The following is a 115343-nucleotide window of genomic DNA, read 5'->3' on the forward strand; positions in this document are numbered from 1 at the left end:
TGGTGTTCCTCGAGATCATCACCGTCATCACGCCGCCGAGCGTCTCGACGCCGAGCGAGAGCGGCGTGACGTCGAGCAGCACGAGGTCCTTCACGTCGCCCGAGAGCACGCCCGCCTGGACCGCGGCGCCGACGGCCACGACCTCGTCCGGGTTCACGCCCTTGTGGGGCTCCTTGCCGAAGAACTTCTTGACCGTCTCCTGCACGAGCGGGATGCGGGTCGAGCCGCCGACGAGGACGATCTCGTCGATCTGCTGCGGCGACTTCTTCGCGTCGGCGAGCGCCTTGCGGGTCGGCTCGAGCGTCCGGTCGATGAGCGGCCGGATCATCTGCTCGAGCTTCGCCCGGGTGAGCTGCTTCTGGAGGTGCTTCGGCCCCGAGGCGTCCGCGGTCAAGAACGGCAGGTTGATCGTCGTCTCCTGCACGTTCGACAGCTCGATCTTCGCCTGCTCCGCGGCGTCCTTGAGCCGCTGCACGACCATCTTGTCGTTCGCGACGTCGATGCCGGTGTCCTTCTTGAACTCGGCCGCGAGCCAGTCCATCACGAGGTGGTCGACGTCGTCGCCGCCGAGGTGGGTGTCGCCGTTGGTCGAGATGACCTGCACGACGTTGTCGCCGACCTCGAGGATCGAGATGTCGAACGTGCCGCCGCCGAAGTCGTAGACGGCGATGACCTGCTCGTTCTTCTTGTCGAGCCCGTACGCCAGCGCGGCGGCCGTGGGCTCGTTGACGATGCGCTTCACGTCGAGCCCGGCGATGCGGCCCGCGTCCTTGGTCGCCTGGCGCTGCGAGTCGTTGAAGTACGCCGGCACGGTGATGACGGCCTCGGTGACCTTCTCGCCGAGGTAGTCCTCCGCGGCCTTCTTCAGCTTCTGGAGGACCTTCGCGGAGATCTCGGGGGGCGACGCCTGCTTGCCGCGCACCGCGATCGACGCGTCGTTGTTCTTGCCCTTGCTGACCGTGTACGGGACGCGCTTCGCCTCTTCCTGCACCTCCTCGTAGCGGCGCCCCATGAAGCGCTTGGCCGAGTAGATGGTGTTGGTGGGGTTCGTGACCGCCTGGCGCTTGGCGATCTGTCCGACGAGCACCTCGCCCTTGTCGTCCCAGGCCACGACGGACGGCGTGAGGCGCGAGCCCTCCTCATTCACGATGACCTTGGGCTCCTTGCCCTCCATCACCGCGACGACGCTGTTGGTCGTGCCGAGATCGATGCCGATGATCTTGCCCATGACGTTGAACCCTCCGAGAACTGTTTGCGCGACGGCCTGATGACCACGGGGGGCGAGAAGACCCGACCGGCCAGCAGGGCTCAGCTGACAGCTGCCGCGAGCCACCGCTCCAGAGCCGTCAAAAACCGCTGGGAATCCGGATACTTTCGCCGAGTTTTCGCGAGCTCGCTGGCTCGCGACCGCGAAACTAACCATGTGCGCCCGAGCGTCAACGCCGCCTCTAGCAATTGCCGTGCGCGCGGGCTGGGGCTGCCCGCACCTTGACCGGAGCCCGGTCGCGCCGCACCTAAGGTGTCCGCGCTTCGCACCGCCAGCGTCTCGATCCGGGGGCCTCGCTCCTGGGGGAAGCGCGGCGGGCTCGGCCGGCAGCGCCAGGGCCGCCTCGCTGCGCAGCTTCGCGCAAACTCGTGCAAACGATGCCGAGCGGACCGGACGAGAACCGGACGAGAGGAAGAGCGGGCGCGTCTGAGGGGCTTCTTGCGGTCCAAGACGCGCTGAGCTATAGGCGCCCTCCCTCGCAACACCCGAAGGACTCACCATGAAGCCCGGCATCCACCCCGAGTACAAGGCCTCCACGATCACCTGCGCGTGCGGCGCCGTCGTCGAGACCCGCTCCACCCGCGGCAGCTTCACCACCGACGTCTGCTCCGCCTGCCACCCGTTCTACACGGGCAAGCACAAGATCATGGACGTCGCCGGCCGCGTCGACCGCTTCCGCAAGAAGTACGCGACCGCAGGCAAGTAGCCGGGCCGATCGTCCCTCTACCCCCGAACTCCCTTCTTTCACCGGATTCGCCCGTCACGCCGCGCCCGCCCGGGGCGTGGCGGATGGGCTGGTTCGCCTGGAGCACGCTAGCCCTGCGCGGAGCGTGAGCGGCCGAGACGTCGCGCGCGGCGGACGCGGACGCGAAGGCGAACCTGACCACGTCGGCACCTTCACCTGTGCGGCGATGGTCGGTCGGGCCGATGCGCTGGCCGTGTTATGCGCTAGATTGGAACGCGTATGAGCGATCAGCCTGCACGTCCGTATATCGGCGGCCAAGCGGTCATCGAAGGGGTCATGATGCGGTCGCCGAGCTCGGTCGCGATCGTCTGCCGGCGCCGCTCGGGAGAGCTGGTCGTCCGCGAGCAGCCGATGACCGCCGTCGCGAAGGGGCCGCGCACGTGGCCGTTCGTGCGGGGGGTCGCGACCCTCGTCGAGTCGCTCCGCCTGGGATCCCAGGCGCTCCGCTGGTCCGCGGACCTCTACGAGCAAGATCTCTCGGCCGAGGAGGCGGGCTCGGCCAAGGGGCCGGAGTCGAAGCGCCCGAGCGCAGGGCAGGCGGGCGGGGTGAACCTCACCTCCCTGGCGCTCAGCATGGCGGCGATCGCGGCGCAGGACGTGGAGCCCGCGCAGGTCACGGGCAGCCCCGCGCCGGGCGGCGCAGAGGGGAAGAAGCGGGGAGGAGGGATGGGCATGATCCCGATCCTCTTCGCGGTCCTGCTCTTCGTGGCGGCGCCCCAGGCCGGCGCCGAGCTTGTCAACAAGCTCCTGGGCCTCGGTCTCGAGGTCACGTCACCGGCGTTCCAGGCGATCACCGGCGTGGCGAAGCTCGCCATCGTCGTCGGCTACCTCCTGCTGATCCGCCAGATCCCCGAGGTTCGACGCGTTTTCCAGTACCACGGCGCCGAGCACAAGGCGATCTCCACCTACGAGGCGCACGAGGTCCTCGAGGTCGAGAACGCGCGCCGGAAGACGGCCATGCATCCCCGCTGCGGGACGACGTTCCTGGTCATGGTGGCGCTCGTTTCGATCGTCGTGTTCTCGGTGGCCGGGGCGTCCCTCGGGGCGCTCCTGCCCAAGCTGCCCGGTGGCCGGCTCGTCGAGAGCGTCACGTTCTTCCTGATGAAGCTGCCGTTCCTCCCGCTGATCGCCGCGGTCACCTTCGAGATCCAGCGGATCTTCGCGCGTTATTGCACCACCGGCCCGCTCCGCGCGCTGCTCTGGCCGGGGTTCCTGGTCCAGAAGATCACGACGGCGGAGCCCGACGACGCGCAGCTGGAGATCGCCCTCGCGTCGCTCCGCGCGACGCTCTGGCGCGAGGCCTCGGTGGCCGCTCCCGCCCAGCCTGATCGGGTGTTCGCCGACTACTCCAAGCTGCTGGCCGACCCCGGCTACGCAGGCGCTCACGGCTAGCGCGCGCCGGCTCCGCCGGGCCCCTCGCCGCCGTTCAACCCCGCGTCGTCTTCGGATTGCAGATGCTACCTATCGCGAAACTCGAGGCGGTTCAGCGCCGCTTTCAGGAGCTCGAGCACCTCATGTGCAGCCCGGCGGTGCTCTCCGCGCCGGCCGAGCTCCAGCGGCTCAACCGCGAGCGGACCGAGATCGAGCCCGTGGTCGTCGCCTTCGCCCGGCTGCGGGACGTCGAGCGGCGCATCGCCGAGGATCGCGAGGCGCTGAGCGATCCCGACCTGTCCGAGCTCGCCCAGGCGGAGCTCCCCGAGCTCGAGCTCGAGCGCGAGCGGCTCGCCGCCGAGCTCGAGGTGCTCCTCCTGCCGAAGGACCCCAACGACACGCGAAACACCGTGATCGAGATCCGCAGCGGCGAGGGCGGCGAGGAGGCGGCGCTCTTCGCCGCCGATCTCTTCCGCATGCTGTGCCGCTACGCGGAGACGAAGCGGTGGAAGGTCGAGGTGCTCAACCTGAGCGAGGCCTCCGCCGGCGGCTACAAGGAGGTCGCGGCGCTGATCACGGGGCAGGACGTCTACTCCCACCTCCGGTACGAGGGCGGCGTCCACCGCGTTCAGCGGGTCCCCTCGACGGAGACGCAGGGGCGGATCCACACCTCGACCGCGACGGTGGCCGTGCTGCCCGAGGCCGACGAGGTCGACGTGCACATCGACGACAAGGACCTGGAGATCTCGATCGCCGCGTCGGGCGGCCCCGGCGGCCAGGGCGTCAACACGACGAACAGCGCCGTGCAGATCAAGCACCTGCCGACGGGCATGATCGTGAAGTGCCAGGACGAGCGCTCCCAGCTGAAGAACAAGGCGAAGGCGATGAAGGTGCTCCGGAGCCGGCTGCTCGAGCTCGAGCAGCGCCGGCAGGAAGAGGCCCAGAGCGCCGAGCGAAGGACCATGGTCGGCACGGGAGAGCGGGCGCAGAAGGTGCGGACCTACAACTTCCCGCAGAACCGCGTGACGGATCACCGGATCGGCCTCACGCTGCACAAGCTCGACAAGATCATCGAAGGGGACCTCGACGAGCTCATCGGCGCGCTGCGCACGCACCGCCAGGCGGAGCTCCTGCGGCGCGGCGGGCTCTCGGGGCCCGCGCTGGAGCCCGCCACGTGATGGGTGCGCCGTCCATCGAGAGAGGGGCGCCGCCCGTCGATCTGGAGGCGCTGCTCGTCGCGCTCGTGCTGGCGCCGTCGACCTTCTCGCGAAACCGCTTCTTCTCGCTCTACGCCGACCCGGAGGCGCGCCGGGTGCGGCGGCGGGCGGCGCTGCTCAGGAGCATCGTGCGGCAGCTGGTCGCGGGCGCGGACCGCGCCGGGCTCGCGCCCGCCGCGAGCGGCGGCGCGCTGCTCACCTACGACGTGCCGTCGCTCGGGTTGAAGCGCACCGCCGCGCTCGACGCCCTGGAGCTCGCGGTGCTCCGCATCGCGGTCGCGCGCGGGGCGGTCCCGCGGGCCGAGCAGCCGGGCGGCGAGGGCGTCGCGTCGAGCTCGGCGACAGGCGCCGCCTTGCCGCATGCGCTCCTCCCCGAGCCGGCGGACACGTCGCGGATCGAGCGCGCGCTCGCCCGGCTGCTGCCCGAGGGGAAGGCCGGCGGAGCGCTGGAGTCGCCTGGTGAGGGGGAGCCGGGAGAGCCGGACCCGGGGACCAGGGCGCTGCCGCGTGACCGGGCGCGGCGTGACTCGCAAGCACCCTGGGAGTAGGAGGCGGCCATGTGCATCTTCTGCAAGATCGCGAACAAGGAGATCCCGTCGAAGGTCGTGTTCGAGGACGAGCACGTCATCGCCTTCCACGACGTGAACCCGCAGGCGCCCACGCACGCGCTCGTCATCCCGAAGCGCCACATCGCGGGCATCGCCCAGGCCACGCCCGAGGACGAGGCGGTCCTCGGCCGGCTGCTCCTCGCGGCGCGGCGGGTCGCGGAGCTCACCGGCATCGCGGAGAGCGGCTTCAGGACCGTGGTGAACAGCGGCGCGAACGCGGGCCAGACGGTCTTCCACATCCATGTCCACGTGATGGGTGGAAGGCCGATGGCCTGGCCTCCCGGCTGAACGCTGTCCGCGCGTTCCGAGTGAGCGCCGCGCCGGCCGCGGTCAGCGGACGCCGCGGGCGGCGCTCACCGCCGCGTCGAGCCACGCCGCCTCGTCGTCGCGGAGCGAGGGCTGCCTCGGCAGCGTGGTCGGCAGGGCGCGGGGCCGAGACGCGCCGTGGGCACGGAGGTGCGCGGACGTGATGGCGCCGACGCGCCCACCCACGCCGAGGAACAGCGCGAAGAGATCCGGGCCCACCGCGCGCCGCGGGGCGGGCCGCACTGCGAGCTCGGCGCCCGACGCGAGCCGCGCGGTGAACCCGGCGACCAGGTGATCGACCGGATCGGTCCACGGATCCGGGGCGCCGGGGGCGCCCGCCGCGATCCACGCGTCGAGCGTCAGCTCGGGCGAGGTCGCGCCGAAGTCGATCGCCAGCGTGAGGCCACGTTGCTCGAGGGCGCGCTCCACGTCGCCGAGGCGAGCGGTACCGGCGGCGTGCACGAGCATGGAGTCGCCGTCGAGCAGGGGCGCCGCGGGCGGCGGCGGTAGCGGGCGGCGCGCGGCGGAGGACGCCTCGCGCGGGAGTAGGTTGCCAGGGTTCATGACGCCGGCGGGGTCGAAGACGCCGCGGAGCGCATGGATGACGTCGGCGCCGAGGCCGAGCTCGGCGCCGAGCCGCGGCGCCTTGCTCCGGCCGACGCCGTGGTGATGCGAGAGCGTCCCGCCGGCGTCGATCGCGGCGTCGAGCGCCGCCCGCCACGCCGCGTCGTACTTCGCCTCGGCCGCCGCGACGCTCGGCGCGCTGCCAGCGAAGGTGAAGTAGATGCTGCAGCCGTCCGGGTACGCGTGGGACAGGTGAGCCATCACGAACACGTGGCGCCCGAGCGCGCCGCGCACCGCGCGGTAGAGCCCGTCGAGGCGCGACCAGGGCGCGGCGACCTCCATGGTGTCGCTGAACGCGCCGGCCATGAACACGGGCGCCTGGCGGTAGCTCACGCTGTAGCGGTGCGCGAGCCAGTGGCGCGCGGGCTCCTCGCCGAGCGGCCTGGCCCCGCCGCGCTCCGCGATCGCCGCGGCGCGGGCGAGGTCTTCCGCGCTCGCGCGCGCCGTGCCCTCGAAGATGAGGATGAGCGTCGCGCCGCGGAGCACGCGCGACCCGACGCCGTCGACGATCTGGTTGAGGAGCCCCGGCGCGCGCAGCAGGCCGCGCAGCACTGCGGCGCCGGCCCCAGGGCCGCGCGCGCCGTGCCCCCGCGCGGCCGCCCCGCCGGAGGATTCATGGGCTGCGCCGGCGTGGGCGCGCTGCCGGCGCACGGCGCCCAGCCGGGCCATGAAGGAGTCGAACGGGTCGTAGAGCCGCGAGACCGCCGGGCGGAGGCCGGCCTGGAACATCGCCCGCATCGCGTCCCATCCGGCCTCGACGCTGGGGAACGAGAACGCGGCGAACGCGCGCGCCGGCGGCGCCGGGTGCAGCCGGAGCGTGGCGGCGGTGACCACGCCGAGCACGCCCTCGCTGCCGATGAGGAGCGGCGTGAGGTCCGGGCCTCGCGCGCGCCGATCGAAGCGGACGATCTCGCCGCGGCCGACGACGCACTCGAGCGACGCGACCATGTCCTCGATCTTGCCGTAGAGCCCGGAGCACTGGCCGGCGCTGCGCGCGGCGACCCAGCCCCCCACGGTCGAGCAGAGGATGGACGACGGGAAATGGCCCAGCGTGAAGCCCTCGGCGTTGAGCTCCTCCTCGAAGCGGATGCCGAGCGCGCCGGCCTCGATCTCGACCGACGGGGCCTGACGATCGAGCGAGCGGCGGCGGGAGAGCCGCTTGAGGTCGAGCACGACCGTGCGCTCGTCCGGCAAGACGCCGCCGCACACGCCCGAGCCCGCCCCGAAAGGCACCAGCGGGAGCCCCTCGTCCGCGCAGAAGCGCACCACCTGGGCGACCTCCTCCGCGGAGGAGGGCCAGACGATCATCCCAGGCCGGTGCTCGGCGATGCGGCCCTCCGTCACCGCGAGGTGGTGCCGCGGCCAGAGATCGCGGGCGTAGGCGATCTGATCGACGGGGGAGGCGCTGCGCGGGATCCCCGGCAGCGCGCGCGCGATCGCGGCCTCGAAGCTCATTCCCGGGGAGCCCTAGCGCCTCAGCTCCGCTCGGCAAGGACGATGAGCCGCGGCGACTCGGAGCCGAAGAAGACGCCGGGGTGCGCGGGGTGTCCGGTCACCTCGGTGACCTTGAAGCCCGCCTCGTGGAGCACCTTGCCGAGCTCGTGCAGCCCGTAGAGGCGGAGCGAGTAGTCGAGCTCGCGCGAGCGGCCGTCCTCGAACATGACGGTGCGCTTCACCTTGAGCCTGCTCGTGAAGAAATCCACGTGCATTTCATCCATGCAGACGCAGCCCTCCCCCTCGAACCAGACAAGGCTCGGCTGGCGGGACGCCACATAGTCGCGGTTGACGATGTCGAGCAGGAGCATCCCGCCGGGGCGGAGGGCGCGGCGGATGCGGGCGAGGACGTCCGCGTTCTTCTCGTCGTCGAAGTAGCCGAAGCTCGTCGACCAGCAGTAGACGCCGTCGAAGGTCTCCTCGAACGTCATCTCGCGCATGTCGCCCTGGAGGAAGTTCAGCTTCTGGCCGCGGTCCTGCGCCTCGTCGGCGGCGCGGGCGAGCATGGCGAGCGACAGGTCGTAGCCGACCACGCTGTAGCCGCGGCTGGCGATCTCGATCGCGTGGCCGCCTGCGCCGCACGCGAGATCCAGGATCACCGCGCCCTTCTCGACGCCGAGCCGCTCCTCGATGAAATCGACCTCGCGGCGAACCACCTTGCTGTCGATCTTGTCGAGCGTGCGCAGGAAGTCGTCGCCGAAGAGCTCCTCCCACCACGGGCGCTTCCGGCGCGCGGCGGGCTCGGTCGAGGGGCCGGAATCGTGCTCGACCTGCTTCGCCGCGGGCGCCGCGGCGGGAGCGGCGGGCCGCGCGGACGCGGAAGGCTCGCCGTGCGACGAAGGCGCCGACACGGGCGGCGCCGACGCGGGCGGCGGCGGCACCGAGCTCGTGAACGTCGCGAGATCCGGCGATGCCAGCGCCTGCGCGCGCGGGCGCCGCGGCGGCAAGGGAGGCGGCGGTGGCTTCTTGGGGTGCGCGCCGTGCGGATCGGCCTGCGCGGCCGAGCCCGCGTCGGCGAGCTCGGCCTCGCGCTCGGGCTCGACCTCCTCGAGCTCGACCTCGGTGCTCCTCGGCGGCACGGTGATGCGTGTCGCGTCGCCCTGCGCCTGCTGGCCTTCGCCGCCCGCGGGAGGAGCGCTCGATAGCTCGGCCTTCGCCTCGGCGACGGGCCCGGACTCGGGATCGAGCTCCGCGACCTCGTCCGCGCCCGCCCCCAGCGGCCAGTCCAAGGGGTGCGCGTCGATCTCCGGCGCCGAGGCCTGCCTCCTGGGCCGCCTCCGAGGCTGCGGCTGGAGGGCGTCGAAGGCGGCGTCGCGCGCCGTCGGCGGGCCCTCGGGGAGGCCTTCCTGGAACGACTCGAGGCCCATCCCGGTCGGGACGTCGTCCGGCTGGATCCTGAACTGGAGCGGCGGCCACTCGTGCTCCGCCGGATCGGTCAAGAGCGGCGGTCTGGCGGGCTCGGGGGCCGAGGTGATCGGCGGCACCGGCGGCAGGTCCGACTCGATGCTGACGATCTGGAGCGGCCGGATCACCGCGACCGAATCGGGATCGATGATGAGCCCGCTCGGCGCCGGCATCGGCGGCATGCTCGAGGATTTCGGTGACGGGCGCGGGACGGCGCGGGGCGCGACCAGCTCGGCCAGGTTCGTCGCCGCAGCCGTCGCCGCCGCCGGCTTGCTGGGGGGTCTGGATCCATCCAGCGCGGGCTCGCTGGGATGCCTGGGCGCGTCGAGCGTCGGGTAGCTGGGCCGCCTCTCGGAGGCGCTCGGCCACCCGTCGTCGTCCGCCTCGTCGCGCGCGCGCGGGCGCTCCGCCGCGGCGTCCTCGGGCACGGTGGCGCGGTCGTGCGTGGCGACCTGATCGTCACCCTGATGCGCTGCGTCTCCGGACACGTTCACGAGTCGCCGCGAGCGCCGTCGCCCGGTCTTCGCGCCCTCGCCGCGCTTCGCCTCCGCCGCCCGCTCCACCTCCGTCGCGAGCGACTGCCAGGACCGCCTGGAGCTGGCGCTCGTCGGCAGGGGAGCGCCGTGCCGCGAGCGCTCCGTGGGCGGTCCGGCGATCCGCGGGTCGAGATCGAGGTCCGGGATCTCCGCGATCTGCCCGCCGGAGCTCCCGTCCGCGATGCCCGCGATGACATCGAGGCGCGGCAGCGGCGTCGTCGTCGCGAGCTGCGGGCGCACGCTCGGCGAGCGCTCGGGCCGTGGAGCGGACGCTCGCGGGGCGAGCGAGCCCTGGTCTCCCTGCGGCGCCGGTGCGGCCGCGTTCCCTGCCTCGCCCGGCAGCGGCGCGCCGGGCTCTCCGGAGGCGCCGCCTTCCTGGGCGGGCGTAGCCAGGGGGTTGCGCGGCCGCTCGCTCGTCATCGCGGGCCCCCTCCATCCAGCGGCTCGCCGTAGAGGATCGGCCCAGGAGCCCTGCTCCAGGGGGGCGCCACCCCGCGCTCCACGAACATGACCGCGGTGGATCCGAGGTGGAACTTGCCGATCTCCTCGCCGCACGCGACCGGAAGCGCCGGCGAGATCGTGTGCAGGCCGAGCGGCACGTCGCGCGCGTCGACGGCGCTCACCGTGATCCGTCCGACGATCATCGCGCCCACCATCACCACCGTAACGCGCCCCTGGCGCTCCGTGTCGATCACGATCGCGACGCGCCGGTTGCGCGCGAAGAGGCCCGGGACGTGGCGCTCGCCGATCGCGTTCACCGGGAACAGCTCCCCCGGCATCGATCGGATGAGGCTCACCTGCCCGGCGACGGGCGAATGGACCCGGTGGTAGTCGCGGGGCGACAGGTAGACGATCGCGAACTGCCCGCCGTCATAGCGCGTGGCTTCAGCGGGGTCGCCCACGAGGTCTTCCACGCGGTACGGCTGCCCTTTGATGGTCAGCCGCCCGCCCTCGGTCACGGGGCCGATGTCTTCGACCCGTCCGTCGGCAGGGCTGGTGATGGCTCCGGGATCGGAGCAGACAGGGCGCATCCCCTCGCGGAGCTTGCGCGTGAAGAACGCGTCGAAGCTCTCGTAAGGGCTCGTCAGCACCTCGGCGGCGTCCATGTCGACGCGGTACGCGCGCGCGTAGAGCCTCACCACCGTGTTCAAGACGGCGGCGGGGGCTCTGGCGTCGCAGAGGCGGCCAACGGCCCGGGTAATGCGCTCTCGCGGAAGCACCCGCAACAGCTGTGCGGCGGCGTAGGTGGCAACGGTCATTGTGCGGAGCAGCGGTAACGATGCGGGAAAGAGAGCGGTGCAGGAATGCTAGGCCTCAGGAAGGACCTTGGTCAACGCTCGGGTCAGACGAACCTTCCAGCGTCGGCGCAGTCCCCAACCAGCGAGGGAGCTCAGCCTTGACGCGACGCACAGCGCGATCCGAGGCGCGACGCCAGGCCCGTCCCCCGCGCCCCACGTTTCTCCACGTCGCTGCGAGCGCGTCAATCGCGAAGCGCCGCTCCGCGCAAATGGAGGCGTGAGGGCCTGCAGGCCGTCCCCTCGACGCGCTCCATTCTGAAGCGGCGATCCGGACCTCGCGCTGCAACTTCGATCGACCTCCGCGGGCGCGGCAGAAAAGCGGAACGATTTCAAGGGCCTGCCTCCTGGCACGCCGCTCGCTGAAGAGGGCCGAGGAGGCTCGCAACAACGATGGAGATCAAGTTCTGGGGAGTTCGCGGGAGCATCGCTTCGCCTGGGCCGGAGACGGCTGCGGTGGGCGGAAACACAAGCTGCGTGGAGGTTCGCTGCGGAGCGTCGCGGATCATCCTCGATGCAGGGACGGGCGTACGCAAGCTCGGAGATGCCCTGCTCCGGGAGGGACCGGTCGAGGCGACGGTGCTGCTGTCGCACCTGCACTGGGACCACATCCAGGGCCTGCCGTTCTTCGTGCCGGCGTACCTGCCGAGCTCGCGGCTGTCGTTCGTGGGCAGCGCGCACGGGGTCGGGAGCCTCCGCGAGGTGCTCTCGACGCAGATGGCCGCGCCGAGCTTCCCCGTCCGCATGGACGAGCTCTGCGCGCAGATCGCCGTGCGGGAGGCGCGGCCGGGCGAGGCGTTCGATGTGGGCGAGGTGCACGTGCGGATCGCCAAGCTCAACCACCCGGGCGGCGTCCTCGCCTACCGCGTCGAGCACGAGGGCCGCAGCGTCGTCTACGCGACCGACACCGAGCACTACGCCTGCGTCGATCCGGCGCTGCGCGCGCTCGCGGACGGCGCCGACGTGCTCATCTATGACGCGCAGTACACCCCGGAGGAGTACCGCGGCGACGGCGGGCGCTCGAAGGTCGGCTGGGGGCACTCGACGTACGTCGCGGGCGCGGAGATCGCGCGGGCGTGCGGCGCGCGGAAGCTCGTCCTGTTCCACCACGACCCGCAGCGGACGGACGCCGGCGTCGCCGAGATCGAGCGCCTCTCCCGCGAGCTCTTCCCTGCCTCGGTCGCCGCGCGCGAGGGGCTCTGCATCCACGTCGAGGCCCTCGCGCGGGCCGCGTGATGACCCGGATGACGACAAGCGCGGCGCCCTCTATGCTGGATACTGCTCCGCTATCCATGTCGCGCCTCTCGCTGCTCGTCGATCTCGCCTCCCTCCTCGCCCGGGAGGTCGACTTCGACGCCCTCCTCGGCACGGCGTGCGAGCGGCTCGCGAAGGCGCTCCGCGCCGACCGCGCGACGATCTGGCTAGTCGACGCCGAGCGCGGCGATCTCGTGACGCGCGTCGCCCTGCTGCCCGAGCTCCCCTCGCTCAGGCAGCCGCTCGAGCGCGGCATCGCCGGGCACGTGGCCACGACCGGGCAGGTCGTGCGCGTCGACGACGCCTCGCGCGACCCGCGCTTCGATCCGTCGGCGGACCGGGCGACGGGCTACACGACGCGCTCGATGCTCGTCGCGCCCATCCGCGAGGACGGCGCCGCGCCGGTCCGCGGCGTCGTCCAGCTGCTGAACCGCGCGGGCGCGCCGTTCGACGAGGAGGACCAGCGTTACCTCGTCGCCCTCGCGACGCAGCTCGCCCGCGCCCTCTCGCTGACGACGCTCCGCGCCGCCGAGGGCGGCGGCCCGGGGGTCGTGCTGCAGGGGCCGTTCAACCGGATCGTCGGCCGGAGCGAGCGGCTGGCCGCCGTGTACGAGAAGGTCCAGCTCGCGGCCCAGACCGACGCGACCGTGCTGCTCCGCGGGGAGACAGGCACCGGCAAGAGCCTGTTCGCCCGGGCGATCCACGTCAACTCGCGGCGCCAGACGAAGCCCTTCGTCACCGTCGACTGCACGACGCTGCCGGCGCAGCTCGTCGAGAGCGAGCTCTTCGGCCACGAGCGGGGGGCGTTCACCGGCGCGGACCGGCGCGTGCCGGGCAAGGTCGAGCTCGCCGAGGGCGGCACGCTGTTCCTCGACGAGCTCGGGGACCTGCCGCTCGACATCCAGGGCAAGCTCCTTCGCTTCCTGCAGGACCGCTCCTTCGAGCGCGTCGGCGGTCGCCAGTCGCTCCGCGCCGACGTGCGCGTCGTGTGCGCCACGCACTGCGACCTCGAGCGCGCCGTCGCCGAGGGGCGCTTCCGGAAGGACCTCTACTACCGCGCGCGGGTCGTCGAGATCGATCTGCCGGCTCTGCGCGAGCGCGGCCCCGACGACGTCGAGACGCTGGCCCGGCACTTCGCGGACGTCTATGCGACGAGGTACGGCAGGCCGTCGCCGCGCTTCGATCCGGACGCGCTCCGCCACCTCCGCGCGCATACGTGGCCAGGCAACGTGCGCGAGCTCGAGCACTGGGTCGAGAGCGCCATCGCCCTCGCGCCGGACGGCCGCATCTCCGCGGGGCACCTCCCGACGCGCCGGGGTGAAGGCGCCCCGCCGCACGCCGCCGCGGCGCCCGAGGGCGACGCGCGGGTGGCGCTGCCGCTCGGGCTCACCCTCGACGAGGTGACGCGGCGCTACGTCGAGGCGATGGTCCGGGCGTGCGAGGGGAACAAGACGGAAGCGGCGAAGCGGCTCGGCGTCGGCAGGAACACCCTGGCGCGCGCGCTCCGCGCGAAGCACTGAGGCCGCGCGGAGCGCGCGACCTCCTCCGGCCCGACGCCTGAGCCGCGCGACGCCCGAGGAGGCGCGGGGCGTGGGTCACGGGGCGCAGGCGCGACCCTCCTCACCCCGGGTCCACAGGGAACGTCAGGCCGATCCCGGCGATCGCCGCGACGGCGGAGGTCTTCCACCTCGCGGCCGGGCCGGCCGAGAGCAGAGGGCGCGCCAGGACGACGTGCAGCTCGAGGAAGCTGCGCAGCTGGAGGTACCGCGCGATGCGCCACTCGGCGCCGCCGCGCGCGCCGGAGGTGAGCAGCCAGAGGACGTCGCTTTCCGTCTGGGTGATGCTCTCCGGGGCGGGCGCGCGGACAGCGCCGAGCTGGAAGACGTTGCACAGGAAGACGCCGTCCCGGTGCCTGCAAAGCGACATGACCCCCAGCCCGGCGCTGATGCGCCGTGGCCCGCCGCTCGGCAGATCGCTCGGAGGGCCGCCCAGCGCGACGATCGCCCGCGCCTCGAGCGACAGGGACAGGTCGGACCAGCGGAGAGCGGCAGCGGGCGAGATGCCGATGCCTGCCGTGGGGGTCAGGCCAAATGCCACCACGGAGGACGCGCTGAACTCGCTGTGCACACGCGGCTCTGGCGCGCGCTGCGCGCCGTGGGCATAGGCCGGGGCCGGCAGGGCGAGGCCCAGCGCGATCATCAAGGGGATGCGACCAGGGTTCGGCATCCCGCGCACCGTAGGAGCGCGCTCCGGCGCGACGGAATCCGGAGCGGGCGCGCTCGCGAACAAACCGCCGCTCGCGCGCCATTGCGTCGAGCGGCGCTATTTCCTCGGCTCGCCGTCTTTTTTTGGATCTCGGAGGCGACGGGCTAGCGCGCCCTGCGGCGCGCGGCCTCGCAGAGGGCCGAACGGAGGGGGTCGCCGGGGAGATCGGGCGGCAGCTTCTCCTCGCAGGCCACGTCGGGGTTCAGCGGGTCGAGCGCCGTGCCGGCCGAGAAGGCGCGGTCCCCGTCGGGGCCTCCGTGGAGCAGCCCGTGCAGCGACCACCACCGGCCGTAGCGGCTGTGCACGTCCTCCACCCGCTCGACGAGGGGCGAGGCGCTCGCGCGCTCGCCCGACGCCAGCAGGGCGGCGGCGAGGAAGCAGCGCACCGCCGGCTCGTGCGGCGCGAGCGCCTGCGCACGCGCGTGCTGGACCGCGGCGGCGGCGTGGTGGCCGCGGTCATGGAGCAGCTGGCCGAGCCGCACCCGCTTGCTCACCTCCTGCCGGTGCGGCATGTCGGCGCCGGGCGCGAGGTCGGGCGGCACGTCGGCCGGCACGCTGGCGAGGTAGGCGCGCCAGCGCTTGTCCCAGGCCGCGAGGTCCGCGCCGGAGATCTCGGCGATCGCCCGCTCGAGGTCCGCGTCGCTGCTCGCGTCCTTGAGCCGGCGCAGGAGCTGCGGCAGCGCCGTGTCGCCCGCCTCCCTCGTCCAGTAACGGATGAAGCTCGCGACCTCGGCGAACACGACCGCCGCCTCCTCGGCGCTCGGGAGCATCGCGATCGAGGGGCCGATCTTGTCGAGCGGCCGCCCGAGCCCCCTCTGGATGCCAAGGAAGGCGATCGCGTCCGCGGACGGCACGTCGTCCAGCGGGTCGGGCTCGCGCCAGCGGACCTCCTCGCGCTTGGCCACGCCCTCCTGCAGCCACAGCGGGGCGTTGTCGCGCGTCCCGCGCGACAGGGCGAGGTGCGTTATCTCGTGCGCGAGCGTGTCCAGCCAGGGATAGCCGCTCGGCGTGGCGCGCGGCGAGAGCATCGTCACCCGCCCCCACTTGGCGATGGCGACCGTGCCCGTCGTCCGCGCCGCCTCCTCGGGCAGCCCCGTCATCGCGGAGAGCGTGAACTGATCGCGGACGAGATCGATCCGCAGGGGCCGGAGGAGCTCGACGCCGAGGTCCTTCGCGAGCACGTCGCGCGTCCTCGCCGCGACGTCGACGAGGAGCGGCACGAGCGCGCGATCGTCGTCGTCCTGGAGCCGCACCCAGACGCCGCGCTCCTCGTCGTTCACGACGACGGTCGCCGCGGTGGCCCGGGCGCAGCCGCGCGCGATGTCCCCGAGCGCCGCGCCCTCGGCCGTCGCCGCGAGATCGGGGCGCGCGAGGATCGCCGAGGCGGCGTCGCAGTCGCCCTCGTAGATGGCGAGGCGACCGCGCTCGAGCGCGAGCGCGAGGTCCGCCGGATCCGCGTCCTTCAGGGCGTCCCGCGCCGCGGGGACGTCGATCTCCAGGATCGCGGCCCGGGCCCGCGCCGCGCGATCGAGATCGCCGACCGTGAGGCGGCCGGACGCGGTCGCCGACGCCGTCGCGAGCCCGGCGAGGATCGCCGCCCGGAGGCCGCGCCTCGCGATCGCCGTCGCCCCGCGCCGCGCCGTGACCGGGGCCGCCCCACCGCCTGTGCGCGTCATTTCAGGAGCCCCTCCGCGTAACGCTTGACCGCCTCTCGCAGCCGCGGCTCCGAGGTCCCCCCGAGCCCCTCGAGCACGCGACGGCGGAACTCCTCGGGGCCCTTGTGCTTGTCCTTGTCCGGGATGTCGGCCTTCCTCGCCATGCTCCGATCCCCTTCCGACTCGGCGTCGCTGTCCTGACCCTGGTCCTCGCTGCGCGACATCTCGAGCAGCCGCTGCGCGTCGCGCTGGCGCTCGTTGCCGCCCTCGCCGTCCCCCTCGGCGAGGGCGCGCTGGGCGTCGCGCATCGCCTGCTCGGCCTCGTCGAGGCGATCGAGCATCTCCTCGGGCATGCGGCCGTCGCCGCGCTCGCCCCGCTTGCGGAGATCGCGCGCGCGGTCGGCGAGCGACCCCTCGCGCTGGCTCGACTTCCCGAGGCCGTCCCGCGCCCGCTCCGCCGCCGCCTGCCGCAGCTTGCGCAGCGCCTCCTCGGCCCAGGCCAGCTCCTCGGCGAGCGCCTGCTGCGCCTCGCCGGCCTCGCGCGCGGCGCGCTCCTCGGGGAAGAAGCCGCCGGCCTGCGCGCCGAGCCGCTTCGCGTCGCCCAGCGAGCGCATCGCGCCCCGGCCGCTCGTCACCGCTTCCTCGGGGCGGCCCTGCTCCAGCGCGCCGGCCATCGCCTCGGCCTGCTCCCTGCCAGCCGCCGCGGCGGACTCGGCCGAGCCCGGCGCCGCGCCCGGCTGCGGCAGGTCCCGCACGGCCTCTCGGATCGCCTCCGCGTGCTTCTTCGCCTCCTCCCGGAGCGCCGCGATCTCCTCGGGCCGCGACGCGCGCGAGAGCTCCTCGGCGACCGCGTTCGTCTCGGCGGCGTGATCGCGCGCGAGCTCCTCGAGATCCCGCTCGCTCTGGGCGACGCTCTCGTCGGCGTTCGACGCGTCCCCGGGGTCAGGCCCGCGCGGCGCGCCCGACTCCACCCCGCCGCGGCCGCCGCCGCCGAACGAAGGCTCCGGCCGCCTGAGCCGCGCCGCGAGGTCGCGCGCCGAAAGCTCGGTGTGCAGCCAGTCGCTGGCGCCGCGGGCGCGCGCGATCCTGCGCAGGTCGTTCGCGACGATCTCGCCGAGGTCGAGGCCGAGCTCGCCGAGCTTGCCGAGCTCGACCCCCCCGCCGCCCAGCACGGTGACGGCCGCCTCCAGGCGGACCTCGCCGCCCTCGCCGTCGCCGCTGCCCAGGAGCTCGGCCGCCGCCGCCGCCTCGTCCGCGACGTCGGCGAGCCGCTGCGCGACGGCCCGGGCGTCGCGGTGGCCCAGGCCGCGCAGGCCGGCGTCGAACGCGAGCAGCGCGCCCTCGGTCTCGTCGAGCAGCTCCTGGTGCGCCGCGCGGGTCGTCGACTTCCGCTCGGCGGCGAGCGCCGCGTCGAGCCGGGCCAGCTGACCACGGGCGAGCGACGCGACGCGCCCCCGCACCCGCAGCCCGCCGTGATCCGCGGCGAGCGCCGCCTCGACCGCCGCCTTGGCCGTCGCCTGCACCTCGGCCTCGTGCGCCGCGTGCGCCGCGGCGCCGCCCGCCTCCGGCGTCCTCTGGCCGATGCGGTCGGCGAGCAGATCCGTGAGCGCGTCGCGCGCCTTCACGAGCGCGGCGTAGCGCCGCGCCTCGGGCTCGCCCACCTGCGGCGGGACGACCAGGATGGCCTCGCTCCTGCCCCACTTCGGGCCCTCGATCGGATCGTTGTCCCGCGCCTCGATCCGCACCTCGACGGGCACGTACGTCCTGCGGAAGAAGGGATCGCGCGCCCGGAGCTCGTAGCCTCCGCGGTCGACCTTCGCGTCCGCCGCGGGCCGCGAGAGCACCCGCCGCTCCTCCTTCGCTCCGGCGCGCAGGACGAGATCGACCTCGCGCAGGCCGTGATCGTCGGTGATCTCGTAGCGGAGCGGGATGCTGGGCTCGTCGAGGAGCTTCACCGTGCGGGGCGCGCCCTCGAGCGTGACGCGCGGCGCGTCGTCCGGGATCGACACGACGCGCTGCGCGTCGGCCTGCCGGACGCGCACCTGCCCGAAGCGCGCGGCCGCCTGGAGGGTCGTCGACTCGCCGAGCGTCCAGCGGGCGACCACGCTGCCCTTGCCGTCGTCGACGAACGGCACCTCGGCGCCGCCGTCCGTGAGCACGAGCGCGCGCCCCGCGCGGACGGGGCGGCCGCGCACCGTGATCACGGTCCCTCGGGGCTGCATCGTCGGGGCGAACGGCAGGAGCTCCTCCGCGCCCTGGTGCAGGTAATCGGGCGGCGTCGCCGTCATCTCGACCTCCTCGATCCACGGCAGATCGAGGGGAGCCTCGCCGCCGCGAGCGGCGAGGACATCGAGCCCCTCGACGACGCGCGACGGCTCGATCGCCGCCGCCGCGAGCGCCGCCGCGCCGAGGGCGAGGCCCGCGCTCGCCCACCGCGTCGCCGCCTGGCGCGCGCGCGAGACGACGCGCGCCTGCGAGGCGCGGCCGAGCAGCCGCCGGAGGTGCAGGCCGGCGAGCTCCGGCGAGCCGACGCGATCGTCGGCCGCGGCGCGATCCGCGAGCGTGAGCGCCCGCAGGGTGGCGGCGCCGAGCGCCTCGTCCGTGCGGCCGATGATCTCGCGCACCGTGCGCCGGGCGTCGCCGCGCCGCCGCCGCATGAGGATGGCCCGCGCGGCGATGGCCGCGAGCAGCAGCGCGAGCCCGGCGCCCGCGAGCCCGCGGGCGAGCGGCGACCCCACGCGCGCCACATGCGCCGCGCCGAACAGCCCTGCGCAAGCGGCCGCGGTGAGCGCGCGGCGCGCGGAGGGGCCCACCTCCGCATCCCAGACGGAGCGCAGCCGCGCGATGGACAGGGCCGGCGCCTCGTTATCCATGGAGAGGCAAGGGTAACCGGCGGGAGGAGGTGGTCCAGCGGATCGGTGGGATCCCCCGGGAAGCGGGAGCCCGGGCGATCAGACGTCGAGCTCGCCGTCGGTCATGAACCAGCTCTCCGCGTCGAGCAGCACGCGCCGCAGCTCGTCGGGGAAGGCGGGATCGAGGTGGACGATGAGCCACCGCGAGCCGACGTTCGGCGGGTGGGGGCGGGAGAAGAACCCGAGCGCCCGCAGGCGGGCGCTGAACGAAGGGGGCGTCACGAGGAGCATGCCCACGGAGACGTGCCCCTCTCGCCGCATCGCCTGGCAGAACTCGAGCAGCAGGGCGTCGAACGTGGGGCCGCTGTCCTCGCAGAACAGGTCGCTGATCTCGACCTTGTTGTTCCGCACCGAGTAGACGGCGTAGCCGAGCAGCCGCCCGTCGTGCCTGTCGAGCATGCAGAAGAAGCGGTATCGGACGTTGCCGAGCTGCGCATAGCGCCAGTTCAGGAACTGGGCGCTCCGCTCGCCGACGACCGGCCAGGGCTTCGCCCGCGACCACAGCCCGTCGAAGCGGTGATCGGCGGCGTCCACGAGCTCGGTGCGCACGCGGCTCCCCTTCGCGAGCAGCGCGGCGGTGTCCCGGAGCGCCATGGAGGCGTCGATGGCGCTGCCCGCGGCGCGGACCAGGAGGTTGTCCGGCTTCACCGTCGCCCGCTGGACGGCGCGCTCCGCCGCGGTCGACAGCGCCTGCGCGAGCGGGGCGGGCGGGGCGCCCGGCTCCGATGCCTCCCAGAGCGCGCGCCAGCGAGGGTGGGGGACCGCCGACGCGGCCCGCTCGGCGACCCGCTGCACCACCGCGCTCACGGTGCTCCGCTGCTCGCCTGCCGACGAGGCCGCGAGCTCGTTCAGCTTGTACGCGGCCATGAGGGGCCGGACCCAGATGATGGAATCGGCGATCTTCTTGTAACCGGCGCGCTGGAAGATCGGGAATGAGGCCTTGTTGGGGAAGCCGAACACGAAATCGACCCCGGCGTCGCGGCAGCCCCTCGCGAGCTCTCGCTGGATGCTCATGGCGGCCCCCGCGATGCGGTGCGCCTTGGTCACGCCGAAGTCGCCGAGGACGCCGGCCTTGAGCTTGCGCCCGTCGACAACCAGGTCGCGCGGGTAGAACGAGCCGCTCCCGATGATCTCCCGCTCCGGTCCGTGAAAGCCCATCCAGGTCCGCGGGGGGCCGGCCGGGTTCTGCTCCTGGAACCAGCGCATCCGCCGCTCCACGAGCTCCTGCGACACCTCGCCGTGGGCGAGGTTCTCTTTCCAGAGCTGCGCGAGGACGTCCCTGTGCTCTTCCGGATGGACGCGGGCGGCGCTGTAGACCTTCTCCATGGCTTTCCCGTGCGCTCTCCTGGCGCGGCAGAGCGGCGCGCCGCGCCCGTCATGGCCGAAGGCGGCGAGGGCGTCAATCGCGCCTGGCGGCGCGGCGAGGCGTTCCGCGCTGGGCACAGCGACGCCCGCGCGGCGAAGGCGTCATCGCGGAACCGGAGTACACTCGCGCGATGTCTCGCCGCGCCATCGCCGCCGTCGCCTGGCTCTCGTTGCTGTTCGCCCTGGCTTGCAGCTCCGCGCTGCCGCCGCCCCCTCCAGACGCTTCGCAGGCGAAGAGCAGCGGCGCTTCCGCGCGGCAGCCGGGCCCAGCCGCGGATCCGGGAGCGACGTTCGATGGCGACGTGATGGTCGCGGACGGCGACCCCGGTCCGGTGCCGGTGACACGCGCGGATCCGGCGCGCGGCAGCCGGCTCGCGCCCGTGACGATCGTCGTGTTCTCCGACTTCGAGTGCCCCTTCTGCAAGCACCTGGGCGGCACGCTGAGGCAGCTGGAGCAGCGGTACGGCGCGGAGCGGCTGCGGGTCGTGTGGAAGAACTTCCCGCTCGCCTTCCACAAGCAGGCTCGGCCGACGGCCGAGGCCGCGATGGCGGTGTTCGCGCACGCGGGTCCCAAGGCCTTCTGGGCGTTTCACGACGCCATCTTCACGGCCGACGAGCGGCTCTCGCCGGAGGTCCAGGGCAACGCGCTCCGGCGGGCCGGCGTGACCCCCGGCCAGATCCAGCAGCTCGTCCAGCAGAGCAGGGCGGCGCAGAAGGTCGACGCGGACATGGCGCTCGCCGGGCGGCTCGGCGTGAACGGCACGCCGGCGTCGTTCATCAACGGCGTCCTCCTCGTCGGCGCGCAGCCGGCGGAGCGGTTCGCGGAGATCATCGACGCGCAGCTCGCCGCGGCGCAGGCGCTCCGCGCCGAGGGGACGCCGCCGGAGAAGATCTACGCGGCGCTCGCGAAGAAGAACTTCGCTCCTCCTGCCGAGGAGCCCGACGACGCCGAAGAGGAAGGCGACGGCAGCATGGTGCACCTCGTGCCCGTCGGGGACTCGCCCGTGCGCGGCGCGGACACGGCGCTCGTCACGATGGTGCTGTTCAGCGACTATCAGTGTCCGTTCTGCAGGCGGGTCACGCCGACGGTCGAGAAGCTCAGGGCGCAGTACGGCGACAAGCTGCGCGTCGTCTGGAAGGACAACCCGCTCCCGTTCCACCCCCGGGCCGAGCCCGCTGCAGAGCTGGCGCGCGAGGCCCGCGCCCAGAAGGGAAACGACGCCTTCTGGCAGGCCAACGATCGCCTCCTCGCCGGCGAGGCCGCCCTCGACGACGCCGCCCTCGAGGCCGTCGCCGCGGACCTCCGGCTGAACGTCGACGCGGTGAAGCGCGCCGTCGCCTCGCACAAGCACGCCGCCAAGATCGAGGCCGACGTGGATCTCGCCGACGATCTCGGCGCCCAGGGGACCCCGCACTTCTTCATCAATGGCCGCAGCCTCGTCGGCGCGCAGCCGATAGAGAAGTTCCAGGCGATCATCGACGAGGAGATCGCCAAGGCGGAGGCGATGGTCGTGGCCGGGACGCCGCGCGCGAAGGTGTACGAGGCCATCCAGAAGCAGGCGGCCCCGCCGGCGCCGCCGCCGAAGGTGTCCGTGCCGCCGGTGCCCAAGGGCCACCCCAGCAAGGGCGCGGCCACGGGCAAGGTGGTCATCCAGGCGTTCTCCGACTTCCAGTGCCCTTTCTGCGCGCGCGCCGCCGCCACGATGGACGAGCTCATCAAGGCGTTCCCGGGCAAGGTCCGTGTCGTCTACCGCCACCTGCCGCTCCCCTTCCACCCGGAGGCGCAGCTGGCCGCCGAAGCGGCCATGGAAGCGCTCGCGCAGAAAGGGCCGGCCGGCTTCTGGAAGATGCACGACCTGCTCTTCAAGGTGAGCGACGCCTCGAACCTCGACCGCGGGGCCCTGGAGCAGCACGCCAAGAGCCTCGGGCTCGACGCGGCGCGCTTCGCAAAGGCGCTCGACGAGCACACCCATCGCGCCGCCGTCGAGGCCGACGCGCAGGCCGCGCGGAGCGCCGGCATCACCGGGACTCCCGGGTTCGTGATCAACGGTTACCTGGTCAGCGGAGCCCAGCCGCTCGCGAAATTCAAGAAGGTAGTTCGGCGCGCCCTCGGCGAAGCGAACTGAACGCGACCTGAACGCGCGCGACACGCGCGTCCCGGCGGCGCGCGCTCCGGCTCCGGGCTCCAGGACCTGCGCTCCGAGCGATCTGGCGCTCGGCTCACCATGTGCGTTTCCCGGGCCGCCTCCATCGATATCGCGCTTCGAGCTCGTGATAGCCTGTCGCAATGCCCAAACCGCGCGGTCGAGGGACATCGGCCGAACCCAGGCGCACCGTCAAGGCATCGAGCGGATCCGCGCGTGCGCGGCGTCATGGCAAGGCGGTCGAGCGCGCGGGCGCGAAGGCGGGCCCGCCGGCCGCGCTGCGCGACGGGCAGGAGCGGGCGCCCGCAAGCTCGCGCGCCAGGCCCAGGAAGGCGAAGGGCGCGACCTCGCTCGTGGAGGCCTCCGTCGCGAAGCGACCGGCAGCGCCGGGGAAGCGCGCGGCGGCCGAGCCACCGGCGGCGCCGAGGATGCGCCCCGCGAGAGCGCGTGCCGGCGAGCAGGCCAGCGCCGCGCCGCCGAAGCGCCGACCCCGGAACGCGAAGGCGAAGAGCGGAGCGGACGACGTGGAGTTCTCGCCGCCGCGGCCGCCAGAGCTCGACTGGGACGACACGCCGTCCGAGAGCGCCGAGGAGGCCCTCGCCCAGCGCTGGGCGGCGCGGGGGGAGGAGCTCTTCCAGCAGCTCGAAGGCCACGGCGCCGCGCTCCACGAGTACCGCGCCGATCTCAAGGAGGGGCGCTTCGTCTGGATCGCGCCGAGCGGGCGCGTGTCCGCCGAGGCGAGCGCGCGCCTCCTGTGCAGCTGGTCGTGCGCGACCTCGGTCCTGGTCATGGCGTGGGCCGACCCGCTCGCCAGCGGCGCGGGGATCGGGCGCATCGACGGGATGCCCGCGGAGCAGGACGGCATCGACGAGCAAGGCGCCTGGCAGATCGCGATGAGGGCGGCCGACGCCTGCAACGCCGCCTACCTCTATCGCGTGTCCTCGCCGCAGGCCTGGTACTTCCTTGCGCTCGACGGGCTGACGTTCTCACCGAAGCGCATTTCGTTCCATCCGGGCGCGCCGGTCTGCCTCGTGCTGCGCGCCATCGGCGAGGTGCGCGAGGCGATCGCGTCCCGCGCCGAGCCCGCCGACGTCGTGCGCGACAGGATCTCGGCGCTCAGCGACTCGCTGTTCCACCAGGCCAGATATGCCTACCGCGACACCGATTGGGTCGCGCGCCTCGATCGGACCGGCTCGTGCCTCTCGCACCTCGCGAAGCGCATCCCACGCGCCGGCTTCAGCGCGATCGCCGCGGGCCAGCGCATCGACGAGTGGCTCGATCGCGAGCTCGCGGTCGAGCTGATCAACGCGCTCTCGCTCATCGAGGACGAGTGGAGCCTGTTCGGTTGATGGGGCGGTGACGGGCGCGGCCTTGCCCGTATCGCGGTCAACCCCCGCCTTTCCTCGCGTCGCGCGCGGCCGAGCCCGCGCCGCGCGCCCGCGGCACCGCTCTTGAAGGGGTCGCAGGAGGGGACGTGAGGGGAGGGGGCGATGGGGCGAGCGAAGCTGTTCGAGGATCGCAGGGACGCCGGGCGCAGGCTCGCGCAGCTGCTCTCGGGGTACAGGAGCGAGGCGCCGCTCGTGCTCGCCCTACCGCGCGGCGGCGTCGAGGTGGGCTACGAGGTGGCGCGCGCGCTGGGCGCGCCGCTCGATGTGTGGATCGTGCGCAAGCTCGGCGCGCCCGGGCAGCCGGAGCTCGGCGTGGGCGCGATCGCCGAGGGGGGCGAGGTGTACATCGATCGGGGCCTCGTCGCGCTGCTGGGGATCTCCGAGGCGCAGCTCGCCGAGATCGCGGAGCGGCAGGCCGCCGAGGTGGAGCGCGGGGTGCGCCGGTACCGGGGCGACAGGCCGATGCCCCGCGTCGAGGGGCGGACTGTGATCGTCGTGGACGACGGCATCGCGACCGGCGGCACCGTGCGGGCCGCGCTGCGCGACCTGCGCAAGCGCTCGCCGAGGCGGCTCGTGCTCGCCGCGCCGGTCGCCGCGCCGTCGAGCCTGTCGTCGCTCCGCCGCGAGGTCGACGGCATCGCTTGCATCGAGGAGGACCCGGGCCTCCAGGCGATCGGCGCCTACTACGAGGATTTCTCGCAGACGTCGGACGACGCCGTCGCCACGCTGCTCGCCGAGGCGCGGCGCGAGGTCCCGAGGCCGGAAGGGGCGGAGCGGCCCCTCTTCGTCGAGGCTGGGACGGCGGCGCTCCCCGGGGACCTCGCCATCCCGGAGAGGGCGGGCGGCCTCGTGATCTTCGCGCACGGCAGCGGCAGCAGCCGCAGGAGCCCTCGCAACCGCTCGGTCGCGGAGGCGCTCTGGCGGTGGGGGCTGGCCACGCTGCTCTTCGACCTGCTCACCGACGAGGAAGAGGCGGACGATCGCCGGAGCGCCCACCTCCGCTTCGACGTCGATCTGCTCGCGCGGCGGCTGATCGGGGCGACGGACTGGGCGCTCGCGCGACCCGAGCTCCGTCACCTCGCGGTCGGCTACTTCGGCGCGAGCACCGGCGCGGCGGCCGCGCTCATCGCCGCGGCGGCGCGGCCGCGCGCCGTGGGCGCCGTCGTGTCGCGCGGCGGCAGGCCCGACCTCGCGGGCGCGGCCCTGGCGATGGTGCGCGCGCCGACGCTGCTCATCGTGGGCAGCGCGGACACCGAGGTGCTGGCGCTGAACCAGGCTGCCCTCGACGAGCTCGCGGGCCCGCGCCGCCTCGCCGTCGTGCCTTCCGCGACGCACCTGTTCGAGGAGCCGGGCGCGCTCGCGGCGGTCGCCCGGCTCGCCGGCGAGTGGTTCGCGCAGCACCTGATCGCGCGAGGAGCCGAGGCGAGGGCGTGACGCGCCTGCCGCGGGCCGCCCGCCGGCGCCTGCCGGCGCGCGCCGGCAGGCGCGGCGCCTACCTGGAGAGCCAGACCGTGTACGCGTGCGGCATGAACGGCGCGTCGTCGGGATCGAACGGGAGGCTCCGGATCATGCTCCCCGCGTTGACGCCCACGACGAGCAGCCCCGAGAGCCCGTCGAGCCCCACCACCGTGCGCTGCGCGCGGCTGCTGCCGAAGACGCCGGCCACGTCGACGCGGCCGGCCTCGGCGCCCTGCGCGTCGACCTTCACGATCGCCCAGCGGAACAGCGCGGGCAGCTCCCAGTCGGCCACGAAGGTGATCTCGGCCGCCTTGAGATCCGGCCGAGCGGCCGCGTTCTCCGCCGAGAGATCGAGCCAGAGATATGTCGCGCCGGTCGGCTCGATCGGGCGCAGGGGCGCGACCCGGCGCGGGAGCGTGGCGTAGGGCAGCGACCACTCGAAGCGAACCCGGCCGAAATCGCCGAAGCGCCCGGCGTCGGAGAGGTGCGCGCCGTCGCTGCGGCTGCCAACGAACGCTCGCGCGATGGCGAACTCGAGGAGCAGGTCGTCGAGGTCCTCGCCGCGAGATCGCAGGGACGCCCGGAGCGCGTCGAAGGTGTCGGGCTCGGCGTGGAAGCGCGCCGCGCCCGCGGGCGTGGACTGCGCCGCGATGGCGAGCAGCGACGTCGCGACCTGCGCCGGCGTCCCGGTGCCGTACGCGTCGTCGAGGTACCACGGAAAGAGCAGGCCGCCGTCGAGCGCGCCGAGCGCCGCGCCGGTGAGCGCCCGCTCTGGCGCCCGCTGGAAGGCGTCGACCGCGGCGAGCTCCTCGGCCGCGCAGGGCGCCGCGATGGCGGCGAGGTAGCTCGCCGTCATGGCGATCGCGCCCTCCTCCGCCCCGGCGTCGAGGCGCATGGCGACGGCGGCTCCGAGCGCGTAGGCCGCGTCGGACGCGCTCGCGCACCCGCCGCCGCGCTCCGGCGCTGCGATGATGGCAAACGCGCTCGCGGCGTCGAACCGCTCCCCGAGCGCCCGCAGATCGTGCCCCACGCGCATCGGGCCGCGGCGCGGGCCAGGCTCCAGGTAGAGATCGTACGCAGGGCCGCCCCCCCGCGCGCCATCGGGGAGCGGTCGCGGCAGACCGAGCGCGTCGTAGGTCCGCATCGCGGCCTCCAGGTGGGTGAGGCTCTCGAGGAGGGCGGCGCCGGGGACGTCCGCGGGCGCGTGCACGCAGACGGGCAGCGTGAAGGAGCAAGCGCGTTGTCGGACATCGCGGACATCGCGCTCGCCCGGGCGCTGCACCGGCGAGACCACGGGTCGGCCCTCGGCCGGCGGGGCGGCGGCCACCGAGGCGCTGTCGTCGGGGGGCGCCCCGGCCTGCGCGCTCGCGACGGGCGAGGGCGGCCTGGCCGACGGCGCGTCCGCCGCGCGCGCCGCTGCCGCGGGGGGGCCGCCGAGGGCCGCGCCCAGGGCGAGGACCACCAGCGCCCAGGGCGCCTTGCGTCGCAGCGCGGGCGCTCGCTCGGGTCGCGCGGCTCGGGCGTGTGTGGGGAACGGTCTCATGGGGAGCGCGCTTGGTGTCCGGAGATCCGCCGGCGAGTCTGCCCCGGCGGCTTCGCGCTAGCTCATCGCACGAGCGACCGCCCTTGCCCATGCTCGCCAGCGTCGGTCCTGCGCCCCCGCCGGCCCGCGCCGGGAGGGCCCCGGCGGCGGCGTGGCTCCTCTCGTTCCAGAGCGGGAATGCGGGGGTGTCTGGACCCCGATCTCACCGAATCGAACTCCTGGTATCCTGCGCGCCCCTCGTCCGCCTCCCGGGCGGGGGCGAAAGCCCAGGACGATTCAATGACCCATCCGCTTCACGACATCTTGCTCCCCGACAGCCGACACGACTTCTTCCCGGTGGTGATCGAGATCCCGAAAGGATCGAAGTGCAAGTATGAGCTCGACAAGAAGACCGGGCTCTTGATGCTCGACCGCGTGCTCTACTCGTCAGTGCACTACCCGGCCAATTACGGCTTCATCCCGCAGACGCACGCGGGCGACGGCGACCCGCTCGACGTCCTCGTCATCATGCAGGAGCCGGTCGTGCCGCTCACGATCGTGAGGGCGCGCGCCATCGGCGGCTTCTTCATGCGCGACGACAAGGGCGTCGACGACAAGATCATCGCGGTCGCCGTGGACGACCCCTCCGTGGCCCATTACCTGACCCACGAGGAGCTGCCGCCGCACGTGACCAAGGAGCTCATGCGGTTCTTCATCGACTACAAGACGCTCGAGAACAAGCTCGCAGAGGTAGATACGATGTACGACAGGAACCGCGCCCTGGAGGTCATCGAGGAGTCCGTGGCGAGCTATCGCTCGATCAGCGCCTGGTCCAAGGGCTGACGCGGCTGGCCTGGGGGCCGGGTTGCAGCGGCGCACGGATGGATCGCGGATGCGGTGGATCGCCCTTCCTGGACCCCTCGGCGTCCACCCCTCGTAACCTTCGAAAAAATCCAGAAACCGGGCATAGCGGCGCCGGGTAACCCCGCGAGAACACTCGGCACGAGGGTTGCTTTACCGCCGGCTGTGGATCGCTTCTCGACGCTCATGGACGACGAAGGCCTTGCCCAGCGGCTCGCCCAGAGCCCTGAGGTCGAAGCGCGCCCGGCGATCCAGCGGCTCCGGTTCGACCTTGGATCCGGTGGGAGGTCGAGCTCTCTGGCGTGGCGGGTGACACCGTGAGTCGGCTCAACGCGGAGCGTCGAACTCGACTTCGCTCCGGGGAGAGCCACCAAGGGCCCACCATGACGCATACAGGCGAGCAGGCAGGGCAAATACGCTGAAGACGCTGAAAACGACGCTGAAAACGATTCGAACGCGGCGAACACAGTCAACGCAAACAACACGAATGACGCGGACGATTCGGTGACAGGCCATTGAAGCGCGCGTGTATGCGCATGGATTATCGAGGCGACACCGCTTGATCGGGGCTTGACAATATGAGAGACATCAGCTTTTCTCAAGCAATGATGAGCACGCTTAATAGCTTAGTTTCGGCGAAAGCGTGTCGCCGCTACTCCGCAGTGGCGCTTCTCCTCGCCGGTCCGCTCGGTTGCTTGGGCAACCTCGGAAACCCCGACGGGACGCCCTCCGAGACGGGTAGCAGCGGCGACAGCAGCGGAAACGGCAGCGGCAACGGCAGCAGCAGCGGCGGCGACGGCGGGGGCCCCGGCGACCCGCCGGAGATGCACACGGAGATCCCGGAGGTGTCGCACTGCGAGGTCGCGGACAAGAGCACCCCGGGCCCGCGCGTGGTGCGTCGCCTGACGGTGGATCAATTCGAGGCCACTGTCCGCGATCTGTTCAAGGACCAGTCCGTCGCCCTTCCGAGCATCTTCAACGATCCGCAGGTGCTCGGGTTCACGGCCGACGCGAACGCGCTGGTGATTCGCGACCTGACGGCCCAGCAGATCATGGATTGGGCCGAGACGACCGCCGACTGGGCGGTGACGAACAAGCTCGCCAGCATCACCTCCGCCTCGTGCCGGACCCTGGATGCGAGCTGCCGGACCGAGTTCATCCGCGACTTCGGCCGCCGCGCGTTCCGCGACAAGCTCACGGACGAGCGCGTGGCGTCCTACGACGCGCTGTTCAGCGCGGAGAAGTCGTTCGAGGACGGCGCCAAGGTGGTCGTGGGCGCCATGCTGCAGTCGCCGTACTTCCTCTACCGCCACGAGATCGGGACCGCGGCGAACGGCTCGGGCGTCTACGAGCTCACCCCGCACGAGATCGCGAGCAACCTCTCGTACCTGCTGACCGGGACCATGCCGGACGAGGCGCTGCTGCAGGCCGCCGACGCGGCCGCCGCCCAGGGCGCCAACCTGACCAGCGAGCAGATCGCCCAGCACGCGCTGCGCCTGCTGGAGGACTCGGCGACAAGGCCGCTCGCCGAGAAGGAGATGATGCGGTTCATGCGCGGCTGGCTCCAGCTGAACCGCCTCGTCACCGCGGTGAAGGACAACACGCTCTTCGATCTCACGGACGCCATGCGCAAGGACATGATGGCCGAGACGCAGGCGCTCATCGTGGACACCGCGTTCAACCAGAACGGCACGTTCGCCAACCTCCTGCAGGCGGACTACACGTTCATCAACGCCAGCCTGGGCGCGCACTACGGCATCAACGGCGCCGGGGGCACCGAGCTGACGAAGGTGACGCTCACCCCGGGGCAGCGCGACGGGGGCATCCTGGCCCACGGCAGCTTCCTGACGGGGCATGGCGGCGCGAAGCTGTCCTCGCCGACCCAGCGCGGCAAGATGGTCCGCACGCGCCTCCTCTGCCAGCCGCTCGAGCCCCCGCCGCCCGGCGTGGATCCGAACGTCAAGCCCCTCGAGACCCCGGCGACCACGCGCGAGATGGTCGAGCAGCACGCGCAGGCGCCGTTCTGCGCGAACTGCCACAAGCAGACGGACCCGATCGGCGTGGGCTTCGAGCACTACGACACGTTCGGTCGGTGGCGGAACGACGAGAACGGGATCCCCGTCGACGTGACCGGCACGGTCTTCGAGCCGCCCAGCGGCGAAGATTTCAATTTCAATGGTGCCACCGAGCTGGCCGACTACCTCGCGGCGAGCGAGGACGTCAAGGCGTGCATGGTCCGTTACTGGTCGTACTACGCGTTCGGCGGCACCTGGGAGCAGGACGGCTGCACGTACGAGACGGTCCAGCAGGACGCCGCGGCGGACGAGTTCCGCCTCAAGAGCGTGTGGCTCGCGTTGACGCGCGCGCCGCACTTCACCCGCAGAGTTCAAGGCCCGTGACCCCACGGCTGCAACCCAAGAACAGATCGGTAGCGAGTGAAAGGATCGGTCATGCGCAGCCATAGTCGTAGGAAGTTTCTCAAGGGTGTCGGGGCCAGCCTGGGCGCCAGTCTTCTGTTCTCCCCCTTCTATGATTCCATCGCCAACGCGGCTCCCGGGAAGAAGCCGAAGCGGCTCCTGATCTTCTTCACCATGGGGACGGCCCCCTCGATCTGGAAGCCCAAGAGCGTCTCCGGCGAGACCCCCACGTTCAGCGAGTCCACCTCGCCGCTCGAGGAGGTGAAGGAGCACATCGTGATGCTGGACGGCCTCCCCAGCGGGAGCCCCAGCAACAACCACGGCTCCGCCGACGGCCTCACCGGGATGGGCTATTACAGCAACGGCCCCTACGGGTTGATCTCGGTCGACCAGTACATCGTCGAGAAGCTGAAGGGCAAGGGGCTGTCGACGCCCATCCCCTCGCTCCTGCTCGGCGCCGCCGTCGAGGGCGGCAAGACGGGGTTCTACAAGGGGACCAACCTGTCGCCGATCGCCTCCCCCACGTCCGCCTACTCGACCGTGTTCACGGGCTTCACGCCGTCCAACAACCAAGGCAGCAACGACAACGGCGCCGCCGAGGCCCTGCTGAAGCGGCGCAAGAGCGTCCTCGACAACCTCACGAAAGAGCTCTCGTCGCTCAAGGGGAACCTGGGGAAGGAGCAGCAGTACAAGCTGGATCTGCACCTCGAGTCGATCCGCCAGCTCGAGCAGCGGCTCTCGAACACGATGACCCCGGGAGGAGGAGGAGGAGGAGGGACGGGCGCCTGCTCCGTCCCGGGAACGCCCACCGGCGACATGACCAATGGCTTGAAGGCCAACCAGCTTCATCTGGATATCATCGTCGGCGCGTTCGCGTGCGATATCACCCGCGTCGCCTCGATCCAGTGGGGCTCGGATCAGATGATGAACGCGAACCTGAGCGAGATCGGGCTCAGCGGTGAGGAGCACAACGGCATGATCCACACCGGCGCCCCCGCGCACCTCGACCTGATCAAGCTCGAGAAGTGGCTGCACCAGCAGTTCGTCGGCGTCATCAAGAAGCTGAAGGCGACGCCCGAGGCCGACGGCTCCGGGACGCTCCTCGACAACACGCTGGTCGCCTGGTGCCGTGACATGGGCGACGCGCCGAACCACACCCAGAACGAGATGAAGTTCGTCCTGGCGAGCGGCAACGGCGGCTATCTGAAGACGGCCCCCGGCGGCCGGTTCATCAAGAGCGGCGAGCGGCACGAGCGCGTGCTCCTCAGCCTGTGCGACGCGATGGGCGTCACGGACTTCTCCGGCTTCGGGGATCCGGCTCTGGGCAGCAAGTCGCCGCTCCCCGGCATCGCCGCGACCTGACACCGAGGGCGCGAGGCCGCTCGCCGCGACAGGTGCGCCCCCACGCACCTGTCGCGGCGAGCTCCATTGGCGCGAGATCGGTAGCGTGAAAGGGTCGTTCATGCGCAGTCATCGTCGTAGAGATTTCCTCAAGGGGCTGGGGGCCAGCGTCGGGGCCGGCTTCCTGTTCAACCCCTTCCTCGACTCCATCGCAGAGGCCGCGCCGGGCCGGAAGCCCAAGCGGCTCCTCTTGTTCTGCACGATGGGGACCGCGCCATCGATCTGGAAGCCCACGAGCGTCTCCGGCGAGACCCCCACGTTCAGCGAGTCGACGTCGCCGCTCGCGGACGTGAAGCAGCACGTCGTGCTCGTGGATGGCCTCCCCAGCGGGAATCCGGGGAACAACCACGGCGCGCCCGACGCCCTGACGGGGCTCGGCTTCAGCGACCCCGCCAAGCTGATCTCCGTCGACCAGTTCATCGCGGACAAGCTGATCGCCGCCGGCACGAAGACGCAGATCCCCTCGCTCTTGCTGGGGGCCGAGAGCACGGTGAGCGGCGGGAGATCGCCGTACTATCGCAAGGACAACCTGCCGGGCATCGCCTCTCCGACGTCCGCCTACTCCACCCTGTTCGGCTCGGCGATCCCGTCGAACACGTCGTCAGACGATCTCTTGCGCCGTCGCAAGAGCGTCCTCGATCACCTCAAGAACGAGATCAAGGCGCTCGAGGGGAACCTCGGCTCCGAGCAGAAGTACAAGCTGGAGCTGCACATCGACTCGATCCGGCAGGTCGAGGAGCGGCTGTCCAACGCGTCGTCCGGCCAGACCGGCGGCTGCAGCGTGCCGACGAAGCCCTCCACCGATCCGGCCAACCCGCTCCAGGCCAACCTGCTCCACATGGATCTCCTCGTCGGCGCGTTCGCGTGCGACATCACCCGGGTCGGCGCGATCCAGTGGGGCTCGGATCAGGCCATGAACGTCGATCTCCCGGACATCGGGCTGAAGGGCGACGAGCACGGCGCCATGATCCACACCGGCGCACCGGCGCACCTCGACCTGATCAAGCTGGAGAAGTGGCTGTCGCAGCGGTTCGTCGACCTCATCAACAAGCTGAAGGCGATCCCGGAGGCCGACGGCTCCGGGACGCTCCTCGACAACACGCTGATCGCGTGGTGCCGCGACATGGGCGACTCGCCGAACCACAACCAGAACGAGATGAAGTTCGTCCTGGCGAGCGGTGAAGGCGGCTATCTGAAGACGGCCCCTGGCGGCCGGTACATCAAGAGCGGCGAGCGGCACGAGCGCGTGCTGCTCAGCCTGTGCGACGCGATGGGCGTCACGGACTTCTCCGGCTTCGGCGATCCGAACCTGCGGTCCAAGTCGCCGCTCCCGGGCCTCACGGGCAACTGAGGCGGCCGGCGCGCCCCTTCCCGGCGCGCGCTCTCTCCGGTTCCCCGCGACCGCCGCGTCGCGCCCGGGCGCCTGCGCTCTCCCGGGCGCACGCCGCCGTCGACCCCCGTCCCGCGCCCGGCGTACACTCGTCACCATGACGACGCGCGCGCCGGCGGGATACGAGGCGGATCAACGGCGAGACGACCTGTCCGCGTACGCGCGGTACCTGTCCGCGATGGACGCGTCGATGCGCCAGAAGGTCGCGCTCACGGCGGCGCACCTCCTGTGCGAGGGCCGCGTCGCCGACATGGGCATGGGCTCGGGGCAGGGCAGCGCCGCGCTGGCCCAGCTCTACCCGCGCCTCGAGGTCATCGGCGTCGACATCGATCCGACGGTCGTCGAGCTCGCGCGCCGCGCTCATCAGCACCCGAACCTGGGCTTTCAGCTGGGCGACATCGCGAGGACTGTATTCCCGCCCGAGAGCCTCGATGGGATCTTCGACTCGTCGGTGCTCCACCACGTCACCTCGTATGGCGGTTACCGCCACGCGAACGCCGCGGAAGCGCTGGCGGCGCAGGTGGAGCAGCTCTCCCCGGGCGGGGTGCTCGTGGTGAGGGACTTCGTCGATCCCGGGCCGGAGACGGTGTTTCTGGACGTGCCCGCCGAGGACGGCGACGACGGCCGCGATCCCCGCAGCGCCTCGACGGCGGCGCTGCTCGAGCGGTTCGCGGGCGAGTTTCGCTCGCTCGCGCCGGAGCCGGGGTTCCCGCTGGCGCGCGCCCCGCGCGAGCCCTCCGGCGCGCTCCCCGCGCCGCGCAAGGGGTGGCGCCGGTATCGTCTCGCCCACAAGCATGCTGTCGAGTTCGTGTTGAGGAAGGATTACCGCGCTGACTGGGAAGCCGAGGTCAAGGAGGAGTACACCTATTTCTCACAGGCGCAGTTCGAGGCGCTCTTCGCCCGGCTCGGCCTGCGCGTGCTGTCGTCGACGCCGCTGCGCAACCCCTGGATCGTGCGGAACAGGTTCGTCGGTCGCTTCGAGCTCCGGGACACCACGGGCGCGTGCCTGCCTTATCCGCCCACGAACTACCTGATCGTCGGAGAGAAGGTGAAGGCCGGTCAAGGGGTCGCGTTCCGGCTCGCGCCCGCGGAGAGCGCCCGGCAGTTCTTGCGGATCGAGCACCACCAGGATCGGGCGACTGGGCAGGTGTTCGACCTGGCGGCGCGGCCACACCCCACGCTGGACATCGTGCCGTTCTTCTTCGCGGGTGAGACGGCGTACGTGCTGGCGCGGACCAGCTATCCGCGGCCTATCGCGCGCGCCTGCCGCGAGGAGACGCCTCCCCTCGACGGCAGCGGGCCGGCGGACTACCTGGCCGAGCCGATCGCGGTCGTGCAGACCGAGTTCCCGGTCGGGCACACCGTCGAGCATGCGCTGGAGCGGGCGGCCGGGGTGCGGGCGGCGGCGATCCAGCGCATGATCCCGGGCACGACGTACTACCCGTCGCCGGGCGGCATCCTCGAAGAGGTGCGGTCGATGCTGGTGGAGGTCGAGCCCACGTTCGTGAACGCGCCCTCGGAGAACGTGTCGGGGTTCGGCACCTCGGGGCGCATCCGCGCCATCGAGGCGCGCCAGCTCCTCCGCGCCGCGCAGGTCGGCGGCCTGCCCGACGCGCGGCTCGAGCTGAACGTCTACGACCTCCTGGCGCGCTTCGGCCTGCCGTTCGGGCCGTGGATCGGCGACGAGATCCCGCTCGCGGCGGCCGGCGCGGGCGCCGCTGGCGGTGCCGGCGACGGCGGCGTGGCCGCCGTGCAGCCGACGTCGCTCGCCGCGCTGCTCGGGCGCCCGAGCCGCCGGAGGTTCTCGCGGGTGGACCCGAGCGCCAGCGCGGGGTTCCTCGAGGTGCGACGGGCGCGCTTCGAGGAGCTGACCGCGGACGGCGGCGTGGTGGCCGCGCGGGAGCTGGAGTACGTGGTGCCTCGGCCGCTCGGGGTGCTCACGGTCTCGACGGCGCTGCTCGCGCGGGCGCCGTCGGGGGAGCTCGTGCTCGGCGTGGACGACCACGATCTGCCCGCTGCCCAGAGCTTCTCGGGCAACAGCGGCATCCTTGTCGCGCCGGCGTGGCGGCTGCCGCGGAGCGTGAGCGCGCTTTCGGCCGCCGAGGCGTTCGTGCGCGAGCGGCTGCAGGCCGAGTACGGCGTTCGGGTGGGGGCGGCCGTGGAGCTCGGAGGGGCCTACCGCCCTTCGCCAGGGCTGACCCCGGAGCTGGTCCAGCCGCTCGCCTTCGTGGTGACCGCGGCGCCTGCCTCGGCCGGCGCGCCCGCCTCGGCCGCCGCCGTGCCCGACCTCGCGCCGGGGTCCGATGCCGCTCGTCGGCTCTCGTGGGTGCCGCTGATCGAGCTCGTCGCGGGGCGAGCGCACCTGCCGGACGGCCACCTCCGCGTCGCGGCCCTGCGCGCGGCGCACGCGCTCGGCCTGGCGATCTCTCCGCCCCTCCCGCGGTGACCCGCGGCGGGCCTACCTGAGCGCTTCCTCGAACATGTTCGTGTTGCCGGTCTGGTACGACACCTCGAACCTGACCTTGGAGATCTTCCAGCCGCCAGCGTGCCTGGCGAGCTCATAGCGGTAGTGGCCCGCGACCAGCCAGTCCTCGCCGCCCGGCGCGCGCGCGAACCGATGGTGGGCGCGGACATGGCACTCCACGGTGGCGTGCTCTCCTTTCACCTCGATGTCGAGGGGGCCGAGGAAATGTTGTGATGCGTCGATCGCGTCGTGAAACTTGCTCCAGCCCGCCAGCAGATCGTCCGTCTTCTGCTCCTGCGGCTCGCCCCCGAAGACCGACGTGAAATCGGCCACCACGACGTCGGCATAGAGGCCGCGGAGCTCGGTCCAGCGCCGCTTGTCGATGTGGTGGGCGATCCGGACAACGACATTCTGGATCGCCTGCACGTCACTCAACTCTCGCGTCATGGTCGTCCTTTCGTCGCGTGGAGCAGGAGGCGCCGTGCTCCGCGGTGAGCTCTCTCGAGCCGTTCCTGGCCGGAGGAGAGATGCGGTTAGCATGGACGTAAAAAGGCGAGAAGGGCCCCGCCCCCTCGCCGTCCGGGGTGAGCCGATGAAGCGTCGCGAACTGCGGTGTCGATGACGCGCTGATGGCCCCCTGATGCTTGGACCCCGCAACCGCGCTCGGCGGACGGCGGTTTCGAGGCCTCAGCGGCGCCGCCGGCGCGCGCGAACATGCCGTATCTGCGCGCGCCGCCGGCGCGCGCGATGAGCTCCGGGCCTCCGCGGCGGCTGGCACGCCGGGCGCTTACCGCGTCGCACATCGCCGGTTCGCCGGCCGCTCCTCGCGGCGCACAGCGGGGCGGAAGACCCCATGGAACTCATGAGCAACTCCCTGAAGATCCCGATGCCCGGCGCCGCGCCGACGGACCTCGCGAGCCGGAGCAGGAGGCTCGGATGGAGCGCGCGCGCCGATGCCGGGAGGGCCCGATCGTTCGTCGCCCTGCGCGGGCGCATGCTCGCGAGCCCGAGCCTCGCCGGGGCGCTCCATTTCATGCAGGTGACGAACCGCCCCTGGGAGCCGCATGAGCTCAGGGCGTGGCTCCACGATCACGTGATCGCTCCGGGGTGGATGATGGCCCCGCGCGCGGTGCGCGAGCCGGGCGCGGAGACCGTGGCGCTCCGCGAGCTGGACGAGCGGCCCGAGGCGGTCGCGGCGCTCACCGGGCGCGCGCGCCGGCGCGTGGGGAGCGCGCTGCTCGACTTCGTGGCACCGGACCCCGAGGGCAGGTTTCTCCGTGCAGCGCTGTACAGCGCGCGCGTCCGCTGGGCCGTGGTGGGCGACCGATCCGGCTGGCTGCCGGCGCCGCGCGAGAGCGACTTCCTCAGCGACGTCGTGCTCAGCCTCTTTGCCGCGGCGATCCTCTCGAGCCCGGACATCTATCAGCGCCACATGACCGTCTGCTCGCACTGCGGGCGCGTCGCGTTCGCCCAGGAGGCGCGGCCGTCCACCGCGGCCTGCCCGCGCTGCGACGGAGAGGTGCGGTGGCGCATGCCCCCGGTTGGAGCGGGCAGGCGCCGCGGCGGCGGAGGGACCGGCGAAGAGCGCGCATGAGCGGCGCCCGCGGCGCCTCGCCGGCGGGCGGTTCTGGTGTAAATTATTGTAATTATTATGGTTTAGGACTCATGGCAGCGCGACGTACGCGACCGCCTGGTCCCTCAACCACGTGCGCTGCCGGCGCACGAAGGTGCGTGTGGCGCGCACGATGGCCGGCGCGAGCTCGTCGGCCGGCAGGCGCCCTTCCAGGTGCTCCCGCACCTGCCGGTAGCCGACGGAGCCCATCGCCCGCGCGTCGCCGTGGCCGCGGGAGAGGAGCGAGCGGACCTCCTCCACCCAGCCCTGCTCCAGCCACCCGGCGACGCGGGCCTCGATGCGGCGGTCGAGCTCGGCGCGGTCCCGGTGCACCGCGAGCAGGCGCGCGGCGTGCCGGCGCTCCCGGAAGCCGTGCTCCGCGTGCCACGCGCTCTGCGTCCGGCCCGAGCGCTCGTAGATCTCCAGCGCCCGGCTGACCCGCACGAGGTCGTTGGGCGCGAGGCGGGCCGCGCTCTCCGGATCCACGGCGGCGAGGCGCGCGTGGAGCGCGGCGCGCCCCTCGGCGTCGGCGATCGCGCGGTGGCGCGCGCGCGCCTCGGGATCGGCGGGCGGCGCGGGCGACAGGCCGAGCACGAGCGCCTTCACCCAGAGGAACGTGCCGCCGCAGACGACGGGCACCCGGCCGCGGCCGCGGATGTCGTCGATCGCCGCCTCAGCGAGCTCCGCGAAGCGCTGGGCGTCGATCGCCTGGAGCGGATCGACCGCGTCGACAAGGTGGTGCGGCGCGCGCGCCCGCTCGGCGGGCGTCGGCTTCCCGGAGCCGAGGTCGAACTCGCGGTAGATCTGCACGCTGTCGGCGCTCACCACCTCGCCGCCGAACCGCTCCGCGAGCCGGATGGCGAGCTCGGTCTTGCCGCTCGCCGTCGGGCCGACCACGACGAGCAGCTCACCCGGCGCCGGCGGCGCGATCGTCTCCCACGACGGCGGCGCGGCGGCGCCTGCGTCCGGGTCGAGCTCGAGCGCCGCCTCGCTCACCGCCTCCCCACGCGGTGCTCCAGCTCCGGCCAGCCGACGCGCATCACGATGGGCCGACCGTGCGGGCAGTGGCCGGCGAAGTCGACCTCGTCGAGCGCCGTGAGCAGCGCCCGCGCCTCCTCCGGCGCCACCGGGTCGCCCGCGCGCAGCGAGCCGTGGCAGGCCATCGTCGCGAGCGCGAGGTCGACCGCGCCCGAGAAGGCGCGCTCGCCCGAGTGGCTGAGCTCGTCCACGAGGTCGCGCACGAGGCGCTCGGGCGCCGCGCGGCGGAGCAGCGTCGGCACCGCGTGCACCGCGAGCTGCGCCGCGCCCGCCGGGCGCACGTCGAGCCCGAGCCGCGCGATCGCCTCCTGCGCCTCCTCGACGAGCGCCACCTCCGCGGGGGCCGCCTGGACGATCACGGGGAAGAGCAGCTTCTGCGTGGCGACGTCGCGCCCGTCGAACGACGCGCGCAGGCGGTGGAACGTCACGCGCTCCGCCGCCGCGTGCTGATCGAGGAAGTAGATGCCGTCCGGCCCCTCGCACACGAAGAAGGTGTTGCGCACCTGGGCGAGGAAGCGCAGCGACCGCCAGGAGACCACGCGCTCGGCCGCGGCGAGCACGGGCCCGCTGGCAGTCGGGTAGGGGACGGGCGGCGACCCCGGCGCGGGCGCCGGCGGCTCGCCCGGCCCGCCGCGCGCCGGGAGCCCGCCGCGCGCCGGAAGATCGAGCGCAGCGATGTCGGCCCACGCCCCGAGCTGCGCCGGCGCTGCCGGCCCGGCCGGCGCGGCGTGAGGACGTGCCGGCGGGGCCCCGCCGAGGTCGCCGCCGAGGCCCCATGGATCGGCCGGCGGCCCCTGCCGCTCGCCCGATGCGCCCGTCGTGGGCGTCGATGCGCCCGCCGCGGGCGTCTCCGCCGCGGGGCCGCTCGACCAGACCCAGGCGTCTCCGGGCGGGGACGCTGCGTCCTCGAAGAGCTTGCCCTTGCGGCCCTGGAAGCCGCCGGGGGCCGGCGCGGGCAGGCCGAACGCGGCGGCCACCTGCGCGGCGACGATCTTGTAGAGCGCGTCGGCGACGGCGCGGCCGTCGGCGAAGCGGACCTCGGCCTTCTGGGGGTGGACGTTCACGTCCACGAGCTCGGCGGGCAGATCGATGAACACCGCGCCGATGGGGTACCGGCCCGGCTCGAGGACGCTGCCGTAGGCGAGCGCGATCGAGCGCGCCAGAGAGCGGTCGCGCACGTGCCGGCCGTTCACGAACATCCACAGCCAGCTGGCGCCCGAGCGGGCGCGCTCCGGCCGCGACACGAACGCCTCGACCGTGAGCGGCCCGCGCTGGCCCGCGCACGTCGCGAGCTCCTCGCCCGCGAGCATCGCGCGCGCCCGCTCCGCGCGGCTCGAGGTGCGCAGCCACTCCCGCGCGACGCGCCCGTCGCGCGAGAGGATCAGCGTCACGCCCGGCTCGCCGAGCGCGACAGCCTGCGCGATCTCGGACACGTGCGCCGACTCGGTGCCGACGGCGCGCAGGAACTTGCGGCGCGCGGGGACGTTGAAGAAGAGATCGCGCACCTCGACCACGGTGCCGGCGGCGCACCCGCAGGGGATGGCCTGCGCCGCGCCGCCGCCCTCGATCCGGATCTCCGTCCCCTCGGACTCGCCGTCGCGCCGCGTCCGCAGCGAGAAGCGGCTCACCGAGGCGATGCTCGGGAGCGCCTCGCCGCGGAAGCCGAAGCTCTGGATGCTGCGGAGGTCGTCGATCCGGGCGATCTTGCTCGTGGCGTGGCGGAGCACCGCGAGGGAGGCGTCCTCGCGGCTCATCCCGCGCCCGTCGTCCGCGACGCGCACCAGGCCGACGCCGCCCCCCTCGATGTCGATGCGGATGCGGCGCGCGCCCGCGTCGAGCGCGTTCTCGACGAGCTCCTTCACGACGCTCGCCGGCCGCTCGACCACCTCGCCCGCCGCGATCTGGTTGGCGAGGTCGTCCGGGAGGATGGCGACCCTCCGCTCTTCGACCTGCGCCTGCGTGAGCGTCGATCGAGGATCCGCGCCGGCGATCCTCTCCGCGGTGCTCATGGCTCGTCGCCGGGGTCGACCGCCCGGGAGACCGCCTGGAAGTACATCTTGGTGCGCTCCCGCGTCAGCGCCACGGCGGCGGAGCCGAGGACGGCCAGCTCGAAGATCACGAAGCGCACCCGCTCGGCGGTCCACCAGAGGCCGGTGTTCGTGAGGCCCGCGCGCTCGGGGATGTCCGGCGGAAGGAGCGCCCCCGCCTGCGCCACCATGTCGATCCAGGCGCCGCGGACGCCCCGCGTGAGCGCGTACTCGACCGCGGCGAAGGCCAGGTTGGCGACGAGGACCTGGAGGACGAAGCCGCGTGTGCCGGGCCGCCCGCCGAGCGCCAGCCCGCTCGCGACGACGAGCAGCCCACCGAGGAGCAGCTTCCCGATGCTGAGGGGGAAGGAGACGTCCTGGTACAGGCTCAGCGCGCGCGCCTGCGCGGCCTCGAGCACGAGGAACGTGAACTGGAACGGATCCCCCTGGTCGCGCGCTTGCTCGGCCACGGCCATGACGTCGGGGGCCATGCCGGCGCGCAGGTACATGGCCGTCCCGCACCCGGCCATGAAGCCGCGCACGCCGATGAGCCAGGTGAGCAGCATGGTGGCCACCAGGTACCAGGGGCGCAGCGAGCGCGGGCGCGGAGGGCGGTGCGAGTCCACGTGGAGGAGGCTGGCGTGTAGCACGTTCTCCGATCTCGCGCGCTCTCTTCCTTACCTGCGGATCGCGGAGCGGGTAGCCTCCGGATCGCGAAGCGCCCGCGCGCCTGCGCGCCGGGACATGTGGCGCGGTGCGGCGGGGCTGTACTAGAACTTCGAGGACGAGGTCCGGGTGGCGAAGAGCAAGAGCGAGCCGCGAACGAAGCGAACGAAGGGGACCGGAGCGCCCCAGCCCGACGGGGTGGCGAAGGCGGGGCTCCAGGCCGGAGCGGAGGATGAAGGCGCGGAGCTCCGGCCCGACTCGGACGCGGCCCCCCGGCCCGCCGCGAAGCGCCGCGCGCGCTCCACCGCGAAGGACGGCGGGCGCGCGCGCGGCGGCGAGGCGCAGCCCGCGGAGAGCAAGGACGGCGGGCGCGCGCGCGGCGGCGAAGCGCAGCCCGCGGAGAGCGACGACGAGGGCCCGCGCGACGACGACGACGAGGCGGACGACGCGCCCGAGAGCGGCGCCGCGAGGACGGGCGACGTCGACGAGGGGGACGTCGTGGAGGTCGTCGGCGAGGTGATCGACGACGCGGGCGTCGATCTGAACGACATCGAGCTGCCGCGGTCCGCGCGGGCCAGCGGCGGCGGCGGCGGCGGCGGCGGCGGCGACGTCGCGCTGTCGCGCACGGACCCGCTGCAGGCTTACCTGCGCGAGGTGCAGCGCCACGCGCTGCTCACGCCGGACGAGGAGAAGGAGCTGACGATCAAGTACACGAAGACGCAGGACGTCGCGACCGCCGCCCGGCTCGTGACGGCGAACCTGCGGCTCGTGGTCAAGCTCGCGTACGAGTACCGGCGCGCCTACAAGAACATCATGGACCTCATCCAGGAGGGGAACATCGGCCTGATGCAGGCCGTGAAGCGCTACGACCCGTACCGCGGCGTGAAGCTCTCCTCGTACGCGGCCTGGTGGATCCGCGCGTACATCCTCCGCTTCATCCTCAACAACTGGCGCCTCGTGAAGCTCGGCACGACGCAGGCGCAGCGGAAGCTCTTCTTCAACCTCAACAAGGAGAAGGCGAAGCTCTCGGCGATGGGCATCGAGCCCACGGCGGCGGAGATCGCGAAGCGCCTGTCGGTCGAGGAGAAGGAGGTCGTCGACATGGACCGCCGCCTCTCGAGCGGCGAGGCCTCGCTCGACGCCCCGGTCGGCGATCTCGAGGGCCGGACGATCCCGCGCGTCGAGCTGCTCGTGTCGTCGGGGGCGAGCCCGGACAGCGCGTACGAGGCGAGCGAGATGGGCAAGCTCGTCCACGATCGGCTCTCGAAGTTCCGCGAGACGCTGAAGGGCAAGGACGTGATCATCTTCGACAAGCGCATGGCCGCGGAGGACCCGCTCACGCTCCAGGAGCTCGGCAACGAGTTCGGCATCTCGCGCGAGCGCGTGCGCCAGCTCGAGGCGCGGCTCCAGTCCAAGCTGCGGACGTACCTCCAGGAGGAGCTCGGCGACGCCGTCGAGATGGACTAGGCCGTGTCGAGCGGCGGCGAGCAGGGCGGGCCGAGCGACCGCGGTTGCCTCTACGTGGTGGCGACGCCGATCGGCAACCTCGGCGACATCACGCTGCGCGCGGTCGAGACGCTGCGCGGGGCGGACCGGATCCTCGCGGAGGACACGCGGCGGGCCCGGGCGCTCCTCGGCCACCTCGGCGTCTCGGGCAAGCCGGTCGACCGGTTCGACGCGCACGCCTCGGAGGCGGACGCGGCGCGCGCGGCCGCGCGGCTCGCGGCGGGCGAGTCGATCGCCTTCATGACCGACGCCGGCACGCCGGTCGTGAGCGATCCGGGGACGGCGCTCGTGCGCGCGGCCACGGAGGCGGGGGCGCGCGTCGTGGCGATTCCCGGGCCGAGCGCGGTGATGGTGGCGGTGAGCGCGTCGGGGCTGGTGACGGGGGGCTTCCGCTTCGTCGGGTTCCTGCCCCGCGGCGGGCGCGAGCGGCGCGAGGCGCTGGCCCTCGTCACGTCGACGCCGGAGGCGGTTGTGCTGTTCGAGTCGCCGCGGCGCTTCAGCGAGACGCTCGACGAGCTCGCCGAGCGGATGCCCGGGCGGCGCGCCGTCGTCGCGCGCGAGCTGACGAAGGTGCACGAGGAGATCCTGAGCGGCAGCGTGGAGGAGCTCGCGGCGATCGAGCGGGAGTGGCTCGGGGAGATCACGCTCGTGCTCGCGCCCGCGGCGCCGGCCGCGGAGGGCGCGCGCCCGAGCGACGAGGAGCTCGACGCGCGCATCGATCGGGAACTCGCCCAGGGGAGGCGGGCGAAGCACATCGCCGAGGAGCTGTCGGTCGAGCTCGGGCTACCGCGGCGCGAGATCTACGCGCGGACGGTGGCGCGGCGTGGGGAGCCGCGCGGGTAGAGCGAGAGAAAAAACGCAAAGACGCCAAGGCGCAAAGACGCAAAAAAGAGAAGAGATTGACGAAGCGTCCTGGTGAGCAGCAGACGCTGTCTCTCTCATGTTTCTTTTTGCGCCTTTGCGTCTTTGCGACTTTGCGTTTTTTCTCTCCTCTCACTGCTCCGAAGAGGCGCGCCGCTGGGTCACGTATGCCGGCCCCGCCCTCGCGCCTTCAGCTCGTCGACCGCGTGCTTCACCTCCTGGGCCCGCTCGCGCGGCACGATGAGCAGCGCGTCGTCGGTCTCGACCACCACGAGGCCCTCCACGCCGACGAGCGCGATGACCCGGCGATCGTCGGGCGCGGCGCGCGCGCGCAGATCGACCACGTGGTTGCCGTGCGCGTCGATCAGCACCGACCCCGCGGGCGCGCTGTTGCCTCGCTCGTCCTTGTCGGCCAGCTCCCAGGCGCTCTGCCAGCTGCCCACGTCGCTCCAGCCGAAGTCGCCGGGCACGACGGCGAGCCCGGCGACGTGCTCCATCACACCGTGATCGATGCTGATGGCCGGGAGGCCCGGGAACACCCGCAGGACGGCCTCCGCCTCGGCGCCCGGGCCGAGCGCGGCGGCGCGGTCGATCTCGTCGAGCCCCGCGGCGAGCGCCGGCAGGTGGGCGCGGATCGCGGCCAGCATGTCGCCCGCGCGGAAGATGAACATCCCCGCGTTCCAGAGGAAGCGGCCGCTCGCCACGAACTCCGCGGCGCGCTCGCGGCTCGGCTTCTCGACGAAGCGCCGCACGCGGCGGGGCGCCGCGGGCGTTGCGCCCTCCGCCCCGGCGGCCTCCTCCACCTCGATGTAGCCGAAGCCCGTCTCGGGGTGCGTCGGGCGGATGCCGATCGTCGTGATCGCGCCGCCCTGGGCCGAGGCGACGGCGGCCCCCAGCGCCTCGAGGAACCGCGGCACGTCGGCGATGTGGTGGTCGCTCGGGAGCACGACCACGACCGCCTCGGGGTCGTCGCGCGCGACGGTGGCGGCCGCCCAGCCGATGCACGGCGCCGTGTTGCGCGGCGCTGGCTCGACAAGCAGGCGCCGCTCGGACACCTCGGGCAGCGCCGCGCGGGTAGGCGCGACCAGGTGCTGGCCGGTCGCGATCCAGACGCGCTCCCAGCCCGCGCGCCCGCCGCGGGCGCACAGCGGGAGCACGCGGCGCGCCGTCGCGGCGAGGAGCGCCTCGCCGCCGAGCAGCGGCAAGAGCTGCTTCGGGCGCGCGGCGCGCGACGCCGGCCAGAAGCGGGTGCCCGCGCCGCCGGCGAGGATCAGGACATGGATCGAGGGGTCGGTCGGGGTCATTGGCGCTTCTCCTCGGTGTGGACGTGCGGTTTGGACGGCGAAGAGAGGGTCGCACGGCTGTGGTGCGGTCGCCGAGGGGCGCTCAGGCGAGGCCGGGCAGCGCGCGCGCGTAGGCCACCATCGCGAGGCCGAGGGGGACGAGCCACAGCGAGAGCGCGCCCACGCGCCGCCGCTCGGCGAGGGCGCGGAGCGCGGAGGCCGCCGCGGCGGCGCTCACGAAGGCGGCGAGGAGGCCGAGCGCCACGGCGTCCGCCCCTGGCGGCGGGCCATGGAAAGCGCGCGCCTCGGCGAGCGCCGAGACGAGCAGCGCGGGGAGGCTCAGCGCGAGCGCGAGCTCGACGGCGCGCGCGGGCCGGACGCCGAGCCAGAGCAGCACGACAAGGGCGGCCCCGACCCGCGACGCGCCAGGCAGCGCCGCGACCCCGTGCGCCGCGCCGGCCGCGAGCGCCCCGGCGATCGACGGCGCGTCGGTCTCGTCGCGGCCGTCGCGCCGCGGCGCGAGCGCGGTGCTGGCGAGCGCCGCGCCGGTGGCGAGCAGGCCGAGCCCCACCGCGAGCGGCGCGTCCCGCCACGGCGCGACGTACGGACGGAGCGCCGCCGCGACGATCAGGCTCACGGCGGCGCCCAGCGCGAGCCCCGCCGCGTCGCGCGCCGGCGGCGACGAGCTGATGAGCGACGGCCTCGCGAGCGCCCGGGCGCCCTCGCCGAGCGCGCGGAGGAGCCGCTGCCGCACGGCGAGCGCGAGCGCCGCGGCCGCCGCGAGCGCCTGCGCGGCGACGACCCAGGCGTCGCCGTCGGCCGCGCGGAGCCAGAGCCGGGCCGCCGCGCCATGCCCGGTCGCCGAGATGGGCAGCGCCTGCGCCGCCCCCTGCACGGCCGCGAGCACCGTCACGTCAACGAGACCCACATCCGACCGATATCCCAGCTCGGCGCGTCCTGTCGATCCCGAGCAGCAGCGCGGCGAGGCCAGGGTCTGCCGGCTTGCCGCGGTTCAGCTTTTCACCTACATAACCACCCCTGGATCCGTCCCCTCTCGCCTGAAACGAGGGGGGCGAGCCGAGCGAGGTTCCGCCCGATGTTGATGGCCTACGCCAGCGTTGCCGCGTTCTTTCTGGTGGCGATCGGCTTCATGCTCGGCTCTCTGCTGTTCGGGAGGCTGCTGCGCCCCAACAACATGTACGCCGAGAAGGTCGAGACGTACGAGTGCGGCGAAGCGCCTGTCGGGCCCGCGTGGTTCAACTTCAACCCGCGTTTTTACATCATCGCGCTCGTCTACATCATCTTCGACGTCGAGATAGCGTTCATCTACCCGGTCGCGGCCGTGTTCAAGCGCTGGGTGGACCAGGGCAGCGGGCTCTTCGCGCTGATCGAGATCTTCCTCTTCGTGGCCATCCTGATGCTCGGCTTCGCCTATGTCTGGGTGAAGGGCGATTTCAACTGGATCCGCTCCATCAAGGGGGATCCGCGCGGGGCTCAGAACGTGAGCAGCCGAGCCCGGCCGCGCGCGCCGCTCGCGGGCGAGGGCGCGGGCGAAGGCGCGCCGGCGGGCCTCCCGGGTCAGGCGGCGGTCGCCGAGGGAGGTGCGGAGTCATGACATCGAACCTGAACCTGATGGCCCCGCCCCGCGGGTGGGAAGCGAAGTACGAGAGCGACGGCGGCGGCGTCATCACGACGAGCGTCGATCAGACCGTCAACTGGCTGCTCAACTGGGGCCGGTCGAACAGCGTCTGGTACATGCTCTTCGGCCTGGCCTGCTGCGCCATCGAGCTCATGCAGACCGGCGGCCCCCGCGGCGATCTCGAGCGCTTCGGGGCCGCGCCGCGGCCGAGCCCCCGGTCGAGCGACCTGTTCATCATCGCGGGGACGCTGACGTACAAGATGGCGACCCGCGTGAAGCGCCTCTATGACCAGATGTCGGAGCCGCGCTTCGTCATCTCGATGGGCAGCTGCTCGAACTGCGGGGGCCTCTTCCAGTACGCCTACTCGGTCTGCAAGGGCGTGGACCAGATCATCCCGGTCGACGTCTACGTGCCCGGCTGCCCCCCGCGCCCCGAGGCGCTGCTCGAAGGGCTCCTCAAGATCCAGGAGAAGATCAAGAGCGAGCGGGCCCTCGGCCGGCGCGGCGCGACGGGCGGCTGAGCCCCCTCCTCTCGACTCGACACCTCCCGTACCCCCATGTCACCCGAAGAGATCTTCCAGGCGCTCCAGGCGAAGCTCGGCGAAGACGCGGTCTTCGACTTCCACCCCGTGTCCCCGAAGGATCGCGACGCCTGGCTCCAGGTGGCGCCCGCGAAGATCGAGCCCGTGTGCCGGCTCCTGCGCGAGGCGCCGGAGCTCGATTTCGATTACCTGGAGTGCGTCACCGGGGTCGACTATCCCGATCTCAAGAAGATCGTCGTCGTCTATCACATCTACTCGTACGCGAAGAAGCACCGGGTCGTCCTGAAGGTGTTCCTCGACCGGGAGAGCCCCGCGGTGTCGACGCTCGTCGACGTGTGGTCGGCGGCGAACTGGCAGGAGCGGGAGTGCTTCGACCTGCTCGGCGTGCGCTTCGAGGGGCACCCGGATCTCCGCCGCCTGCTCCTGCCCGACGACTGGGAGGGGCACCCTCTGCGCAAGGACTGGCAGGAGAAGGCCGAGTACCACGGCATCCCGACGCAGCGGCCGAACCCCGTCGAGCTCTTCAAGATCAAGCTCCCGAAGAAGGACGCGGAGGCGCCATGAGCCAGGTCATCTTCAGCGTCGACCGCGGGGGCGCGGAGCCGGGCGCCGAGATGGACGACGAGATGACCCTCAACATGGGGCCTCATCACCCGTCGACCCACGGCGTGCTCCGCTTCATCATCTCGACGGACGGCGAGATCATCCGGAAGGCGGTGCCGGACGTCGGCTACCTGCACCGGAGCATCGAGAAGATCGGCGAGCGCTGCACGTACAGCGGCTTCATGCCGTACACGGATCGCGTCGACTACATCGCCGCGATGTTCGCCAACGAGGCCTGGGCGAGCGCCTGCGAGAAGCTGATGGGCATCGAGGTGCCGAAGCGGGCGCAGTACCTCCGCGTCATCTCCTGCGAGCTCAACCGGATCGGGAGCCACATGATCGCGCTCGGCGCGATGGCGATGGACGTCGGCGCGGTCACGCCGTTCCCGTGGGCGCTGCGAGAGCGGGAGTACATCAACGACTTCATCGAGGAGCTGTGCGGCGCGCGGCTCACCTTCAATTACCACCGCATCGGCGGCGTGTCGTTCGACATGCCGAAGGGGTGGGCCGACAAGGTGAGGCACTGGCTCGACCGCTTCGAGCCGATCATGGTCGAGTTCGACCGGCTCATCAGCCTGAACGACATCTTCATCAAGCGCCTCGCCAACGTCGCCGTGGTCACGGCCGAGGAGGCGAAGGACTGGGGGCTCGTCGGCCCCAACCTGCGCGGGTCCGGCGTGAAATGGGATCTCCGCAAGGAGGACGCCTATTCGGTCTACCCCGAGCTCGAGTTCGACGTCCCCGTGGGCCGCGGGCGTTATGGGACCGTGGGGGACTGCTGGGACCGGTTCTACGTCCGTGTCGAGGAGTGCCGCGAGTCGGCGAAGATCCTCCGCCAGGCGCTCGACAAGATCGACGAGCACCCCGAGGACGACATCCTGGGCAAGCTGCCGAAGAAGATGCGGCCCGACGGGGAGGCGTACGCGCGCATCGAGAGCGCCCGCGGCGACATGGGCTGTTACGTCATCGGGCGTGGCGCGGAGGAGGCGTACCGGGCGCGCTTCCGGACAGGGAGCTTCACCGCGATGGCGATGATCGAGGCCAAGAGCCCCGGGCTGTTCCTGGCCGACCTCGTGGCGCTCATCGCGAGCTTCGACGTCGTGGCGCCCGAGATCGACAGGTGAGCTGGGCGAGGGGCTTGAGAGGGTAGCCGGCGAATGGCTGTCTCAGTCCTCGCTTGCAGGCAGCGGCGGGGGCGGCGGCAGCGCGCGGGGGGGCTCGAGGCGCGTCGGCTCCGCCTTGCAGTCGATGGTGCGGCCATCGCAGCCACAGACGTTCCCGCCCAGATCCTCGTAGACCGCCGGGGAGAGCTCGTCGACGTACCTCACGAGGTCGAGCGGCTCGCACGTGAAGGTCGTCGACGCGAGCCGCACCGTCGCGCCGACGTTGTAGATGCCGGCCGCGGTGCTCCGCTCGATCACGCTGTCCCGGACGAGGGCGTCCGCCTGACCCGTCTCGTTGTCGTAGGCGATGATGCCGTAGCCGTAGCCGTTCCCGCCGTCGAGCGTGCGCCCCAGGGTGTCCGTGATCGTCGTCGAGTCGACGGTCGCGTCCGAGTCGCTGAGGAAGAGGCCGCCGTCCCTGCTCGACTCGATAAGGACGTTGCGCAGGTGCGCGCTCGCGCGCTCGCCGAGGTCGGGCAGCGACTGGACATTGACGCCCCGGCCGACTTCCTCGTTCGACGGCAGCGGCCTCGTGTCGCGCACCACGGTCGAGTCCAGGGTCGCGTCGGCCCCGAAGACGGCGATCCCCATCCCGTAACTGCCTTCCACCGCGCTGCCGCGCACCTGGGCGCTCGAGCGCCGCTGATCGTGCGCGATCTCGATCCCCGCGCCGTAGTCCGGCGCGCCGGGGAGGATCTCCCGCACGAGGAGGCCGTCGATCTCGACGTCGGAGCCGTTGATGACGACCCCCCTCTCGCGGCTCCGCTCGACAAGGACGTGCCGCAGCGCCACAAGGGCGGGGCGGCCGTCGACGCGGCTCGGCTCGGTGTAGAGGCCCATGCCGTGGCCCGGATCGCCCTCTGTCAGCACCAGACCCGTGTCGCGCACGACCGTCGCCTCGATGGTCGCCTCGGCGCCGATCATCGCGATGGCGGCGGTGTGGTTCCGCTCCAGGACGCTGCCCCGGACCGTGAGGGTCCCCGGATCGAAGTCCGGGATATGGGTCGCCGTGAGCCCGGTGCCCGGCAGCTCCGCCGCGAGCCAGGCGACGTCGCGGACGACGCTGTCCTCGACGACGCCGTCCGCTCCGGAGAACCTGAACCCGAGCCCCCCGACGCGCTCGATAACGACGGATCGCGCCGTCACGCTCGCGCGGCGCTCGAACGACTCGACCTGCATCGCTATCGCATGGCCGTAGAACGGGTGCCCTCGGTCCTCGGTGGCGAGATCGATATCGCGCAGGACCGTGCCCTCCAGCGTCACGGCGGCGTCCGCCACGACCATGCCAGCGCCCGTTGTGTGCTCCACGAGCGCTCCGCGCACGGTCAGGCTCGTTTCGGAGTCCAGGCCTGCGGCGAGGAGGCCGATGTCGCTGGTGTCGTGGATCCAGACCCGCTCGACCACGACATCGCGCGCGTTCGCCACGCCGAGGCCCATGCCCTGCCCGCGGATCGCGATGTCGTGGATCTCCGTGGCGCTCGCGCCCCTGTCGACCTGGACGGCGATCGCCGCGGGCGGCCCGACGATCTCGACGCGCGCGGGGCACCGGCCCCAGAGCCGCACGGGCTGCCCTGAGATCAGCAGCTCTTCGGCGTAGCTGCCCTCCGCGATCGCGATCAGGGCGCCCTCGGCCGCGCGGTCGATCGCGTCCTGGATCGTCGTCCACGGCCTGGCCTCCGTGCCGTCGCTGTCCGTCCCGGCGTAGGCCGCGTCGACGAACTCGGTCGTCTCATCGATCGGCGCGTCGCCCCACGGGCCCGTCCCGCAGGGAGCGACCTCGCGCCACGCCGCCTCGCCGGGGACGGCCATCTGACCTGGCGGGCCCGCCTCCGCCGGCAGGACGGGCACGCAGCCCTGCGCTCCGTCGGGCGTGAAGCCGCTCCCGCACCGCCCGGGCGGGACCCCCGCCGGCTCGCAGCCCGCGCCGGTCTCCACCGCGCCCGGTGGGCACGGGAACGTGGGCCCGGCGTCCGTCCCTGCACCGTCGACCGGGTCGAGGCGCTGCACGCACGCAGTGAGCAGCGCGATCTGCAGGAGAGAGAGGGAGAGCCGGTCTAGACGCATGGTGCTTCGGTGCCTCGCGGGAACGATACGCGCTCCTCGTCCCCGAGGCGCCCTCGGAGACCCGCCTGCGCATGTTGAGCGAAACCTCGCTCACTTGGGCGCGTAGTTGCGCATCGAGGGCAGCATCGTGGGGATGCCGCCCGCGCCCCGGGCGCCGCTCTGCCGGTCCCGGGCTGTGGTCGTGAGCTCGGGCCCCGCGGCATGCGCGTTGCTTTGACCTGAAGGAACGAAGGAACGCGAGCCTCGGGGCTGGAGCGGCGCCGGAAGGCACGCTCGCTGTCCGGCTCGACGATCACGGGGTGTCACAGGCGACATGCCGCCTTGGACCTCAAGGACTCTTCGGAGCGCATCCGAGAGGGCGCGCGCGGTCGTTCGCGAATCCTCGCGAGCGACCGCGCGCGTCGATACGTAGTCAACGTCTGTAAGGAGATTGCCATGCTCACCATCCAGAATACCGAGTCGATGATCGAGACGCAGACGACCGCCGGCGCGACCGACGTCGTCGACACGAAGGCCGGCGTGCAGCGTCTCGAGCTCACCCTCAAGAAGATCAGCGAGAAGAGCAACGAGACGCTCCAGGCCGTCCCGCTGAGCTCCGCCTGTACGAGCGGGTGCTTCTCCTCGGTCAGCTCGATCAGCGTCTCGTCGAGCTCGTCCTTCGACAGCCTCGACGAGGGGCAGCTCGAGAGCGTCATCCGCATGCACGACAAGGCGATCGACGTCATGGGCCAGGACGCCCTCGTCTCGGCCGCGATCGCCAAGGGCGTCGAGCTCGGCGCCGACAAGAAGTGAACCCGTAGGCGCACCCTGGGCGGCCCGGACGCGCGTCGCGCGTCCGGGCTCCCGGGGCGCCGCCTGCCCCGCTCAAGGAGCCGCCACCATGCCGGAGATCTCGCTCATCGATCGCCTCGCGCCGCTCATCGACGAGCGCTGCGGGATCATCCGCCGTGTCCGGCGCTTCATTTTTCCCCCCGGGTTCGAGGGGCAGATGCACGGCTTCACCGCGTTCCTCGGCAGGCCCGCGGCGCTCCACCCGGGCCCGTCCCGCACGGGCTCGAAGCTCGGGTCGCTCACGGGCTCCGGCACGGCCGTCGACGAGACCACGGCCCAGATCCGGGCCGTCTGCGAGGCCCTCGAGCGCTACTGCGGCGTCATGTACCCGACCGAGGGGGTGCTGCGCGCGACGCCGCGCTCGCTCGGCGATCGCGCGCTCGACCCCGCGCGGCTGCCGCGCTGCTCTGCGCGCGAGCGGGCCCGCGCGCCGTCGGCCTTCCGCCTGCGCGAGCCCGATCCGGATCGCGACGAGCTCTGGGTGCGCGGCTTCTCGCTCACCCACGAGCGCCCGATCTGGGTGCCGCTCACGGCGACGTACATGGGGTTGCCGCTGCCGATCCGCGACCACGCGCTCTTCCCGCTCTCGACGGGGTTCGCGGCGGGCGCGAGCTTCCGGCAGGCGATCCTCTCCGGCCTGTGCGAGGTGATCGAGCGCGACAGCCTCGCGCTGTTCTGGCTGCACCAGCTCCGGATGCCGCGCATCGCGCCCGGGAGCGCGCGGAGCCCGCTCGTCGCGGCGCTCCTCCGCAGCGCCGAGGCCGCGGGCACGGAGACGGCGCTGCTCGATCTCACGACCGACGTCGGCGTCCCGGTGATCGGCGCCGTGCAGACGTGCGCGCACGGCGCGCCGCACGCGATCGCGATGGCGGCCTGCCGCCCCGACGGCGAGGCCGCGGCGGCGCGCGTCCTCGAGGAGGTGGGGAGCCTGCGGGTGGCGCTGAGCGAGCCCGCTCCGCCGGTCACCCGGGCGTCGTTCTTCACCGACGCCGATCAGACACCCGAGTCGTTCGGGCGCCTCTACGCGGGGCCGGACGGCCCGGCGCGGTTCGCGTTCGCCACGCGCGAGGCGCCGGTCGCGACCGCCTTCCCCCGCGCGATCGAGGGCGACGACCCGCTCGCGGCGATCGTCGCGCGGCTCGCGGCGCTCGGCATGGAGGTGGTCGCCGTCGACGTGACGATGCCCGAGGTCCGCGACTTCGGGATCGTCGTCGTGAAGGTGATCGTGCCCGAGCTCCTGCCCATCAGCTTCACCCACCACGCGCGGTACCTCGCGCACCCCCGCCTGTACGACGCGCCGGAGAGGCTCGGGTACGGCGCTCGCACAGAGGAGTCGATCACCGATGATCCGATCCCGTTCGCCTGAGGAGAGCCCGGCCCCGGAGCGCCCCGCCGGCGCGCCCGCTGTGCACGTCCTCCGTGACGGAGAGCTCGGCGCCCGCTGCGCGGAGCTCCTGACCGGCGCGGGGGCGCGGGTCACGACGTCGGCGCTGGGCGCGGGCGCGCCGGAGGCGCTGCCCGACGCGGTGATCGTCCTCGCGACCGATCGCCCCCGGCCCGCGGCGGCGCTCGCGCTCGACGCGGCGGCGTTCGCGGCGCGCGTCGCCTGGACGTCGGGCACGCTGCTCGCGCACGAGCTCCGCATCGGGCCGTCGATCGTCCCCGGCCGCACGCCGTGCTTCGCGTGCTTCTCGCGGCGCGTGCGCTCGGTCGCGCTGGACCTCGAGGCGCACGACGCCCTCGAGGCGCTCGGGGCCTCGGGCGACCCTGGCCCCTGGTTCCAGGGCGAGCTCGCGGCCGTCACCGAGCAGGCCGCGGCGCTGCTCGCCGCGGAGGCGCTCGCGCTCTCCAGGGAGCGCGGCGCGCCGGAGCCGCCCCGCGCCGGAGCCGCGCGCATGGGGCGCTTCTGGGAGTGCGACGTCACGTCGGGCGCGCTCCGCGCGCGGCGCTTCGCCCGGGTCGGGCTGTGCGGGCGGTGCGCCGCCGGCGAGCACGCTGCGGGGCGCGGGGCGTCGCTCGCGGGGTACTTCGCCGAGCACCCGCTCGCGATCGCCGGGTCGTCCGGCGTGGGAGGTGAACGATGAGCCCGTCCGATGATGCCTACGAGGCCCGCGATCTCAGCCGCTTCGCCGAGCTTTACTGGGAGCTCCGCTGCCCGGAGCGCCCGCGCTTCGTCGAGGATCTCCTCCGCGTGACGCTCCCGGGCGGAGAGCTCCACGTCCTCGGCGGCGAGGCGCAGATCATCCAGGGCGCGTCGCTCCCGTGGGTGATGGAGAACCTCGTGCCGCTGCTCGACGGGACGCGCACCGTCGGCGACGTCGAGGCCGCGTTTCCGGGCGTCGTGGCCTCCGACCTGCGGGACGCGATCCACCTGATGCACATGCACGGCATGCTCGAGGAGGGCGAGGGCGCCGCGGCCGACGAGGCCGAGGAGCCGCGCCGGGCGCAGCGCGCGTTCTTCAGCAGGTACCTCCGCCGGACCGGGCGCAACCGCAGCCGGGGGGAAGCGCAGCGGGCGCTCGAAGGCGCGCGCGTGCGCGCGCTGGGGGACGGCGACGCGTCGCTCGCGGGGATGCTCGTGACGATGCTCCGCGAGGCGGGCGTCGCCGACGTCCGCCTCGCCGCGAGCGCCGGGGAGCTCGCGCAGGGCGAGGTCGATCTGGCCGTGGTGATCGGCGAGCAGGGAGCGCTCGAGGCGGCGGCGCGCGCGTGCATCGCGGCGCGCGTCCCGATGCTCGCGGCGAACCCCGGCACGTGGACGATCGGGCCGCTCACGATCCCCGGGGCGTCCGCGTGCCCGGCGTGCGTCCGGCTCCAGATCGGCGCTGCCGCGGCGGATCCGGCGCTCGACGACGGCGCTCTTCGCGCGCTCTGGGGGCGCGCGCTCGTGAGCCGGGTCGCGCAGCACGTGATCTTCCACGCGAGCGGGCTGCTCGCGGTGGCCCCGCTGGAGCACGTCGAGGTGTGGCGGCCCGGCGCCGGCGAGACGGCGCTCCACCCGTTCATGACCAGGCTGCCCAGCTGCCCGCTCTGCGGCGGCGACGCGCCGCCGCGGACGGCGACACTCCCGTCCGGCCACGCGGAGAGCCTCGCGCGGATGTTCCACAACACGACGGTCGTCCAGCCGTGGCACATCGGCCAGCACGCGGGGATGCAGGCGCACATCAGCCCGGAGGTGCGGAAGCTGCAGAGCACGCCGGCCGCGCCGTCGCCGCGGCGGCCTCCGGAGGGCGCCGGCGCGCAGGTCGCCACGCCGCTCGCCGCGGCGTTCGGCGCGCCGGTGGGGGCCGCGCTGTCGCGCCGGCGCGACGCGACGGGGACGCTCGACGCGGGCGCGCTCGGCGCGCTGCTCGAGCTGAGCTTCGGCGGGCGCGTCGAGCGCCGCGCCGAGGGCGAGGCCCACGTGCGTCGCACCACCGCGTCGGCCGGGAACCTCGGCTCGGCGGAGGCGTACGTCGCGGCGGCGCGGGTCCCCGGGATCGCGGCGGGCGTCCACCGGTTCGAGCTCGCCGCGCGCGCGCTCACGCCGCTCCGCACGGGCGTGGCCGCGGGCGCCCTCGCGCGCGCCGTGCTCGCGGGCGGGAGCGCCGAGCACGCCGCGGCCGTGGAGTCCGCGGGCGCCGTGATCGTCGTCGTCGGCTCGGTCGCGCGGGCGTGCTCCAAGTACTACGCGCGCGGGTACACCTACGCGCTGATCGACGCCGGGTTGATGGCCCACCGCGTGGAGCTCCTCGCCCAGGAGCTCGGCCTCGCGGCGACGGCGGTCTGGACGTTCGACGACGAGGCCGTCGCGCGCGTGGTCGGCGTCGATGGCATCGATCTCGCACCGCATCTCCTCATCGCGCTCAGGGGCGCAGCCACGGAGGCCCGCGATGTCTCTCGCTGATCACAGGATCTCGTCCACGCTCGCCGCGGCGACCCAGCCCCTGCGGGGGGTCGCCGAGCTCGTCGTCGCGAGCCGCTACCCCGAGACGCGGCCTTCGCCGGAGCCGGCGCTCCCCGCGCCGTCGCCGCTGCCCGGGGACGCGGAGCGCGCCGTCTCGCTGCCCGCGCCGCGCGCGCTCGAGCCGGTCCAGCGCTCGCTCGCGTCGGTCATCGCCGCGCGGCGGAGCGGGAGGCTCTCGGCGGGGGCGATCGACGCGGCGACGCTCGGGACGCTGCTCGCGGTCGCCGCGGCGCGCCCGGCAGGGCTCGCGGACGCGACGCTCGATCCGCTGCTGTTTCCGGTGGTCTTCGACGTCGACGGTGTCCCGCCCGGCGCGCACCGGTACGACCGCGGCGAGCATCACCTCGCGCCGATCGGCCCGGCGCCGCCCGCGTGGATGGCCGAGACCGCGATCCTGCAGCGCGAGCACGCCACGGGCGTGGCGGTGCTCTTCCTGGTCGTCCCGATCGGGCGGTGGCTCGTGGCGTTCGGCGATCGCGGCTACCGGGGCGCGGCGTTCGCGGCGGGGTGGCTCACCGATCGCCTTTATCTCGTCGCGGAGACGCTCGGGCTCACCTACACGGCGACCGGCGGCTTCGCCCCCGCGGTCGTCGACGAGGTCCTCGGGCTCGACGGCCGCGATCATACGGCGTTCTTCGCGTTCGCCGTCGGAGGGCACCGCCAGCCGGCCTCCCGAGAGGCGCCTCGCGGAGGGCAGCCGCGATGAGCCGCGGGCTCCAGATCGCGCCGTGGGGCGCGCTGCGCGTCGCGGGGATGCCGGCCGACGCGCTCGCCGGGCTCCGCCTCCGCGAGAGCCCCGCGGTCGAACGCGAGCTCGCCGTGGCCGAGCTCGAGCTCGCGGCCGCGCGGGCGGACGCGGCGGCGCGCATGTTCGACGTCGTGCGCGGGTGCGAGGACGAGGCGCTGCGCCGCGCGGCGCTCGAGGTGAAGCGGCGGCTGTTCAACGGAAAGGCCGTGGCGGCCGGCGCGCTCGAGGGCGCCAGGACCGCGCCGCCGGAAGGGGCGCGCGCCGCGCTCGCGCTCGTCGACGCGCGCGCGGCCCGGTGCGCCGCGCTGGAGGAGCGCTACGAGGCGACGTTCGCCGCGGAGTGGATCGCCGCGTCGGAGCGCTTCCGGAGGACGCTCGGAAGCTCGCGCCTGCTCGGGGGGATCCTGCTCTCGAGCGCCGACCATTATACCACGGCGCAGAAGCTCGCTGAGATCCCGAGCGGCGCGCCGCTCACCTCGGCGCAGCAGATCCGCGAGGCCACGATCGCGCGTTACGTCTTCCGTGCGACGGCGCGGACGACTCCGTTCGCGGGGTTCGCGGGCGTCGCGCTGCTCGACCTCTCCGCGTCGTCCGACGGCGTCTGCAGCGCGCTGCGCACGCCCGAGGAGGCGCGGTGGCGCAGCCTCCCGCAGCTCGCGCTCGCGCACGCCGGGGAGCTCGTCGCGCGCGCGATGTCTTCCTCGTCTTCTTCCCCCGCTTCCCCGGCGGCTCACGCCCACGCACGCGCGCGCCTGCCGCTCCGGATGAACCCGCTCCGGCGCTTCGTGGCGGGCGCCGCGCCGTCGGTCGTGTTCTCGCGCGCCGGGTCGGGCGAGCTGATGTCGCTCGGGTGGACCCCCGCCGTCGCCCGCCTCGTCGAGGGCGCCGAGGGGCGCACGCTCGAGGACGCCGCCCGGGCGCTCGCGTCGGACGACGCCGATGAGCGAGTGTGCCGCGACGTGCTCGAGCAGCTTGTCGAGGCGGGCATGCTCGAGCCGGCGAGCGTCCCGATGGGGCCGACCCCTGCGGCGCTGCGCGCCACGGCGGACGCCCTGGGCGAGATCGGGTGCGCGGGCGCGCCGGACGAGCTCCGCTCGGTAGCGCGGCGCCTCGAGGACTACGCGACCGCCGGCGTCGAGACCCGCGCGCGCCTCGCCGCCGAGCTCGGCCGCGGCCCTGGGCGCTCGTCCTTGCTCGAGGATGTCATGGTGGACGGCGCCTCCGGCGCGGAGCTCCCTGTCCCACGCGGGGCGCTCGCCGAGGCGCTCGATCCGGTCGTGCGCTTCGTGCGCGCGAGCGCCTGCGGGGCCGCGCACCGCCGGCTCTGCGCGGCGTTCATCGAGCGGTTCGGTCGCGACGGCGTGTGCGACGACGTCGGCGCCTTCGTGACCGAGATCCTCGAGGACCCGCGGCGCGTCGCGCTCATCCGCGGCGCGTCCGAGCCGATCCGCTGGATCGACGCGGAGCTCGGCCGCGTCGCCGCCGCGGCGACGGGCGACGTCGTGCGCCTCGATCCAGGCCTCTTCGAGGGGCTCGCCGCGCCGGGCGGCGACGCGCCGTCGTCGATGGCGCTCTTCCTCCAGATCGCGCCTCCCTGCCCGCGCGACGGCGGAGAGCCGCGCGTCGTGCTCAACGGCGCGCAGGCCGGGCGCGCGAAGTACCTGTCGCGCTACCTCGCGGACGCCGAGGGGCGCGCCCCCGAGGCCCTCGAGGCGATCCGCCGCCGCCTGGCGCAGCAGGGCGGTCCGCTGCCCGTCGAGCTCTCGCCCACGCTCGGCCTCAACTTCCAGGTGCACCCGCGCCTCACGGAGTGGGCGATCGAGCTCCCGTGGGAGCCGAGTGCGCCCGGCGACAAGGTCCTGCCGCTCCGCGATCTCTCGCTCCGCTTCGACGCGGCGGCGGTCGAGCTCCGGCTCCGATCGCGGCGCCTCGGCCGCGAGATCGAGCCGATCCACCTCGGCTTCCTGCGGGACGCCGCGCTCCCCGATCCGCACTTCCTGCTCCGGGCGCTCTCGCCGCGGCTCCGCGACGACACGGTGGCGGAGCGGGCGGACCTCTACAACGTGCTCGATCGTCTCGACCTCGCCCGGGGCGTCGCGCCGGCCCCGCGGCGCCCGCGCCTCACGGTCGGTCGCGTCGTGGTGGAGCGCGCGCGGTGGGCGATCCCTGTGAGCGCGATCCCGCGCAAGGAATCGAAGCAGCCGTACGCGTCGTACTTCCGCGCGATCGCGCGCCTGCGGCGCGAGCTCGATCTCCCGAGCCGGGGGTTCGCCCGGTACGTCGGGCGGGAGGTGGCCGGCTACGGCTTCACCGAGACGAACATGTACGTCGACTGGGAGAGCCCGTTCACGCTGATCGGGCTGGCTCGCCTGCTCGGCGGTCCCGGCGACGTGAGGAGCGGGTACCTCGTCTTCACCGAGCTCCTGCCGGAGCCCGAGGCGTCGTGGCTGCGCCTCGACGGGAGGCCGCACGCGGCGGAGCTGCTTGTCGAGATCGACGGCGAGAGGAGCGCGCGATGAGCTGGATCTACCGGAAGCTGTTCCACGATCGGGGCATCGAGGGCGAGGGGACCGACGCGCTCCTCCTCGGGCTCATCGATCCGCTCGTGTCCGAGCTCGAGCAGCGCGGCGCGATCGATCGCTTCTTCTTCCTCCGGTACGCCGAGGGAGGCGACCACCTGCGGTTGCGCGTGCGCGTGGCGCCCGGGCGCGACCCCGCCGACGTGGCGGCGCGCGTGGACGCCGCGGCTGCGTGCTGCGCCGCCGTGTCGCGCGCGGAGGCCGCCGTGTACGAGCCGGAGCTCGAGAAGCACGGAGGGCCCGCGGGGATGGAGATCGCGGAGCGACAGTTCTTCGCCTCGAGCAGGTTCGCGCTCGGCTGTATCCGGAAGACGGCGGGGCGACCGCGGGCGCGCGCCCTCGTCGCGGCGTGCGCGCTCGACGCGCTGCTCGCGCGCGCGGGCATCACGGGCGACGCGCGGCGGTCGTTCCTCGCGGGGTACGCGCGGCACTGGCGCACGTTCGCCCGCGCGATCTCGGGCGTGGATCTCATCGGCGCAGCGCCGGACGCCGAGTCGGTCGCGCTGGTGCGCGCGCTCGTGCGGGGAGAGGGGCTCGCCGCGCTCGGCGAGCTCGTCGACGGCGAGCGCGCGCTCCTCACCGCGTTCGACGCCGATCTGCCCGAGCTCGCCGAGGCGTCGCGGCGCGGAGCGCTCGGCGTGTCGCTGGCGACCGTCGTGACCAACCTCGCCCACACGTTCCACAACCGCCTCGGGCTCACGCTCGCCTTCGAGGTGTGGGTGGCCGACGCGCTCGCCGAGGCAGGCGCCCCGCGCGAGCCGCCGCGGGCTCGCCCGCCCGGCGTCTCGCCGGGCGAGGCGTGGCAGCGCCTCGCCCGCGCGGCCGAGCAGCGCCGGCCCGTCACCGCGCTGCTCGACCCGGGCGACAACGCCGCGCTCGACGCGCTCCGCGACGCAGCCCGCCGCGACGGCCTCCGGTTCCTCTTGTCCGCCGGGCCCGCCGGCGGGATGTCCGCGCCCTTCGCGCTGCTGCGCGCCCTCGCCGACGCCCACCCGGCGGGCGGCGCGCTCCTCGCTGCCCTCGGCCGCATCGAGGCCGCGCACGACGCGCCGGAGTGCCCGCTGCCGCCCGACCCGGCTTCCGTGGCCGAGGCGCTCCGCGCGTTCCTCGCGGAGCACACGCTCGATCCCACGGTGCTCGTCCTCCGCGACGTCGACCGCGCCGACGCCGACACGCAGCACGCCGTCGCGTACCTCGCGCGCGCCGTGGAGACGGAGCCGCTCGCCCTCGTCGTCACCGCGAGCGGGCGCCCGAGCCCCGGGTGGGCCGCGATCGTGGCCGAGATCGAGGAGGGGCCGGGGCTCCTCCGCGTCGCGACCGCGCCCGCGCCCGAAGGCGAAGCGGCGGCCGCCCCCGCGGCGACGCCGGGGCCCGCGATGGTCGCGCGGGGCGAAGCGTTCTGCCGCGCCGGCGCGCTGCACGAGGCCGCCGCGATCCTCGGCGACGCCCTGGCGTCGCCCGGCCTCTCGCCCGCGGCCCGGGCCGACGCGCTCGTGGCGCTCGCGAGGACGACGCTCCGCATGTCGCGCCCCGCCCTCGCGCGGCAAGCGGCGGAGGCGGCGCTCCGCCTCGGCCTCCCGGAGCGCCGCCGCGCGCTCGCGCGGCGCGTCCTCCTCGCCGCGCTCCACAACCTGGGCGAGACCGCCGCGCTCGACGCGCTCCGGGACGAGGTCGCCCCGCAGCGCTTTGCGCCCGACGCGTCCGCCGCGGAGCGCTGCTGGGCGGAGCTCGACGCCGCGCTCGTGTGCGCGACCGACGAGCGCCGCGCCGAGCACGAGGCGCGGCTCGACGCCCTGCTCGCCGCGCCGCGCGGCGACGTGCCGCCGCAGTGCCTCGCCGCCGCGCATGCGTGGCGCGGCGCCGCGCACGCGGCCAGCGGCGAGCACGAGCGCGGCCTCGCGCACCAGCGCCGGGCGCTCGCCTTCGCCGAGGAGCTCGCCGATTTCCGCCGCGCCCTCATGGTGCGCGTGCGCCTCGCGAGCAGCGTCGCAGCCGCGGGCGAGCTCGCCGAGGCGGCGGCGCTCTTCGAGATCGCGGCCTGTCACGCGGCGTGGATCGGCCTCTTCGACCTCGCGTCGCTCGCCGCGCAGAACGCGATCTCGCTCGGCCTCGCGCGCCGCGACGCGGCCCCGGTCCGCGCCTGGCTCGACGGCGCGCGGCCCGCGCGCGCCCGCGTGTGGCGCTCGCCCTACGGCGAGCTCGCCGTGCTCTTCGCGCGCGCCGAGTCGGCCCTCGCGCGGGGGGAGGCCGGGGCGGCGGGGGCGCACCTCGATCGCCTGCACGCGCGCCTCGCCGCGCTCGGGGGGGCCGCCCCGCGGAGCGCGCCCCTGCTCGCGCTCGCCGCGGCGCACCTCGAGGCCGACGTCGCCGCCGCCGCGGGCGACGACGCCGGCAGGGCGGCCGCGCTCGCGCGCGCCGCGGAGCTCACCCCGGGCGTGCCGCCGGAGGAGCGGCGGCTCGTCACGGCCATCGCCCGCGCGCGGCGCGACGCCTGCCGCGCCGACGGCCGCCGCGACAGGCCGGTGGTCCTCGGTTTGCAGAGCACTTGAACGAGAACGAACTCGAGCCGCGCCAGCCATGGCGCAGAGCGAAGGAGAAGCATCGTGGAGACTCTGACCAAGCTTCCGCCCATGCCGGGGCTCTCGGGCCCCGAGAAGAAGCGCTTCATGAACGGCACCCATCGCGCGGCCTCACCCGAGGAGACCTTGGATCGGATCAAGGGCTTCATGCCGGCGATGGGGATCACGCGGATCGCCAACGTCACGGGGCTCGACGCGATCGGGATACCGGTCGTCGTCGTCTGCCGCCCCAACTCGCGCTCTCTCTCGGTCAGCCAGGGAAAGGGGCTGACGCTCGCGGCGGCGAAGGTCTCGGGGCTGATGGAGTCGATCGAGGCCTATCACGGCGAGAACATCGTCCGGCCGCTGCTCCTCGGCTCCTCTCGCGAGCTCCGGCGCTCCCACGCGATAGCCGACGTCTCCGCGCTGCCGCGGACCTCGAGCGTGCCGCTCGACGAGGACACCCCGCTCCTGTGGGCCGAGGGCTACGACCTCATGCGCGGCGCCCCTGTGTGGGTCCCCTACGAGCTCGTGCACGTCAACGCCACCGCCACGGGCCGCGTCAACCCGGGTATCTTCTGCTGCTCGACCAACGGGCTCTCGTCGGGGAACGGGCTCCTCGAGGCGGTGAGCTACGGTATCTGCGAGGTGGTCGAGCGCGACGCCACGGCCGTGTGGGGGGCGCTCACCGACGAGGAGCGGGACGCGAGGCGGCTCGATCTCGACAGCATCGATGATCCCGGCTGCCGCGATGTGCTCGCGCGATTCTCTGCCGCCGGGATCGCCGTCGGCGCGTGGGAGACCACCTCCGACGTCGGTATCCCCTCGTACGAGTGTCTGATCGCCGAGCGGACGGAGGACGCCGTCCGGGCGCTCCACGGCTCCGGCGGGCAAGGCTGCCACCCGTCGCGCGCCGTCGCGCTGCTGCGCGCCCTCACCGAGGCCGCGCAGACCCGGCTCACGGTCATCTCGGGCGCGCGCGACGACCTCCTCCGGACCGAGTACGACCGCCACCGGAGCCCCGACCAGGTCCGGCACCTCCGCCGGCTGCTGACGGCGCGCGGAGAGCGCCCGTTCTCCGCGGGCCCGACGTTCGCGGGCGACACGTTCGAGGACGACGTCGCCTGGCAGATCGAGCGGCTGCGCGCGGTCGGGATCGACAGCGTCGTCGCCTTCGATCTCACGAAGCCGGAGTTCGGCATCCCCGTCGTCAAGATCGTGATCCCCGGGCTCGAAGGGATCCACTCGTTCCCCAGCTACATCCCTGGCCGCCGGTTCCGCCGCGCGCTCGAGCGCCGGAGCGGGAGCGCAGCGAGCCTGAAGGAGATCGCATGAGCATCATCGTCTTTGTCGGTCCGACCCTCTCGCTCGAGGCCGCGCGGGCGGAGCTCGACGCCCTCTATCTGCCGCCGGTCTCGCAGGGCGACGTCTACCGGGCATGCGCGAAGCGCCCGAGCGCCATCGCGATCATCGACGGCTACTTCGAGCGGGTCCCGGCGGTCTGGCACAAGGAGATCCTCTTCGCGATGGCGCAGGGCATCCACGTCTTCGGGAGCTCCAGCATGGGGGCGCTGCGCGCCGCCGAGCTCTCCGCCTTCGGCATGGAAGGCGTGGGCGCCATCTTCGAGGCGTACCGCGACGGCCTCCTCGAGGATGACGACGAGGTGGCCGTCGTCCACGGCCCCGCGGACAGCGGCTTTCGCGCCGGCTCCGAGGCGATGGTCAATATCCGCAGGACGTTCGACGCCGCGGCGGCCGCGGGCGCGATCTCCGCCGCCACGCGCGACGCGCTCACGTCGGTCGCAAAGTCTCTTTACTATCCCGACCGCGTCTATCCCGTGATCCTCGACGCCGCGTCCCGCCACGGCGTCCCGCAAAGCGAGCTCTCGTCGCTGCGCGACTTCCTCCCGAAGGGGCGCGTCAACCAGAAGCGCGACGACGCGATCGCGCTGCTCCGGCACCTCCGCGCGCGCGCCGAGGCGGGCTTCTCGCTGAAGACCGTCACGTACAGGTTCGAGGTCACCGAGTTCTGGTGTCGCGCCGAGCAGGCCGCCGGCGAGATGGTCGCCGCGGAGCGCCCGAGCGCCGCCGGCGAGGCGTCGCCGTACGAGACGGTCGCCCTCGACAGCATCCTGGACGAGCTCCGGCTCGACGCGGCGGCTTACGGCCGGGCGAAGCGCGGGGCCATGCTCCGGTACCTCGCGCTGCAGGAGGCCGAGCGGCGCGGCCTCACCGTGGACAACGCCGCGCTGGAGCGGGCGTCCGACGCCTTCCGCCGCGAGCGGCGGCTCTACGAGCCGGACGACGTGAAGGCGTGGATGGGTCGGTTCAGCGTCGGCTGGGGCGAGCTGACGCGGCTGCTCCGCGACGAGGCGCTCATCGGCTGGGTCGAGAAGGCGGTCGACGAGGTGGCGCAAGGCCACGTCCGCGACCACCTCTCGGTCTCCGGCGAGTACGCGGAGCTGCTCTCCCGGGCCCGCGACAAGCAGCAGCGCCTCGCCGAGCTCGGCCTATCGAACCCCGCCTTCTCCGACGCCGGGATGGCCGAAGGCGACCTGATCCGGTGGTATTTCGAGCGATGCCTGGGCGCGCCCCTGCCGCCCGATCCGGCGAGCGCGCTGCGCTCCGCCGGCTTCGCCGACGCGGACGAGTTCAAGCGCGTGGCGCTGCGCGAGGTGTGTTATCGCCGCGTCGCGCGCGGCGACCGGGCCGCGAGCGCCTCGGCCCCGGAGCGCCGATGACGCCCGCGATCTCGCTCCGCGGGGCGACGAAGGTCTTCGCGTCGCGGCGGGCCGTCGACGCCGTGTCGTTCGAGGTGCGGCGCGGCGGCGCCACAGCCCTCCTCGGCCGGAACGGCGCCGGGAAGACGACGACGATGCGCCTCGTGACAGGCATCCTCCTCCCCGACGAGGGCGCGGTCGAGGTGCTCGGGGGCAGGAGCGACAGCGTCGCGATCCGCGATCGCGTCGGGTACCTCCCGGAGGAGCGAGGCCTCTACAAGCAGATGCCGGTCGCCGAGCACCTGGCCTTCCTCGGCGAGCTCAAGGGCGTCCGCCCGCGCCGCGCGCGCGAGAGCGCCGCGCGGCTCCTCCGGTCGCTCGAGCTCGATCACGTCGCGCGCGCGCGGATCGAGACGCTGTCGAAGGGCAACCAGCAGAAGGTGCAGCTCTGCGGCGCGCTCGTCCACGACCCCGAGATCCTCGTCCTCGACGAGCCCATGTCGGGCCTCGATCCCGTCAACGCCGTGCTCGTGAAGCGGCTCTTCGGGGAGCTCCGCGCCGCCGGAAAGACCCTCTTGCTCTCGACCCACGTCATGCCGCTCGCCGAGAGCCTGGCCGACCACGTGGTCGTCGTCGATCGGGGGCGCGTCGTCCTGGAGGGGCCCGTCGGCGAGGTGAAGGCGTCCTTCGCGGGCAACACAGCGCGGATCGAGTTCGACGGCGACGGGACCTTCCTCCTCGGCGTCGACGGCGTGGTGAGCGCGCGGATCGAGCCCGGCGTGGCGGAGCTCGTGCTGCGCGACGCCGGCGACGCGCAGCGGGCGCTCTCGGCGGCGCTCTCGCGCGTCCAGGTGCGGCGGTTCGAGGTCTCGTCGCCGTCGCTCGGCGAGATCTTCTCTCGCGTCGTCGGCGAGGGCGCCCCGCCGCCGCTCGCCCACAGGGCGCGCGCGGGTCGCGAAGCGGCGCTGGAGGCGTCATGAGCCGCATCCTCGTCGTGCTGAAGCGTGAGTACGTCGCCTCGGTGAAGACAGCGTCCTTCGTCCTCACGACGCTCCTCCTGCCGGTCCTCTTCGCGGCGGTGGGCCTGCTCCCTGCGCTCATCGTCGCCGTCGGCGCCGGTGACCGCTCGGTCGTCGTCGTCGACGGGACAGGCCGGCTCCGAGGGGTCGTGGAGGCCGCCTCCGCGGGCCTGGCCGAGGAGGCGTCGGCGCGGTCCAGCGCGAGGTCGCTCGGCGCCGCGATGGGCAGCGCTGTGCTCCCGAGGGCCGCCCGGCTGCGGCTCACCTACGTGGCCCCCGGGGATGCCGCTGCCACGAGCGCGGCCGTCGCGGCGCTGCTCGACGGCGCGAGGGCGGGCATCGAGGCGGGAGGGCACGGCGTGGACGGCGTGCTGGTGCTCCCGCCCGCGATGCTCGAGGACCCCGGCGCGCGGGGCGCGCTGTACGCGAAGGGGGCTGACCTCGATGCCGTCGAGCACGCCGCGGCGGTGGTGGCGCGCGGCGTCGCCGTGGCGCGGTGGACGGCGCGCGGCCGCGACGCCGCCGAGATCGAGGGCCTCCTGTCGCCCCCTGCGTTCGACTCGGCGCCGCTCTCCTCGAGCGGCCCCGGGGGCCCCGGCGGAGACCTCGACCTGCTCGTCGCCTTCGGCTTCGGCGGCCTGCTCTTCGTCGCGATCCTCTTGAATGGTCGCGAGATCTTGCGCCGCATCGTGCAGGAGAAGTCGGACCGGATCATGGAGATCCTCCTCTCCTCGGTGACGCCGTTCGAGCTCCTGTCCGGGAGGATCCTTGGCCTCGCCGCCGCCGGCCTCACGCAGATCCTCGTGTGGCTCGGGATGGCGGCTGTCGCGGGCGTCGCGACAGGCGCGCTGGGAGGGCCGCCCCTCATCGACGCCGACACCCTGCTTCGTCCCATGGTCGCCGTGTACTTCGTCGTGTTCTTCCTGCTGGGGTATCTCGTGAACGTGGCTGTCTATGCCGTCGGGGGCGCGGCCGCGAGCTCCGAGAAGGCCGCGCAGCAGCTGATGAGCCCGATCTCGATGGCGCTCTCCGCGCCGCCGTTCTTCCTCGTGGTCATCGCCGGTCACCCCGGCTCGACGCTCGCCGTCGTGCTCTCGATGATCCCGATCTACGCCCCGATGGTGATGTTCGTCCGGGTCCTCGTCTCCGAGCCGCCGCTCTGGCAGATCCTCGTCGCCATCGGCGGCACAGGCGCGACCGTGCTTCTCTTCATCTGGGTCGCTGCAAGGGTCTTCCGGGCAGGCGTCCTCTCCCATGGATCGACGCCGACCCTCCGCGAGCTCTGGCGCTGGGCCCGCGCCAGGTGACGCGGGCCGACGGCGCGATCGTCTGTCCGGACGCGCGGCGCGGCGCTCTCAAGCCGCCGACAGCGTCTTGCCTGTCTCGAGCAGCGTCTTCAGATCGCTCAGGATATAGCTCCAGCCACCGCCGGCTTCCTTGATCGCGCCCGATGTGATGGCGGCTGTCTTGGGCGCGTCGCCGACCTCGTGGGTCACGGTCAGCGACGTGATGCCGTAGGGGCTCACCTCGATCTCCCAGGTAAGTCGCCTGAAGCCTTCCTCCTTCATCTCGGGATCCCAGAGGATGCGCCACGTCTGAACGAGCTTTCGCGGGGGATCGGCCTCGATGACCTCTCCATCGATGATCACGCTGGGGCCGCCGTGCTGGGACATCTCCGCGTTCGCGAACGCCTGGTATTTGCCCCCGGGGCGCAGATCGTACTCCGCGCGGGCGCAGTACCCGTACCTCTCGATCCACTCGGGCTTCGTGATCGCTTCCCAGACGGCCTCGGGCGTCGCCTTGATGTGGACTCGGTAGACGTGGACCGGCTTCTCACTCTTCGTCGTCATTGTTCTTCTCCAGGTGTTTCTTCAGATCAACGAGCGCCGAAATGCGCCCCTCGGTGTACTTGTCGATCCAACGATCGTGGATCTGGCGAATGGGGACCGGATTCAGGTAGTGAAGCTTCTTCCGGCCCGATCGAACCGTGACGACGAGCCCCGCGGCTTCGAGCACACGGAGGTGCTTCATCACGCCGAACCGCGACATCTCGAGCTCGGACTCGAGCTCCGTGAGCGTGAGGCCGTCACGCGCGAAGAGCCGGTCGAGGAGGGAGCGCCGGGTGGGATCGGCCAGCGCCTTGAAGACGCGATCGTCGTCCGTCACCTCCCTGATATGTTACCAAATGGTCACCTGTCAAGGTCCGGGATGCTCGGCCGGCGCGGATCCGGGCGCGGGCCGCTCCAGGTGCGCGGATGTAAGATGTGAGGCGCAGGGTGTGCGGCCTGATCGAGAGCGGTCGGGCGGCCGGCAAGCGGGGCGAGAGGCGACCTCAGAAGCCTTCGCCGTTTTCGAGGATCGACGGGCAGAGCGCGCGGACGCCCGCGCACTCCGCGGGAGGCTGCAAGAGGTCGAGGCTGGACCCGCACGAGAGCGCCTTGAGGGTGCCGGCCATGGCGATCAGGCAGGTCTTGGCCTCCGCGACCGTGACGGTGCACCCCTTGAAGTCGTACGTGAAGCACCTGCTGGACGTCAGAGGTTCATTTGCAGAGAGGAGGCACGCCCGCCAGATGGCCGCGCACTCCTCTATGTCAGAGGCGTTGAGCAGTCCGATGAGATCGCACTGGTCTGCTTTCGCGAGCTTCATCGGCTCTTTGAGGTCGTCGCACACCTGACTGGCCTCTTTGGTCGTCAGCTCGCCGAGCTGCCGGTTCTCGTCGAGGGCGCTCGCGGTCTCGTCCCCATCGTCGCCGCACGCCGCGAGCGCGAGCCCAGCCGCCAGGACCTCGAGAAGCGTCATCCGTCTCATTCGAGCTCTCCTTGACGAGGAAGGTGCGTTCCTGGCCGTTCAGGACCCGCAGGCGCCCCGTCGCCCCGACGATACCCGCGCTCCGCGAGCTCGGGCAGCGTCCGATCCGGAACGCCACGTCGGCCTTGCGTGCCACGCGGTCGACGGTCTCGTCGGTGAAGCTCAGGTCGGCGGAAAGCGCGGGATGGCGCTCGAGGCATGCACGGTCGCGCGCAGCTCGCGGAGGTGCTCGGCCCACCGCATGTCATGGCCTGGGCGGGGAGGAGGCGTGACGGGCGCGGCTCCGGACAGGGAGCTTCACGGCGATGGCGACGAGGCCAGGCTCCTCGGGCTGTTCCTGACCGACCTCGTTGCGCTCATCGCGCGCTTCGACGTCGTGACGCCCGAGATCGACCGGTGACCTGGGGGAGGGGCGACCTCAGGAGCCTTCGCCTTCGGTCTCGCCGAGCTCCGGGCACTTCTCGTTGACGACCGCGCACGCGGCGGGCTGCTGCGCCAGGTCCGCGATGCTCGATTCACACGTGAGCGCTCTCATGGCGCTCGTCATTGCGGTCATACAGGCCTTCATCTCTGCGACCGTGGCGGTGCACCCCGCGAACTCGGACGGATCGCACGAGCCGATCGGCTCGGGATCCTCCGGCTCGCTGATGCACTGGTCCTTGAAGGTCTCGCAATCCCCCCCGAGGATGGTGTTGCCCAGCCCGATTAGCTCGCACGAGTCCTCCTTCGACAACTCGATCGACCCTGCGATGTCCGCGCACACCTGCTGGGACTCCGCGGCCGTCAGCTCGTCGAGCTGCTTGCCGTCGAGGTCGCCCCCGCCGCTGGTGTTGCCGCCGGTCTCGGCCCCATTGCCTGCCTCGTCATCGCCGCACGCCACGAGCGAGAGCCCGGCCATCAAGAGTCCAAGAAGCTTCATTCGTGTCATCGAGTACTCCATCATCGAGAAGGTCCACCTGGGTGTCCGCGCGGCGCTCGAGACGGCTCCGCCGGAGGAAGCGGGCGAGCTGCCCCGTCGATCAGGCAGGCGCCCATGCGTGAACCTACTACGACCAGTATCGAACTTTCCTTCCTCACCATCGCAAAATGGACCGCAGCCTCCGGCCCGGGGCTCGCCGTGCGCGGCCGAGGCGCTCTCCGGACCGCGCATCCCGGCGCCGGTCACGTCGCGCGCCGGCGTCTCCGGGGAGGTGAGGGAGAGCCCGGCGGCGCCGCCGGCTCCCCGCTGCGGCCCGCGTCCCACTGCGCGACCACGCGCTTCGGCGCCACGCGGCGCCAGGCCCCCACGAGCAGCTCTTCCAGGAGCGTCCGCTCGACGCGGCGGAGCTCCACCCGGGTCCAGCCCTGGTGTCCCCACGGCGTCACGGAGAAGACGTCGGGCTGCGCCTGCACCAGGCTGTCTTGCTCCTCGAGGGACAGCTTGAGGACCGCGCGCTCCTCCGCCACCCAGTGGGTCGCGAAGATCTTCCCTCGCACGCGGAACGATGGTTTGCCGAAGTGGTCCTGCTCCTCGGCCTCGGGAAGCGACAGCGCGAGCTTTCGAAGATCGTCGGAAGAGATCACGGCGGTGCGCCTCGGCGGCGAGGATACGGCGCTGTCGTGACGGAGCTCAAGCGCGCGCCGCCCCGAGGACCGCCGACGCGCGGTGGCGAGAGAGGGAACGGGCGCTGGGGCGCCACACCGCCGGGCAGGCGCGGGTCATCCCCCTCCTCCTCGACGCCGGCTGGCGCGTCGGCGGCGGACGCGGGGCTTGGGAGGCGCGGGACCGACGGCGCGGCCGCGGACCCCGCTGCCAAGGATCGCGGGCGTCGGCGAGCCGCCGCCTCGGCCCGGGCGCGAGGACGAGACGGATGAGCCGTAGCCCGAGCTCGGACTATGGGGCGTCGAACTCCACGACGACGTTGTTATGGCACTCCGTCAGACCGCCGCACGCTGTCCCCGGATGGCCGATATGCGTATCGTCGTGCTGCCATGCCTTGACGGCGAGCCGATACTCTACCCATCCACCAGGGACGGAGGTCAAGGGAAGGGGGCTGCTCGTCCCTCCAGCTCCGTGCGGAAAGTTTTCAGGATCGTAAGTGCAGGTTCCGCCCACGAGGCTTCCGAACATGTTGCCCCCCTTGACGAAGACCCAAGTGCTCGTCGAGGCGAATGGGATCACGACTCTGAAATAAAGGCCCCACGTGAGCGCCGTATGATTGCAGTCGAAGGCCGACGAATTCACGTTGGGGCCGTAATGAGGGGTCATCACCTTGGCGTTCGTGCCATTCTTGAAATTGAGCCAGGTGTAGCCCATGCACTCCGAGGCGGTGAACCCGGCGACTTCAACCGAGGAATCGCTGCCGGACAGCGTGCCGAGGTCGAGATCGATCGGCAACGTTCCTGCTCGAAGCTCGTCGATGCAGCCCTCGGGAAGATCGCTCATCTCGACTTCGTGAGCGTGGGCATCCCGTTCCCAACCAAGCACGGGGGCTGCCAAGGTGATAGCACTTGCGATGATAAGATTCGCGGATCGCATGGATGAATTTCTCCTTGATTGAACCGGCCGATGGATACATCGAGATGCAAGTGCCCGAGCCGAGGTCCACCGTGCGCCGAGGGGCGACCACGACGCTCGAGCAACCTCCCGGAGCCAGCGAGGCGGCCGCGTTCGGCCCAATCGGCGGTACGCTGAGAAGCGATGGAAGTAACCGCGTGCGCTCCGGAAACTCGAAGCTCCTTCTCCATCTCGCTCGGAGGTCAAAGCACGTCTTGTGCCGCGCGCAGAGGGCGCTTGCTTTCTCGAACCGTCGCGTTCCACACGCCGGATCATGGGTCGTCCGCACGTGAAGTGCGGCCCATTCCTCCGTGACATGTCACGGATCGCAGCGTGACATGTCACGGATCGCAGCGTGACATGTCACGGATCGCAGCGAGCTTCAGGCCGACGCGGTGTTATGGGCTCATGCCGGCGACGTCGATCAGCGCCGCGCGCGTCCGGGTGGGGGTCGTCCCGCTGAACTGCTTCACGTCCCGCGCGAGGTGCGCCTGGTCGTAGTAGCCGAACCGCTGGGCGAGCTCCGCCCAGGTCCCCGTGGCGCCCGTCTTGAGGTGCCGCACCAGCCGGTCGAAGCGCACGAGCCGCGCGAGGAGCTTGGGCGGGACGCCGACGTGCTCGCGGAAGAGGCCAATCACGTGCTTCTGACTGTAGCCGAGCTCGCGCGCGAGGGCGCGCATGTCGACGGCGCCCCCGCGCTCCTCGATGCGGCGGAACGCCCACGAGACCACGCCGACCTCGAGCCGCGTTTCGTCCACGCGCTCGCCGAGCGCCCGCTCGATCAGGTCGAAGCGCGCGTCCCAGGTCGGGAGCTCCTCGAGGCGCTCCGCCAGCCGGGCGTGCTTCCTGGGCAGCAGATCGCGCGCCGGGATCACGCGCCCGGTCAGCTCCGCCATGGGCACGCCGAAGAAGAGCCGCGCCCCGATGGGGGTGAGGTTCACCTGGAGCCCGCGCTGGAACCCGTCGTGCTCGGTGATCGTGAAGGTGGCGTCGAGGCCCGCGACGAAGCCGCCGGGGTGCGAGGAATGACGGCGATCGCTCCCCGCGTCGAACACGCGCAGCGGCGGTCCGAACTCGATGATCACGACGACCTGCGGCGCCGGCAGCTCGCGCCGCCGCAGCGGCCCGGGCGTCTCCTCCGTGTAGCCGCTGTAGTCGCGGATGTACGGGCGGAGGCGCGGCGCCGGGGGCCGCGTCGCGATCTCCCAGCGGCCCTCACCGGAGTTGCCTCGGGTGATCCGCGCGCGAGGCGCCAGCGCTTGCATCGCAGGGGAAGGGTACCCGTCGATGCGTGCGCGAGCCAGCCGCGCGCGCAGGGCGTGTCAACTCAGCGGATCGTCTCACAGCACCTCAGCCCGAGGTGGTAGTTCGCGTGCCACGCGTCCTCCATCGGCTCGACGTGCCAGCGCGGGCTGTAGGAGCAGTGATCGGGGTAGGTCTCCCGGCCCTTCGGCCTCGGGGCGTCGTGCTCGCGGGCGACCTCGACGTAGAACCAGGCGCTCCCCTTGAGCTGGCTGTACAGCTTGCCGTCGTCGCGGTCGCGACGGGTCATGATCTCGGCCACGTTGCCGTGCTGATCGAACACCCCGAACCGCGAGCGGCACGCGGGGAAGGACCCCGCAGGCTCGGTGTCGGTCGCGCAGGTCTGGTAGGCAGAGCGCGCGGTGTCGCCGTCGCACGGCTTGCCGTCGATGTCGCGGTGCGGCGTCCGCGTGTGGCAGACGGCGAGATCGAGCTCGTCGCCGTAGGCGTACGTCCTCGGCTTGCCGCCCTCGGGATCGCCGCGGCACGCGAGGCTCCACTCGTCCTCGGTGCAGAGGCGCTTGCCCTGCAGGCTGCACACGGCCGCCGCCTGCGTCGGGCTCGCCCACACCATCGGCAGCTCGCACGGCTTGTTGGGGAACTCGAAGATGTCGATGCAGAACTCGGCCGACGCCGGCTTCCCGCGCGCGTGTTTGAAGACGGGCACCATGTTCTCGTGGCCGCCGCAGCGGGCGCGCTGCTCCTCCGTCTGGAGGACGACGCCCCGGAGGCCCTCCAGGCACTGCTCCTTCGATCGCGTGTGCCGCGCGAGCTCCTTGTTGCCCTGGTTGAGCCGGGCAGGGGAGCCGCCGCCGAAGTTCTTCTCCAGGAAGAGCTCGGGGTTCTTGAACTTCCGCTCTCGCTCCGAGAACTCCTTCAGCGAGAAGAGCCGCACCAGATCCTCGCGCGCCTCGTAGTGGGTCGCCATCGGATCCCCGACCGCCCCGGGCGCGCCGGCGTCGCCGCCGGCCGCGCCGGGCTCGCCGGAGGCCCGAGGGGCCGGCACCTCCGGGGCGGAGGCCGCCGGGCCTGAAGGTTGCGCGGAGGCGCTGGCCGGAGGCGGCGCGCCCGCGTCGCGGCCGCGATCGGCGTCGCCGCGGGAGCAGGCGGGCGCGGCGGCGGCGAGCGCCGCCAGCACGAGGTGCAAGGGACGGGAGGGAAGAGGCACGTGGAGCGAGCGGGGCACGTCGAGCTAGAGAGGCACGTGGAGCGAGCGGGGCGGGTCGAGCGAGATCAGAGGGCCGCCTCGACGATCTCGGAGAGGCTCGCCTCGTCGACGACGCCGGTCAGGTAGGCCGCGACCTTCCCCTGCCGGTCGATCACCACGAGGCTCGGCAGCTTGTCCACCCCGTAGTGGGCCGAGGCCTCCTTCGCGTCGTCGATCAGGATGGGATACGAGAGGCCCTTCTTGAGCGCATACTGGCTGGCCACCTGGGGCGGGTCGTCCACGTTGACGCCGAGCACCACGAGCCCCTTCTTCTCGTAGCGGCGCGCGATCCGGTCGAGGATCGGCGCCTGGACCGCGCAGGGACCGCACCACGTCGCCCAGAAGTCCAGGATCACCGGCTGGCCCCTCAGCTCGGCGATCTGCATGCGCGCGCCGGGCTCGCCGTTGGCCGCGACCGGCAGCGTCACGTCGGGGGCCTCCGCGCCGACCATGCCCCCGACCCCCGGCGCAAGGCGCGGCAGGATCACAAGACCAATCAGCGCGCTCAGGGCGATGAGCAACGCGACTGCAGGATAGAGAATCTTGCCGGAATTGGGCTGGGGTTCGGCCATACGGGCCCTGGGCTTCATAGCAAATCTTTGGGCCTACGTCCGAGCGGCTCTGGTACGGTCCGGCGCCTCGACCGGCCGGGCGCTTTGCCGCCTGGCCCGGGGGCGGGGGCGCAGCGCGGCTCGCCGTGCGACGCCGCCGCCGCCGGGAGGGGTCGGGGGCGCAGCGCGGCACGCCGCGCGATGCCACCGCCGTTCGGGTCACGTCGTCGCCCGCGCGCTGGAGGAACCATGCTCGATCGTCCGAATCTTTCACGAGAGAATCCCGCGGGGCCGCGCGGACGGCGCCCGCCGCCGGGGCCCCTTCCGGCCAAGCAGGCGGCCAAGTGGCCCCCCGATGACAACGATCTGCCCGGCGCACCGCCGGCGCCCGCAGGCGGCGGCGGCTTCGCGGACGACGGCAACTTCAAGCGCGGCCGGTTCAGCCCCGTGTCGATCGTGGTCGGCCTCGTCGTCGCGCTCGGCGCCGCGGGCGCCATCTGGCTCGGCGTCAAGCAAGACAGCCAGAAGATGACGGTCGACGCCGTCTCCAAGGAGAAGAAGAACATCTTCGTCCTGCCCAAGAAGGACCAGCTGCCCCTGTGGCGCAAGTGGGCCGCCGCGAGCGCCGAGCTGTCGCTCCAGCAGGAGGCGCTCATGCAGCTCGCGTGGGCCGACGACCCCGAGGGCGTCACGCACGCGCAGAACGCGCTCGCGCTTCCGGACCACCGCGTGAAGGGCGTCGCCGCGCAGGTGCTCGCGTACTACGGCTCGCCCAAGGCCGACAGCGCCAAGCCCGCGCTGCTCGAGGCGCTCAAGGTCGCGGACGAGAGCGACAGGCCCCAGCTCGTCTGGGCCCTCGTCGAGCTCAAGGAGCCGGCCGCGTTCAAGGACGCGATGGACCAGTACAGGAAGGGGTTCCTCTCGAAGGTCGAGCGCCTCGGCGGCGGCATCGCCTTCGACCCCGAGAAGCTCGCCGGCCTCGTGTCGCTCGAGGAGCTCTCGAAGCTCGCGACCGACGAGAGCTCGTCGGTGCGGCAGCTGGTCGCGACGGTCCTGTCGCGCAACGCCGAGCCCAAGTGGACGAGCGCGCTCATCACGCTCGTGAAGGACAAGGACGTCGAGGTCGCGCGCGAGGCCGCGAACGGCCTCGGTCGGATCGGCGACGAGACGGCGCGCGCCCCGCTCCTCGAGGCCCTCGCGAACGCCGACAAGAACAGCCGCCAGCGCTTCCTCGAGGCGCTGCGCGACGGCATCGGCGGCGAGGGGCTCGTCCTCGCCCTCGACAGCGTGAAGCAGGACCCGGAGGAGACGACCTGGTTCCAGACGAAGCAGATCATGGAGATGCTGCGCGAGCTCGCCGACCCGCGGTCGGCCGACCCGCTCGTGAAGTGGATCGAGGCCAGGAAGCCGCCGCTGCACTGGCAGGGCGAGGCGGGGACGCGGCTCGCCGAGGTCGGCGACATCCGCGCCGCCAAGTTCCTCGGCGAGCGGCTGCTGGCCGATCCGCTCAAGCTCTACAAGCTCGAGAAGTTCTGGGAGGCGGACGAGGGCGGGCACCTGTCGCGCACCGATCTGCCGCGCGTCGTCGGCGCCCGCATGCTCGCCGATCTCGCCTCGATCCACGCGGACAAGGCCGCCGAGCTCAAGGCCGCGGCCGAGGCCCCGGTCATCCTGTGGCTCAAGGATCGCCCGCAGCCGCACGCGAACGGCCTGCGCTTCCTCGCCACGGTCCGCTCCGAGAGGATCCTGAAGGACATGCGCGACTGGGCCTTCCCGACGGACCCGCTCCCCAAGGAGGGGCAGCAGCCGCCGTTCCCCGCGGCCTTCGAGACCGCGCAGAGCGCGCTCCGGTACATCGGGCGCATGAAGGACGAGCCCTCGTACCCGAAGCTCATCGATCAGTTCAGCCGCAAGAAGGACCCGAAGCTGGACATCACTCAGGACGCGCTCCAGGGCGCCGGGCTCGCGATGCTGGGGATGGCGCTCCGCGCGGTCGCCTACGGCGCGTCGCAGGGGCTCGCCGAGTGGGGCGATCCGCGCGCGGTGGAGAGGCTGACGAAGCTCATCGAGGACGAGCTGTGGCACGAGGAGGCCCGCCAGGCCGCCTGCGAGGCGATCGCCTGGTGCGCCGACGACAAGACGATGGTCGAGGTGGCGAAGAAGGCGAAGGAGTTCGCGAGCAAGAAGGAGCCGCGCAAGCAGCTCATCGGCGCCTGCTACGCGTCGTCGCTCGCGCTCCGGCCGGTGCCCGGCGCGGCCGCCGAGCTCGTGCCGCTCCTCGCGGCCGACGTCGAGCCCGGGGTGCGCATGGCCATCGCGCGCGCCATCGGCGTCGGCGGCTTCGACGAGGCGGTGCAGGGGCAGCTCTTCGAGAAGCTCAAGGACGTCGAGGTCCGGAACGCGGCGGCGCTCGCGCTCATCCTCGGCGGCACGAGCGACACCGCGGCGCGGACGGTCGCGATGTACGCCGACTTCGACAAGTCCGCGCTCGACGACCTGAAGGACCACTACTACCGCGCCTTCGGCTACTGGTCGGACGAGGACTTCAAGCGCGGCAACCTCTACCGGTACGTCGCGAACGCCGAGGCGATCACGCGGGTGAAGGTCGCCGACGCGCCGCAGGAGTGGGCGCGGCAGCGGCTCCAGGCCCAGTTCGACAACCTGAAGTACGACAACGGCCCGCACTCGGAGACCCGCGTCGTGCTGCGCTACCGGCTCTTCCAGGAGGCCAAGAGCGGCGACGGCGCGAAGAAGAAGGGCGCGATCGAGACGCTCAAGTTCATGAAGGAGAAGGGCGTGCTCATGGCCCTGCGGCACGAGCAGGGCGAGACGGGCGCGCTCGCGAAGCGCGCGTTCCACGAGCTCATGAACCCGAAGGCCACCGTGGCCGAGGACCTGAGCAAGTTCGCCCCGGCGAAGGCCGGGGGCGCCGACACGCAGTAGCGGCGCGCGGTCCGGCGCGACCGGCGCGCGGCGCGCATCGGCCCGCGCACGAAGCCGCGGCGCACGATCCAGGTCAGCGAGCCCGGGAGCGCTCGAGGAGGAGGTCGTCCTCTCCGGAGCTTCCGGGCTTCCTGTTTTTGTGCTGGCAGCGCGGCCATTTCCGTCTCCGGCGCGCGTCGGGCTGGCCGGGGTCGTCGGGTGACCGGCGCGTGTCGGGCTGGACAAAACGCACGTTTCGGAAGAGTGTTCGCGCCGAGGTGCACTGTGCCTACCTGGCGTGATGAGCTCATCGAAGCCGTGAAATCGAAGGCGGAGCGCGAGTCCGAGGAACTCGCGCGGCACAAGAAGCGGGTCGCCGAGGCGCTCGCGGCCGCGGAGTCGGCCGTGTCGCTGGGGGCCGAGTCGCTGAAGTTCGCGCACGAGCGGCTGCAGGAGAAGGGGCAGCCCATCGCGTTCGCCCAGGAGCAGGACAAGCACCGGCTCGCGCTCGGTGATTTCAGCCTCTCCCTGGAGCTCCTGCGGGAGTCCGCGATCGTCCGGGTGACGTTCGGCGACGGCAAACCGCGCGAGTTCGACTTTGCGAAGGACCGCCACATCGCGCCCGCCGACGTGGAGGAGTACATCGGCCGTCGCGCGCTCGAGCTGGTCCGCGCGGCGCAGAAGGCGTCGCCGTGGTGAGCGCCGGGCGCGCCGCGGCCCCGCTGTCGCCCCGCGCGTGGGGTCTTCGCCGCGCCTTCGCCGCCGGCCTGCTCGCCGCTGTCGCGGCGTGCGCTCCGCCGGCCGCGCCGCCCCGCCAGCCCGACGCGCCGCCGGCCTCGACGCCTGCCGCGCCGGCGCCCGCCGCGCCGGCCTCGATGGAGGTCGATCCTGCCGCGGAGGCGCGGATCGCGGCGGACGTCGCGTACCTCGCGTCGCCCGAGCTCGCGGGGCGCGGGACGGGCGAGCCCGGCGCCGATCTCGCGGCCGAGTTCATCGCGCGCCGGTTCGCGGAGCTCAAGCTTTCGCCGCTGGGCGGGCCGGGGAGCGACGCGAAGGCGTACCGGCAGGCGTTCGACGCGCGGGTCGGCGCCGACGTGGCGCCCGCGGCGCTCGCGGTGCAGCGCGCGGGCCGGAAGCAGAGCGCCGAGGCCGGCAAGCTGGTCACGGCCGACGGGAGCGCGAGCGGCACGGTGTCGGGGGCCGCTGTGCTCGTCGGCCATGGAGTGACCGCGACGGCGCTCTCCTGGGACGACTACGCCGGCCGCGATATCGAGGGGAAGATCGTGATCGTGCTCGACGGCGTGCCCACGCTGGACGGCGGCCCGGGTGGAGCGGCGCAGGCCGGCGCGCACGGCGGCGCTGCGCCCGGGGGGCCGCACGGCGGCGCTGCGCCTGCCGGTGCAGCTCCCGCCGGCGCGCACGGCGGCGCTGCGCCCGCCGATCCTCATCATCATGCTCCGCGGCCGGCGGACGCGCTCCGCGACTTTGGCAGCGTCCGCTACAAGCTCCGCACCGCCCGCGAGCACAAGGCCTCCGGGGTGATCCTGGTCGCGGCGGGCGACGAGCTCCCGCGGGTGTCGGACGACGCGGCGAGCATGGGCATCCCGGCCGTTGTGATCACGCGCTCCGCGGCCCGCGCGCTCTTCCCGGCGGCCGGGCTCGCGCCGCCGGTGAAGCCGGCAGACGCGAAGGCGGCCCCTGCGAAGCCCCCGGCCGTGAAGCCGGCCGCGACCAAGGCCGCCGCGCCGAAGCCGCTCGACGGCACCACCGTCGAGATCACGACCAAGGTCACCGCGCGGATGGCGCCGGCGTCGAACGTGATCGGCCTGCTCTCTGCGCGCGACGGCTCGCCGCACGCCGGTGAGTACGTCGTCGTCGGCGCGCACTACGATCACCTCGGCTACGGGGGCACGTCGTTCTCGCGCGCGCCCGGCGTGCATGCGGTCCACCCGGGCGCCGACGACAACGCCTCGGGGACCGCGATGCTCCTGGAGGTGGCGCGGCGGTTCGCCTCGCTCCCCGAGCGGCCGGCCCGGAACCTCCTGTTCATCGCGTTCGGCGCCGAGGAGCTCGGCACCATCGGCTCGCGCCACTTCGTCGATCACCCGCCGGCGCCGCTCGCGGGCATGAAGCCGATCGTGGCCATGATCAACGCCGACATGGTCGGCCGGATGCGGGACGACAAGCTCCTCGTCGACGGCCTGGGGACCTCGCCCGACTGGAAGCCGATCGTGGACGACGCCGCCCGCGGGCTCGGCTTCGCGCTCCAGTTCGGCGTCGAGGGCTTCGGCGCGAGCGATCACGCGTCGTTCACGGCGTCGCGCGTCCCGATCGCCTTCCTGTTCACGGGCGTCCACGAGGACTACCACCGGCCGAGCGACACCGCGGACAAGATCAACGCCGCGGGCGTCTCGCGGTGCTCGGTGCTCGCGGCGCGGATGGCGCTCGCCCTGTCGCGGCGCGACGCGCGCCTCGCCTTCACCGACGCGCCCGCGGACCCGCACCGCAGCATGCGCGGCGGCTTCCGCGCGTCGCTCGGCACGATGCCGGACTACGCGTACCAGGGGCCCGGCGTGAAGCTCACGGGCGTGCGGCCCGACGCGCCGGCCTCGCGCGCCGGCATGCAGGCGGGGGACGTGATCGTGCGCATCGGCGCCCACGCCGTCACCAACATCCACGACTTCATGTTCGCGCTCGGCGATCTCGAGCCGGGCCGCGAGGTCGAGATCGAGGTGGATCGCGGCGGGACCCGGGTGCCGCTCAAGGTCATCCCCGCCCCCGGCCGATGAGCCGGCGCTCTCGCCGCGCCGCGCCGCCGGCCGCGCCACCTCGACGGCGCAGGGCTCCACGCGGACCCTGCGCGGTCAGCCTCGCCTTCCTCTGCGGCCTCACGGCCGCGATGCTCGCCTGCGACAGCTCGCCGCCCGCGGGGACCGGCGCCGTGGCCTCCGGAGGGCCCGAGCGCGCCGGCGCAGCTGCGGATGCCGAGACCGCGCCGCCCGATGCCGCTGCGGCACAGCTGTCGGACGCCGCGGCGGAGCTTGCCTACACCCCGGCGGAGCCGCCGGACGCCGCGGCGGAGCTTGCCTACACCCCGGCGGAGCCGCCGGACGCCGGGGCAGCGATGTCGTACGTGGCGGCGGCGCAGGACGCCGCGGCAGCAGCCCTCGACGGCGGCTCGCCGGACGCCGCGGCGGAGGCCCTCGACGGCGGCGCTCCGGATGCGGGGGCGGAGGCGCTCGACGGCGGCTCGCCGGATGCGGGGCTGCCCGGCAGCTCCGAGGGGTGCCCGGACGACATGGTCGTCGTGGAGGGCGACTACTGCCCCGTGGTCGATCAGATCTGCCTGAAGCACCACAAGGAGTACGAGAAGGACCAGGAGCGACGCGCGACGCCCTACAAAGAGGCCGAGGGCCCGACCAGCGTCAGCGAGCGGTGCCTCGAGTACAGGCGCCCGAGCGAGTGCCTCTCGAAGAAGCGCGCGCCGATGCGGTTCTGCGTCGACCGCTACGAGTGGCCCAACAGGAAGGGCGAGCTCCCGGCGCTGCTCGTCTCGTGGCGCCAGGCCGTCAAGGCGTGCGAGGGCGTCGGCAAGCGCCTCTGCACGGAGGACGAGTTCAACTTCGCCTGCGAGGGCGAGGAGATGCTCCCGTACACGTACGGCTTCGCCCGCGACGCGACCAAGTGCAACATCGACAGGCCCTTTCGCCAGCGCGAGGTGACGCTCTACCACTACGAGCGGTGCATGCGGCACCCCAAGTGCAAGGCGGAGCTCGAGCGGCTCGATCAGCGCGTGCCTGCGGGCTCGATGCCGGCGTGTGTGTCGCCGTTCGGCGCCTACGATCTCAACGGCAACATCAACGAGTGGGTCGTGCGGCCGGGCCGCAAGTCGCCGGAGCGGAGCGGGCTGAAGGGCGGCTGGTGGGGCCCCATGCGCGGCCGCTGCCGCCCCACCGTGGGGTTCCACAAGGAAGAGGACTACGGCTACGAGCAAGGGTTTCGTTGCTGCAAGGATGCTGCGGCGCGGTGAGCGCGCGGTGGCGCGTCCTTTTTGAGGGGCGCGCGGCCGCCGACCGGGGGTACGCTCCTGTCCAGCGGGCCCGCGACGCGGCGCTCGCCGGCGAAGGGCCTGCGGTTCCTCCTCCGGGGGCCGGGGCTCAGATCTCAGCGGCGGGCCGTCACCGGCCCGTCGCTCACGCGGGGAGAGCCCCGCACCTCGAGGAGACCTTGATGAAGCGATCCATGTGGTTCACCAGCGCGCGCTCGGCCGCGTCGGTCGTCCTTGCCCTCGGAGGCCTCGGGCTCCTGACCTCCGCGTGCAGCCGGGGCCGAGACGCCGAGGATCCGTCGGATCCCCAGTACAACGCCTACAACCAGCAGCAGCAGGGGTACCAGCAGCCTGGGCAGTACCAGCAGCCGGGGTATCAGCAGCCCGGGCAGTACCAGCAGCCTGGGCAGTACCAGCAGCCGGGGTATCAGCAACCCGGGCAGTACCAGCAGCCGGGCACGACCGCTCCGGCGACGACGGGGCAGCCGGGCCCGCTCGCTCTCCCGTGTTCGAACGACATGGTCTGCGGCACGCACAAGTGCAACACGGCCGTGGGCAAGTGCGCCTTCCCCTGCGCGGCGAACACCGACTGCGCGGCGGGGTTCTCGTGCATGGGCGCGGGCTCGGCGACGGCGATCTGCGTGCCCGGCGGGCAGTAGGGAGCGCCGGGGTCCGGCCGCGCGACGGGCGCGGCGGCGTCGGCAATCCTGACAGCAGCGCCAGCGCGCGCGCCGGCACAGAGATCGGTTCTGGCGCGGGCAGCTGGCGGCCCCCGGTAACCGCGTCCGGTTGTGCGAGAGCAGCTGAGCTTGCGTTGCGAACCGGATCCGGCGGTGCGGAGGCAGCTGAGCAGCCTCCCGGCAACCGGATCCGGTGGTGCGGAGGCAGCTGAGCAGCCTCCCGGCAACCGGATCCGGTGGTGCGGAGGCAGCTGAGCAGCCTCCCGGCAACCGGATCCGGTGGTGCGGAGGCAGCTGAGCAGCCTCCCGGCAACCGGCGCCGGTCGTGCGAGGGCAGTTGAGCTGGTGGTGATCTGCTTTGGCCGTTCATGGCCAATGATTTCGCGGACTTGCGAGGAGAAAACGACCGCCGCCCCCGGGCGTGGAAGCTCTGCCGCCACTGCGGCGAGGGCGTGAGGACAGGCAAGGGGACGCGAGCAGAAACGCGACTTCCGCGACTTCGATGTACAACCGCTCCGTGCGCGTCGACGAGCGACGCCTGGCCATGGTATGCGATGGCTGAATGGGTCGCGTCATGTTCCGTGCGATGAAGGAAGCTCCCGACCACCTGCCTGAACTGGGTCGATCTTCTCGCACGCTGGGCGTGAGGGTCGCTCCACCGGGTGCCGTTCCAGAGGATCCGCCCGAGTTCGACGTCTACCCCGACGCGAACGGATACGTCGCTCCACGTTGGGGAATGTCCGTCGCTATGGACAATCCCCGCGGACTCCCGAAGCATCGGAGGCCTCGAACGCTGGGAGGAGAGGGACGGGATCCGGTTTTCTCGCTACCCGTGAGCCAGCTCGGCAAGAGCTTGAACGTCCACGAGGACCATGCGCCGCATGCCGTCGTCGAGCCGGCGGGACGCTCTCCGCTGGTGGAGTACGAGGCTGCTCTCGCGGCAACGCGTCCGTTTTGGAGGCCATACGATGTCTGACGCTCTCGCCAAATACCGGGAACTCGAGGCTAGACTCGTGCACATCCGGTGGATCCACCGAGGTCTCGAATCGCAGGAAGAGGACGAGATCCTCGACAAAATGGATGGCGCTTGGTCTCGGTTGTCCGCCCAAGAGCAGTCGGAGGTGAACGCCGCCCCTCCTCGGTCGCTCCTTCAGAGGGAGCGTGCCATCACGCGGACGACGATGGACACTGACGTGTGGCTCTACCGGGAGCTGCCGCCTCGAAGCATGGAGGCCGCCTGATGTATCTGACCGCGCAGCGCGTGTACTCGCCCTCGAAGAAGAAGACCGGCATCAACGCGTTCCTCTATCGTCATGGTGTCGAAATCGTGCCCGGCATGTCCTGGGCTCGTCCCCTCGTCGAACCGGTTGCAGATCAACACGTCGGGACGCGGGGGCCGGAGCACGTTGAGATCGCGCCCGGGGGCAATCGGGTTGTCAGCTTCGTCGATGTGGTCGCCGCAGACGAAACACCGATCGAACAGATCGAGGCTGCGGTTCAGACAGTCGAAGCGCGCTTGTCCCCGGAGCAGCTTCCGCTGTCGACGACCGTCGGTGCGGTCGCGATCCGCTTTGGCGCGCAGTTTGGCCTCGCCGAAGCCCAGCTTCGCGAGGAGTTCAAGCAGATCACCGCGCAGGCGCTCGACCTCCTCAAGAATCCGCGCGAACCGGCATGGAGCACCCGCGAGCCCCTGGAGGTCGATGTCGAGCAGACCGAAGAGGGGCTTCGCTTTACTCTCCGCCCGGAAACCAAGCGCCGGTTGGCCGCGGTTCACGGTGCCGGCTGGCACGCGCCCCGGGTGAGCATTTCGCACGATACGCGTGAAGCGTTCGAAGCCGTCCATGGCGACGTGTTCAAGAACTTTGTTCCCATCCTCGCAGACCTTGATGCCGAGCGCGTGGCGGACATGGGCGGGATGCGCTTCTACAATGCGCATACCCGCGCCCTGCTCATCGAGTGGCCGAAACGATAGTCGCCACACGGCGGGCGACGCGGGGACGGGCCGCGGCGGACTACCCGCACGCGCTGCGGAGAGCCCCCGCGCGATCACTCCTCGCCGGACGCCAGCTCCGCCTGCTCGAGCGCCTTCTTGTAGTACCACAGCCGTCGCAGGCTCGCGTCGCTCACCTGGTCGTCACCGAGGATGTTGATCGCGATCTGCTTCACCCCGGTCCCAGCGGAACGTCCCGCGGGCGAGGTACGGCTCCGGCCTGTTGTGCCCGACCCGGACCGCCTCGTCGAGATCGGCCGCCGCCGCCCGTGCTCCCGACGGATTGCTCCACGTCCGGAGTCGTGCCCAGAGCGCGCGCACGTCCTCGTCTCGCATGCTGCGCATGCGATCGCCCGGGCGCGGTCGACATACGCGCGCCTCACGGTCTGCACCTCGACCTCATTCGTCTCGACGAAGCGCGTGAGCGCGCGCTCGGGCGCGTCGCCGAACGCATCGACGAGGGCACGATCCCGCGCGTCGCGCGCGTCGCTCAGCGCCCGGAGGTAGCGGAGGAAACCGGGGTGCAAGCCGTCATCCTCGATTTGCAGGGCATGGACGAGCGCCCAGGCTGCGGTGTAGTTCGCGCTCCTGCGCCTGCGGGCCTCGCGCGAGGTTGGGTCCTCGACGTCGCGCACGTAGAACGCGGCCGGGTCGAGGGAGAGCAGCGTAGGGACGCTGGGCAGCGCCGCCTTGGGCACGCCGACGACAGAGCGCCCGTCGATCTTCAGGGTGAGCCACTGGCTGCCTGTCGTGATAAGCCGGTCCGAGAGCTGCTCTCCGAGGACGACGCTGCTCTCCTCGATGCGAAGCGTCGAGTAGAACTCCGCCATCCCCTCGTTCAACCAGACCGGCGCCGATGGGAAGTAGTAGGCAAAGAAGCGGTGGCTGAGCTCGTGCTGGAATACCTCGCGCACCGCGTCTCTCAGGCCGCCCGGGAACACGAGGGAAGGCACGTGCTCCATGTCGTTGCCCTTGTGGGAGACGTACCCTCCGGAGCCTCGCGGGCCGATGCGCGCGAAAGCGTCTTCGCCGTCGACGACGACCACATGGGTTAGCCCGTTCGGCTTGGGCTCGTGGGGAAAGGCGACGCGCTCGAAGGCGCGGTAGATTCGCTCGAAGTGGACGATCGTCTCCTTCGCTTCGACCTCGTCGAGATCGGTTCGCAGCAGGAAATGCGGAGACTCGAGCTCGGCCCAGGGCGGTCCGCCCGCGGCGGGGCACGTGAGCGGCCTGGCGCAGCCGAGCGCCATCGCGACCAGGACGACGGCTATGCCAACACGTCGCATCAGAACGAGTTCCTGCGCTTCCGCGCGGCATAGACGATGCGCATCAGCTCTTCCCGGGCTCGAGATTGCCTGTCTCGGCGCACCGTCAGCACCAGCCGCGGGTTGGGCCGCACCACGCAACGACTCCGTCAGAACGGGAACTGCTCGGTGTTGCAGTGCCCGCACTTCTTGGTTTTGAAGCCATTGTTCCTGGCCCATGCGGTCAGGTCGGCGAGGCTGTTCGAGCAAACCTTCCGAGCGGTGGTATAGCAGCCATCCTTATCCGCTCGATAGTCATTGCCGCTCCCACCCTGATGCCAACAGCCGCGCCCAGCCGAGTTTTCTCGCTTATCTTGCGCATAGTGAATCGTGAACGACCCCGCCGGACCCTCAGTCATGTCGAATCCATCCACGTTCGCGCGCCTCCAAGCCTGGAAGGCTCGATGCGTCTCTGCGTCGTCTCCCTGAAAGATGCTGACCATCGATCCTCCTACTTGATCCGCCATACTGCATAGTGCAGTACGTACGGGTAATGTTCGTCCGGGTGTGCGATATGGTCGAAGTCGCCTACCTTCTCAACGAGTCGGGAGATGACGTCGTTCATGCCACCATTGCGTCGCTTGGTCGCGTCAAAGGTGGTCGCGTCAGTGGAACTCACCAGCACGACACCGAAAACGGCACCGGGATCGATGCGTTGCCAAGCCGCAGGAGAGCTCGGCGCCGAAGTCCACGCATCGAGGCACGCTGCGGCTTGCTCAAGACGTTCCATATCGTTCCAGAGGCAACTGAGCTCCTGCGACCTGCCCCACGCGCGCTTGCTCTCCAGCAAGACCATAGCACGCTCTGTCGAGCGGTACGCCACGAGATCGATGTGCTCGTTCCGGTTTAACGGCCACTCAGTCAGCGTCGTGTAGTCGCGATCGACAAATTCTCGGGCGACGTACAGAGACAAGTTCCGCTCCGGGAGCTGACGATCCATGCCCGGCCAGAGTTCGTTCGTGGCTCCCATGAGCCGGGACAAGCCTGCACGAACCACCTGTCGAATCTGATGTTCCATTGTTCTCCGTTCGAGTTCACTGAGGGCGCTCGGGCACGATCCCCGGCTACCCGCTGCCCGCCCAACGGCCAGGCGATATGCGGCGGGCGAAGCCCGTCCGCCTTCATCGCCGTGTTAGATGCCTCTCCCGGCGGCAACGGTGGTGGCATAGTCGTGGGCGCTCTTCGATACCGCTTCGTTCGGATGCACGCATACGAGCCCGCGCCAGTCGGCGGGCGGCTGATCGTCGATGAGGATGTTGGGCTTAGGCAGGAAGCCCGTGAAGCAACGGTCGATGCCAAGTTCGCGTGCGGAGCTTTCGGCGTAGTCGGCGCCACCCGTGCTCCAGCAATACAGCACTACTCCCTGTTCATGAAGCTGGCGGACGTGTTCGACGACCGCCGACATCGGGATCCGTTTCGAACCGAAGGAACGGACGAGCGTATCGTCGACGTCGACGTAAGCCACGAGTTGCTTCGCGTTCATGACAACCTTCCGTCTAACCCGCTGACGCAGGCCATGGTCAAGTTACTTCCCTAGAATGGTCAGGACATGCGTGAGTTCGTCGAACTATCAGTCGATTGGTCAACCGAAGCCGCCGGGCCAGATCTGTCTAGATCGAAGCCTTTTGTGGCCTCTTCCACGGAAATTCTCACGGATCGGCTCTGCGCTGCAAGGCCCAAATGCGGTCCAGCGCCATAGCGTAGATCCGTCCAACAACGTTGGCAGTCGCCGCTTTTCCGGGGGCCGGGGGCGCCTGGAGGGGGCGCGGCGGACGCGCAGCCGGAGGCGTCGCGCCGCGTCGCGCCTGGGTGAAACGGCGCGGCCGCCGCATCGGGAGGTTGCTGGGCACAACCCGGTCCGTTCACAACGTCGGACCAAAGGGGCCGTCGAGGGGGCTGCGGACGGCCAGACTGCCGCGGTTCGACAAGTGGGTGTAGATCATCGTCGTGCTCACGTCGCGGTGGCCGAGGAGCTCCTGGATCGTGCGCATGTCGTAGCCGGCTTCCAGCAGGTGCGTGGCGAGGGAGTGACGCAGGGTGTGACAGCGCGCGCGCCTTGATCGACCGGCGGCGAGGGCGGCCTCTCGCACCGCGCGCTGGAGCATCGTCTCGTGCAGAGGATGCCGCCGGAGCCGACCTGTCTCCCTGTCGCGACAGGGGCGCGTCGCGGGGAAGACCCATTGCCAGGGCGATTCCCGGCCGGCGGTCGGAACCTTGCGGTCCAGGGCGTCGGGGAGAGCCATCCTGCCGGCGCCGGCCGCGACATCGGCGGATCCGAACACGCCAGTGGAGGAGCTCCCCGCAGCGCACCATCGGCCTGGCCCCCATGGGCACGTTTCGCCGCCCGCACGGCCGTGCCACCTTGTCACCACTTCCAACATGTCGGCGCCGGAAGAAGACGCAACACTCGAGCCCACGCTCCCGCCGGAGCGCCCCGGCCCGCTTGCCCCGGGTCCAGCGCAGGGCGGGCCCCCGGCGTCGACAACGATGCCGCCGGCAGACGCCTCGGCGCCGACTCGGCCCCTCCCTCCGGCCGAAGGGGAGGCGCATACGGCCGGCGCCGAGGTGGAAGGGGGCGCGCCCACGCCCGGCGCCGCGGCCGGGGTTCCCGTCGCCGCGTGGAGCCGTTACGAGCTCATCCGGCCGCTCGGGCGGGGCGGGATGGGGGAAGTGGTCGAGGCGCGCGACAAGCGCCTGGGCCGGGCGGTCGCGCTCAAGTTCATTCGCGGGGCCGACCCAGACCGCGCCCTGCGCCTCCTGCAGGAAGCCCGCGCCCAGGCGCGCATCGACCACCCGAACGTCTGCAAGGTCTACGAGGTCGGCGAGGTCGCGGGCAAAGCGTACATCGCGATGCAGCTCGTGCGCGGCCGGAGGTTCGACGAGGCGGCGAGCGAGATGTCGCTGCCCGCAAAGGTGCGGGCGATGCGCGCGGTGGCCGAGGCGGTGCACGAGGCGCACAGGCTCGGCATCGTGCACCGCGATCTGAAGCCCTCGAACATCCTGATCGAGCGGGTCGAGGACGGGAGCTTCCACCCGGTGGTCGTCGACTTCGGCCTCGCCTACGAGGCCGGCGGCGAGCAGAGCCTCACCGAGACCGGGGCGCTCCTGGGCACGCCCGCGTACATGGCGCCCGAGCAGGCGCGCGGCCAGGTGCACGGCGCCGACCAGCGCTCGGACGTCTACGGCCTCGGCGCCACGCTCTACCAGCTCCTCTGCGGCGCGGCGCCGTTCGAGGGCGCCACCCCCGCCGCCACGCTCCTCAAGGTGCTGCACGAGGAGCCCCGACCCCCGCGCGCGCTCGCGCCCGAGCTGCCCGCCGACCTCGAGACCATCACCCTCAAGTGCCTCCACAAGGAGCCCGAGCAGCGCTACCCCACCGCGAGGGCCCTCGGCGAGGACCTCGGGCGCTTCCTTGACGGCGAGCCGATCCTCGGCCGGCGCCCCAGCCTGTCCTTCCGGCTGAAGCGGCTCGCGCGCAAGCACCGCGCGCTCGTGGCCGTCTCGGCCCTCTCGCTCGCGCTCATCGCGGCGCTCGGCGCGCTCGGTCTGCGCTCGCAGCTCGAGGCGCGGCGCGCCCGGGCCGAGGCGGCCGAGCGGGCGAGGCTCGGCGAGGAGATCGGACAGGAGGTCAAGGAGATCGAGTGGTTCCTGCGCGCCGCCTACGGCCTGCCGCTGCACGACACCGGCCGCGAGCAGGCACGCGTCCGCGAGCGCATGGCCCGCATCGCGGCCCGCCACGTCGAGGCGGGCGGCGCCGGCGCGGGGCTCGCGCGCTACGCGCTCGGGCGCGGGCACCTGGCCCTGCTCGAGTTCGACGAGGCGCGCGAGCAGCTCGAGCGCGCCCGTGCGCTCGGGGTCGACTCGCCCGAGCTCCACCACGCGCTCGGGCGCGCGCTCGGCGAGCTGTACCGCCGCGCCCTCGAGGACGCCCGGCGCAGCGGCGGCGTCGCGTGGGTGGCCGGGCGGCGGCGCGCGCTCGAAGAGCAGTACCTCCTGCCCGCGCTCGCCGCGCTCGAGAAGAGCCGCGGGCTCGGGCTCGAGTCGCCCCACCACCTCGAGGGGCTCATCGCCCTCTATCGCCGCGACCACGCCGCCGCCGCGCGCGCCGCCGAGCTCGCAGGCCACGAGGCGCCCTGGTCGTACGAGGCCTTCCGCCTCGCCGGCGACATCGCCCACGCGCAGGCGGTCGATCGCTTCGATCGAGGGGATTACGACGGCGCGCGCGCCGATCTCGAGCGGGCGGTCGCGCGGTACGACGAGGCGCTCGACGTGGGGCGCAGCGACGCGCTGGCGTACGAGGCGCTCGCCGTGGCCTGGCTGAAGCGGGCCGAGGTCGACGAGCGGCAGGGCAAGCCCCGCAAAGAGGCGCTCGAGCGCGCCCTCGAAGCCTCGGGCAAGGCGGTGCGGGCGGCGCCGGGGCGCGCTTCGGGCCACACCCGGAGGGCCCAGGTCCTGATGAGCTGGTATCAGCTCATGAAGGACGAAGGCGGCGGCCTCGAGCCCGAGCCCATCTTAGAGGAGTGGCTCGCCACCGCCGCGCGCGCCATCGCGCTCGACCCGAGCGACGTGGTCGCGCACGACGCCGCGGGGCTGGCCCACTTCACGCGGGGGTTCGAGCAGGCGCGCGCCGGCCTCGACCCGGGCCCTGCCTGGGACGAGGCCCACGCCCGGCTGACGCGGGCCCTCGAGCTGGAGCCCAATTACCCCTGGGCGCTCAACGATCTCGCGAACGTCCACCGCTGGAAGGGCAACCACCGGCGCGACAAGGGCGAGGACCCGCGCCCCGAGTACGCCGAGGCCGCGCGCTCCTATCGCCAGGCGATCGAGAGCGATCCGAAGTACCTCTTTCCCTACTGGAACCTCGGCGATCTCTACAACGACTGGGCCTCGTACGACCTCGCGCACGGGTTCGACCCGCAGGACACGGTGCAGAGGGCGCTCGAGATCGGGCGCCGGGCCCTCGCGCTCGACGCCCAGTTCTACCAGGCGCTCAACCAGGCCGCGGTGGCCGAGCTGACCCTGGCGCAGCACCTCGCCGCGCGCGGCGCCGACCCGCGCCCGCCGATCGAGCGCGCCTTCGCCCACCTCGACCGATCGCGCGCCATCAACCCCGCCGCGGGGCGGACCTCGTCGTACCGCGCCGAGGGCCACCGCCTGGCCGCGCTCCACGCCCTGCGCTCGGGCGGAGACCCGAGCGACGATCTCGAGGCAGGGCGGGCCGCGCTGGCCGAGGCCTACCGGGCAGAGCCGAGCTGCCTCGGCTGCCTGCTCGCGGGCGCGCAGCTCGGCGCGGTCGAGGCGCAGTGGGCGCGGCAGCGAGGGCGCTCACCCCTGCCCGCGCTGCGGAGGGCGCGCGACGACGCGCGGCGGGCCATCGAGATCTACCCCCACGCCGAGGGCCACGTCGAGCTCGCGCGCGCCTGCTGGCACCTCGCGCGAGCGTCGTCGCCGGCCGAGGCCCGCGGCGCCGCCGACGAGGGGCTGAAGCACGTCGAGCAGGCGCTGCGCCGCGATCCGCTCCTCGCGCACGCCCACGCCGTGCGCGGCGGGCTCTTGCTCTCGCGGGCGCGCGGGGCGGCCGACGCGAAGGCGCGCCGCGAGGAAGCGCGAGAGGCCCAGGCCTCGCTGGGGCGCGCCTTCGAGCTCGATCCGCTGCTCCGGGGCGAGTACGCCGAGGCGGCGCGCGAAGCGGAGCGAGGAGCCGAGGGCGCCGCGCCGGGCGCCGCTCGGCCCTAGTCTCGACCCGGGCACAGCTGCCCTGTGTCAGGCAGCTGTGCCCACGTCGAGACGGCATCGAGGAAGGTCGCCATCACTCCCAGCCGGACACGCCGTTCGTGTCGCGCAGGATGGCGTGGACGGCGTGCACCTGACCGCCGGACATCTTGATCATATGCATGTCCAGATGCCCGTCCGTCATGAAGTCGAAGATGGTGAGACCGATGGCGATGCCGCGCACCTCGTCGGCCAGGATGACGCGCGGGATGAAGGTGCCGCCGGACCCAGGATCGCCGGCGCTGCAGGATGCTCCGGTGCGGCAAGAGAAGTTGCCACCCCCGTTCTCCAGGCGCTTGCAGGCTCCCGTGACGTCGCAGACGCCGGAGGGGAACGCGCGGAAGTACTTGTCGATCCAGCTCGTCAGCTCTTCCCGGGTGGCCCGCTCGGCCTCCGGGACCTCGTCGTGCCAACCGATCTCGTCCGAGATGGCGATGATCGCGGCGGGATTCGAGGCGACCGCGAACGATGCCGTGTAGTCGCCCGGGCGGACGACGATCGTCTCGATCTCCGTCAGCTCCGATCCTTCCACCTTGATGCGGAGGGCGACGGGAAGATCCCTCCCGCCTTCCGGGATCACCGCCTGAGCGCCGGCGCTGCACGCCTCGGTATCCAGGGCACGCTGCGAATGCTTCACCTCGCCAGCGTCCCTCCAGAAGTCCGTCGCGCCGATCTCGGCCTGCTTGCCGTTTTCGGTGAACTTCACGCCTTCTGCCAGGGGTAGGCTGGAAGGATCCCCGGCAGCGAGGGCAGCGAAGTAGTCGTCCAGGAGGCCATCCAGGAGCTCGCGCGTGCAGTCGCCACCCGGAGCGCCACCCGATGCCGACGTCCCGCCGGTGGCCGCTCCGGATCCACCGCCGCTGGAGGTGCCGCCGCTCGGCCCCGCTCCGCCGGTCGACGTCGCGCCGCCGCTGGCGCCGCCGGATGAGGCGCTGCTGGCCTCTTGCGGCGTGCCGCCGGCGCCTCCCGCGGAGCTCTGGCTGCCCGAGCCCACCGTGCCGCCTGAGGCTCCACCACCTCCGGTGCCGCCCGTGGCGTCACCGTTTTCGCCAGGGCCGCAAGCGCCCAGCGTCAGGGCCAGGGCGACCCCGAGAGAGAGGAATGAGCTAGGGTTCATGCGTTACCTCCGCGCTGGATCAAAGCTCGCCGCCGAGCGTCGGCGGTGTCCAGTCGATGTGGTCCAGGTGGTTGGGTTTGCTGGGCAGGTCCGTGGCGAAATTGCCCGTCGCCGTACCGTTGTTGCCCTTCAGGAACCTGTCGACCATGGCGTTGAGGGATGCAGTGTACTGCGAGCGCCAGCTGCAGTGGCTCCCACCCGCGCCCGTGTAGGCGATGTGGTCTCCGACGCCGAGCGCCTCGAAGATCATCTTGCCGGCGTTGGCGGTGACCCACGCCGAGTTCCGGTCGAGCCCGTTGTACATGGTGCTCGGATTGTCCACGATGTAGAGGCCGCGTGGAGCGATGAGGCCCATCATCTCGTGCATGTCGACGGGCAGCTTGTTCGTGTTGTCGGCCCCAGCGTTGTTGCCCGTGGTGAACTGACCGAGCGCCACCTCCGAAAGCCAGCGGACGTAGCTGATGCCATGATAGGGCCATTCGGAGCCGCTGTAGCTATCGAGCACCTCGACGAGGCGCAGGCCTATCGTGCCCCCGAGACCCGACTCCACCGGGATGGTCAAAGCGATGCGGTTGTCGAGCACGCCGGCGACGAAGGCACCCTTGCCCCAGCGTGAGCAACCCGTCACACCCACCCGGCGTGGATCGATGACGCCGGGGTTCTGCTCCAGGACGTCGAGGACGCGACTGATCTGCCAGGCCTGTGCCGTGAGGTACCCCGCGGGATGGTCCGAACCGTACACGCTGTAGAACGGCCCGTTCTTCGCGCCGCTGGTGCCTTGCGACTCGACCGCGGTGAAGGTGATCGTCGCGACGCCGCTCGGAACTGGCATGCCGCTCAGGCCGCCGTAGCCGATGATCGCCGGGGCGGGCGCAGTCGCCCCGTTCATGTTCACGGTGAGGTTGAACGAGGCGCTGCCGCTGCCATCCTTGACCTCGACCGTGATCCTGCTGTTGCTCACGGTACCGGACACGGCTCCCTTTGCCGGGACGGGCTTGTCGCCGTAGATGAACTTGTAGGCTTGCTGGAGGATCTCTTCGCGCCGGCAGGCCCACTCGCTCTTGCTGGCGATGCGGTTGCCGTCCATCTTCTTGAAGGGGTCCGGCAGCTTCGAGTTCGCCGTGAGCGAGGCGACGCTCGGCATCTGTCCGACGGTGCACCCGGCTCCAGGGTTTTCCACCTCGCCCCACTCGGCGCCCGCGGCGTTGCCGCCGTCGCCGCTGCCCCCGGCACCACCGGTTCCCGGCGCTCCGCCCGTTCCGGCCGGGCCCCCGCCACCGGTGCTGGCTTCACCGGTCGTCACGTCGCCGCCCGTCCCGGTCGGGGTGCCGCCCGAAGAAGAGGACGGTCCACCAGTGCCCGTCGGCGTCCCTCCGGTGCCGGTGCCGCCTCCCGTGCCGACTGCAGAGCTCCCTCCTGGACCGACAGGATCCGACTCGCCTCCGGTGGTGCAGGCGGCAAGCATCCAAGGCAGCGCTGCGAACAAGGCCAGAGAGATCGTGGGATGTGCAGTGCGTAGACGCATGTTGAGCGCTCCTCGTGAGGGGTCGTGAAGCAGGCTCCCGCCGTGGTCGGGCGATGGGATGGCGGACGAGGGCCCGACCCGCGAGTGCCACCGAAGTTATTCCCCACTTTGCCGGTCATCTTCAAGCTGATTTTGTGCTACTTTTCGTAACAGTCATGTGCTGCACGTGCCGCTCAGGTGGACTGTTCTCGGCTCTCGCGAAATGTCGATTCTTGTGGAATGCGCCGGGCGTGCAGCTGGTGCGCTGCTTCGACGGCCTGCCACCGAACGAGCTCTCTGCGTCCTTTTCGATGGCCTCGATCCCTCGGGCCTCCGCTGGTCATCGTCCCTTTCGCCCACGCCCGGGGCCAGCAGCAGGCCGAAGTCGATTCCCTGTTTGACCCTTGATGGCACGATGAAAGAATAATTGCCTTCTGCGCGAAGGTATAAAGACGCACGAACGAGTTCTCGCAGACGTTCGGCGAGTCGCCGATGAAAGATGTATTGTCTGCCCACACCGTGGTGAGTGGCTCGCCGGCACAGGGCGTCCCGCGACGAATGGCAGGGCCGCCGCGCGTCGATTTCGTGAGCCGGGGGACGCGTTCGGGTAGCATCGCGGCCGTGGCCCTGCTGCGTCCGCTCGCCCCGCCGTACGATCCACTCGACTGGGCGAAGCGGCCGTTCCCCGAGCGCGCACGCATGGTCTGCGAGGCGTGGGCGCTGCAGGGCTCCGGCGCGCCGCTCGCCGTCTACGTGCTCCACGCGGTCAAGCTCGCCCTCTATGCCGGCGCCTGGGTCCTGTTCTGCAGCACCTCGCCGAGCCTCGGCGGCCTCTCGACGATCGGCGACTGGTGGCTGCGCCCGCTCGCGTTCCAGAAGGCGATCCTGTGGAGCATGCTGTTCGAGGGCCTGGGCTTCGGCTGCGGGTTCGGTCCGCTCAGCGGACGCTACGCCCCGCCCGTCGGCGGCGCCCTCTACTTCCTCCGCCCCGGCACCACGAAGCTCTCGCTGTTCCCGCGCGCGCCGCTCCTCGGCGGCACGCGGCGCACCCCGCTCGACGTCGCGCTCTACTTCGCGCTGCTCGCCCTGCTCGTGCGCGCGCTGCTCGCCCCCGCGCTCGGCGCCTCGCACCTCGTGCCGATCGCCGCGCTCGTGCCGGTCCTCGCCGTCGCCGATCGCACCATCTTCCTCGCGCTGCGCGCCGAACATTACTGGACCACCGTCGTCGTGTTCGCGGCCACCGCCGACTGGATCGGCGGCGCAAAGGCGGTCCAGCTCGCGCTCTGGTTCTGGGCCGGCGTCTCGAAGCTCAACCACCACTTCCCGACCGTCGTGTGCGTGATGACGAGCAATAGCCCGTTCGCCCGCTTCGCATGGCTGCGGCGGCGCATGTACGTCCGCTATCCGGACGACCTGCGCCCGTCGCGGCTCGCGATCGCGATGAGCCACGCCGGCACAGCGCTCGAGCTCGGCGTGCCCATCGTGCTCGCGTGCTCGACCGGCGAGACGGCGATCGTCGTCGGCATCGCGATGGCGCTCGCGCTCCACGCCTTCATCACGAGCAATGTGCCGATGGGCGTGCCTGTCGAGTGGAACCTGATGGTGGTCTACGGCGTGTTCGCGCTGTTCTGGGCCCACCCCGGCGCGCACCCGTTCGACGTCGGCCCGCCTCAGCTCGGCGCGCTCCTCGCGATCCTGCTTGTCGCTGTTCCGCTCCTCGGCAACATCGCGCCAGGGCGGATCTCGTTCCTGCTCGCGATGCGGTACTACGCCGGAAACTGGCCTTATAGCGTGTGGCTGTTCCGCGGCGACAGCTATCGAAAGCTCGACCGGCTCGTGAAGTCCGCGCCGTGGATCTACGACCAGCTCGACCGGTTCTACGACCACGCCACGTCGGTCGGCCTCGTCGGCAAGGTGCTCGCGTTCCGCCTCATGCACCTCCAGGGCCGCGCGCTGCCGGTCCTGGTGCCGAAGGCGATCGAGGGCCCGCTCCACGAGTACGAGTACCTCGACGGCGAGCTCGTCGCCGGCCTCGCGCTCGGCTGGAACTTCGGCGACGGCCACCTGCACCGCGATGGCCTGCTGCGCGCGATCCAGGACCAGTGCGGCTTCGCCCCAGGCGAGCTGCGCTGCATATTCGTCGAGAGCCAGCCGCTCGGCGGCGCGAAGATGGCGTATCAGATCCACGACGCTGCCTCCGGCCTGCTCGACGCCGGCGAGCTCGACGTGCGCGAGCTGCGCGGGCGCCAGCCGTGGGGCGGGCCCGTGGCCGACGTGGACGCCGTCGTCGTCGGTTCGCGCAGCTGATGGCGATCCTATGGGCTCGATGAGCTTCACCGACGGTTCGCCGCTCGCTTTCATCCTGGCCGCGGTGATCGCCGCGGCCGCCCTGCTCGCCGTGGGGCTCTATATCGCTCACACGCGGCTGGGCGCCGGCAAGCCCGTCATCGCCAGCGCGACGCTCCACGGCGCGGGCCCCTTCACGCTGACCGTCGCGGCGCCGCCCGCGGGCCCGGTGGACCTCTTCATCCGCTACGCCGTGGCCTTCCCCTTCTTCAAGCCTTCGGGAGGGCCGACGAGCCGCACCTTCGGGCTGATCGTCGAGCTCGTTGCGGACGGTCAGGTCCTGACCTTCGGCCACGGGGGGACGCATCCACCGGGGCTCCTCGAGTTCGAAGGACTGGCCCACTACACGACCTCGTTCCGGCCGGGAAACGCCGGCGAGCCCACGCGCTACACCGCTTCTGTGCTGGTGAAGTCTCTCTCGAGCTGTCCACGCACGCTTTCGGGCGTCGTGCGCACTGCCGAGGGCACCACGCTGGCGACCGCAACACTCACGCTGAGGTGAGCGCGGCCCTCAGGGCGCCATCGAGCTCTGCAGGAAGGCGGGGGAGCCCGGCGCACCAGTCGAGCACCTCGGCGAACCGGCGCGTGATGAGGACGCCGAAGAGCGGATCGCGTGCCAGCTTGGCCTGGGTGGTCGCCGGGCTCGAGAGGCCGCAGAGGAAACGCGCCGCCTGGCGAGGATGGCCCAGGGCGCCCGCGTGCGCCGCGCGCAGCGCCGTGAACGCGGCGACGTCGAGCCCCACCGGCATCGGCGGCGCGTGCGCCGGCTCCGGCAGCGTCACGGCGACGCCGGCGCGGCAGAAGGTGCAGCTCCCGCACGCGGCGTCGAGGCGTTCGCCGAAGTACGCGGCGAGCGCCGCGGCGTGACAGCGCGCCGAGGTGAGCAGCTCGATCACCTGCCGCACGCGCCCGATCTCGGCGTCCTCGCGCCGCGCGAAGCGCGCGAGGAGCTCGCCGACGAGGGCGCCCGCGTCGTCCGTCGAGGCGACGCGCACGAAGCGGTGCCGGATGTCCGACGCCTTGAGCTCCGCGAGCCCCTGCCGCTCGAGGTACTCGAGCGCGCGCACCACCCGCTCGCGCGGCTGCTCCAGCGCGGCGGCGGCGGCGGCCGGGTCGACCGCGTACAGGACTCGCCCCTTCTTCGCGTGGCCGAAGAGCGCCTCGAGGAACCGCGCCGGCTCGCCCTTCACCGATGCGATGACCTCCTCGAGCCTGCGGTGGAGCCGCACCTCGTAGCCGGCGTAGTGCGGCGTGAGCTGCCGGACCGCGCCCATCAGCTCGAGGTAGGTCAGCGCGGTGCGGAGCACGAGCGGCCGGACGTCGTGGCGCGTCCCCAGCGCGTGCAGGCCGAGCTCCACCTGGGGCGCGGCGAGCACGGCGCCGACCACCCCGTGGAGCGCGTCCTCGGTCGGCGTGTCGCCGTAGGCGAAGTTCTCGAGGACCGGCAGATCGTCGCCGCACACGAAGACCTCGACCACCGAGTGCGCCTGATCCCTGCCGGCGCGGCCGATCTCCTGACTGTAACTCTCGAGGCTCTTCGGGAGATTGTAATGGTCGACATAACGCACGTCGGGCTTGTCGATCCCCATCCCGAACGCAATGGTGGCGACCACGATGCCGCGGTCGCTCTGCATCCAGTCGTCCTGCACCCGCGCGCGCTCCGTCGCTTCCATCCCGGCGTGGTACGCGCGCGCCGGCAGCCCCGCAGAAGCGAGCTTCTCGGCCACGTGCTCGGCGGTCTTCTGGAGCGTGACATAGACGATGGTGGAGCCGGGCGGCCGGGATCGCAGGCGCTCGATCAGGACCCGGTCGCGCGCGGTCGCGCTCACCGCCGTCGCGCGGAGCTCGAGGTTCGGTCGGTAGAAGCCGGTGATGACCGTGTGCTCCTCGCGGATACCGAAGGTGGCGCAGACGTCGCGCACGACCCCGGGCGTCGCGGTGGCCGTCAACGCGAGCACGCGCGGCACGCCGAGCGCCCGGGCGGTGTCCGCGAGCCTCAGGTAGTCGGGGCGGAAGTTGTGTCCCCACTCGGAGATGCAGTGGGCCTCGTCCACCGCGAAGATGGCGATCTTGAGCTCTTTCAGCAGCGCCATGAACCGCTCGCTCACGAACCGCTCGGGGGCGACATAGAGCAGCTTCGTCTTGCCCGAGCGCAGATCCCTGTGCGCCTCCGCCGCGTCGTCGGCTGACAGCGACGAGTCGAGCCGGACCGCGGCGATGCCGCGCGCGCTGAGGAAATCGATCTGATCCTTCATCAGCGCGATCAGCGGGGAGATGACGATCGTGACCCCGTCGAGCAGGAGCGCGGGGAGCTGGTAGCAGAGCGATTTGCCGCCGCCTGTCGGGAAGACCGCGAGCGCGCTGTGGCCCGAGAGCAAGGCATCCATGACCGCGCGCTGGCCTGGGCGGAGCTCGCGGAAGTTGAACCGCGCCTCGAGGACGTCGAGCAGATCGGGGCCGGATGGTGTGGGCTGGTTCAAGGGGGCATCCTACACCTCGCCCGCGCCGAGGAACACGCCGCCGTCGCGCGCTGCGCGCGACGATCGCGTGGTCCGCCACCGAAGCGCTCGGCGTGACGGCGCCCCGCGGAGCCGACATCACACGGCGCGGCGCTCGTCTCGTCGGTCTGGAGCCCTCGGCACGACGCTCGGCCATGTGAAGGCGAGCTCACCGCCCACCGGCAGCTGGCTCCACAAGGGCGCCAGCTCTTCGAGCCGGACGACGACGCGATCGACTCGCCGGGCGTCTTCGCCCGAGAGCGACTCGCGCGGCGCGGGACGCGAGGCGTCCGGGCGCTGCCCCTGGCGGCGCCTCCAGATCAGGTCGCAGACGGCGGCGAGGCGCTCCGACGTGACCATGTCGTGCTGCCTGCCCTCGTCCGCGTTGCGAAGCGATGTCTCCCGGCGCAGCTGCTTCCGCCGCTCGCGCGCCCGTTCGCGCGGGCTCCGGTCGCCCGGCGCGGCCGAGATAAAGGTGCCGCCGCCGCTCGCGGCACGACCGAAGACGCCCGACGTCAAGCCGAGCTCGGCCTCCACGACGTAGTGCACGAGGTCGTGCGGAATGTGGTCGTCGAACCCAGGCGCCGGATCCATCACCTGGGGCTGTTTGCCGGCGACCTCCACGACGACGGCGTACCGCCGCTCCCCGGTGCGTCGAAAGATAACGTCCATGATGAGACATCAGGATAGCACTTTCGCGTCCGAAGACTGATCGACGATCGTCGCTTTGACGGTGTGGCCGTTGTCCCGGACCACCCTCGTGCCTGCTCACCACGCCGAAGGGCCGGGCGGCCCGACGCGCCCCGTGGCGAACGCGCCGATGGTGGACCAGTGGGCCGTGCACGGGGGCAGCGAGGACAGCGAGGCCACATGGTCGTGGAACTCGGAGATGCGCAGGTTCTCCACGTTCAAGCACTTCGCGCCCTCGGGGCTCCAGATCGCTTCGAGGTGCGTCGGGTCGGCGCCCGGAAGGATGCCCAGCTTGTCGCGCACGACGATCGGCGTGCCCGGGCGCGTGAAGCTGGTCGTGCGCTCCGCGCCGCCCGCGGGGCCCGCGAAGTAGGCCGCGCGCTTCGCGTGCAGGCAGGCGCCGAACAGGAAGCGGCCCTCGTCGGTGCTCGCCGTCTCGGTCCGCCAGGGGGCATATCCCCACGAGAGGCACGTGTCGATGGCCCCCGTCTCACAGCTCATCGTTGTCGCGCTCGCGTCGCGCGTGACGGTGGCGAAGAGCCCGTCGACCCTGCTCTCCCCCGCGAACGACGCCCGGAGATCGACGCCGGCCGCGCTGCAGTGGCGGCGCCACCTGGAGGCGCTCGGATCGGCCCCGGCGGGGACCACCCGGTATTTGACGTTGTACCGTCGGAACCAGGAGCGCGGCTCCGGATCCGGCGGCGGAGGCGGCAGCGGCGCCGGGCCCGGCGGCTCCACCATCAGCTCGTAGCGGAAGAACAGGCCCCCGGGGCCGGCCACCTCGAGCTTGAACGACGAGAGCGCCGCTCCCCGGACGGGCGGGAACACAACGCCGTCGAGCGCGACCTCGATCTCGAGCTCCATCCCGACGGCGCGCACGCTTCGCAGCGCGACCGGCCGAAAGGCCGCCTCGCCGGGCAGCATGCGCGACGCGCTCACGGTGGACGAGTACACCGCGGTGGGGTTCGTCGCGCTGCGGAACTCGAGCTTGACGCTCCCCCCGGCGTTGACGAACCGCTCGGGGCAAAAGGACGGCACGCCTTGATCGTTGAGAAAGCAGTAGGTGCTATCGCTGGCCGCCGCCACGTAAATACCCGGGCCATTGCTGCCAGGGCGCTTCGTGGGGTCATAAGGCAGCAGCGCCCTGAGATCGGGGATCTCGTAGGTCGTGTCCCCCTCGGCGCCTCCCGTCGCCGCGCCGGGCGGCAGCGCGTCGGCGGATTCGCCGGCGCCGCCGGCCTCGATCCCGGACGGGGGCGCGTCCGGCGCCGCCTGCGCTGCGTCTTCGGGATCCCCCGCCTCGGGCAGCGCGCAGGCGCCGCACGCGCCCGCTGCCAGGAGCGCCAGCATCGATCGCGCGCGCCACGCCCCCGAGACGCCTCCGGCGGCCCGCACGCCGCGCCCACGTTGCTCGCCTCGCCAGGTTCCGTTCCTCATCGGTAGTCCTCCTCGTCGCGCTCGTCGTGCTCGCCGCCCTTACCACCCCCGGGACCGCGGCTCCTTCTGGACGCGGGCACCCGTGCTCCGACAGCCCCGCGGGGACGCCCCGGGGTGGGAGGCAGGATGCGGCCCTCCGGCCCCGGGCGCCGCCTTCACTCGCAGCTCGGCGGGCGGATGGTCGTGCCGCCGGCGGTGACGCTGAAGGGCGGTCGATTCGGGCTGAAGGGCTTCGCGTGGTCGTCGCAGGCCTCGACGCCGAAGAGCGCTCGCGCCGCGCCTGCGCCGAAGGCGTCTTCGCACTGCTGCATCGCCTGGCTCACCGCCCTGGCCTCGGCGCCGATGGCGCTCGTGTCGACGCTGCCGTCGGGGTTGAAGCGAATGTCGGTCACGTGGTTCACGCTCGTCAGGCTGGTCTGCGTCGAGACAGGGGCGCACACGAGGCTGAGCTGGGCCTCGACGCATTTCGCCTGCGCCGCGTTGAACCCGCTGGCGCGCAGGGTGCTCGAGTACGAAGCCGGGTCGGCGCAGACGTTCGACGGGTAGGGGAAGCCGGAGACCGCCCGGCCCGTCAGGCAGATGTTCACGGCCGGGCGCGCGCCGCTCGGCCCATCGGCCGCGCAAGGCGGCGGCGTCGGCGGGTTCGGCGCCGTGTCGGCGAGGCAGGTGTCGACGTCGACGGGGAAGCTCGAGAAGGCGCCGTCGAGCGGCAGGTGCGACTGGACGTTCGGCTGCGTCAGGGGCGCGCCCGTGCCGGAGCCGGTGCCCATGCGGAAGCGGTTCGCCTCGGGCCAGTCGCCCGTCGTCGTCTCGGCCAGCGTCCCGCGGGTGTTGACGATGGGCACCTCGAAGCCGAAGGGCCCGAAGCGCAGGTGCAGCTTGATGGCCGCCGAGTACGTCGCGTTCACGAAGCCGCGGGGGGTCACCGAGAGCACCGTGACGGGCTGCTGGTTCTCGAGCGCGACCGCATCGCGCAGCACCTGCTCCTGGCCGCCGTTGACCCCGAGCCCGCCGGAGACGTCGAGCCACATGGCGAAGATGCCGATGTCGAACCCGGCGCCCGCCGTCAATACCGACTCCATGCCGGCGCTGTGCCGCACCGTGAAGGTGTGATCATCGTCCTGGATCATGCGCGCGAGCATCGGGTTCGTGACCGGCATCAGGCCCATGTCGCCCGCTCCCGAGGGCGACAGCAAGAACCAGCGCAGGCCCGACGCCGGCGCGACAGGCGTCGGCGTGGCGGCCGTGCCCGAGCCGAGCATCATCGGCATGTCGCCCCACGACACAGGGAAGGGCGTGACGATCGAGCCGATGGGGGCCATCGGCCGCGGCGTCAGGCCGAAGGGCAGCGTGCCCGAGGTGTGACCGAGCAGCCGTTCGTTCGGCGTGCTCAGCGTGCCGATGTCGGCGCGCGCGTTGAGCTCGAGGTTCACGTGCACGACGCCGATATCGAACAGCGGGAACCTGACGGGGTCGGGCCGCACGACCGCCCGTCGCGAGACCACCGCGTCGGCGTGCGTCACGGTCTGGAAGCGCCGGCGGAAGGCGCCTGTCGTCGAATCGAGCGACGCGTCGTTCACCACCTCGCCGTCCGCGCTGACGAAGGCGAGCGGCGCGCGCATCTCGCCGAAGCCCGGCAGTCCCATGTTGCCGATCGGCGTCAGCTTGCCCCCCGCGAGGATGGGCACGACGAACGCCTGCGCGCCGTCGTTGGCGCCCGAGCCGGTGAAGCGCTCGGGCCCGTCGAGCACCACCGTCGGCTCCATGACGAGCAGGTCCACCGTGTGGCCGAAGAGCTTGAGCTCGGCGAGCGCCCTCCGGCCCATCGACCGCTTGCCGCGCGCGCTCTGCTGGCGTTGCACCTCGCGGGCCGCGCAGTACAGGCGCGCGCCTCGCTGGCGCGCCTCGCCGAACAGGCGCGGGTCTGGATAATTGAACGTGCCTGTCTTCTCGATCGAGCGCTTCAGCCAGCGGGCGCGCGCGGCGGTGAAGCCGTCGAAGTCCTGCGTCACGCTGGCCGAGAGTCCCCCGGGGAACATCGCCCTGAAAGCGGCCAGCGTCGCCGTGGCGTCGGCCTCGTCGAGCGCGGCGGCGACCTTCGCGTCCGCGCTCGCGAGCGCCTCGTCGAGGTGCGTCCTGAGCGCCGGAGGCGCCGAGAAGGGGTCGGTCGTGGCCGCGTTGCGCCAGCCTGCGCGGTCGCTCGTCGGCCCGGCCGCGAGGTTCGCTCCGTTCGAGAAGCTCGCCAGGCGGATGGCGCTCGTTGTCGTGTCGCTGATCGGCGTGCTCGCCGGCGTCGCGCTCATGCCGGCCGCGGGCAAGGTCGCGCTCGCGGTGGCGGGGCCGGCGACCGGCGAACCCACGCTGACGATCGGTTGCTCACCGACGCCGGTGTCGTCCGGCGCTTCCGGCGCGGGCTCCGCGTCGGCGAGGCACCCGGCCGCGAGCGCGCCGAGCGCACCCAGGACGACAGGAGACAGGACCGAGCTGCGGCGGGCGCGCATGTGCACATGATTCGACATGATTTCCTCCTGAGCTGGCTCGCGACACCTGCGCGCGGCGCGGCGTCGTCGATGGATGGCCTCGCGCCCCCCGCTCAGGGGGCGCGGCGTGGTGGCCTCGACCCGGCCACCGCGGAAGTCGGTGCCGCCGCGCGCGGCGTGCTCCGCGGACGCGGCGGTCTTTCGCGACGGCCTTTCGCGATGGCCTTTGGCAAAGGTCTTTAGCGAGGCGCGTGCCAGCCGCTCTGCCTCCGGCCCGGATCCAGCGCGGGCCCGCGCGCGCCGCCGCGGGACGCTGCGCCTCGTGTCGCCCCTCGGAGCGCCAGCCCCGGGCACCGGCTCGGGCACCGCTGTGGGCACACCCGTCGGCGCCGGGCACCTATACTGACCGTGGGATGACGGACGACGGGTCGACCCTGCAGCCGAGCGGGCATCGCGCCTCGAGCAGCGGCGGGCCCGCCGCCGCGCCGGGCCTCGTCCGCGTCTTCGGCGCCGGGGTGACCCTGGCCAGCGCGCTGCCCTTCGAGGGCGAGGCGCTCGAGCTCGGTCGCGGCTCGGCGGCGCTCGGCGAGGCGAAGGACCCTCGCATGTCGCGGCGCCATGCCCGCTTCCGCTTCGATGGGCGGCGCTTCTGGGTCGAGGACCTCGGCAGCCAGAACGGCACCTTCGTCGACGGGGAGCCGCTGCCGGCGGGGGCGCCGCGCGAGGCGACGTGCGTCGTGCGCCTCGGCGATTCGCTCTTCGTGCCCTCGATCGACGTCGGCCCCCTGGCGCGCCAGGGCGTCGTGGCGCGCCAGGGGTTCGTGCGGGGCCCGGCGATGCAGCGGCGGCTGGCCGAGGCGGCGCGCGCCGCCGAGCTCGGGCTCTCGCTGCACATTCGCGGCGAGAGCGGCACCGGCAAGGAGGGTGTCGCCCGTGCCTTTCACGAGGAAGGCCCGCGCGCCGCCGGGCCTTTCGTGCCTGTCAACTGCGCCTCCATCCCGCAGGGCATCGCCGAGCGCCTGCTCTTCGGCGTGCAGCGCGGCACCTACTCGAGCGCCAACGCCGACGCGCAGGGGTATCTCCAGGCGGCCGAGGGGGGCACCCTCTTTCTCGACGAGATCGGCGAGCTCGACCTCGAGGTGCAGGCCAAGCTCCTGCGCGCGCTCGAGACGCGCGAGGTGCTCGCGCTCGGCGCGTCCAGGCCGAAGAAGGTCGACTTTGCCTTCTGCTCGGCCAGCCACCGCGACCTGCGCGCGCAGGTCGCGAGCGGGCGGTTGCGCGAAGACCTCTACTTTCGCCTGGGGCGCCCCGCCGTCGAGCTGCCGCCCCTGCGGCGGCGCCTCGAAGAGATGGCCCTCTTGATCGAGCAGCAGGTGCGGCAGCTCGCGCCCGAGCTGGGGCTCCACGTTTCGCTTGTCGAGGCGTGCCTGCTGCGGCCCTGGCCGGGCAACGTGCGCGAGCTCCTTGTCGAGGCGCGCGCCGCCGCCCAGAGCGCGCTCATGCAGGGGGCCTCGCGCGTCGAGGCCGCGCACCTCAGCCCGAGCGCCGGCGCCCTCTTCGAGCCCGACCCGCCCTCCGGCGCCCCGCCCGCCGGAAGCCTAGACAGCGCGCCTGCCGCGCCCCGGGCGCGCCGCGCGCTGCCCTCGCGCGCCCCCCCGCTCGACGCCGCCGAGCGCGCCCGCATCGAGGCGGCGCTGCGCGAGCAAGGCGGCAACGTGCGGGCCGCGGCGCGGGCGCTCGGCATGCACCGGACGCAGCTTCGCCGGCTCATCGAGCGACACGGCCTCGGGGCATCGACGGGCGCCGGCGAGCCCGACGACGCGCTGGGCTCTGTCGACGAGAGCTCGTCCTAGCCCTGACCAGGCCTCACCTCGACACCTGCACGCTGCGCTCGACGTCGGGGAGGCCAAGCTCCATGAGATCGCCGAGACGACCGACGGTACGTGGGACGAGGTGAAGCAGGGCGCCGACCACGTCGGAAGCGACCTCGAGGGGCGTGTACGACGCCTCGAGAATCCAGGAAGGAGGGCTGACCATGTCATGGTTCACAGCATGGTTCGGTTACGGCCTCGGCCGGGGAGCGGCCAAGGCCATCTTCAGCGAAGACAAACCGGAGGCAGTGCGCCCGCCGATCCGCGAGCAGACCGAGGCGGAGATCCGCGCCGACGAGAAGCGTTACGACGAGGACGCGAAGCGGCTCGACAGGGAGGACAAGGCGGCGAAGAGACGCAGCTCCGGCTGAGGGACGAGCGCCTGCTCGACCGGGCGCGACCCGCATAGGTCGGATCTGACACCGGCCGGAACGGCATTACGCTTCGTGTCATGGAGCTGCGCCACACCACGATCCACGGGCACGACATCGCCTTCCGCCGGGAAGGCCGGGGCCCGCTCTTGGTGCTCATCCATGGCATGGCCGGGAGTTCGGCGACGTGGCGGCACGTGATCCCCGCGCTCGCCCGGCGGTTCACCGTCGTCGCGCCGGATCTGCTGGGCCACGGCGCCTCCGCCAAGCCGCGGACCGACTACTCGCTCGGCGCGTATGCGAGCAGCATCCGCGATCTCATGGCGGCGCTCGGACACGACCGCGGCACCCTCGTCGGGCACTCGTTCGGTGGCGGCGTCGCCATGCAGACGGTCTACCAGTTCCCCGAGTGCTGCGAGCGGCTCGTCCTCGTCGGCAGCGGCGGCCTCGGGATCGAGGTGAACGCGCTCCTGCGGGCGCTGAGCCTGCCCGGGGCCGAGCTGGCGCTGCCGATCGGCTGCCGGCCGCTCTCCCGCGCGCTCCTCCGCTTCGCTCTCCGCCCGGAGCGCTTCCCCGCGCGCGCCGCCCTGCGCTTCCTGGAGCGGCGCGGCCGGCGCCCCGGCCCGGTGCTCGTCGAGTTCGTCAACTCCTGTTCATCGCTCGCGGACGCGGACGCCCGGCGCGCGTTCGTCCAGACCCTGCGCTCGGTGATCGACCGCGCCGGCCAGCGCGTGAGCGCGCACGACCGGCTGTACCTGACGGCGGAGGTGCCGACGCTGATCGTGTGGGGGACCAACGACCCGGTGATCCCCGTCGCCCACGCCCGCGACGCGCATGCATCGATGCCGGGCAGCCGCCTCGATCTCTTCGACGCCGTCGGGCACTACCCGCATTGCGAGGATCCGGAGAAATTCGTGCGCGTGCTCGAGGGGTTCGTGGACACGACGGAGCCGGCGCGGGTCTCCGCGCAGCGGTGGCGCGAGCTCCTCACGCGCGGGCGCGCGGCGTGACGGCGACGCGCCTTCGCTGGCCATGTCGGGGCGCGATCACACGACGCACGACGCTAACAGTAGGAGCCCATGGAGCCCCGAGGTGGGAGGCATCGATGCGTCGGCTGCACGCCTTGAAGCTGGCGGGATGGAAGCGGCGGTTTTCACGCGCCGGCGCCTGGTCGAAGGACGTGCTCGTCTGCCTGGATCGCACGAGGGTCCTCGGCCTCGCCGCCGAGACGGCGTTCTGGCTATTTCTCTCGCTCGTGCCGCTCGCCGCTGTCGCGGGTCTCCTTGCCGGGCGCTTCTCGACGAACAACTGGAGCGCGGTCGTGCAGCTGTTGAGCCCGCTCCCGGCGGCGGCCCGCCAGCTCGTCAGCGCCGAGCTGATCAACCTCGCCACCTGGAACGAGGGTTCGGCGGGCGTCGCGAGCACAGCTGTCTTCATCTGGCTCGCCTCGAGCGGCGTGCACTCGATCTTCGACTCCCTCGAGATCGGGACCGGGATCTCGCGTCCCTGGTGGAAGAAGCGCCTGCTCGCCATCGGCATGTGCATCGTCCTGCCGGTCGCGGTTGCTCTCCTCGCGTCCCTGGGCCCCGCGCTCCAAGGCGCGATGGGTGGGCTTGGGCGGTGGATCCCGCCGCTGCGGGCGACCGAAGCCCCGACCCTGGCGAGCCGCCTTCTCCGCTTCTGCGTCAGCACGGGGATCGTCCTCGCGTACGTCTGTGCCCTGTACCGGGTCGGCATCCCGCCCCGGGCCCGGCGTGGCGTGCCGATCCTCCCCGGTGCGCTGCTCGCCGTCGCGCTCGAGATCCTGTTCGGCTTCGCCTATGCGTTCTACATCGCCAAAGCGGGAGATGGCGGCGCCTACCTGGCGGGGCTCGCGGTGATCGGCGTGACCATGATCGGCCTGTACTTGTTTACGGCAGCGCTCCTCGTGGGGGCGGTGGTGAACCGGAAGCTTGCGCGCGGCGTCGAGACCTGCCCCGGGGCGGCAGCCAGGAGCACGATGGACGATTGAGCGTCGATCTCGCCACCTCGATCACCTCCGAGCCTCGCCCTCCGTGCGCGTCCCCTTCGTCTCCGCCACGTAGATCCGCAGCGTCGAGATCGCCAGCGCCATCACCAGCGGCCCGAGCAAGAGCCCGAACAGCCCGAACGTCTCCACCCCACCGAACAGCGCGCCGAACGTGAAGAGCGCTGGCATGCTCGAGCCCCGGCCCACGAGCCGCGGGCGGATCACGTAGTCGGAGACGCCCCCCACCACCAGCGCCCCCCACGCGAGCTCGACGATCCCCATGGCGATGTGGTGCGTGAGGATCAGGTACACGCCCGCCGGCACCCAGACGAGCAGCGTGCCGACCGCGGGGACCAGCGAGGCCACCGCCGTCGCGGCGCCGAAGAACGCCGCCTCGGGCACCCCCGTGATGAGGTAACCGATCGTCGCGAGAAACCCTTGCGCGATTCCGGTGAGCACCGTGCCGAGGAGCGTCGTCCGGCCGACGACACGGAACTCGTCGAGCAACGCGCGTGTGTGGCGTGGGTGCAGCGGGAGCACGTCTTCCGCGCGGCGCGCGAGCGAGGTCCAGTGCCGAAGGACGAAGTAGGTGGTCATCGACACGAAGAAGAAGCCGAGCAGCGCGCTGAAGCTGGCCGAGGCGACGAACGCCGCGATGCCGGCGGCGCGGGCGGCGAGCTCGGCCGCGGCGTCGCGCAGCCGGGCGGCAAGATCGTCGGCGCGGAGCCCGAGCGGTTCGAGGCGCCGGGTCCACTCCACGACGAGCTCACGGGCCGGGGCCCCGGGGGAGAGCGCGGCGATGAGCTCCCCCGCCAGCACCACGCCCCGGCCCACGAGCAGCGACGAGATCCCGGCCAGCACCGCGACGATCACGATCGACGACAGCCCGACCGCGATCGCCGCCGCCACCGCGGGTCGACGCCCGCGCGCCCGCATCCGCTCGTAGAACGGCTGCATCGTGAAGGCGTTGAGCGTGCCGAGGAGGATGCCGATCCCCACCGGGTGGGTGATCCACACCATGGCCGCGACCGCGGCGATCGCCAGCGCCGCGAGCGCCCGTCGCTCCCGCGCGGGCTCCGGAGGGGCCGCCGGCAGGACCGCGGTGGGAGGCGGCTCCGGCGCGCGCATTTCCGAGGACGGGGGCGGCCCCGAAGCGTCGGGCGGGAGGGGGTCGGCCATCACGTAGGTCTCCGCGGTTCGACGTGGTGATCGTCGTCGTGGTCCGTGCCTCGTCAAGACGCCCGAGGCCCTCCGCTGCACGCGGTGAAGCTCGGGTTCGAGCCTTGCGCACGACAGATGTCGGACGAGCTCGCCTCCCTGCCCGTCGCCACGAGCATCGAGGACGTCGTGCGGACGATGCGCGAGCACGGCGCCGGCGTGTCCCCTCGTCGACGACGACAACGGACACGCACACCGAGCAGGGAAGGCGCATCGCAGTGGTCCCGCGCATGCAACGGTCGCCGCGGCAGGGCCGGTCGGTGAAGTGAACGCCCGGCCAGGTGACGAGGGTGCACGAGACCACGAAGAACAACGCACCCGTCTTCCAGGACGAGGTGAAGAGGGCGGACGGATCGGAGACCCCGGTGCAGGTGGCCCCGGATGGCGAGCTCATTGAGCGGAGACGCGATTGAGCGCGCAGGGCGACGCCGCGCCGGCCGCGGCAGGCGTGAACGCTGCGCAAGCGTTGACGGGTCTCACCCAGGCGGAAGCGGCACGTCGCCTGGAGGAGCTCGGCCCCAACGCAATCCCGGAGTCCGCACCTCTGCCGCTCTGGAGGCGGCTTGTCCGGCAGTTCCGAGGCCCGCTCAACTTCATCTTGTTCTTCGCCCTCGTGTTCGATCTCGGCGCCTGGCTCTACGGGGGCGGGCGGGGGTGGCCCGTCGAGGCGCTGGCCATCGCGGCCGTGCTCGTGCTCAACGCGGTGCTCGGGGTGCTCCAGGAGTACCGTTCGGAGCACGCGCTCGCGCGGCTCGAGATCCTCGCCGCCCCCGTCGCCTGGACGCTTCGTGATGGGCGCCTCGTGCACATCCCGAGCCGCCAGCTCGTCCCAGGAGACGTCGTCCGCGTCGAAGCGGGCGAGCGGATCCCGGCTGACGGGACCTTGCTCGAGGGGCTCGGCGTCATGATCGACGAGTCGGTGCTGACGGGCGAGTCGATCCCGGTCGACAAATCGCTGGGCGCCGAGGTCTACAGCGGGACGCTCCTCGCTCGGGGCACGGGCTTCCTCCGCGTCACCGGGACCGGCGCCCGGAGCACCATGGGGCGGCTCGCCGCGGTGCTCGGCCAGATCCAGGCCGACAAGACGCCGCTCGAGCGTCGTCTCGACGTGCTCGGCCACAGGATCACCCGCTGGGTGGGAACACTCGCGGCGTTGCTCATCGCCCTGGGGCTCATCGCCGAGGGCCTCGCGCACTTCGTGGAGGTCATGATCTTCGCGGTCGCGCTCGGGGTCGCCGCCGTGCCCGAGGGCATGCCGGCGGTGGTGACAGCGACGCTCGCCCTCGGGGTCCAGCACATGGCGCGGCGGCACGCCGTCGTACGGCGTCTGAGCGCGGTCGAGGCCCTCGGTTCGGTCACGGTGATCGCGACCGACAAGACAGGCACGCTGACCGACAACCGCATGTCGGTGGCCGCCCTCGAGTCCGACGATCCCGAGGCGGCTCTTGCCGTCTTGGTGTTCGCGAACGACGCCGACGCGCAGGCCGGCGCGGGCGATCCGCTGGAGCTCGGGCTGCTCGAGTACGCGCGCTCGCGGAGGATCGATGCGCTCGCGGTGCGGCAAGCGCACCCCAGGCTCGCAAGCCGTCCGTTCGACAGCGCCTGGAAGTTCATGCGGGTCACCGTCGCATCCCCGACCGGGCCGGTGAGCTACTTCAAGGGCGCGCCCGAGGTGCTGCTCGCGCGCGCGGAGCTGTCGCCCGAAGGTCGAGCGCGGTGGGCCCAGCGAGCGGAGGAGGGGGCCGCGCGGGGTTACCGCGTCCTTGCCCTGGCACGCGCCCCGGGCGAGCGGGAAGACGCCCTCGAATTCCTCGGCCTCGTGATGATCTGGGACCCGCCGCGGCGGGAGGTACCCGAGGCGATACGCAAGGTGCAGGAGGCGGGCGTGCGGGTCCTGATGATCACCGGCGACCACCCGGCGACGGCCCGCGCCGTCGCCGAGGCCGTCGGGATGGCGAGCACGGAGATGCTCACCGGGGCCGACATCGAGCACCTCTCGGTCGAGGATCTGCGGCGAGCCGTGCGCCGGGTGGGCGTGTTCGCCCGCATGAGCCCGGAGCACAAGCTCCGTCTCGTGGAGGCGCTGAAAGCGGATGGGAACATCGTCGCCGTGACGGGCGACGGCGTGAACGACGCACCCGCGCTGAAGCGGGCGGACGTGGGGATCGCGATGGGGCAGCGAGGCAGTGACGTCGCCCGCGAGGTGGCCGATCTCGTGCTGCTCGACGACAACTTCGCCTCGATCGTGGGCGCCATCGAGGAGGGACGCGGCATCCACGAGAACATCCAGAAGTTCATCCGGTACACCTTCTCGACCAATGTCGCGCTCGTACTGCTCGTGGTCACCGGCGTGATCGGCTCGTACGTCCTCGGTCTCCGGGACGAATCGGGCATGCTCCTCTTGCCACTCACGGCGTTCCAGATCCTGTGGATCAACTTCGTCGGCGACGGCCCGCCCGCGCTGGCGCTGGCCCTCGACCGCAACCCCGATGTCATGAGTCGACCGCCGCGCCCGCCGAAGAGCCCGCTGCTCGATGGACCATCGGCTGCGTTTATCCTGGCCACGGGAGGGCTCAAGGGCTCGATCGGGATCCTGCTGATGACGCTCGTGCCGCGCTGGGGGTACGGGCCCGTCGCCATCCAGAGCGTCCTCTTCCTGTACGAGTCAATCGCAAAGCTCGTCTCCGCGTACCCCTCGCGTCGAATGGTGCACCCGTCGCGGCACAATCTCACCCTGCACCTGTCGATCGGCCTCGGCATCCTGCTGCAGCTGCTGACGATCCTCGTCCCCGCGCTGCGGCGCGTCCTCGGGCTCGGGCCGCTCGACGTCCGGGCGATGGTCGTGCTGGCGATCGCCATCGCCGCCACCTGGGCCGTGGCCGAGCTCGTCAGCTGGCTTATCTGGCGGCAGCTCGCCGCGCGCCACATTCCGCGGGAGGCGAGCTGATCCTCATGACCAGCTCGGACCGTGCTCGCCGTACGTCCATGCGTCGGCATCTCGGCCATGCCGATGCCTCGCATCAGAACGAGCTCCTGCCGCGGTCGCACGTCAGGGTCTGATCGCGAGCAGCGTCGGCGTTTGACCCGGCGCCGCGGCGGCAATCGCGTCGATCAGCGCGCGCGGCTCGCCAGGCCCGACGGCCCCCGTCTTGCGGACGGCGTCGACCCTGCTGAGCCCCCACAGGAGCGCGGCCGTCGCCGGCGTGGGCAGGCGGCTCAGCGTCCCGATCGGCTCCGGCGTGATGGTGTTTCCGAGGCGGCGCACCACGCGGAGCCCTTCCTCCATGGCGCGCGCGAGGCGCATCGCCTCTGCCCACGACACGCCTGCGTTCCGCGCGTGCGCCGTGACGATGGCCACCATCGCCGGCGCGACGAGCGCCGCGTGCGTGCGCAGCCAGCTCTCCATGTCGGCGTGCACGACGGCGGGAATGCCGGCGTCCGTGAAGACCTTCGCCCACGCCGCGTCCGTCACCGTGGTGACCATGCCTCGGGTGACGATCTTCGACGTCACCTTGCCGTCCTCGAGGGTCGCCAGGATCGCAGGGAAGCCGAAGGCGAAGCGCGCCGGGCCCACCGCATCTCGGAGGCGGCCCAGCGGCTCGAAGGTGTTGAACATGAACATCACGGACCTCGCCGCGCTCTCGGCCAGCGCAGGGAGCACGGCGTCCACCTGGTGCGCGAGCACCGTCACGAGCACGAGATCCCACGGCGTCGTCGCGTCGAGCGCGGCGCTCACGCGCACCGCCGCGCGCTCGCCCGAGGCGCTCACGATCGCCTCGTCCCGCCGCAGCTGCTCCAGCCGCTCTCCTCGGGCGACCACCGTCACCTCGTGCCCCGCGCGCGCGAGCTGAAATGCAAAGGTGCTTCCAATCCTACCGGCGCCGACAATGGCAATCTTCATGCGTTACACCGTAGCTCCTGTAAAAATGCCCATGAAGGACCGCCCGAGTCAGAAGTACCGACCAAGGCTCTCCCTGGTGAACTCCGTCAGCTCGGAGGTCCGGCCGGTCTTGATCTTCTGCACCCAGGCCGGGTCGTTGAGCAGGGGGCGCCCGACGGCGACGAGATCGAAATCGCCGCGCTCGAAGCGGCGCACGAGCTCGCCGAGCCCCTGGGGCGCCGAGGCCTCGCCCGCGAAGTTTCCGAAGAGATCGCCGGACAGGCCGACCGACCCCACGGTGATCGTGGGGTTGCCGGTGATCTTCTTCGCCCATCCAGCGGTGTTCAGATCGGAGCCGGCGAACTCGGGCTCCCAGTAGCGTCGCTGGGAGAGGTGGAGCACATCGGCGCCCGCCTCGGCGAGCGGCAATAACCACTGCTCCATCTCCTTCGGCGTCTTCGCGATCTTGTGATCGTACGCGCCCATCTTCCACTGCGAGAGGCGGAGGATCACGACCATCTCCGGCCCGACGGCCTCTCGAACGGCCTCGAGGACCTCCACGGCGAAGCGATTCCTCTCGCCGATCGTCTTTCCGCCATACTCGTCGGTGCGCTGGTTCGTCACCTCGTAGAAGAACTGATCGATGAGGTACCCGTGCGCGCCATGGATCTCGATGGCATCGAAGCCGAGGCGCTTCGCGTCGGCCGCCGCCTTGCCGAAGGCCCGCACGGTGGCGTGCACGTCGTCGCGCGACATGTTCGCCGGGCCTTCCAGGGCCGCGGGCTCCTCGTGGCCGTTCGGATCCTGCTTGGCGAGCCCGACGTGCCATAGCTGGGGCGCCATCTTCCCTCCCGCCCTGTGCACGCTGTCGATGACCTTTCGCCAGCCGTCCAGCGCCCGCTCGCCATAGAAGTGCGGGACGTCGCGGAGGTGAAGCTTGCCCGGCCGCTCCACGACCGTTCCTTCCGACAGGATCAGCCCGACGTCCGCGGCGGCGCGTCGGGTGTAGTAATCGACGTTCGGCTCGCCCGGCGCGTTGCCCGGCGATCGCTGGCGCGTCATGGGCGCCATGACGAACCGATTCTCGAGCTTCAGCCCCTTCAGCTCGAATGGCTTGAAGAGCGCGCTCACGTCGTCGTTCTTGTTCGGTTGCGGATCCGCCATCGCTCCGTCCCTTCTCCGGTTCTCTGGGCGTCGTCGTCGCCAGGGCGCCGCGGCTGGCAGCGTCCTGGCGGCTCGGTAACGCCCGCGCCTGCAATCTCGACACCGCGGCGCCATCGTCATCGACGACGCCCTCCTCGGTGTTAAACCAACTGGATGGTTTAAATCTAGGGAGCGGTCTGGGCCGTGTCAACTGGGCGGAGCGGCGATGCCGCTGCGCATGGCGAACGGCCGCGGGCGAGCCGCGCGAGGGAGGCCCGGAGGTTGCGGCTCGAACGTGGGCGGCGCGCTCTTCTTGCCGCGCGCCACGGCGTATGCTCCATGAAGGATCCACCCATGCGCTACGATTCGGCGGCGACCAAGAAGAGGCTCCTCGACGCTGCGCTCGACGAGTTCGCCGAGCGAGGGCTGGCCGGCGCGCGCGTGGACCGCATCGCCGAGCGGGCCTCGGCGAACAAGCAGGCCATCTACGCCTATTTCGGCTCCAAGGAGGGTCTGTTCCGCAGCGTGCTCGAGGAGCGGTGCCAGATCGCGTTCGACGCTGTGCCCTTCGACCCGTCGGACCTGCCGGCCTTCGTGGCAGGCGTCTTCGATCACCTGGTCGAGAATCCGAAGAGCGTGCGGATGATGATGTGGAGGCAGCTCGAGCTCCCCGACGAGGCGCAGCACGACGTCGCGACCGCCAAGGTGCAGGAGCTCGCCGCGGCCTACGACCTCGGGGCGACGCCGAAGCTCTGCGCCGAGGACCTGTTCGTCATCCTCCTCGGGCTGTCGATGTCCTGGTTCGGCTTCGCGCCAAACCAGCCGGCCGAGAAGGGATCGGCGGCGGAGCAGCGGCTGCACGCCTTCAGGCGCTCGCTGGTCACGGCGGTCGACGCGGTCGTGAAGGCGATGGCGACGAAGAAGCGATAGCTGGTCCGTGCCGGGCCTGGGCGCCATTGGCCGCCGAGGATGGCGCCGGCGCGCTGCCAAAGCAGGCGGGCGGCAGTCCACGATGGCAGTCCGCGAGCACCGCGGCGCTCAGGGGAACCACGCTGCGACCTGCACCACCTCGCGCGCCGCGCCGGCCAGGCCGTCGTCGCCCGCGACGGCCGCGATGAGCGGCGCGAGCTTCACGAGGGTCACGCCGTCGCCTGCGAGCGCGGCGTGGCGGAAGTCGCCGGCGAGCGCGTCGAGCAGGATGCCGAACGCCGCGGCGGCGCCCTCGGGCGGGAAATGGCGGGCCAGCGGGACCAGGTCGAGCAGGCGGTCCGGCTCGTCGGCGCCGAAGCGCAGGGCCAGGGGGAGGGCCTGACGCACCAGCTCGGGCGCGTGCACGGGGTCGTAGCGCGCCAGGAAGCCGAAGGCGCCCAGGCGGCCAGCATCGCTGAGCGGCTCGACCGCGGCGAGCAGCACGTCGCTGTCGCCCTTCGCCGCGAACCAGGGCCCCACGTCGAACATCCGCAGCCCGTAGCGGTCGCGCGGTTCGGCCTGCTGAATGGCCTGGTCGATCCGCGCCAGCAGCTGCACCGGCTCCGCGGCGAAGGGGAGGCTTCGGGCCAGCGCGCGCACGCGGGGCGCTGTCGGCAGCGCCTCGAACAGGTCGTCGGCGGGATCGCCCAGCGCCCTGAGGCGCGGGATCAGGCTCTCGAGGAGCTCGACGGCGTGCTCGCCGAACCCGGGCGCGAGCGCCGCGGCACGGCGGGCCTCCGGGGCGGCGAGGTGCGGTATAAGCCGCGCGAGCGTCCAGTGCTCTTTCAGGTCGTACGGCTCGATGTGCTGCTCCACCGCGGCGAAGGCGGCGCGTACGCGCTCGGGATCGTCAAGGACCCGCGCGAGCGCGGCGAGCGCTCGCGCCCGCGCCGGCCCAGGCAGCGCCTCCGCGTCGGGCCAGAGCGCCTCGGCGACGGCGTGCGGGAAATGTCTGGAGAACGCCTCGATATCGCCAGGATCTCCGGCGCCGTCGCGGAGGCTAGCGAGCGCCTCGCGCGCGACCGCGACCCCTTCCTCCGGAGGCAGTGCCCCTGTCGCGACAAGCATCTGGTGCGCTCGCTTCTCCGCGTCCTCCGTGGTCCGAAACGCGGCGAGCGCTTCCCGCGCGAACGCGTATCCCGTCTCGCCCCCTGCGCACTCGGCGAGGCTCAGGAGGACATCCCCGCGGAATTCGGTCTCCGGGATGCGCCGTGCGGCGTCCGCGGCCCACGCGAGCACCTCGGCGCGCGCCGGGCCGGCCGTCATCGCCGCGCCGAGCGCGGTGAGCGCCCTGGCCTGATCTCGCTCGTCGGCGATCCGTTTCTGCCGGTTGATGGGCTCGACGCCGACGGGAGCATCATGGTCCTTGCGTCGGGCGCACCAGTTTAGGCTCGCCTCGACGAGGGCCGCGCGTACGGCGAGGGCCGTTGCCTCGCGACCCATGGGAAGCACCACGACGGCGCGACGGCGCACGCGCTCGAGGTCGGCGACGAAGCCGAGGTAGGCCTCGGGCCGAGCCATCCAGCGGGCGAGGTGCTCCTCGGTGACCAGCGCGGCGAATGCCTGGAGCGGTGCGTCGCTCTGCTCCATGTGCGCGCGCACGTAGGCGCAGGGATAGCCGTCTGGCGGGAGCGCTAGGAGCTGGCGGGTCGACGTCTCGCGCGCGCCGAGGACGAGGTGCTCCTCGACCTCGCGGCGGGCCGCGTTCGAGCGGAACGCGTAGGTGCCATCGACGGCCGTGACGAGCAGCTCGATCCCGGCGAGGGCGCCCTCGATGGGCGCCCCGAGGGCGGCAGTGATCTCGTCCTCGGGGAGCCGGCCGTAGGCGACGGAGAGCAGGCCGAGGAGCTTGGCTGATGCGGTGTCCGCGGTCGCGAGCAGTTCCGCGGGATCGCCCGGTGTGGGCCAGGGCCGCACCGGCA

At 72.4% G+C, this 115343-nt stretch carries 91 protein-coding genes (2 of these 91 cut by a window edge); 50 read left to right on the top strand and 41 right to left on the bottom strand.

Going from position 1 to position 115343, the window contains the following annotated elements:
• Positions 1-1228: the 5' portion of a molecular chaperone DnaK gene (dnaK, locus tag WMF45_RS49945; RefSeq protein WP_437714388.1), read on the bottom strand. The gene continues 692 nt to the left of window position 1, outside the view; only the first 1228 of its 1920 coding nucleotides appear in the window; it begins with the start codon at positions 1226-1228; its stop codon lies beyond the left edge, outside the window.
• A gap of 538 nt (positions 1229-1766) precedes the next feature.
• Here dnaK and rpmE point away from each other — a divergent pair.
• The 5 genes from rpmE to WMF45_RS49970 all read left to right on the top strand — a co-directional run bounded on the left by rpmE (position 1767) and on the right by WMF45_RS49970 (position 5496).
• Entirely contained in the window at positions 1767-1973 is a 207-nt protein-coding gene (gene rpmE, locus WMF45_RS49950; RefSeq protein ID WP_012241637.1) for a 50S ribosomal protein L31, read from the top strand.
• A gap of 258 nt (positions 1974-2231) precedes the next feature.
• Positions 2232-3404 (top strand): DUF1385 domain-containing protein, encoded by a 1173-nt coding sequence (locus WMF45_RS49955; protein ID WP_437714390.1) that lies wholly within the window; start codon positions 2232-2234, stop codon positions 3402-3404.
• Positions 3405-3466: 62 nt separating this feature from the next.
• Positions 3467-4561 (top strand): peptide chain release factor 1, encoded by a 1095-nt coding sequence (prfA, locus tag WMF45_RS49960; RefSeq protein WP_437714392.1) that lies wholly within the window; start codon positions 3467-3469, stop codon positions 4559-4561.
• The gene (locus tag WMF45_RS49965; RefSeq protein ID WP_437714393.1) at positions 4561-5148 is read left to right on the top strand and encodes a hypothetical protein; all 588 of its coding nucleotides are present in this window, start codon (positions 4561-4563) and stop codon (positions 5146-5148) included. Before prfA ends, WMF45_RS49965 begins: the two co-directional genes overlap by 1 nt.
• A gap of 9 nt (positions 5149-5157) precedes the next feature.
• Positions 5158-5496 carry a histidine triad nucleotide-binding protein gene (locus WMF45_RS49970; protein WP_012241641.1) on the top strand — a complete coding sequence of 113 codons (339 nt, stop codon included), beginning with the start codon at positions 5158-5160 and terminating at the stop codon, positions 5494-5496.
• A 42-nt stretch (positions 5497-5538) separates the two neighbouring features.
• On the opposite strand, the gene WMF45_RS49975 is transcribed toward WMF45_RS49970, so the two are convergent.
• Genes WMF45_RS49975 through asd form a run of 3 tightly spaced genes read right to left on the bottom strand, consistent with a single transcriptional unit; the run spans position 5539 to position 10714 of the window.
• On the bottom strand, positions 5539-7593 hold the full coding sequence (locus WMF45_RS49975; protein WP_437714395.1) for an FAD-binding protein: 2055 nt from the start codon (positions 7591-7593) through the stop codon (positions 5539-5541).
• 20 nt (positions 7594-7613) lie between these two features.
• Positions 7614-9992: a methyltransferase domain-containing protein gene (locus WMF45_RS49980; protein WP_437714397.1), complete on the bottom strand. Its 2379-nt coding sequence runs from the start codon at positions 9990-9992 to the stop codon at positions 7614-7616.
• Positions 9989-10714 carry an archaetidylserine decarboxylase gene (gene asd / locus WMF45_RS49985; protein WP_437714399.1) on the bottom strand — a complete coding sequence of 242 codons (726 nt, stop codon included), beginning with the start codon at positions 10712-10714 and terminating at the stop codon, positions 9989-9991. Before asd ends, WMF45_RS49980 begins: the two co-directional genes overlap by 4 nt.
• A 546-nt stretch (positions 10715-11260) precedes the next feature.
• Between asd and WMF45_RS49990 the strand changes: the two genes are divergently transcribed.
• Together WMF45_RS49990 and WMF45_RS49995 are read left to right on the top strand one after the other, a co-directional pair.
• Positions 11261-12103, top strand: coding sequence for an MBL fold metallo-hydrolase (locus WMF45_RS49990; RefSeq protein ID WP_437714401.1), 843 nt, complete (start codon positions 11261-11263; stop codon positions 12101-12103).
• Positions 12104-12159: 56 nt separating this feature from the next.
• Positions 12160-13641 carry a sigma-54-dependent Fis family transcriptional regulator gene (locus WMF45_RS49995; protein WP_437714403.1) on the top strand — a complete coding sequence of 494 codons (1482 nt, stop codon included), beginning with the start codon at positions 12160-12162 and terminating at the stop codon, positions 13639-13641.
• A gap of 100 nt (positions 13642-13741) precedes the next feature.
• On the opposite strand, the gene WMF45_RS50000 is transcribed toward WMF45_RS49995, so the two are convergent.
• The 4 genes from WMF45_RS50000 to WMF45_RS50015 form a co-directional block, all read right to left on the bottom strand.
• Positions 13742-14347: a hypothetical protein gene (locus tag WMF45_RS50000; RefSeq protein WP_437714405.1), complete on the bottom strand. Its 606-nt coding sequence runs from the start codon at positions 14345-14347 to the stop codon at positions 13742-13744.
• Positions 14348-14490: 143 nt separating this feature from the next.
• Positions 14491-16062 carry a hypothetical protein gene (locus tag WMF45_RS50005; RefSeq protein ID WP_437714407.1) on the bottom strand — a complete coding sequence of 524 codons (1572 nt, stop codon included), beginning with the start codon at positions 16060-16062 and terminating at the stop codon, positions 14491-14493.
• A complete protein-coding gene (locus tag WMF45_RS50010) occupies positions 16059-18914 on the bottom strand; it encodes a DUF4175 family protein (protein WP_437714408.1) in 2856 nt (951 codons plus the stop codon). Before WMF45_RS50010 ends, WMF45_RS50005 begins: the two co-directional genes overlap by 4 nt.
• A gap of 78 nt (positions 18915-18992) precedes the next feature.
• Positions 18993-20279, bottom strand: coding sequence for a GNAT family N-acetyltransferase (locus WMF45_RS50015; protein WP_437714410.1), 1287 nt, complete (start codon positions 20277-20279; stop codon positions 18993-18995).
• A gap of 170 nt (positions 20280-20449) precedes the next feature.
• Between WMF45_RS50015 and WMF45_RS50020 the strand changes: the two genes are divergently transcribed.
• The 3 genes from WMF45_RS50020 to WMF45_RS50030 all read left to right on the top strand — a co-directional run bounded on the left by WMF45_RS50020 (position 20450) and on the right by WMF45_RS50030 (position 25284).
• Positions 20450-22444, top strand: coding sequence for a DsbA family protein (locus tag WMF45_RS50020; RefSeq protein WP_437714412.1), 1995 nt, complete (start codon positions 20450-20452; stop codon positions 22442-22444).
• A 161-nt stretch (positions 22445-22605) separates the two neighbouring features.
• Positions 22606-23811 carry a hypothetical protein gene (locus tag WMF45_RS50025; RefSeq protein WP_437714414.1) on the top strand — a complete coding sequence of 402 codons (1206 nt, stop codon included), beginning with the start codon at positions 22606-22608 and terminating at the stop codon, positions 23809-23811.
• Between the two features lie 141 nt (positions 23812-23952).
• Positions 23953-25284, top strand: coding sequence for a phosphoribosyltransferase family protein (locus tag WMF45_RS50030; RefSeq protein ID WP_437714416.1), 1332 nt, complete (start codon positions 23953-23955; stop codon positions 25282-25284).
• Positions 25285-25342: 58 nt separating this feature from the next.
• Here WMF45_RS50030 and WMF45_RS50035 read toward each other — a convergent pair whose 3' ends face one another.
• Complete coding sequence (locus tag WMF45_RS50035) at positions 25343-26851, bottom strand: hypothetical protein (protein WP_437714418.1); 1509 nt, start codon at positions 26849-26851, stop codon at positions 25343-25345.
• 279 nt (positions 26852-27130) lie between these two features.
• Here WMF45_RS50035 and WMF45_RS50040 point away from each other — a divergent pair, with 279 nt between their 5' ends.
• From WMF45_RS50040 to WMF45_RS50060, 5 genes are all read left to right on the top strand, one after another.
• Positions 27131-27673, top strand: coding sequence for an inorganic diphosphatase (locus tag WMF45_RS50040; RefSeq protein WP_272096779.1), 543 nt, complete (start codon positions 27131-27133; stop codon positions 27671-27673).
• A 713-nt stretch (positions 27674-28386) separates the two neighbouring features.
• Positions 28387-30090 (top strand): DUF1592 domain-containing protein, encoded by a 1704-nt coding sequence (locus WMF45_RS50045; RefSeq protein WP_437714420.1) that lies wholly within the window; start codon positions 28387-28389, stop codon positions 30088-30090.
• Between the two features lie 51 nt (positions 30091-30141).
• On the top strand, positions 30142-31470 hold the full coding sequence (locus WMF45_RS50050) for a DUF1552 domain-containing protein (protein ID WP_437714422.1): 1329 nt from the start codon (positions 30142-30144) through the stop codon (positions 31468-31470).
• 100 nt (positions 31471-31570) lie between these two features.
• The gene (locus tag WMF45_RS50055; RefSeq protein WP_437714424.1) at positions 31571-32860 is read left to right on the top strand and encodes a DUF1552 domain-containing protein; all 1290 of its coding nucleotides are present in this window, start codon (positions 31571-31573) and stop codon (positions 32858-32860) included.
• Between the two features lie 136 nt (positions 32861-32996).
• The gene (locus WMF45_RS50060; protein ID WP_437714426.1) at positions 32997-35345 is read left to right on the top strand and encodes a methyltransferase domain-containing protein; all 2349 of its coding nucleotides are present in this window, start codon (positions 32997-32999) and stop codon (positions 35343-35345) included.
• Between the two features lie 12 nt (positions 35346-35357).
• Here the strand turns inward: WMF45_RS50060 and WMF45_RS50065 are convergent, their stop codons facing one another.
• The gene (locus tag WMF45_RS50065; RefSeq protein ID WP_437714427.1) at positions 35358-35810 is read right to left on the bottom strand and encodes a nuclear transport factor 2 family protein; all 453 of its coding nucleotides are present in this window, start codon (positions 35808-35810) and stop codon (positions 35358-35360) included.
• Between the two features lie 415 nt (positions 35811-36225).
• Between WMF45_RS50065 and WMF45_RS50070 the strand changes: the two genes are divergently transcribed.
• A complete protein-coding gene (locus WMF45_RS50070; RefSeq protein WP_437714428.1) occupies positions 36226-36957 on the top strand; it encodes a hypothetical protein in 732 nt (243 codons plus the stop codon).
• A 69-nt stretch (positions 36958-37026) separates the two neighbouring features.
• On the opposite strand, the gene miaA is transcribed toward WMF45_RS50070, so the two are convergent.
• The 3 genes from miaA to WMF45_RS50085 all read right to left on the bottom strand — a co-directional run bounded on the left by miaA (position 37027) and on the right by WMF45_RS50085 (position 40690).
• Positions 37027-37905: a tRNA (adenosine(37)-N6)-dimethylallyltransferase MiaA gene (gene miaA / locus WMF45_RS50075; protein ID WP_437719670.1), complete on the bottom strand. Its 879-nt coding sequence runs from the start codon at positions 37903-37905 to the stop codon at positions 37027-37029.
• 62 nt (positions 37906-37967) lie between these two features.
• Complete coding sequence (mutL, locus tag WMF45_RS50080; protein WP_437714430.1) at positions 37968-40022, bottom strand: DNA mismatch repair endonuclease MutL; 2055 nt, start codon at positions 40020-40022, stop codon at positions 37968-37970.
• A complete protein-coding gene (locus WMF45_RS50085; RefSeq protein WP_437714432.1) occupies positions 40019-40690 on the bottom strand; it encodes a hypothetical protein in 672 nt (223 codons plus the stop codon). Before WMF45_RS50085 ends, mutL begins: the two co-directional genes overlap by 4 nt.
• Before the next feature lie 145 nt (positions 40691-40835).
• Between WMF45_RS50085 and WMF45_RS50090 the strand changes: the two genes are divergently transcribed.
• A complete protein-coding gene (locus WMF45_RS50090; protein ID WP_437714434.1) occupies positions 40836-42173 on the top strand; it encodes an RNA polymerase factor sigma-32 in 1338 nt (445 codons plus the stop codon).
• 3 nt (positions 42174-42176) lie between these two features.
• Complete coding sequence (gene rsmI / locus WMF45_RS50095) at positions 42177-43055, top strand: 16S rRNA (cytidine(1402)-2'-O)-methyltransferase (protein WP_437714436.1); 879 nt, start codon at positions 42177-42179, stop codon at positions 43053-43055.
• A 179-nt stretch (positions 43056-43234) separates the two neighbouring features.
• On the opposite strand, the gene WMF45_RS50100 is transcribed toward rsmI, so the two are convergent.
• Both WMF45_RS50100 and WMF45_RS50105 read right to left on the bottom strand, forming a co-directional pair.
• Entirely contained in the window at positions 43235-44377 is a 1143-nt protein-coding gene (locus WMF45_RS50100) for a mannose-1-phosphate guanylyltransferase (protein WP_437714438.1), read from the bottom strand.
• 82 nt (positions 44378-44459) lie between these two features.
• Positions 44460-45284 (bottom strand): undecaprenyl-diphosphate phosphatase, encoded by an 825-nt coding sequence (locus WMF45_RS50105; protein WP_437714440.1) that lies wholly within the window; start codon positions 45282-45284, stop codon positions 44460-44462.
• Between the two features lie 168 nt (positions 45285-45452).
• Between WMF45_RS50105 and WMF45_RS50110 the strand changes: the two genes are divergently transcribed.
• Genes WMF45_RS50110 through WMF45_RS50125 form a run of 4 tightly spaced genes read left to right on the top strand, consistent with a single transcriptional unit; the run spans position 45453 to position 48264 of the window.
• Positions 45453-45971, top strand: coding sequence for an NADH-quinone oxidoreductase subunit A (locus tag WMF45_RS50110; protein ID WP_437714442.1), 519 nt, complete (start codon positions 45453-45455; stop codon positions 45969-45971).
• Positions 45968-46516: an NADH-quinone oxidoreductase subunit NuoB gene (gene nuoB / locus WMF45_RS50115; RefSeq protein ID WP_012241670.1), complete on the top strand. Its 549-nt coding sequence runs from the start codon at positions 45968-45970 to the stop codon at positions 46514-46516. Before WMF45_RS50110 ends, nuoB begins: the two co-directional genes overlap by 4 nt.
• A gap of 36 nt (positions 46517-46552) precedes the next feature.
• Positions 46553-47101: an NADH-quinone oxidoreductase subunit C gene (locus tag WMF45_RS50120; RefSeq protein WP_437714444.1), complete on the top strand. Its 549-nt coding sequence runs from the start codon at positions 46553-46555 to the stop codon at positions 47099-47101.
• Positions 47098-48264, top strand: a complete 1167-nt coding sequence (locus tag WMF45_RS50125) for an NADH-quinone oxidoreductase subunit D (protein WP_437714445.1) — start codon at positions 47098-47100, stop codon at positions 48262-48264. Before WMF45_RS50120 ends, WMF45_RS50125 begins: the two co-directional genes overlap by 4 nt.
• Before the next feature lie 42 nt (positions 48265-48306).
• Here WMF45_RS50125 and WMF45_RS50130 read toward each other — a convergent pair whose 3' ends face one another.
• Positions 48307-50367 (bottom strand): hypothetical protein, encoded by a 2061-nt coding sequence (locus tag WMF45_RS50130; RefSeq protein ID WP_437714447.1) that lies wholly within the window; start codon positions 50365-50367, stop codon positions 48307-48309.
• Positions 50368-50802: 435 nt separating this feature from the next.
• Here WMF45_RS50130 and WMF45_RS50135 point away from each other — a divergent pair, with 435 nt between their 5' ends.
• From WMF45_RS50135 to WMF45_RS50185, 11 genes are all read left to right on the top strand, one after another.
• Positions 50803-51159: a hypothetical protein gene (locus WMF45_RS50135; RefSeq protein WP_437714449.1), complete on the top strand. Its 357-nt coding sequence runs from the start codon at positions 50803-50805 to the stop codon at positions 51157-51159.
• A gap of 88 nt (positions 51160-51247) precedes the next feature.
• Positions 51248-52564, top strand: coding sequence for a YcaO-like family protein (locus WMF45_RS50140; protein ID WP_437714450.1), 1317 nt, complete (start codon positions 51248-51250; stop codon positions 52562-52564).
• Positions 52542-53282 carry a hypothetical protein gene (locus tag WMF45_RS50145; RefSeq protein ID WP_437714452.1) on the top strand — a complete coding sequence of 247 codons (741 nt, stop codon included), beginning with the start codon at positions 52542-52544 and terminating at the stop codon, positions 53280-53282. Before WMF45_RS50140 ends, WMF45_RS50145 begins: the two co-directional genes overlap by 23 nt.
• Entirely contained in the window at positions 53279-55084 is a 1806-nt protein-coding gene (locus WMF45_RS50150) for a SagB family peptide dehydrogenase (protein WP_437714454.1), read from the top strand. Before WMF45_RS50145 ends, WMF45_RS50150 begins: the two co-directional genes overlap by 4 nt.
• Positions 55071-55850 carry a nitroreductase family protein gene (locus tag WMF45_RS50155; protein ID WP_437714456.1) on the top strand — a complete coding sequence of 260 codons (780 nt, stop codon included), beginning with the start codon at positions 55071-55073 and terminating at the stop codon, positions 55848-55850. The genes WMF45_RS50150 and WMF45_RS50155 overlap by 14 nt, the downstream gene beginning before the upstream one ends.
• Positions 55847-58411 carry a lantibiotic dehydratase gene (locus tag WMF45_RS50160; RefSeq protein ID WP_437714458.1) on the top strand — a complete coding sequence of 855 codons (2565 nt, stop codon included), beginning with the start codon at positions 55847-55849 and terminating at the stop codon, positions 58409-58411. The genes WMF45_RS50155 and WMF45_RS50160 overlap by 4 nt, the downstream gene beginning before the upstream one ends.
• Positions 58408-61020 carry a thiopeptide-type bacteriocin biosynthesis protein gene (locus WMF45_RS50165; RefSeq protein WP_437714460.1) on the top strand — a complete coding sequence of 871 codons (2613 nt, stop codon included), beginning with the start codon at positions 58408-58410 and terminating at the stop codon, positions 61018-61020. Before WMF45_RS50160 ends, WMF45_RS50165 begins: the two co-directional genes overlap by 4 nt.
• 54 nt (positions 61021-61074) lie before the next feature.
• Positions 61075-62364 carry a YcaO-like family protein gene (locus WMF45_RS50170; RefSeq protein WP_437714462.1) on the top strand — a complete coding sequence of 430 codons (1290 nt, stop codon included), beginning with the start codon at positions 61075-61077 and terminating at the stop codon, positions 62362-62364.
• Positions 62361-63770: a TfuA-like protein gene (locus WMF45_RS50175; RefSeq protein WP_437714464.1), complete on the top strand. Its 1410-nt coding sequence runs from the start codon at positions 62361-62363 to the stop codon at positions 63768-63770. The genes WMF45_RS50170 and WMF45_RS50175 overlap by 4 nt, the downstream gene beginning before the upstream one ends.
• Complete coding sequence (locus WMF45_RS50180; RefSeq protein WP_437714466.1) at positions 63767-64729, top strand: ABC transporter ATP-binding protein; 963 nt, start codon at positions 63767-63769, stop codon at positions 64727-64729. Before WMF45_RS50175 ends, WMF45_RS50180 begins: the two co-directional genes overlap by 4 nt.
• The gene (locus tag WMF45_RS50185) at positions 64726-66075 is read left to right on the top strand and encodes an ABC transporter permease (protein WP_437714468.1); all 1350 of its coding nucleotides are present in this window, start codon (positions 64726-64728) and stop codon (positions 66073-66075) included. Before WMF45_RS50180 ends, WMF45_RS50185 begins: the two co-directional genes overlap by 4 nt.
• 48 nt (positions 66076-66123) lie before the next feature.
• Here WMF45_RS50185 and WMF45_RS50190 read toward each other — a convergent pair whose 3' ends face one another.
• From WMF45_RS50190 to WMF45_RS50200, 3 genes are all read right to left on the bottom strand, one after another.
• Positions 66124-66618 (bottom strand): SRPBCC family protein, encoded by a 495-nt coding sequence (locus tag WMF45_RS50190; RefSeq protein ID WP_437714470.1) that lies wholly within the window; start codon positions 66616-66618, stop codon positions 66124-66126.
• Entirely contained in the window at positions 66602-66934 is a 333-nt protein-coding gene (locus tag WMF45_RS50195) for an ArsR/SmtB family transcription factor (RefSeq protein WP_437296829.1), read from the bottom strand. The genes WMF45_RS50190 and WMF45_RS50195 overlap by 17 nt, the downstream gene beginning before the upstream one ends.
• 166 nt (positions 66935-67100) lie before the next feature.
• The gene (locus tag WMF45_RS50200; protein WP_437714472.1) at positions 67101-67568 is read right to left on the bottom strand and encodes a hypothetical protein; all 468 of its coding nucleotides are present in this window, start codon (positions 67566-67568) and stop codon (positions 67101-67103) included.
• A gap of 277 nt (positions 67569-67845) precedes the next feature.
• Between WMF45_RS50200 and WMF45_RS50205 the strand changes: the two genes are divergently transcribed.
• Positions 67846-67977: a hypothetical protein gene (locus WMF45_RS50205; RefSeq protein WP_437714474.1), complete on the top strand. Its 132-nt coding sequence runs from the start codon at positions 67846-67848 to the stop codon at positions 67975-67977.
• Between the two features lie 18 nt (positions 67978-67995).
• Here the strand turns inward: WMF45_RS50205 and WMF45_RS50210 are convergent, their stop codons facing one another.
• The 6 genes from WMF45_RS50210 to WMF45_RS50235 all read right to left on the bottom strand — a co-directional run bounded on the left by WMF45_RS50210 (position 67996) and on the right by WMF45_RS50235 (position 73194).
• Positions 67996-68505, bottom strand: a complete 510-nt coding sequence (locus WMF45_RS50210; RefSeq protein WP_437714475.1) for a hypothetical protein — start codon at positions 68503-68505, stop codon at positions 67996-67998.
• Positions 68506-68738: 233 nt separating this feature from the next.
• Positions 68739-69140 carry an MmcQ/YjbR family DNA-binding protein gene (locus WMF45_RS50215; protein ID WP_437714477.1) on the bottom strand — a complete coding sequence of 134 codons (402 nt, stop codon included), beginning with the start codon at positions 69138-69140 and terminating at the stop codon, positions 68739-68741.
• 310 nt (positions 69141-69450) lie between these two features.
• Complete coding sequence (locus WMF45_RS50220; RefSeq protein ID WP_437714479.1) at positions 69451-70095, bottom strand: hypothetical protein; 645 nt, start codon at positions 70093-70095, stop codon at positions 69451-69453.
• Between the two features lie 416 nt (positions 70096-70511).
• Positions 70512-71378 carry a helix-turn-helix domain-containing protein gene (locus tag WMF45_RS50225; RefSeq protein WP_437714481.1) on the bottom strand — a complete coding sequence of 289 codons (867 nt, stop codon included), beginning with the start codon at positions 71376-71378 and terminating at the stop codon, positions 70512-70514.
• A 62-nt stretch (positions 71379-71440) separates the two neighbouring features.
• Complete coding sequence (locus WMF45_RS50230) at positions 71441-72553, bottom strand: SUMF1/EgtB/PvdO family nonheme iron enzyme (protein ID WP_437719671.1); 1113 nt, start codon at positions 72551-72553, stop codon at positions 71441-71443.
• Positions 72554-72648: 95 nt separating this feature from the next.
• Positions 72649-73194: a TlpA family protein disulfide reductase gene (locus tag WMF45_RS50235; RefSeq protein WP_437714483.1), complete on the bottom strand. Its 546-nt coding sequence runs from the start codon at positions 73192-73194 to the stop codon at positions 72649-72651.
• A 228-nt stretch (positions 73195-73422) separates the two neighbouring features.
• Here WMF45_RS50235 and WMF45_RS50240 point away from each other — a divergent pair, with 228 nt between their 5' ends.
• From WMF45_RS50240 to WMF45_RS50270, 7 genes are all read left to right on the top strand, one after another.
• Positions 73423-76116: a HEAT repeat domain-containing protein gene (locus WMF45_RS50240; RefSeq protein WP_437714485.1), complete on the top strand. Its 2694-nt coding sequence runs from the start codon at positions 73423-73425 to the stop codon at positions 76114-76116.
• Between the two features lie 297 nt (positions 76117-76413).
• Complete coding sequence (locus tag WMF45_RS50245) at positions 76414-76794, top strand: hypothetical protein (protein WP_437714487.1); 381 nt, start codon at positions 76414-76416, stop codon at positions 76792-76794.
• Positions 76788-78884, top strand: a complete 2097-nt coding sequence (locus tag WMF45_RS50250) for a M20/M25/M40 family metallo-hydrolase (RefSeq protein ID WP_437714489.1) — start codon at positions 76788-76790, stop codon at positions 78882-78884. The genes WMF45_RS50245 and WMF45_RS50250 overlap by 7 nt, the downstream gene beginning before the upstream one ends.
• 110 nt (positions 78885-78994) lie before the next feature.
• Positions 78995-80125: a formylglycine-generating enzyme family protein gene (locus tag WMF45_RS50255; protein ID WP_437714491.1), complete on the top strand. Its 1131-nt coding sequence runs from the start codon at positions 78995-78997 to the stop codon at positions 80123-80125.
• A 200-nt stretch (positions 80126-80325) separates the two neighbouring features.
• Positions 80326-80802, top strand: a complete 477-nt coding sequence (locus WMF45_RS50260) for a hypothetical protein (protein ID WP_437714492.1) — start codon at positions 80326-80328, stop codon at positions 80800-80802.
• A 989-nt stretch (positions 80803-81791) separates the two neighbouring features.
• Positions 81792-82064 carry a hypothetical protein gene (locus WMF45_RS50265; protein WP_437714494.1) on the top strand — a complete coding sequence of 91 codons (273 nt, stop codon included), beginning with the start codon at positions 81792-81794 and terminating at the stop codon, positions 82062-82064.
• Positions 82064-82795, top strand: a complete 732-nt coding sequence (locus WMF45_RS50270) for a hypothetical protein (RefSeq protein ID WP_437714496.1) — start codon at positions 82064-82066, stop codon at positions 82793-82795. The genes WMF45_RS50265 and WMF45_RS50270 overlap by 1 nt, the downstream gene beginning before the upstream one ends.
• 74 nt (positions 82796-82869) lie before the next feature.
• Here WMF45_RS50270 and WMF45_RS50275 read toward each other — a convergent pair whose 3' ends face one another.
• The 5 genes from WMF45_RS50275 to WMF45_RS50295 form a co-directional block, all read right to left on the bottom strand.
• On the bottom strand, positions 82870-84099 hold the full coding sequence (locus tag WMF45_RS50275; RefSeq protein ID WP_437714498.1) for a hypothetical protein: 1230 nt from the start codon (positions 84097-84099) through the stop codon (positions 82870-82872).
• A 128-nt stretch (positions 84100-84227) separates the two neighbouring features.
• Positions 84228-84560 (bottom strand): hypothetical protein, encoded by a 333-nt coding sequence (locus WMF45_RS50280; RefSeq protein ID WP_437714500.1) that lies wholly within the window; start codon positions 84558-84560, stop codon positions 84228-84230.
• A gap of 8 nt (positions 84561-84568) precedes the next feature.
• Positions 84569-85135: a hypothetical protein gene (locus WMF45_RS50285; protein ID WP_437714502.1), complete on the bottom strand. Its 567-nt coding sequence runs from the start codon at positions 85133-85135 to the stop codon at positions 84569-84571.
• 114 nt (positions 85136-85249) lie between these two features.
• Positions 85250-85600 carry a DUF705 domain-containing protein gene (locus WMF45_RS50290; RefSeq protein WP_437714504.1) on the bottom strand — a complete coding sequence of 117 codons (351 nt, stop codon included), beginning with the start codon at positions 85598-85600 and terminating at the stop codon, positions 85250-85252.
• A gap of 379 nt (positions 85601-85979) precedes the next feature.
• The gene (locus tag WMF45_RS50295) at positions 85980-86498 is read right to left on the bottom strand and encodes a tyrosine-type recombinase/integrase (protein WP_437714506.1); all 519 of its coding nucleotides are present in this window, start codon (positions 86496-86498) and stop codon (positions 85980-85982) included.
• A gap of 106 nt (positions 86499-86604) precedes the next feature.
• On the opposite strand from WMF45_RS50295, the gene WMF45_RS50300 reads away from it, so the two are divergent.
• Entirely contained in the window at positions 86605-89853 is a 3249-nt protein-coding gene (locus WMF45_RS50300; protein WP_437714508.1) for a protein kinase domain-containing protein, read from the top strand.
• A 73-nt stretch (positions 89854-89926) separates the two neighbouring features.
• On the opposite strand, the gene WMF45_RS50305 is transcribed toward WMF45_RS50300, so the two are convergent.
• Positions 89927-91006: a hypothetical protein gene (locus WMF45_RS50305; RefSeq protein ID WP_437714510.1), complete on the bottom strand. Its 1080-nt coding sequence runs from the start codon at positions 91004-91006 to the stop codon at positions 89927-89929.
• A gap of 19 nt (positions 91007-91025) precedes the next feature.
• Positions 91026-92309, bottom strand: coding sequence for a glucuronyl esterase domain-containing protein (locus WMF45_RS50310; RefSeq protein ID WP_437714512.1), 1284 nt, complete (start codon positions 92307-92309; stop codon positions 91026-91028).
• Positions 92310-93131: 822 nt separating this feature from the next.
• Here WMF45_RS50310 and WMF45_RS50315 point away from each other — a divergent pair.
• Positions 93132-94817, top strand: coding sequence for a DUF3556 domain-containing protein (locus WMF45_RS50315; RefSeq protein ID WP_437714514.1), 1686 nt, complete (start codon positions 93132-93134; stop codon positions 94815-94817).
• A 19-nt stretch (positions 94818-94836) separates the two neighbouring features.
• Positions 94837-95358, top strand: a complete 522-nt coding sequence (locus WMF45_RS50320; RefSeq protein ID WP_437714516.1) for a hypothetical protein — start codon at positions 94837-94839, stop codon at positions 95356-95358.
• On the opposite strand, the gene WMF45_RS50325 is transcribed toward WMF45_RS50320, so the two are convergent.
• From WMF45_RS50325 to WMF45_RS50340, 4 genes are all read right to left on the bottom strand, one after another.
• The gene (locus tag WMF45_RS50325) at positions 95345-97336 is read right to left on the bottom strand and encodes a RecQ family ATP-dependent DNA helicase (protein ID WP_437714518.1); all 1992 of its coding nucleotides are present in this window, start codon (positions 97334-97336) and stop codon (positions 95345-95347) included. The two genes, WMF45_RS50320 and WMF45_RS50325, sit on opposite strands and share 14 nt — an antisense overlap.
• Before the next feature lie 117 nt (positions 97337-97453).
• On the bottom strand, positions 97454-98026 hold the full coding sequence (locus WMF45_RS50330; RefSeq protein WP_437714519.1) for a hypothetical protein: 573 nt from the start codon (positions 98024-98026) through the stop codon (positions 97454-97456).
• 96 nt (positions 98027-98122) lie between these two features.
• Entirely contained in the window at positions 98123-99481 is a 1359-nt protein-coding gene (locus tag WMF45_RS50335) for an ADYC domain-containing protein (protein ID WP_437714521.1), read from the bottom strand.
• A gap of 155 nt (positions 99482-99636) precedes the next feature.
• Positions 99637-102000: a hypothetical protein gene (locus tag WMF45_RS50340; RefSeq protein ID WP_437714523.1), complete on the bottom strand. Its 2364-nt coding sequence runs from the start codon at positions 101998-102000 to the stop codon at positions 99637-99639.
• A 374-nt stretch (positions 102001-102374) separates the two neighbouring features.
• Here WMF45_RS50340 and WMF45_RS50345 point away from each other — a divergent pair, with 374 nt between their 5' ends.
• Positions 102375-103814, top strand: coding sequence for a sigma 54-interacting transcriptional regulator (locus WMF45_RS50345; protein WP_437714525.1), 1440 nt, complete (start codon positions 102375-102377; stop codon positions 103812-103814).
• Positions 103815-103827: 13 nt separating this feature from the next.
• On the opposite strand, the gene WMF45_RS50350 is transcribed toward WMF45_RS50345, so the two are convergent.
• Positions 103828-103998, bottom strand: a complete 171-nt coding sequence (locus WMF45_RS50350) for a hypothetical protein (RefSeq protein ID WP_437714527.1) — start codon at positions 103996-103998, stop codon at positions 103828-103830.
• On the opposite strand from WMF45_RS50350, the gene WMF45_RS50355 reads away from it, so the two are divergent.
• The 3 genes from WMF45_RS50355 to WMF45_RS50365 all read left to right on the top strand — a co-directional run bounded on the left by WMF45_RS50355 (position 103997) and on the right by WMF45_RS50365 (position 106214).
• Positions 103997-104203: a hypothetical protein gene (locus WMF45_RS50355; RefSeq protein ID WP_437714529.1), complete on the top strand. Its 207-nt coding sequence runs from the start codon at positions 103997-103999 to the stop codon at positions 104201-104203. The genes WMF45_RS50350 and WMF45_RS50355 overlap by 2 nt on opposite strands.
• A gap of 80 nt (positions 104204-104283) precedes the next feature.
• A complete protein-coding gene (locus WMF45_RS50360) occupies positions 104284-105213 on the top strand; it encodes an alpha/beta fold hydrolase (RefSeq protein ID WP_437714531.1) in 930 nt (309 codons plus the stop codon).
• A 95-nt stretch (positions 105214-105308) separates the two neighbouring features.
• Positions 105309-106214, top strand: coding sequence for a YihY/virulence factor BrkB family protein (locus WMF45_RS50365; protein WP_437714533.1), 906 nt, complete (start codon positions 105309-105311; stop codon positions 106212-106214).
• A 21-nt stretch (positions 106215-106235) separates the two neighbouring features.
• Here the strand turns inward: WMF45_RS50365 and WMF45_RS50370 are convergent, their stop codons facing one another.
• Positions 106236-107390, bottom strand: coding sequence for an AI-2E family transporter (locus tag WMF45_RS50370; protein ID WP_437714535.1), 1155 nt, complete (start codon positions 107388-107390; stop codon positions 106236-106238).
• Positions 107391-107895: 505 nt separating this feature from the next.
• Between WMF45_RS50370 and WMF45_RS50375 the strand changes: the two genes are divergently transcribed.
• Positions 107896-110376 carry a cation-translocating P-type ATPase gene (locus tag WMF45_RS50375; RefSeq protein WP_437714537.1) on the top strand — a complete coding sequence of 827 codons (2481 nt, stop codon included), beginning with the start codon at positions 107896-107898 and terminating at the stop codon, positions 110374-110376.
• Positions 110377-110478: 102 nt separating this feature from the next.
• On the opposite strand, the gene WMF45_RS50380 is transcribed toward WMF45_RS50375, so the two are convergent.
• Complete coding sequence (locus WMF45_RS50380) at positions 110479-111330, bottom strand: ketopantoate reductase family protein (protein WP_437714539.1); 852 nt, start codon at positions 111328-111330, stop codon at positions 110479-110481.
• A gap of 48 nt (positions 111331-111378) precedes the next feature.
• Positions 111379-112473, bottom strand: coding sequence for an NADH:flavin oxidoreductase (locus WMF45_RS50385; protein ID WP_437714541.1), 1095 nt, complete (start codon positions 112471-112473; stop codon positions 111379-111381).
• A 333-nt stretch (positions 112474-112806) separates the two neighbouring features.
• Here WMF45_RS50385 and WMF45_RS50390 point away from each other — a divergent pair, with 333 nt between their 5' ends.
• A complete protein-coding gene (locus tag WMF45_RS50390; protein ID WP_437714543.1) occupies positions 112807-113382 on the top strand; it encodes a TetR/AcrR family transcriptional regulator in 576 nt (191 codons plus the stop codon).
• A gap of 108 nt (positions 113383-113490) precedes the next feature.
• On the opposite strand, the gene WMF45_RS50395 is transcribed toward WMF45_RS50390, so the two are convergent.
• Positions 113491-115343, bottom strand: the 3' portion of a protein-coding gene (locus WMF45_RS50395) for a hypothetical protein (RefSeq protein ID WP_437714545.1). The gene runs 580 nt beyond the window's last position; 1853 of the gene's 2433 nt are visible here — the last part of the coding sequence; its start codon lies beyond the right edge, outside the window; the stop codon is at positions 113491-113493.

It is taken from the genome of Sorangium sp. So ce448, from assembly GCF_051520915.1.
GTDB lineage: Bacteria > Myxococcota_A > Polyangia > Polyangiales > Polyangiaceae > Sorangium > Sorangium cellulosum_B.

What these genes read in the sequence shown, in the direction of transcription:
- WMF45_RS50160 (WP_437714458.1), top strand. Translation starts at nt 55,847, where the DNA reads ATGAGCCGCGGGCTCCAGATCGCGCCGTGGGGCGCGCTGCGCGTCGCG.
- WMF45_RS50240 (WP_437714485.1), top strand. Translation starts at nt 73,423, where the DNA reads ATGCTCGATCGTCCGAATCTTTCACGAGAGAATCCCGCGGGGCCGCGC.
- mutL (WP_437714430.1), bottom strand. Translation starts at nt 40,022, where the DNA reads ATGAGCACCGCGGAGAGGATCGCCGGCGCGGATCCTCGATCGACGCTC.
- WMF45_RS50175 (WP_437714464.1), top strand. Translation starts at nt 62,361, where the DNA reads ATGAGCATCATCGTCTTTGTCGGTCCGACCCTCTCGCTCGAGGCCGCG.
- WMF45_RS50305 (WP_437714510.1), bottom strand. Translation starts at nt 91,006, where the DNA reads ATGAACCCTAGCTCATTCCTCTCTCTCGGGGTCGCCCTGGCCCTGACG.
- WMF45_RS50380 (WP_437714539.1), bottom strand. Translation starts at nt 111,330, where the DNA reads ATGAAGATTGCCATTGTCGGCGCCGGTAGGATTGGAAGCACCTTTGCA.
- WMF45_RS50350 (WP_437714527.1), bottom strand. Translation starts at nt 103,998, where the DNA reads ATGGTCAGCCCTCCTTCCTGGATTCTCGAGGCGTCGTACACGCCCCTC.
- WMF45_RS50000 (WP_437714405.1), bottom strand. Translation starts at nt 14,347, where the DNA reads ATGCCGAACCCTGGTCGCATCCCCTTGATGATCGCGCTGGGCCTCGCC.
- WMF45_RS50055 (WP_437714424.1), top strand. Translation starts at nt 31,571, where the DNA reads ATGCGCAGTCATCGTCGTAGAGATTTCCTCAAGGGGCTGGGGGCCAGC.
- WMF45_RS50285 (WP_437714502.1), bottom strand. Translation starts at nt 85,135, where the DNA reads ATGGAACATCAGATTCGACAGGTGGTTCGTGCAGGCTTGTCCCGGCTC.
- WMF45_RS50125 (WP_437714445.1), top strand. Translation starts at nt 47,098, where the DNA reads ATGAGCCAGGTCATCTTCAGCGTCGACCGCGGGGGCGCGGAGCCGGGC.
- WMF45_RS50155 (WP_437714456.1), top strand. Translation starts at nt 55,071, where the DNA reads ATGTCTCTCGCTGATCACAGGATCTCGTCCACGCTCGCCGCGGCGACC.
- WMF45_RS50355 (WP_437714529.1), top strand. Translation starts at nt 103,997, where the DNA reads ATGTCATGGTTCACAGCATGGTTCGGTTACGGCCTCGGCCGGGGAGCG.
- WMF45_RS50390 (WP_437714543.1), top strand. Translation starts at nt 112,807, where the DNA reads ATGCGCTACGATTCGGCGGCGACCAAGAAGAGGCTCCTCGACGCTGCG.
- WMF45_RS50065 (WP_437714427.1), bottom strand. Translation starts at nt 35,810, where the DNA reads ATGACGCGAGAGTTGAGTGACGTGCAGGCGATCCAGAATGTCGTTGTC.
- WMF45_RS50220 (WP_437714479.1), bottom strand. Translation starts at nt 70,095, where the DNA reads ATGCGATCCGCGAATCTTATCATCGCAAGTGCTATCACCTTGGCAGCC.
- WMF45_RS50335 (WP_437714521.1), bottom strand. Translation starts at nt 99,481, where the DNA reads ATGAGGAACGGAACCTGGCGAGGCGAGCAACGTGGGCGCGGCGTGCGG.
- WMF45_RS50005 (WP_437714407.1), bottom strand. Translation starts at nt 16,062, where the DNA reads ATGACGCGCACAGGCGGTGGGGCGGCCCCGGTCACGGCGCGGCGCGGG.
- WMF45_RS49970 (WP_012241641.1), top strand. Translation starts at nt 5,158, where the DNA reads ATGTGCATCTTCTGCAAGATCGCGAACAAGGAGATCCCGTCGAAGGTC.
- WMF45_RS49965 (WP_437714393.1), top strand. Translation starts at nt 4,561, where the DNA reads ATGGGTGCGCCGTCCATCGAGAGAGGGGCGCCGCCCGTCGATCTGGAG.
- WMF45_RS50030 (WP_437714416.1), top strand. Translation starts at nt 23,953, where the DNA reads ATGGGGCGAGCGAAGCTGTTCGAGGATCGCAGGGACGCCGGGCGCAGG.
- WMF45_RS50060 (WP_437714426.1), top strand. Translation starts at nt 32,997, where the DNA reads ATGACGACGCGCGCGCCGGCGGGATACGAGGCGGATCAACGGCGAGAC.
- WMF45_RS50020 (WP_437714412.1), top strand. Translation starts at nt 20,450, where the DNA reads ATGTCTCGCCGCGCCATCGCCGCCGTCGCCTGGCTCTCGTTGCTGTTC.
- WMF45_RS50040 (WP_272096779.1), top strand. Translation starts at nt 27,131, where the DNA reads ATGACCCATCCGCTTCACGACATCTTGCTCCCCGACAGCCGACACGAC.
- WMF45_RS50070 (WP_437714428.1), top strand. Translation starts at nt 36,226, where the DNA reads ATGAGCAACTCCCTGAAGATCCCGATGCCCGGCGCCGCGCCGACGGAC.
- WMF45_RS50010 (WP_437714408.1), bottom strand. Translation starts at nt 18,914, where the DNA reads ATGGATAACGAGGCGCCGGCCCTGTCCATCGCGCGGCTGCGCTCCGTC.
- rpmE (WP_012241637.1), top strand. Translation starts at nt 1,767, where the DNA reads ATGAAGCCCGGCATCCACCCCGAGTACAAGGCCTCCACGATCACCTGC.
- WMF45_RS50225 (WP_437714481.1), bottom strand. Translation starts at nt 71,378, where the DNA reads ATGCAAGCGCTGGCGCCTCGCGCGCGGATCACCCGAGGCAACTCCGGT.
- WMF45_RS50235 (WP_437714483.1), bottom strand. Translation starts at nt 73,194, where the DNA reads ATGGCCGAACCCCAGCCCAATTCCGGCAAGATTCTCTATCCTGCAGTC.
- WMF45_RS50270 (WP_437714496.1), top strand. Translation starts at nt 82,064, where the DNA reads ATGTATCTGACCGCGCAGCGCGTGTACTCGCCCTCGAAGAAGAAGACC.
- WMF45_RS50135 (WP_437714449.1), top strand. Translation starts at nt 50,803, where the DNA reads ATGCTCACCATCCAGAATACCGAGTCGATGATCGAGACGCAGACGACC.
- WMF45_RS50320 (WP_437714516.1), top strand. Translation starts at nt 94,837, where the DNA reads ATGAGCTTCACCGACGGTTCGCCGCTCGCTTTCATCCTGGCCGCGGTG.
- WMF45_RS50150 (WP_437714454.1), top strand. Translation starts at nt 53,279, where the DNA reads ATGAGCCCGTCCGATGATGCCTACGAGGCCCGCGATCTCAGCCGCTTC.
- WMF45_RS50295 (WP_437714506.1), bottom strand. Translation starts at nt 86,498, where the DNA reads ATGTTGGAAGTGGTGACAAGGTGGCACGGCCGTGCGGGCGGCGAAACG.
- WMF45_RS50185 (WP_437714468.1), top strand. Translation starts at nt 64,726, where the DNA reads ATGAGCCGCATCCTCGTCGTGCTGAAGCGTGAGTACGTCGCCTCGGTG.
- WMF45_RS50130 (WP_437714447.1), bottom strand. Translation starts at nt 50,367, where the DNA reads ATGCGTCTAGACCGGCTCTCCCTCTCTCTCCTGCAGATCGCGCTGCTC.
- WMF45_RS50050 (WP_437714422.1), top strand. Translation starts at nt 30,142, where the DNA reads ATGCGCAGCCATAGTCGTAGGAAGTTTCTCAAGGGTGTCGGGGCCAGC.
- WMF45_RS50180 (WP_437714466.1), top strand. Translation starts at nt 63,767, where the DNA reads ATGACGCCCGCGATCTCGCTCCGCGGGGCGACGAAGGTCTTCGCGTCG.
- WMF45_RS50145 (WP_437714452.1), top strand. Translation starts at nt 52,542, where the DNA reads ATGATCCGATCCCGTTCGCCTGAGGAGAGCCCGGCCCCGGAGCGCCCC.
- WMF45_RS50300 (WP_437714508.1), top strand. Translation starts at nt 86,605, where the DNA reads ATGCCGCCGGCAGACGCCTCGGCGCCGACTCGGCCCCTCCCTCCGGCC.
- WMF45_RS49980 (WP_437714397.1), bottom strand. Translation starts at nt 9,992, where the DNA reads ATGACGAGCGAGCGGCCGCGCAACCCCCTGGCTACGCCCGCCCAGGAA.
- WMF45_RS49995 (WP_437714403.1), top strand. Translation starts at nt 12,160, where the DNA reads ATGTCGCGCCTCTCGCTGCTCGTCGATCTCGCCTCCCTCCTCGCCCGG.
- nuoB (WP_012241670.1), top strand. Translation starts at nt 45,968, where the DNA reads ATGACATCGAACCTGAACCTGATGGCCCCGCCCCGCGGGTGGGAAGCG.
- WMF45_RS49955 (WP_437714390.1), top strand. Translation starts at nt 2,232, where the DNA reads ATGAGCGATCAGCCTGCACGTCCGTATATCGGCGGCCAAGCGGTCATC.
- WMF45_RS50260 (WP_437714492.1), top strand. Translation starts at nt 80,326, where the DNA reads ATGAAGCGATCCATGTGGTTCACCAGCGCGCGCTCGGCCGCGTCGGTC.
- WMF45_RS50265 (WP_437714494.1), top strand. Translation starts at nt 81,792, where the DNA reads ATGTCTGACGCTCTCGCCAAATACCGGGAACTCGAGGCTAGACTCGTG.
- WMF45_RS50365 (WP_437714533.1), top strand. Translation starts at nt 105,309, where the DNA reads ATGCGTCGGCTGCACGCCTTGAAGCTGGCGGGATGGAAGCGGCGGTTT.
- WMF45_RS50120 (WP_437714444.1), top strand. Translation starts at nt 46,553, where the DNA reads ATGTCACCCGAAGAGATCTTCCAGGCGCTCCAGGCGAAGCTCGGCGAA.
- WMF45_RS50275 (WP_437714498.1), bottom strand. Translation starts at nt 84,099, where the DNA reads ATGCGACGTGTTGGCATAGCCGTCGTCCTGGTCGCGATGGCGCTCGGC.
- WMF45_RS49990 (WP_437714401.1), top strand. Translation starts at nt 11,261, where the DNA reads ATGGAGATCAAGTTCTGGGGAGTTCGCGGGAGCATCGCTTCGCCTGGG.
- WMF45_RS50015 (WP_437714410.1), bottom strand. Translation starts at nt 20,279, where the DNA reads ATGGAGAAGGTCTACAGCGCCGCCCGCGTCCATCCGGAAGAGCACAGG.
- WMF45_RS50100 (WP_437714438.1), bottom strand. Translation starts at nt 44,377, where the DNA reads ATGACCCCGACCGACCCCTCGATCCATGTCCTGATCCTCGCCGGCGGC.
- WMF45_RS50200 (WP_437714472.1), bottom strand. Translation starts at nt 67,568, where the DNA reads ATGACGCTTCTCGAGGTCCTGGCGGCTGGGCTCGCGCTCGCGGCGTGC.
- WMF45_RS50330 (WP_437714519.1), bottom strand. Translation starts at nt 98,026, where the DNA reads ATGGACGTTATCTTTCGACGCACCGGGGAGCGGCGGTACGCCGTCGTC.
- WMF45_RS50385 (WP_437714541.1), bottom strand. Translation starts at nt 112,473, where the DNA reads ATGGCGGATCCGCAACCGAACAAGAACGACGACGTGAGCGCGCTCTTC.
- WMF45_RS50255 (WP_437714491.1), top strand. Translation starts at nt 78,995, where the DNA reads ATGCTCGCCTGCGACAGCTCGCCGCCCGCGGGGACCGGCGCCGTGGCC.
- WMF45_RS49975 (WP_437714395.1), bottom strand. Translation starts at nt 7,593, where the DNA reads ATGAGCTTCGAGGCCGCGATCGCGCGCGCGCTGCCGGGGATCCCGCGC.
- WMF45_RS50165 (WP_437714460.1), top strand. Translation starts at nt 58,408, where the DNA reads ATGAGCTGGATCTACCGGAAGCTGTTCCACGATCGGGGCATCGAGGGC.
- WMF45_RS50035 (WP_437714418.1), bottom strand. Translation starts at nt 26,851, where the DNA reads ATGAGACCGTTCCCCACACACGCCCGAGCCGCGCGACCCGAGCGAGCG.
- WMF45_RS50340 (WP_437714523.1), bottom strand. Translation starts at nt 102,000, where the DNA reads ATGTCGAATCATGTGCACATGCGCGCCCGCCGCAGCTCGGTCCTGTCT.
- WMF45_RS50360 (WP_437714531.1), top strand. Translation starts at nt 104,284, where the DNA reads ATGGAGCTGCGCCACACCACGATCCACGGGCACGACATCGCCTTCCGC.
- WMF45_RS50280 (WP_437714500.1), bottom strand. Translation starts at nt 84,560, where the DNA reads ATGGTCAGCATCTTTCAGGGAGACGACGCAGAGACGCATCGAGCCTTC.
- WMF45_RS50140 (WP_437714450.1), top strand. Translation starts at nt 51,248, where the DNA reads ATGCCGGAGATCTCGCTCATCGATCGCCTCGCGCCGCTCATCGACGAG.
- WMF45_RS50290 (WP_437714504.1), bottom strand. Translation starts at nt 85,600, where the DNA reads ATGAACGCGAAGCAACTCGTGGCTTACGTCGACGTCGACGATACGCTC.
- WMF45_RS50190 (WP_437714470.1), bottom strand. Translation starts at nt 66,618, where the DNA reads ATGACGACGAAGAGTGAGAAGCCGGTCCACGTCTACCGAGTCCACATC.
- WMF45_RS50110 (WP_437714442.1), top strand. Translation starts at nt 45,453, where the DNA reads ATGTTGATGGCCTACGCCAGCGTTGCCGCGTTCTTTCTGGTGGCGATC.
- prfA (WP_437714392.1), top strand. Translation starts at nt 3,467, where the DNA reads ATGCTACCTATCGCGAAACTCGAGGCGGTTCAGCGCCGCTTTCAGGAG.
- WMF45_RS50210 (WP_437714475.1), bottom strand. Translation starts at nt 68,505, where the DNA reads ATGACACGAATGAAGCTTCTTGGACTCTTGATGGCCGGGCTCTCGCTC.
- WMF45_RS50025 (WP_437714414.1), top strand. Translation starts at nt 22,606, where the DNA reads ATGCCCAAACCGCGCGGTCGAGGGACATCGGCCGAACCCAGGCGCACC.
- WMF45_RS50370 (WP_437714535.1), bottom strand. Translation starts at nt 107,390, where the DNA reads ATGGCCGACCCCCTCCCGCCCGACGCTTCGGGGCCGCCCCCGTCCTCG.
- WMF45_RS50345 (WP_437714525.1), top strand. Translation starts at nt 102,375, where the DNA reads ATGACGGACGACGGGTCGACCCTGCAGCCGAGCGGGCATCGCGCCTCG.